The following is an 85,649-nucleotide window of genomic DNA, read 5'->3' as shown; positions in this document are numbered from 1 at the left end:
GTACCACATCGCTGCGCGATGTGCAAGGGGCGCGGTCGCTCCGCTCCCTTCGCCCACGCGGAGCGTGGGCGCCTCCCTCCGCTGCGCTCCTGGAGGCAGTGGGGCCGGCCGCTGCGCGCCCTGCTGGCCGCGCGGTGCGCGGTGCGGGCTGACGGGGCATCGGGTGCGGCTAGTGGGGCCTCCAGTAGGGGAGTTGGGGAGTCCTGCGGACTCCTGGGCGGGTCCGCTGCGCTCCCCCGCCTGACGGTCCTTCCGGCTGCGCCTCCAGAACCTTGGGGCCCGCTGGCGCGGGCCGGGCTGGCTACGAGGGGGTGGGTCGCTCGTTCGTGTGGGTTCTAGTGTACCGCGTGCATCGGGTTGATGCAGCATGTACCGTTGGCGGAAATACGGGACACCCCCCAACCGCCCGGGAACCTCCCCGGAATTCCGAGAGGAACGACCGCAGATGACCGGTCACCACGAATCTACCGGACCTGATCCCGCGCTGAGCAGCGATTCTCTGCGCCGGGTGACGCAGTACCAGACGGCGGCCGTGAACGCCCGGTTGAAGCTGTTCGCGCTCCTGGAGGCGCAGGGCGTGTCCGCGAGCGAGGCGGACGACCTGGTGGCCGCGCTGGAGGCCGGGGCGGTCGCCGGGGCGCAGTGCCAGGTGGTGGAGCTGGACGGCATGGCGCCGCGCCCGCGTGGCCCGGAGTTCGGGGACGGCTGGGACAAGGGCGTGAGGGCCGTGAGCGAGGCCCTGGTGGGCATCGCGGACCGGGAGTGGTCCCGGCGCGGCGGCCGGTCGGCCGGGGCCGCTGAACTGGCCTTACACATCGCGGACGTGAGGCAGCGTGAGCGGGCGGACCTGGTGCGGCTGGAGAGGTTCGTCCGGGACAGCGTGCTGCCGCGCACCTATCCGCACACCACCAGGCGCCGCCAGGCCCTGGAGGCGCTGGGCGAGGCCGGCGGTCTGTGCACGGCCCGGACGGTCAACAGCGATGGGGACTACGTCGTCTGCACGCTCGATGCCGGGCACTACGACCCGGACGACAAGCCGCCCTTCAGGGACGGAAAGCCGGGCGGGTGGCACAAGGCGGATGCGTCGATCTGGAACGACTTGGGCGCGGCATGCATTCCGCACGCGGCCGTCTGAACCACACACGAATTCACCGCTCGGGGAGGAACGGAATGTCAGCGATTCGACTCAAGGAACACCAGGTAGATCAGCGCTCCGCGTTTAGGAAGTGGGTGGGATTCCCTGCAAGGTCATCCGTGCCCCCGCAGGGTGCCCGGGGCACGATCGTGTCCGCAACCGGCTCGGGCAAGACGATCACGGCCGCCGCGTGCGCGCTAGAGAGCTTCGCGGACGGCCGGATCCTCGTGACCGTGCCGACCCTGGACCTGCTCGCGCAGACCGCCCAGGCGTGGCGCCTGGTGGGCCACCGGGCGCCGATGGTCGCGGTGTGCTCGCTGGAAAACGACGCGGTGCTGAACGAGCTGGGTGTGCGCACCACCACCAACCCGATCCAGCTCGCCCTGTGGGCCGGACACGGGCCGGTCATCGTGTTCGCCACGTACGCCTCTCTCGTGGACCGCGAAGACATCGACGCACCCGTGGGCCAGCGGAAGGTTCGCGGGCCGCTGGAGGCCGCCCTGGCGGGCGGGGAACGGCTCTACGGGCAGCAGATGGACCGGTTCGACCTCGCGATCGTGGATGAGGCCCACGGAACCGCTGGTGATCTTGGCCGTCCGTGGGCGGCGATCCACGACAACGCCCGCATCCCGGCGGACTTCCGGCTCTACCTCACCGCGACCCCGCGCATCCTCGCCGCGGCCAGCCCGCAGCGGGGCGCCGGCGGCCAGGAGGCGGAGATCGCGAGCATGGCCGACGACCCGGAGGGCACCTACGGCGCGTGGCTCGCGGAACTCGGGCTGAGCGAGGCCATCGAGCGGGAGATCCTCGCCGGGTTCGAGATCGACGTCCTGGAGATCCGCGACCCCTCCCCCGTCCTCGGGGAGTCCGAGGAAGCCCGGCGCGGCCGGCGCCTGGCCCTGTTGCAGACCGCGCTCCTGGAGCACGCCGCGGCGTACAACCTGCGCACGGTCATGACGTTCCACCAGAAGGTCGAAGAGGCCCGTGCGTTCGCGGACAAGCTGCCCGAGACCGCTGCCGAGCTGTACCTGAACGACGCCTCCGACGCCGACCTGGCCGCCGCCGACAAGCTGTCGAAGTCGTCGATCGACGCGGAGTTCTACGAGCTGGAGGCCGGCCGCCACGTCCCGCCGGACCGGGTGTGGTCGGCGTGGCTGTGCGGCGACCACCTCGTTTCCGAACGCCGGGAGGCGCTGCGCCAGTTCGCCAACGGCATCGACGCGGCCGGGCGCCGGGTGCACCGCGCCTTCCTCGCCAGCGTTCGCGTGCTCGGTGAGGGCGTGGACATCATCGGCGAGCGGGGAGTCGACTCGATCTGCTTCGCGGACACCCGCGGCTCACAGGTCGAGATCGTGCAGAACATCGGCCGTGCGCTCAGGTTGAACCGCGACGGCTCCACCAAGGTCGCCAGGATCATCGTGCCGGTCTTCCTGGAGCCCAACGAGGACCCCACCGACATGGTCGCCAGCGCCAGCTTCCGCCCCCTTGTAGCGGTCCTCCAGGGGCTCCGCTCGCATGATGACCGACTTGTCGAGCAGCTCGCTTCCCGTGCGCTCACGAGCGGCAAGCGCCAGGTCCACGTCAAGCGTGACGAGGACGGGCAGATCGTCGGGGCCGGCGGCCAGGGCGACGGCGAGGACCAGGAGGACGACGACACACAGGCCGCCGCCGAAGCCGCCCTGCTCCACTTCTCCAGCCCGCGCGACGCGGCGACGATCGCGGCGTTCCTGCGGACCCGGGTCTACCGGCCGGAGTCCCTGGTGTGGCTGGAGGGATACCAGGCCCTGATCCGCTGGCGGGCGGAGAACGAGATCACCGGCGTGCACGCCGTTTCCTACGACGTCGAGGTCGAAGTGGGGGTCACGAAGTCGTTTCCGCTTGGCCGCTGGGTGCACCAGCAGCGGAAATCCCTGCGCGCGGGTGAGCTGGAGGAACGGCGCAAGACGCTGCTGGACGCCCCGGAGGCCGGGATGGTCTGGGAGCCCGGCGAAGAAGCCTGGGAGAACAAGCTCGCCGCGCTCCGGTCCTACCGCCGGGCCACCGGGCACCTCGCACCCCGACATGACGCGGTCTGGGGCGAAGGCCAGGCGATGGTGCCGGTCGGGCAGCACATGGCCAACCTGCGCCGGAAGGGCGGCCTGGGGAAGGACGCGGAGCGCGCGGCGGAGCGGGTGACGCAGCTCACCGCGATCGACCCGGACTGGAACTGCCCATGGCCACTGGACTGGCAAAGGCACTACCGCGTCCTCGCCGACCTGGTCGACGCCGACGGCGTACTGCCAGCCATCGAACCCGGGGTGCTGTTCGAGGGCGATGACATCGGGCGGTGGCTGGAGCGGCAGAAGAACCCGGGCACCTGGGCGCAGCTTCTCCCCGAGCAGCAGGAACGGCTGTCGAAGCTGGGCGTGCAACCCGCTGAGGCCCCGGCCCCCGCCCCAGCAGCCGCTCGAACGACGAAGGGCCCGAGCAAGGCGCAGGCGGCGTTCCAGCGGGGCCTGGCAGCCCTCGCGCAGTGGGTAGAACGGGAAGGAGACCGGCCCGTGCCCCGGGGTGCAGTCGTTGAGGTCGCCGTCGACGGCGAGACCGAGCCGGTACCGGTGAAACTCGGCGTGTGGATTTCGAACACCAAGACTCGGCGCGACAAGCTCACCGCCGACCAGCTCGCCTCGCTCGCCAAGCTGGGCGTGGGGTGGGCGTGACACGCCACCTCGCCCGTCGTTGAGTTGGGAGATCAGCGAAGTGGAGGCTCCGGAACGTCGTGACCCAAGAGTCTCGTGGCTCCGGGCACGGCGCAGCCTTGGCGGCCTGCGAGACCAGGCGCAGTTGTCGGATATGTGTGATGGTGCGCCGCGCTGGGCACTTCGCACCGTGCGGATCTATCCGAACGGATCGTTGCGATCCGTATTCGCTGGGTGATCTACTGCACTCTCCATACGTAGTGGGGGGCACCGTGCGAATAGGAACTTGCATCGCTTCTGCGGTTATGGCCGGTCGGCGACGCAGCAGGAGCGCCGGTGACGCTTGCACCTGCTGATGGGGGGCGCCGAAGTCGGCGCGGCTTCCTCTACCAGGACGCGGTCACCCTTCTGGACTGTCTCGACATGCTGGATGGCCACTGGACGGAAGTCTCCTGGGAGGATTTGGAGGACATCCTCTGCCTTCGCGGAGACGTGCCTTTCTACCGTCAGGTGAAGACGGTAGAAGGTCCGGGAAAGCGCCACAGCATCGCCGACGTCTGCCGTCCCGACATGTCCAAGAAGGAAGCGAACAGAACAGCGGAGTCGAGCTACCTCGGCAAGCTGTTCATGGGAAAACCGCTACCCGAGGGCACGCGGTTCACCCTCATCGTGAACGAGACACCCTTCGCGGACCTATACCCCTTCGCCTGCGAGCGCGGTGACAAGCGTGAGCCGGTGAGCAGCGAGACCCACACCAAGGTCGTCGGGAAGCTCGCGGGGCTGAGCTTGCGAGACGGCCGGGACGTCGGATGGTGCGTCGATCGCCTGGATGTCCTCATCACAGCCCGCACCACGGAGCACGTCGAGAGCGAGGCTCACCGGCGCTTGGTCCCGTTGATCAAGGACTACCTCGGGCAGGAGCCCTTGGTGACTGAGGTCGACGAGGTGCTGAGCGGGCTGGCCCAGTACATCGCGCGAAGCGCAGCCGAGCTACGCCCACGAAGCCACTCCGCTGAGGACTTCCGAGCCATCCTGGACGGCTGTATCCGCAAGGTCACCGGCTTGCGCAGTGACGGCTCCACCGAGCGCCTGATGACCCTCCAACAGAAGCTTCGTCCTGCTGGCGTACTTGAGGCCGAGGCCGAGCGCCAGCATGAGTCGATGCTCGCCTTCCGCCAGGCCCAGCGCAGCACCGTAGGGCTTGGCCGTCAACGCCTTGCTGCCTTCGCAGACAAGGTCTACGCCATCTGTCAGCTGACCTCGGCTCGAAGGCGTGGCGGCTCCATCGCTACTGGTCCCCTGGCATACGCAGCCATCCTGGAGGCGGTCGTCCAGCTCCCGGAGGTGCAGTCCGGAGAAGTGGACTTCAGCCAGGCCGTGGCGGTACTGAGTGACATCACTGCGCGCTGCCAGAACAGGTACGAAGATGCCTCATAAGATCGGCAGGCAGGCCGTGCCGCCCGCTCACAGGGCCTGGGATCCCGATGACTCGGTCGACTTCCACGCCTCCCGGCTGCTGCTCCTCATCCACCTGTGCGGAGAGAGCCCTGGTCCGTACATCGCGGGGCGGACGAAGTTCGCGAAGCTGGACTTCTTTCTGCGCTACCCGGGGTTCCTTGAGCGCGCCCACGCCGCCCTGCCAGGGATGAATGACCTGCAGGGTAGGTACGTCGCCTCGGACGCTGCCGAGATCGAGGCGCCGATGGTGCGCTACCGATACGGTCCTTGGGACCACCGGTACCGCCAGTTCCTTTCCTTCCTCTCCGCGCGCGGTCTGGTCTCCATCACCGTGTCCTACACCCCCGAGCGCGTGAAGCTCACTGCGGCCGGCAAGGCCGCAGCAGCACGCTTCGCGGCAATGGATGAATTCGAGCCCTTGGTGGGCCGCTGTGAAGCCATGCAGGGCAACCTGGCGACGATGTCGGGCACCGATCTGAAAGAACTCATCTACGACCTGTTCCCGGACGAGGTCGGCAACGCGACGTTCCATCAGGAGATCCGACCATGAGTGAGCCCCGTACATCCGAGCGCGGCCTGCGGATCGAGAAGGTCTCCTTGGTCCATCACAGCGGCGAGCTGGACGAGTACGCCTTCGAGTCGGGCAAACTCAACATCCTCACCGGTGTCCGGAACAGCTCGAAGACCACGACCCTCAAAGTGATCGATTACTGCCTGGGCGACCGGGGAAGCCCCGCCGATGCCCTCAAGGGCGCCGTCGCCAGTGAGCACGTCGAGGTCAGTACGGATCTTCGGGTCGATGGTCGGCCGTACAAACTCACGAGGTACTTCACTCATGGGCGGATGGGCAAGATCGGCATCAACGGCGACGAGATCGCAGCCGCCGACTTCTCCGACTGGATCCTGAACGAACTGGGCTGGCCCAACCTGCTCATCCCCAAGGGCCTCCACCCGACCTCAGCCACCGAGCAGACCCCTCTGTCCTTCCGCAACACCCTGCGGCACTTCTATCGGAACGAGGACTCCTGGACCAGCTTCGCCGACAAGGAACAGGAGTTCACGCGGCGAGCCGTCGTTAGCCAGCTCTTGGGCTTCGCCCGGTCACGGACTGCTCAAGCGAACAGGGACTTCGATCTCGCTCGAGCAAAACGGCGCCTGAACGAAGCCGAGGCCGTCGACCGAGAGGTCCGCGAAAGCACGCTCCAGGCCGTCACAGCGATATCCCAGAACCTGGGCCTCCCCCTCGTCCGCTCCACCGAAGAGGTTGCCGGCGCCCGGAGAGAACTCCGCCGCGAACTCGATGCCGTGTACGAGCGCCGTCGACTCCTGACGGACGAGATTCAGGGCCTCACCGCCGGGACCCCTGTGGCCGGCTCCCCTGCCGGGTACGACCCCTCTCTGACGGACACGTACAGCAACGTCACCAACCGCCTCCGTCAAGCGACCGAGGAGATGGCCAATCTTGGACATCTCCTCGAGGAGCACCAGCGCTCAGCTCGAACGGTCACCGCGGAGGTAAGCCGCATGGAGCGCCTGGCGACCTCCATCGAGGTGTTCGACACTCTCCCGGTCCGACTGTGCCCAGCGTGCGAGCAGAACGTCGACCCGCACCGCGACCACGACGAGGATGCCTGCTACCTCTGCTTCCAGCCCGTGGACGACGACAAGCGTCAACGCAGAGCACAGGTGGAGATCAGGTCCCTGAAGTCGGAGCTGGCCGATCTCGATGACGTCATCGCGCGCTCCCGGGACGACCTGGATTCCGCGCGAACCCATCAGCGACACTTGCACGTGCAGCAGGCTCAACTGGCCCAAGAACTCAACCAGCGCCGCGCGGCGGAACTCGCTCCCTTCATGGCCACGCTGGAAGGTCTCGCCGCGCAGATCGCGCAGCTGGAACACAAGCTGACGGCCTTCCCCGCGATGGAAGAGATCTTCCAACGGCGTACGGATGCGCATCGCAGCGTGCTTTCCGCGCAGCTGCTGGTTGAACGGATCGAGAAGGAACAGGCAAACTCAACGGCGTCCGGGCTGAGTCCCATGGATCGCTGCTCCATCTTTGCCGATCGCATGAACGGCTTTCTCGCCCGCTACAGGGACACGCTGTGGGTGGCCGGGCAAGTCTCGATCAGGGACACCGACCTCACCTTCTATGTCGGCTCAAAGCCATGGGATCAAGGGCTGGGCGCAGAGGCAAAGGTTCTCTTCTTCCTGGCCTACAGCTACGCCACCCTCTTCCTCGAATCGGACCTTGACGAGGAATGTGCCTTCCCCGGCCTGCTCCTGCTCGATAACCCCTACCAACAAGGCATCGCCGCTAGCGTGGTGCACCAGGCGCTCACGGAGCTTGCCGAAGCCGCTCACGCCACCGGTACACAGGTCATCAGCACCCAGACGCTGCGGCCACCGAGTGCCCAGCACACGATCCGCGAGATCCCGATGCTGCAGGTGTACGACACCCCGTAACCAGGGTGGGAGGGCGCCCGTCAGGTGCCGAGCTGACAGGAGCGCCAACGGCGCCCGCTGATCAGTCTCGACAAGGTCGGAAGTGTGAGCCAGCGGCGCTACGAGCAGATCGTGGCCGAGCTGCGGGAAGTGGTCGAACAGCAGACGCAGGGCTCGTTCACGATCGGGGACCGCGCGCTGGAGATCGAGCCGATGCGTGAGCGGGGCGGCCAACAGGCGGCCCCGGGCCAGGAGTTGTTCACGGTCCGCGAGACGCTGCACCGTCTGGCCGAGGACATCGGACTGGCCTACAAGACGGTGGAAAGCGCCAGGTGGACAGCGTCTCGGTGGCCGAAGGACAAGCGGCAGAGGGGCGTGTCGTTCAGGGTCCACCGGATCCTGGGACAGATCGACAGCGAGGCCGAGCGGTTCGCGACCATCACCAAACCTCCCGCGGGGAGGACCCGGTGGACGTCGGACGAAGCCAACCGCAAGGTGGGCCGGCAGGTCGAGCGTCCGGCATCGCCGCAGGAGAAGATTACCGCGATCCACCATCTGGCTCGGGACGAGGACGTCGCCGCGACGGTTACCAGCGACTTCCTGAAGCGTCCGACGGTGGCGGCCAAGGTCTCCGACCAGGACAAGGTGAGGGTGGTGGAGGAGTTCACCCGGGACGAGCACGTCGCCACCCAGGTGACCACCGGTCTGCTGCGTCGGCCCGAGGTCGCGTTCAAGGCGATGAGCGACGACACCGCCCGCCACCAGGTCAATCACGCCCAGGTCGAGCGGGGCCGGCAGGCCCGCGAGCACTTCGAGGACACCAGCCCGGTCGCGCCGGCGGTCCGCAACATCGACCGGACGGTGGAGTTCCTGGACCTGGTCACCGCCTGCCACTCGTTCGTGGCCGCGGCCGGCCGGGCGGTCCCTGGTCTGCGCGATCGCACCCTGGGCGAGGACGAACGCGCGATCGTGCACGAGAACGTGGCCAAGGTGAGGGCGACGCTCGACTGGATCGAGACCGCCGTCGACACCGGCAAGGTCGACATGGACGGCGAGCTGGCCCGCATGCTGCGGGGCGAGTAGCCGTGGCTCGCGCCTCACGGCGCAAGGGTGATGCCGCCCGGCGGCACGCAGACACCATCCGGTTCGTCCTGTTCGAGGCCAGGCCCGCCGGCCTGCTGATGCACCAGCTGATCAGGGCCAGCGGGCTGTCGGACAGCCAGGTCAGATCAGGGCTTGCGGCCCTGCGGGACGAAGCGGCATCCAAGGGCTGGCCGCCCCTGATCTGGACCCGGGCTGACGGCTACCAGCTCGGCGCTGAGCGGGCCGCGCTGGAGGCATACGAACGGGCGGTGGTCAGGGAAAAGCTGACCCAGTTCCGCCGGTTCATCACCGGCACCGTCGCCCCGCATGCCGCGGCCCATCCGAACGACAAGTGGGTCAAGCACATCGTCGCCCAGCTCAACTCCATCGAATCCACCCTCGACCTCATCGCCAGCGCCTGACCGATCCCGCGGGGGCCGACCGGCTTTGCCGGTCGGCCCCCGCCGCGGGTCAGTGACGGGAGGAGAAGTGCGTCACCGCTGCTATCCCTCGGACATGACGGACGACGAGTGGACACTGATCGAACCGCTGCTGCCGCCGCCGGCCTGCGACACCACACGCGGCGGGCGGCCGGAGAAACATCCCCGGCGCGAGGTCGTCGACGCGATCCGATACGTCGTGGACACCGGCTGCAAATGGCGGGCCCTGCCTGCGGATTTCCCTCCCTGGAGGACCGTTTGGGGCTTCATGGCCCGCTGGGCGGCAGCCGGAGTCATCGGCCAGATCCGTGACGCCCTGGCCCAGCGCATCCGCCGCGAGATGGGCAAAGGCCCCAGAGCCGTGGCCACGATCATCGACTCCCAGTCGGTGAAGGCGGCCTCCACCGTCGGCAAGGACAGCCGCGGCTACGACGCAGGCAAAAAGATCAACGGCCGCAAGCGGCACCTCGTGGTCGACACCCGCGGCCTGCCGCTGATGGTGATGGTCACCCCGGCCGACCTGCACGACTCCGTCGCCGCCAGGGAAGTCCTCTTCCGCCTGCGGCTGATGCACCCCGAGATCACCATCGTCTGGGCCGACCGGGCCTATGCGGGCAAGCTCGTGACCTGGGCAAAAAGGCACCTGAACCTCACGATCAAGACCGTCAGCCGCCCCAAGGACACCTCCGGCTTCATCGTGCTGCCCCGACGCTGGGTCGTTGAACGAAGCCTGGCCTGGATGATGAACGCCCGCCGGCACGCCCGGGACTACGAACGGCTCATCCAGCACTCGGAGACACTGATCACCTGGGCCGCGATCACGCTCATGACCAGGCGTCTCGTCCGAACCGGCCGGACGAAGTAGCAAGAGGCGGACCAGCCGATCCGTCAGCCCGTCTCCCGACGAGGGAAGAAACGGCGCCGCAGACGGTCACCGACTTCGCCGACGACAATCACCAGCACCGCACTCGCCGCACAGCCCGCGAGACTCGTCGGCTGATCGAACAGCATCCCCAAGCCCAAGAAGGCAGCAGTAATAGCCGCCCACCACGCAACCCACAAGCTGACCACAGACCACCAGCGCCGTCTCTTCACGCGATCAAGATACTTCCCCCATCAGAGCGGGCCCAGCGTCAGAAACAGCTGCTCGCCTTCAACGACGTCACCGTCGAGATCCGATCCTCGAGCTCTCAAGACCCGTCCCAGAGACCCAGACGTGTGAGCCGACGCTGCCGCAGCCGCTCTCCAGCCGCTGTCAGAGCGAAGAGGAGCCACACAACCAGCCCGGCCAGCGCTGCTACCACAGGGCCGTCAGATTCGTCCTCAGACGACACCATCAGGAAGAAGAACGCAAAGGGCACAGCCATGCAGAGGCCGGCGCCGACCGGGTGCCGGGCCACCCACTTCTGAATCCGAGTCGGACGCCTCTGTCCACCAAGCGCCCGGTCCACGGCCCAAAACGCATTACCCAGAGACCGCCACCAGCTCGTCACGGCTGAAGGATACGACAGCCAGTCGGGCACGCCGATAGAAGGCTCAGGCCCGAGCTGGTTGAGAGACAACTCAGCCTTCCCGAGGTGCGACTGGGCCAGCTGTCCGGGCGCCTGAATCCTTGCGTGCCGAGAGCAGGAACAGGACCGCAGCGGCGGCGGCGAACCCCAAGCCGACGCTGCTGCAGGCCATGACCGTCTCGAATGAAGCGTCGGCGATCCGGGGGATACCGTTGAAGAGCATGAGGGCGTAGATGCACAAAATGCCGTAGGCGCGAAGCCGCATCCCGGCTTGTCGCTTGCGCATCCACGGCGGCGTCCACCCCGCCAGTATCGCCACGGGCATCGGCAGCATGAGCGCTGTGGACACTGCCAGCGCTATCCAGTGGTACAGCGGATTGCCGTTCATCCCGACCCCTTCGTAGGCGATCACCAGCCTACGGAGGGTTGGCGAGGCCCGTCCATGCCGAACACTGCGAGCTTCCGGCGGACCAATCCGGTCAGAGCACCAGTTGCGAAACAGCTACTGACGCCCGACCGACCCGCTGTCGGTCCGCTCACATCTGTGCGGCCCGATGGTCAGCGCCCCAGTGCCAGCAGCCGTGCGAGGTTGGTGTCGTGCATGATGCGGCCGACTGTGAGAACGAGCCTGGTCTCTGTGGTGCCCACCATCACTACTGACCACTCCCCGCCGACCGGACCCCGGACCTTTTGAGGCCGGGGTCTCGCGCTGTCACCGGCCGGACATCGGTGCCGCCCTGCAACACGCGCACCCCACTCCCGCTTTTGCAGGCATTCCCGCAGGTCAGGGTGAAACGCGGCCTCCGTTTCACCCTCGCGTTTCAGAGTGGTGTTGCAGTCGCCGTGCTGTCGGGCCCACGCGGGCTACCAGCGGCATAGGTCCTTGGTGAGTTCGCGGTGCCACTCGGTGCGCCGCGGCACGTACTCGTCGGGCGCCGCCCCGAGCGCGACGGCCTGGTCCGTGACCCCGTAGGTGACCCGGTAGGCCAGGACCTGAGTGGCATGGTCCATCCACTCCTGCGTCTTGTGCGCCGGCGGGACGGGACCGAGCACGGTCACGAACCACATGGGCAGCAGGGCGCGGTCGCGGATCGCGTCGGCCAGGCGGCCGCGCAGCAGCCAGTTCAGCTTCCGCTCCGCCTTGTCGCCCTGCTCGATCAGCGACGCCTTCGCCTGCCGCAGAGTGTCGTCCTGGGCCAGTGCGGCCCGCGCGGCCTGGGCGGTGCCGGCCAGCTTCTGGGCCCGCTGACCGTGGCTCTCGGCGAGGGTGCGGGACATGCCGAAGTCCATGACGGCCTGCTTGAACTCGCGGGACGTGCGCGGCTGGCTGGCCAGGACGCCAGCGGCCTCCACCACCTTGTCGCGGTGCTCGTCGCGCTCTTCGACGGCCCCTTCGTAGTGGCGGATGTTGAGGCGGTGGGCTTCGCGCTGGTGTCTGGGGAGCAGGCCGGAGCGTACGTTCCAGCCGTGGTTGGCGGTCCTGGCCAGCTTCTGCCACTCCGGGTCGATGGTGTCGAGGTCGGCGAGCGGGGCGCCGCCCGCGGCGAGCAGGTGCGCTTCGAGGGCCTGGACGCGGCCGGTCAGTCGCTTGAGGGCCTGCTCGGTGTCCTGGATGTCGCCGCGTACCTCGTCGTCCAGCTCGGTGAGCTCGGTGCGGACGGTGCTGAGGTCGTCCTCGATGCGACGGACATCGCCGCGGATGTCGTTCAGCTCGTAGTCGAGGTCTTCGACCTCTCCCACCTTCGTACGCAGCGAGTGCAGCTCGCTCTCCACTCCGCCGGTCCGGCTCTCCAGACGGCGGACCTGATAGCCGTAGTCGTCGCTCACCGCCGCGCCCCCTTCGGGTCGGCGCCCGTGCTGTCCATCGAGGACCCGGCGACAAGCATCCAGCCCAAGGCGGCGGCGATGATGAACCACCGGCTGATCACGCTCAGGCTGATGAGGGCCATCAAGAGCGCGACCACGTGCAGTCCGACGGCTCCGAAGCGGCGGTCACGGTGCTGCTCGGCATCGACCTTCTGGAAGCAGCCGGCCACCGTGCCCACGAAGTGCGGGACCAACAGAATCAGCCACCAGGTCGACCGGTCGAGGATGAAAACAAGCGCGATCAGCACGGCACCGACGGCCGCCTGGCCGCGCCAGGACCACGTCACGATGCGCTCACTGCGCCTGCGCTCGGGTTCGGCCAGACGCTCGGGGATCGTCTTCTCGAACTCCACCAGCCTGCTGGTGACGTTCACCAGCCGGGCGTACTCCACCGCGAACTGGTCGTCGTCGAAGTCGTGCTTCAGGACCTCGGCATGGTGAGCGCCGACCTTCTGCTGAAGCTGCGCCAACTGCTCCTCGATCTGCTGCTCGGTGCTGCCCACCGAACCACCCCCCACCCGCGATGCGACGACACGCCCACCGGACGCTTTCCCGTCGGCGGTCACCGCCAGCCGTCAAATCGATCGACCGTATCCGCAGCTGTCCGGGACTCGCCGGGTAATCGCACGCAGTGGCCGAAACCGTGCCGATCACGTCCGTTGTGCTGCTGCCCTACCAGGGGCTTCACGGCGATGGCAGATACAGAGCACCGTCAGCCGACGGGCGGTGCAGTCCTGTCCGCGGTGAGCGCCGCCTCCAGGCGGTCCAGCCGTTCGTAGAGGGCGCGGACCAGGCGGGCGCGGTTCTGGACGCAGTGCACGGTGCCCTCCAGCGTCGCGGACAGCCGGCCTTCCGCCTCGCGCAGGACGACGTCGGCGAGCGCCCGGCGCCCGCTGCTCTTCGGCAGCTGGTCCGCGCGGCGCCGTACGTCGGAGGCGACGGCGCGGGCGTGGCCGGTCAGCTGGAGGCCGATCTGCTCGTAGTCGCGTTCGGCGAGGGTGTCCTCGCCGTTCCACGCGAGCACGGCTTTGACGAGGCACTCGTACGGTTCCCGGTCCAGCGGGAGTTCCGCCTCGATCAGCCCGTCGGGGTCGTACAGGACCGTGTGGCTGCTGGTGTGCATGGCGGGCCTCGCTGCCGGGAGCGTCTCGTGCGGGTGGCCGGCGGTCACCGCTGGGGTTCCTCGCTGCCGCCGTCCCCGTCGTCCTGGTCCTCGCCGTGCCGACCGAAGAACCGGGCGAAGCCGCGGTCCGCGCGAGCGAGCAGGGCCGGGGAGGGGACGCCGTACGCGGGCGGCTGGAGGACGCGGCCCTCCGGGGCCGGGGCGGTGGTGTCGTGGTGTGCGCGCATGCGGCCCCGCCTCTCCGGCTGGTGGTCCGTCGGTGACTTCGACGCTACGCAGCGTGGGAGACCACCTTCAACGAGATTGCGCGAAATTGCGGAGGTTCACTCCAGGGCGTCCATCGCGGCCGCGATGAGCGCGCGGGCAGCCTCGCCGTAGACGGCCATCTCCGCGAGGCCGGCGAACGCCTTCAGGTAGTCGGCGAGCTCGCGCGGCTGCGTCACCTTGATCTCCGCCGTCAGGGTCTCCACCACGGCGCTGGTGTCGTCGTGGACGTAGAACGCCTCCAACGGCCACACGGTGCGCTGCGCGGTGAACGGGATGATCCCCAGCGAGAGGGACGCGAGCGGCATCACGGTCAGGAGGTGGCGCAGCTGGCCGCGCATCGCCTCGGGGTCGGCGGTGCGGAAGCGCAGGACCGACTCCTCCATGAGGACGACGTAGCGGTGCCCGCCCTCGTAGAGGAACCGGGAGCGGGCGACGCGGGCGGCGACGGCTTCGGCGACGTCGTCGGGGGTGCCCTGGAAGCGGGTGATCTGGTTCATGAGGGCCGTCGCGAACACCGGGGTCTGAAGAAATCCCGGGGGCACGTTAGAGAGGTAGACGCGGCAGATCCGGGTCTGCGCGTGCAGGTCGTACCAGTCCTGCTGGACCTGGCGCATCCCGTTGCGGTGCAGGCGGCGCCACTCCATGTACATCGAGTCGACGGCGCGGGCGGTGGCGATGAGGTCGTCGGCCTGGTCGTCCGCGCCGCACGCCGCGCACCAGGTCCGGATGTCCGCGTCCGAGGGCAGGGCGTCGCCCTTCTGGATCCTGCTGGTCTTCGCGGGGTGCCAGCCGCACCGGGCGGAGAGTTCCTTCCCGGTGAGGCCGGCGTCCTTGCGCAGGTGCGTGAGCCGCACGGCGAGCGCCTCGCGGGCCGACTGGGCACTGGACGAGGGTGAGGTGGTCGTCATGGAGTGGCGGCCCTTGATTTGCGTGGGTCAGATCAGATGCGGTAGTCGGCGTGCGGGGTGGCCAGGTCCCACACCGCACGGAACGCCTCCGCGCACAGCTTGATGGCCTGCGGGTCCTCGGTGTGGTCGGGCTCCAGGGCCTCGCCGTCGCCGGAGAAGACGTTGAAGCGGACGACCTGGTCGTCGATGAGCCAGAAGTCGTTGCCCGGCAGGGCGAGGGTCGAGGCGCGGCGGCGGGGCAGCCAGCGGACCTGTTCACCGGCGCGGAGGTTGGCGTCGGTGATGGCGTGCTCGAAGCGGATGTAGTCGGTGACGGGCTCGGACACGACCCTCGCCCGCCAGACCTTCACCCCGCGCGCGACGGTCCGCTTCACCAGCGGCAGCCACCCGTTCCAGTAGTCCGAGTCGTCTGCGGGGACGCTCCCGTCGCGCAGGAAGGTGTCGTAGACCTCCCGCTCCTCCCCCACGGCGTAGGCGTCGCGGAGCTCCAGGTGCAGGGCGTGCCGTTGGGCGGAGTCGAGCAGGTCCTCAAAGCTGAGGACGGGCGGCTTCTGCGGCATCGCATGCCTTCCTGATCTGGTCGATCATCCGCACGGAGAGCCGGATGACGCCCTCGTCGTCCGCCGGCGGACTGTCCTGGCTGCACGCGGCCCGGGTCGCCGTGTCGGCGAACTTGCCCTGCAGAACCAGTTCCGGCCCCTCAGCGGCTTCGGTGTCCACCCACACCGCGGGGCAGTTCCCTCCGCCGGAGTTCGGGTCCGTGCCGAAGAAAAGTAACGCCATGATCGCCTCCGGAGAAAGCCAGTTGCGGGGAGTTGCGCAATGACCGTCCCGCGCAGCGGCGCCTCGGTCAAGGGCGCGCGGCTTCACCGGCTCGCCGCTACCGCTCCCGGGCCGGCTTCCTCACGCTGGGGCAGGCACGGCGTGGGCCAGGCCGAGTTCCAACGCCAGGCCGCCCACCGGTCGGTGTCCGTGAACGGCCCGGCCCGTTCCTCGAGCATTGCGAGGACCTGGGCGCGGGCGAGCTCCACCGCCTGGTGCTCGATGTCGGTGACGATGCCCAGGCGCCGCACGTGGGCGTACTCGTCTTCGTCCTTCCACGTCCACGTGCTCAGGTCGGGGGCGATGACGAGGTCGACGGTCAGGTCGAAGGTGTCGAACCCGGTCTCGGTGCGGCGGGTGGGGTGCTCGAAGTTGACGTACCAGTTCCTCAGCCCGCCCGCGGTGAAGAAGGCGTTGATGCTGAACCACGCCTGCGGCGGCTTCCACAGCAGCAGCTCCGTCTCCTGCCACACCCCGGGCGCCAGTTCCCACTCCCCCGTCGCCATCGCGTCGAACGCCTCCGTGCGCACCGAGCGGTCGCCGTCGGCGCGGGCCTTGGCGTACAGGGCGGGCCAGCGGGCCTGTGTCCCGGGCGCGCACGCCGTCACCAGCGCCTTGCCCGTGTCGGAGACCACACGCAACGCCAGCTCGCTCCACACGCGCCCGGAGCGGTACACATCACGCCGCACCACCGTCTCCCCAGTCGTGAAGGTTTCCACTGGTGCCTCCCTCGCGTGGCTTCATTGATGTCTAGCGACAGCACTTGTCGACGGGTTCCGACAGCAGTTGGTGACCAGCCTGGCTCGGATTGTTGACGAGAAGTGATGGCACTGCCGGCTGTTGCTCGCTCTGCGCAACTATTCGCTGTGACTGGACGGAGGGCGTCCGTAGGGTGCGTCCATGGCAGACGAGAGTGAGCGGGCAGTTCAGGCGGCTATCGAGGCGGAGCTGCGGCTTCTCGACCCCGCCGTGCGCGCCTCGCCGTCCTTGGTGTTGCAGCTTCTTGACCCCGACTTCACCGAGATCGGAGCGTCCGGCAGGCGCTGGGACGCAACGTCGATTCTCACCGTGACGAGTGCTGGTTCAGTGGACCCAGAGTCTCCGGTCAAGGTCAGCGAGATGTCCGGGGGCGTACTCGCTCCGGGCCTCGTTCACCTGACGTACTTCGCAGACAACAACGGGCGCCGAGTATGGCGGAGCTCCCTGTGGCGTATGACCGGAACGGGCTGGCGCCTGTACTTCCACCAGGGCACTTTGGCGAGCTGAGCGGGTATGGCCCGGTCAACCGTGGCGGGATCCTCGGCGCGTGCTCGCGCTGGCGAGGCGGTAGGAGTCGGGGCAATAGCCCTCATGCCTCCCAAACTCATCAACATCGCCTGACCGCGGATCGGGGCGCCTCCCAAACCCATCGACAGGTGACGTCACTACTGCTCGACAAAGCCACTCGCGAGCCCGGCCGGGACGTCCAGCAGGGCGGGCACAACCTCAGCGCGCCCGGGGCCGGGTGGGCAAGCCGCCGTTCGGGGCGGCTAGCCCACCCCCTCTCGGTCAGGCTTCCCCGGGGGCCGGCTCCCACAGGGAGCGGGCGCGCCCGGTCCCGTCGCAGTGGAAGCAGCAGCCGCTCGCGGCATCGTTGCGGTCGCTGATGGTGTAGGTGGCGTCATGGAAGAGCCGGGTGAGCCCGGCGGTGTGCGCGGCGTGGATCGGGAGCTCCTGCCGTCTGCCGAGCGTGAGCTCCAGGGCGACGCCGGGGCCGGTGAAATGGGTGCGGGGCAGGTTGCCGGTCATCGAGCGGAGCGTCTCGTTCACCTCGTGCATCGTCTCCGCGCCGGTCAGCTGCACCCGGGCCGCGAGGATCGTGTCGGCGGCCGCGGTGAAGGACAGCAGCCCGGCCGGGCGGGCGAGCGGCCCGACATGGCCCACCGCGTCGGGGTGGGTGTGCTGAAGCTGGACCAGGGCGTGCCACAGATCGCCCGGCAGAGAGAGAGGGGTGGTGGTCTCTTCTCGACTGCGTCTCATACGGCCTGTGTACGGCCTTCCGTAGGCCGTGGCCTTCGGGTGGGCCCGCTTGTCCCGCGCGATGGCACGGGGACTTCGGCGCCCATTCCGCCCACCGGGCCGGACGCCGGACAGCCCCTCCGGCGGCGGGGCGTGCCCGGCGTCCTGTGCGGCGTCAGCGGCCGGGCGGTTCGGGGTAGCGCCGCCGGCGCCGGTCCGGGTCGTCGACGCCGATCTCGTACCAGGGCTCGCCGCGCTTCAGCCGGGGCAGGGTATTCACCCACACCGCGACGGTGATGCCCTTCACGTCGGCAGTGAGCGCCTGGCGACGGTTGTCGAGCAGGTGCTCCTCCTTCCCCGCCAAAACGACATACAGCAGCGGGAAGCGCTCGGAGCGGGTGTATCGGTGGCGTTGCCAGAACGGGTACGTGCTGCCGTTGGTGCCGCGGGCTCCTTCCCAGACGCGGTGCCCGGCGTAGCGCTCGTAGTCCCAGACCTCCTTCGCGAGGCGGGCCTGGGACATGGTGCCGTTGTCGAGCTCGAAGAGGCGTACCTCGCTGGTCTTGGTCGGCACGGCGAGGACGGCGTCGGTGTTGAAGCTCAGGCCGGTCTGCTTGATGGCGTGGTTCACCTCCACCTGCCAGTCGGTCAGGCACTCACGGTCTCCGGACAGGACCGTGTCGGTGTAGGCGAGGATCATGTCCGTCACCGCGAGACCGTGCGGGCCGAGCCCGGCTCGAACAGCCTTCGCTCCGGTGCCGGCCTTCGGACGCAGCGGCAGCTCATTGCCATCGGCCAGAGCCTTCTGCCCCGCCACCGTCAGGTTCCAGATCTGGTGCTTGCCGTCCTTGCCGTTCGTCTCCGCCAGCCCGAGCTCCGCCAACTCCTTCATCGCCCTGCGCACGTATGACCGGCCATCCGACTTCTCCTTCGTGATCACCTCAGCCATCTGCCGAACCGTCGCTATCCGCACACACCCCAGCAACCGCAGCGCATCGGCTCGTACCTTCCCGGCCGTGGGAGTGGACTTCTTTCCCTTCGCTGACGTCTCAGGGGAAAGGAGAGAGGTGTCAGCGTGCCGGGAGGCCCCCTGGCGAGCGGTATGAGCTGCGGTGATGGGCACGACGTTGGAATCGTTCGCGGCACCGTTCACGGCACTGGATTCCGGGCCGCCCACAGGCCGCTCAGCACCCCTTGTCCAGGTCGGGCGCGGCTTCGGGTCGGGCTGCCGGGCGCTGCTGGCGTACGTCATGACAAGGCTCCTCACGCAGGTGGCGCGGGGGTCCGGATGGAACTCCCCCGTCACTTGCTAGAGGTGTGGCGAAAGTCGACGGTGTGACATCCACCGAGCGCCGTTACCGAGCCGTGATCACCCGGTGGGCGCCGCGCAGAGCTCGGAGACGATCGCGAACGACGTCGTCACCATCGGCACCGCCATGGCCAGCGGCATCACCGCGTGCGTGGTCTGGCCGTGCGCCATCCCGTTGCCGATCTGCCGACCATAGTCGAGGTACTCCGCCTGCCGGGCCGTCAGGATCCCGTCGGCCGCGCCCTGCTTGATGAGCCCGTGCAGCGGCTTCTTGCCCGCGTCCGGGATCCGGTCGCGCAACACGATCTCCACCGCGATCAGTGAGTGCATGACCGCCACGGCGGAGAACTCGTAGCAGTAGTACGACTGGCGCAGCAGCTCACGGGCCCTACGCAGGACTGTCGCCGCGGCCTCGGGAACACCGTCGGGCACGACCAGGTCCTCAACGAGGTCGTGCATGTCGGCGTAGCTGTCGACGAAGAGGTGGGCGCGTTCGTCCGGGACCGGGAACGGCAGCCGCACCGGGCGCGCCGCGCGGCGGCGGGCCCTCTATCACACACCCCCTTGTCCGCGACCTGGTCAACGACCGACACCGGGTCCGACAAGGGAAAACGTGTTGGGTAGCGAACCTGGTCTAGGAACGACGCGCGCCCGTCGAAACCTGGTCAAGGGGTCGGTCGGCGGTGCGCGCACCGGTGCGGTGGCGGACATCGCGGTGCGCACCGCAGTGGCGTCCATCGTCGTCCGGTGCGCACCGGGGTGGAGTCCACTCAGTGGAGCCCATCGGGTGGACTCCACTGAGTGGACTCCACCCGATGTCGTGCATCGCGCAGCGGATGCAGAACATGGCGCGCTCCACTCGGTGGACGATGCCCGGCATCGTCACCACAGCCAGGCGTTGGAGTGCTGCACCCGGGACTGGGCGCGGGCATCGCGGCGCGCGGCCGCGTTGCCGATCCGGTTCTGCCGGGACCGGGGCCGGCGCGACTGCGCGGCGACGAAGCGGCGCCATCCGGCGTCCTGGAGCCGCCGCCGTTGCTTGCGCAGCTCCTCCTTCCTCGCCGCCTTCGACTTCGGCTTCCGGGGCCGCTTCCAGACCGGCTGCCACCCCAGGGGCTCATCGGGCTCCTGGTCCTCATCGAGCGCGGCGGCCATCTTCTTGGCGGCTGCGCGGGCGCGGGCGAGGACATTCTCAAGGCTGGGCTGTTCTTCCGGGGTGCTCACGCGACTCCTCCTGCGGTCCGGCCCGGTGTGCGCTGGGTGCCGGGCTGCTGGGTGTGCGGCGGCGGTGCCGTCGCCGGGGCGGGCTGAGGTCGGGGTCCGTGGGCGACGGCACGCTCTCGGGTGCCTTCCTGGAGCTTGGCGGCGGCCTCGAGTGTCCGGCGGGTCTGCTCCACCGTGGCGGCGTCGGTCCTCTGCTGCGGAACGCGGCCGGTCTTCGGGTCCGAGTGGAACGGCCGCAGGCGGGACGTCGGGGTGGCGGGCACGGCGACGGTGCGCGGCCGGGTGCGGGAGCTCAGGCGGTCCGCGCGCCGCGCTGCGTGGACCCGGGCGGTCAGGGCTCCGGCGGCGAGGCGGGCCCGCTCGTACGGGGAGGCGGACCGTTTGCGGGTCAGCGGGCGCAGCACGGCCTGGTCCTCGGTGTCGCGCGGGTACAGAGCGCGCAGGTCGGCGGTCATCATCCGGCGTCCGGCCGGGCGGATGTAGTCGTCGACGACGCTCTGCACAATCTGTTCGTCCAGGCCGGGCTGGTGGGGTCGGCCGCGCAGGGCGTAGGCGAGGTGGCGGCGGGCTTCGGCGAGCAGGTGTCGGCGCTTGAACGCGCCGCGCATCACGTACACCACGGCGACGACGTCGACGGCGGCCAGGGCGATGTCGACCACCGGCCGGACCCGCGCCCACACTGCTGCTGTCGCTGCTCGCGCCTGCTCTGCGAGCCGGTCGATGACGTCGGCACCGTAGGCCCGGATCGCTGAGTCCCGCCATCGCTCGCGCAGCTCGGTCAGCGACAGCAGCGCCTTGCGCTTCGGCGGGCGCGTCTGGTCGGCGGCCTGGCAGCCCAGCGCGTAGGAGGCCCGCTCCCCCGGCGTGTGACCCTGCCGTTCTTCGTAGTCGGCCACCAGGACGGACAGCGCGTCCTCGATCTGCTGACGGCGGGTCGACTGCCAGCCGATGAGCCGCTGGTCGATGCCCGCGATCTCCATGACCGGTCGTCGGCCGGGTGTCACCTCGCGGGGCTCCCACGCCCATCCGAGCCGGGCGGACACCTCCTCCATGAAGTAGAGGGTGTAGAGGGTGTCTGCCGCGACGATGTGGGCCAGCACCGAGTCCGCCGACAGGTTGCCCCACGTTCCCTTGCCGTCCGGCCGCCGGGCGCGGATCGAGACCAGCGCATGATCGTGGAGAAGGGGCTTCGACTCGGCAGCTCTGGACTCGTAGTGCCGGAAGACCGCGATGATCAGCCCGTCCCGGATCGGCTTGCGGTGCTTGCCGCCGCTCCCCCAGCGGATCTCCGCGGCCGAGTCCTCCAGCCACGCCAGCGTCTTGTCCCGGGCGATGTCCTGGCACAGCTCCAGCACCAGGCGGGTCTCGTAGTCACCCAGCGCCCACGCGACGTGTGCCGTCGGCGGGGCCCGGAACGTCAGGTCAATGGCCAGCCAGGGCGTCCGCTCCTTGGCCTTGTCGGTCTTGGGTGAGCGGTTGTGCTCGATGGGCCTGCCAAGCACGGTCGCTCGCCGCGCCGTCGCCGGGTCGTCGCCCGCCTCCAGGCGCTCGCGCTCGATCCGGTCAGCGTCCGGGTGCCGGCCCTCCCCCAGGAGCAGTTCGGCCTGCCGCTCGGTCACCACGTCCCCGGCCTTGAGACCGACCGCCGCCAGGCCCCGGCCCCTCCAGACCCCGGGCGGGACACCAGCTTCGTCCTGGGCGGCGCGCAGCGGCTTACCCGCAGGGCGTTGGCCGTCGCCGACCATCACGCTGCGGAAGTAGTACTTCCACCCGTCGCCGGGGCGGACCTCCGCTTTGCTGATCACCGGGCCATGGAACCCCGCCGTTGACCTGTGGAAAAGCGTGATCCGGGGTGCTTCCCGCCGGGCGGGAGGCCATCACCAGATCTTTACCGCAGCGCCCGTCAGGCGGGCCGCCACGACAGCCCGAGACAATAAGCCGCCGCCGTGTGCACAGTCCGCCGCATGATCAATGAACCGCTCTACGGAGACCCCTGCCCGCTGTGCTCGCTACCGCTCCGACCTGAGTTCCGCCGTACCCGACCCTCCGGTCAGCAGGACCACCTGGCCCTCGTCTGGTTCGACCGGTACCGCTGCGACGGCTGCGAGGCCGCCCGGCCTCAACAGTTCTGGGACGTGATGCGCGCCCTCTACGAGAGTTGACAGTGCCGTGCGAATGCTGCGCCTCGACCACACAAGCACCACCCGCCTTGAATTCACGGTGCAACCAACTACACCGTCATCGAGCACACACCAGCGCACGACTCCCCTGACAGCCCACCACCGCCCCCCGGCCACCCGGCCGGGGGCGTCGTGCTTCCCGGAGGAGTTCGCCGTGCCCACGTACGAGCTGGAAACGGCACCCCGGCGAAAGCGCAGGATGTCAGTTAGCCGGGGGCCCCCTCACTGTCCGGAACGATCAAAGTCCATGTCGATGAGCCTGACGGCAGATTGCTCTCGGGCCATCGGCTGAACCTTGGCGCCAGCAGCGGCATCCGCTCGTCGGCTTCCAACGGACGTTCCGTCCAGCTGTCGGGCCATTGCCGAACCGAACCCCAGCCCGGGTTGAAGTCGGCAAGCCCACGGGCAGCCTCGAAAGAGACACCGCCGGACAGGACCGCTTCGCGGAAAAACACCATGCCGGTGAACGTGGCCCCCTTGAAGATGGCCTGCTCGCTTCCGAAGTCCGTACCAATGAAGATGACACACAGGCCGAACCAAGCGCTGAGGAAGTGCCCGTGGCCCTGCTCGAAGCGCGCCTTGTCGAAGCTCGCGTGGGCGGTGAACTCCGCATGGGCAAAATTCGCTGTACCGACGAACCGTGCCTCGTCGAAGGTAGCCATCTCCACGCGTCGGCCCGTGAACTCGAAGTCAAGGAGGGTGGCCCCCGAAAGGTCGAGTTCCATGCCGGCCCAGAATTTCGGCTCCTGGGGGGACGGATTCAAGGGCCAGGACGGGTCGTCCCCGCGGCTTCCGCCGACGAAGAGATGACTGGTGAGAATGCCTTGGGCCGTGACCCGCACGACGCGCTCCTGCTCCCACGTCTCAGCCGCATCTTCAGCGTGAGGCCGTGTCGGCGAGAACGGCATCCGCAAGTAGGCGCAGATCACGTTGACGATGGTCTGCCGGTGGTCAGCATGGTCCTGAGCAAGACGCTCGAGCGCGTACAGACCCGCGAGTCGTACGGGAGCACTGTCGCTGGCCAGCTGCCCGGCCGCGGCGGTGTACAACTCGGTGATGCGACGCTCCCTCGCATCGAACTCCGCGATCTCATCCGCAGCTTCCTGCCTCACGTGAGTATGCTCGCTCAACCACTGACGGCGCAGCGCCAGCAGCAGAGCGGCGGCACCGCCGGTGCCGGCGCCGATGGTGAGCGCCGTCTTGATCGCGTCGATGCGGACCGTAGCCCGCTGCGCGCCATGCAGCCCGTCGGTCTGGGCCAGCATCACCACCATCGACACGGCCACTGCGGATGCAACAAGTGCAACAGCCAGCAGGGCCCACCACCATGAGATCGGCCGCACACGCTGAGCGGACTTCTGCATGTCACTCCACCCCCAGTTCACATGTCTGTCTGCCGCTACGTTGCCCAGCGTCACGCCGCATGGATCGAGGCTTGAGGAACATCAGAGACAATCGGTAGCTTTGGCCGATCTCAGGGATCCTCAGCGACACCCGTCGCCCCGATGTACCGCCACTACGGACTGGTCACTGACTACCTATGCACAAGGGTGTGGGTGCCGTAAGAAGACGCCGTGAGTGTGGACGGCTCGCGGGATGCGGGGATGCGCTCCGCCGGGTCGTCGCCGGGGTAGAGGATCTTGAACCAGCCGCGGACGCCCGGCCTGGATCGCTGTCCGAGCCCTTTGATGACCAGACCCTCCACGCCAGAGACATCGGTCCAGGAGGTCATCAACTCCTTGGCGATGGCCGGGTCGGTCGTCGTGGGGCACAGCGTCCACGGCGCTGTCAGACCGTGGTCGGTGAACAGGCCTTCAAGGACTGCCCGGCGGTGCTCGTACGGCTCAGTGAGCAGCTCCTGGGCGTCGATCTGCAGGACGTCGAAGGCGATGAAGTGCGCGGGCATCGCCTCCGCCAGCTGGTGAGCGGTCCGGCCGCCGGAGGAGGCCCGGCGCTGGAGCGCCTCGAACGACAGCCTGCCCCCGACCACACCACCACTTCCCCGTCCAGGACCAGGTCGTACGGCAGCTGCCGGGCCGCGGCAACGAGGTTGGGGAAGTGGCGCTGGATCAGCGAGCCGCGCCGCGGCTGCAGCAGAGTCGGCCCGCCCGGCCCGGCCGGGGCGAACAGCAGTGCGCGGTAGCCGTCGAACTTGGCTTCGAAGGCAAGGCCGCGGCAGCGTGCTCGGTGCGGGCACCGTCTCGCGGGCCTGGGCAAGTATCGGTTCCACCGGAGGGCGCAGCACCTGTCAGCCAGCCAGGGTGACGGGTGTGGGCTTCGGGCCTGGCACCACCGGTCGGCTCCTTCCGCCGAGTGTCGCCGGGGCCCGCGCCCTCTGGGGTGGCGCGGGCCGCGGCGTGAGGGGCAGCAGTCCAGGTCGTCCTGTCACAGACCGCAGACTGCACCTCCCTGTCTACTGGCCCGGTGGTACCCCCGCGACCTGCGGCGGGCAGCACGGCTACGGCTGTCACTCGTCCGGGCGGTCGTGCGGCTATCGGCGAACCGGGCCGCCGTACCGCGTCGTCATCGGAGGCATGCGTATCGATGAGCAGCACATCACCGAGCCGGGCCTCGTGGTCCTGGACGTCGCCGCCGCCGACGAGGACACCATCCGTGCGGTGATGGACAGCCTGCAGCAGCGGTGGGCCACTTCCGGAATCACTCCGGTGTGGCGTGCCCCAGGAGAGGCGGGCGTGAGGGCGGGGGTGTACGCGGACATCCGACACCGTGCCACCACGGAGTAAACGCGGCCAACCGATGCCAGGCGAGCCACGATCATCGGGGGGGGCGGCTGCGCGCAACCCCAGCACGTCGTTCCTCACGAGGATCTGCCCTCGGTGCCATTGCTTTAGGGAGACCAGGGTCGTCCACTCACCGGCACGGACAACCGTTGCGGTGATCGCGCTTCGGGCCGTTTTCATATCGTCCCCTTCCTCTGGGAGTGATTCAGTGATCCGTGCCAGCAGGGTGACGTCGCCGATCTCCTTGGCCGTCATCTGGGCGAAGGCGGGATCGTCATCGTCGCGCAGCGGTTCGCTGTTGATGTGCGCATCTGCGGTGGGAGGAGTTCCTGGAGCTTGCGCTGCTCCTGGCGTATGGGGCGTCGAAGTCACTGCCCGCCATGTACTTGGCGCGGCGCAGATATAGGCGCACCAGGTTGTCGGCCGCGGAGGGGGGATGAGGCGTTTGCTCTTGAAGTGAGAGCCGTGCCACCAGCCGCCAGGCGGACATCAGTTGGTCACGGCCGCCACAAATCGAGGAGGCCGATCCCCTGCTTCAAGTTCTTGCGGTACAGCAACGCAACCCCCAGGACGCCGACACTTGCGACGAAGATGGTGGCCACTGGATCGGACAGTGCGAGGAACCCGGCGCCGACCGCCCCCGCCCCGATGACCACGGCAAGAAGTGCGAGGCGCAGAGCCTCCCAATCCCGTCCGGCCGGGTAGTTGGTCAGCTTTTCCTCATCGAGTAGCGCGGCGAGTCGGCCGTCGGCGTAGCGGTCGGCGATGTGGTCCAGGAGGGAGACGAGCGCGGGGAGTGCACAGTCCCCGTCCACGTCGATCCGACCCTCGGCGGCGTCCAGGCACTTCACGACGCGCCTCACGTGGGCCCGTACCGTCTTCACACGGCTGCCGCGACGAGGCAGGCTCCCCTGGACCCGGTGTGCGCGGCGCAGATTCTTTCTGACGGTGCTCATGGACACGGCGAGCGCCCGCAGCCCCTCGGTCCGCTTCGGGCCCGCCGCGCCGTACACGGAGCCGCAATCTCTGACTGCGTCCAAAGCCGCCACGAGCAGCCTGAACGCGCGTACCTTCCCCATGAAAGCGAAGGAGACGAGGTTCACCGCCACGAGCCAGATCATGAGACCAAGGTCAACAGCGCCAGCGTGGAAATCATCGGTATGGCGAATGCGATGGGCACGAGCAGTACCGGCGCCTGCCCGACTCCGGTAGACCACCGCTCTGCCTGCCGTGCCACAAGCTCCGGAAGCACCGGCACCGCAGCCCGCACTGCATTTACCGAGATCACAAAGCCCACAACAACCGCATACAGGGCCGCGATCCGCTGCCATGGGCTGGGCACGTGCCGCCCTCGGTGGAACGCCCGCACCGATTCCCGCACGCCCACCGTCACCGTGCGTGGGACACCTAGCTTCTCCCGCACCGCCGCCGTCCCGGCCGTGTCCTGACGGATGCCGTTCGCAGCCGTCCGCACCCGTTCGAGCGCCGGACGCCTCCACCGCGCCATCAGCCGGGCCCGTGTTCTGTCCGCCCCGCCACGAGCCCTCTCCACCAGCCCCGGCGGCTCTGGAGCCGCCTGCGTTCCCTCCACCGTTGTCATGCCGCCTATCTTGCGGCCGCTGTACGGAAGCAGTTCGAGATTCGGGAAAACGAGAAAGCCTCAGGACCCGTGTCCACAACTGTGGCCCGAGCATGCAGAGATCCTCGTTTGCAGTGCCCCAGGACCTCGCGCACCGTCGAGGCGGGACACGAACATGTCAAGGCCCCACTCCCTCTTGTGTGTTGGGGAGTGGGGCCTGGGTTTGTGAGCTACTCGTACTTTGTCATGAGGATGGAGACTTGCTGCAGGATCGCGGCCAGGGCCGAACAGTCCTCAGGGCGGAGCTGGCCCCTCATGTCCGCAGCTACCTGTTCCACGCCTTGGCTCCGCTGGAAGTAGCGCTGGATGAAGAGGCTTCTCTGACGGTCATCCAGCCGCGTGAAAGCCAGGTCCATGAGGCTGGCTCCGTTGTCCCATGCCACCGGAAGAGGTGACGTCCCTCCGGCTGTAGGTTGTGGCTGATCGGTATCGGGACGTGGCTCGGGCACGACGCTCTGAGTCAGCAGCCCTTGGTTCTCACTGGAGAACGTGGTTGCGGTCGCCTTCTGGGGTGTCTCGGACGGCCCCTGGTTCAAAACCGGGTTTTGAACCAGGCCAGGGGCTGGACCTGTCTTCGGTCTCCGCGGCTTCCGTTCCTTCGGCTGGGCAGCCTTCTGGATCTCCGCTGCCGCTCTGGCCTTTTGCTCCTCTGGGTCCTTGATCTTGGCGATCTGCTCGGCTGTCTTCACCTTGATCTGCTTGGTGTCGAGGACGTCTCTCAGTTCCGGCGCCAGGTTGAGCAGCGTCAGGCGATTGGAGACATACATCTGGGACTTGCCAATGCGCTCGGCTACCTTCTCCTGAGACCCGTGGCGATCCACCATCCGTTGCAGGAACTGTGCCTCCTTGTAAGGCGGAATGTTCTTGCGGTGGATGTTCTCGATGATGACGGCTTCATCGACCTTGTCGTCATCTGCGTTGCCGAGGCGGTCTCGGACGCGGATCTCGAACTTGGTCCAGCCGAGCTGCTTGGCCGCGTGGAAACGCCTGTTGCCGAGGATGACGACCCAGTCAGCGTCGCCCACAGCATCGGCGTGTTCAGGCTTGGCACGCCGAAAAGCCTCGCTCGACATGGCGACTGCGGGCTGCAACTGGCCCACTGATCGCATGGACTCCTTCAGCTCGCGGAACTCCGCGTCCTCATCGGTGTAGTCGAGCTCGGTGCGCGGGTTTCCGGGATTGCCGATGACCGTGTGCATGTACACGGTGGTCGGCGGCGTTTCGAAGTTGGCGGGCTGTTCGGTGGTGCCCGTGCTCTTCTTCGCGGTCTTGCCGGGCCCGTCAAGGAGTTCGGCCCAGGGCTTCTTAGCGGCCATCAGCGACGGTCCTTCTTGCCTGCGCCAAGCTCTAGGGCGAGCTGGTAGAAGTCCTCGCGAGCTTCCATTGCTACACGGTTCTTCTTGTACTGAGTGACGACGGTGCCCTCGAGGGCTGCTCGGGTGTGGACCTTGTAGTGCCGGATTACCGTGTTCGCCAGTTTCCAACCCTGGGCCCGGACGAAGTCCTTGGTCTGTTCGAGATCGGCCTCGCCGTCGCGAGGGTCCCAGTTGTTGATGACGACCAGGTAGGGGATGCCGAGCGGCTTGACGACCTCTTCGATGGTGTCGCGAGTAGGCATGAAGCCGAGGGGTTCGGGCTCGACCGGGATGATGATGTCGTCGGCGTTGGAGAGGACGGCCCGCATGGCGTCAGCGGCGGTGCTCTTACCAAAGGGGTCGCCGGCTTCCTCCTTCTCGTCCTCGGGTAGGTCCATCCAGCCGGGGGTGTCGATGAAGGCGTGCCTGACCTTGCGGGACTTCTTCAGGTCAGAGAACAGTTCGAGATCGTCCCTGGAGTTGATCTGCTGGAAGGAGAAGGGCAGATGCTCACCGACTCGTTCTGACCACCAAGTGGTGGAGCCCTGTGGGTCGGCGGAGACAGCGGCGACGTAGTGGGGGTCGCCTTCGGGGGCTTGGCCCAGCACGTGGGCGGTGATGGCCGCTGTGTTCACGGTGATAGTCGACTTGCCGACTCCACCTTTGCGGTTGATGAGCGCGGTGATCCGTGCCATGGGTGGTACTCCTGATGCTCCGTATGCTTCCCGGCCCGGTTGGGTCGGTACTAGCGGACTGAGACAGGATGCCACGCATGCCTCAGTGAGCGGCGCCTCGGCTTGCCGGTTCCAAAACCGGGTTTTGAAACTCTCGACAGGCGATGGCCACTGTGAGGGGGTTGGTGAAGTCGCCCCGGGCCGACTTCACCAGAGTTCAAAACCCGGTTTTGATTCGCACTCACGCGCTCAGGTCCACACCAGTCGTTCCAGCCATGCGGGAGCGAAGGCCCTTCTCCCCACGGTGGCAAAGCGGCGCTCGCACGGTTGGGGTGCCGACTCGCCGTGAAGCCTTGAAACGCACGAAGGCCCGCACTCCCTGCGGTGGGCGCTTTCCAGGGGTCGTCGCAACACGTGATCACTGGCGTGTATGGCGAGCAGTCTAAGCAGCGGCTCGGCTGGGACCTCCCAGCCGAGCCGCTTTGCATCGTCGACGGTGGTGGTGATGGCGCTTCGGTGCGGCCGGCTGAGGAATCCCCAGAAGTGACCGCCTGGCCGGCTCCCTACCTCTGCGGGGCCGGGATCCAGAATGGGCCTCATGAACGACGGATCGAGCTGGCCCACGGACAAACTGACCGCGCTCCGTCTCGGCAGGAGGCTGGTTGCAGAAGCCCCGGCGTCAGGGCAGCGCCGCCGGGCATTTGTGGATGTCAGCCCCAAGAAGAACGGGCTGCCCGGGTCCGGGTCGCGGTCTGCTGTTCCCGGTCGGTGGCCGGGCGGCGTTGATGCGAGCGTCGACTATTGTGCGATCCGCTCCGGGTTCCCGGAGTGAGAATACTGCGTGTGCCATCGGCTGCATCCGTACCTCGTTGCGCCGTGCTGCGTACGTGTCTTCTGCAGTCGCGTCGGCTGTCGCAGCGCGCCGCAATCATGAATGGGGTGGGGATGTCCAGTCACCGACTGTCCAAAAGAGGCCGATACATTGCCTGGGTAACGGCGGGTGCTGCCGTTGTCGCAGGTGCCGGAGTCGCGGCACAGACGTCGATGGCGGCCACGTCGTGGCCTGCGCAGAAGACTTATACCGGCCGGGCGTTCGACACCTGCACGGCGCCGTCGCTTCCGGCGATGAAAGCCTGGCGCACGGGTTTCTATGGTGCTGCCGCGGTCTACGTTGGTGGTAGGAACCGCGGTTGCACTCAGCCGAACTTGACTGCGTCCTGGGTGAAGTCGGTCAGCTCCAGCGGCTGGAAGCTGATACCGATCTACGTAGGCGCTCAGCCACCCTGCCAGAAGAGTGCGAACCCGGAGAAATTCACCGCCTCGACAGCGGCGTCCCTCGGCGCAAGCAACGCCAAGGACGCAGTCGCCAAGGCATCGGCGCTCGGCATGAAGGCCGGCACCCCGATCTACCTCGACATGGAGCCGTACGACATCACCAACAAGGCGTGCAACGACGCCGTGCTGGCCTACGTGCGCTCCTTCACCAAGACACTGCGGGCAAAGACTTACCGCAGCGGCTTCTACGGCTTCAGCAGCTCCAGCGCTAAAGCCATCGCTACTGCCACGAACAAGACCGACCTGCCGGGGAACCTCTGGTACGCAATGTGGGACAAGAAGAACACGACTACAACGGACTGGCCATGGGGTGCCACACAGTTCGCTGACCACAGCCGCGGCCACCAGTACATGGTCAACAGCAGGGAGTCTCGCGGCGGATACACGATCACCGTCGACCGCAACGCATGGGATGCCCCGGTCGCGATCACCGGCTGAGATCAACTCACGGTGCCCGCAGCATGACTCTCGGCCGCGGCCGTTCGGCCGAACTGCGACGGTCAGGCAGCTCGCCCCCGGGCACAGCGGTTGGTTGATGTACAGCAGGTCGACGCCGGGAGCGACAGCGTGGAGCTTCGTGACTTCAGCCCGTGAAGCACGCCGGGGGAGGGGACCAGGAGTCGCCGACTCCTGGTCCTCGTAGCGTCCACCGTGAGAGCGGCACTGTGACGCCAGCCCACCCCAGACGCGAGTGTGGGATCGAGGTTCCAACGTGTCCACGCGGACAGCCGGGTCCGGAACGGGAATCTGGGCCTGCCGTTGGCAGGGTAGGCGATTTGCCCGTATATGACTTTGGCCCCGCTATGGGCGGGGCCAAAGTGTGTGAAGTGCAATGCGACAGCCTGGTGGGAAGCCGCTGGACGGCGAGGATCAGCTCCGCTTACAGCGGTGGACAATGTAGCGCGACGTCTCCCAGATCACGGCCACAGTCAGTACTGCGAGGAACGCTTTCTGAACAACGGCAATGACACCGAGATCGATCGGACTGTCCATCGTGATGAGTGCTACAAGCGCCCAGTAGGCATGAGTTTTGAGGATCTTCCTTCCGTCGCACTCACGCATCAGAATCGGCCCCGCCACTTCCTGTACCTGTAGCGGGGATAGGGAGTCATGGAGTTCATGAGCTGTGCCTTGAAGTTTGCGTAGCCCCGGTTCACGTGGCGGAGGGTGTTCTTTCCGTACCAGTAGGTGCTTGTGACCTCAGACAGCGCCAATGCGCCGCCTCCGCACCGGGCCCAGCCCCAGCGGCCACGGCACGAACGTGTGACAGTCCGCCATTTACTCAGCCCCCGAGCGGCGCGTACCGCTCTGAACGGCGTGAAGCCGACGCCGAACATCACGGCAGAGTGGGCAAAGTCAGCGCTGGCATGCCTCCGCCGTACACCTCGCCAGCTCCTCACCCAGCGAACTGGGTTGTACCACGCTCGTCCGTCGAGGTCGTATTTGTTGAGGGGGTCGGCGTGGACGTATTCGTAGGCGTTGGCGTTGCCTCCGTATACGGGGTCGAGGGAGAGGAAGCGTCCGGTGGTGGGGTTGTAGAGGCGGACGCCCATGAGGGTGAGGTTGTTGGGGGTTTCGGTGGAGCGTTGTTTGGCGCCGAGCCAGTTGTAGCGGGTGGCGCTCTGGCCGGTGCGGGGGTTGCCGTACTCGTCGCTGTCGAGGGCGACGGGGGGCTTGGCGGTGTCCAGCGGGAGCTGGAGGGCGATGTCGCCGTGGATGGTGGTGAGTTGCAGGACGGTCTCGCCGGTTTTGCTGGTGGTGGCGGCGAGGTTGCCGGTGGCGGACTCGACGTTGCGGGTCAGCGCGCCGGTGGTGGTGTCCTCGGTGATCCAGCGGGGGTTGTCGCCGTCGCTGTCGTAGTGGTTGGTCTTGGATCCGGTCTGGGTCCAGGTGGTGCCGCTTCCGGTTTCGGTCTTGAAGGATCGGAAGCGTTGCTGGTTGGCGTCGAGCTGCCAGGTCTGGCGCTGGGTGCCAGCGGTGATCTGGTAGGCCAGGTCGTTGGCGTGGTAGCCGATGGTGCTGCCCGGCAGGGCGGTGGTGCGGCCGAGGTTGTCGTAGGTGTAGCCGGTGTCGACGAGCCGGTCGGCGCTGTCGTAGGTATGGGTGGTGGTGGTGCCTCCGGTGGTGGGGCAGTCGGTGCCGGGGGCGCCGGCGGCGGTGTTGCGGGTCTTGCGGTTGGTGCGGTTGTCGAAGGTGTAGGTCCGCTTGGTGCAGATGGTGTCAGCGGTGTCTTCGACGGTGGTCAGACGGCCGGTGGCGTCGTATCCGTAGGTCTGGTCGGACCAGCCGGCGTGGCGGGTGACCTGGCCGTGGACGGACTCGGTAGTGGTGTCGGAGACGACGATGACGCCGTCGCTGTCGCGGGTGTAGGTGCGCTCGGTGGCCGAGCCGGTGGTGTCCTCGTTCTGGGTGAGGGTGTATCCGCCGGGCAGCTTTTCGGTCGCGACCGATCCGTCGGCGTCGTAGGTGGCCTGGAAGACACCGGCGATCGAGTCGGTCGTCTTGGTGACCAGGCCCCGCGGCTCAGCGGCGTGGTCGTAGGTGAGCGTGACCGTGGAGGGCACGTTGTCACTGACCTTGACCGGACGGTTGAGCAGGTCGTACTCGGTTGTGGTGACGCCGCCGTCGGCGTCGGTGTAGGAGATCTGGCGGCCGAGCTTGTCGAATGCCTTGGTGATCGTGCCGCCGGTCGGCGACGTCACCTTCACGGCCAGGCCGGTGGCCGGGTCGTAGCTGGTGGTCGACTCGGGCACGGCCTGGCCCAGACCGCCGGTGATGGCCACCTTCGTGGCACGGCCGGCGTTGTCGTAGGTGGTCGCGGTGGTGCGCGTGGTGCCGTTGGCCGTGTCGGTGACCGTGGCCGCGTTGCCCCACCAGTCGTACGTGGTGGTGGAGGTGGGCAGGTTCGCCGGGTTGGTACCGCCGCCGGTGATGGCGCCGGCCGGACCGGTTGAGCACAGCTGGTCGGCCCATTCCGGCCGGCCGTTGCAGGCGCCGGTGCCGGTCGCTGACCAGTAGCTCGTTACCCGGGTGCCCGCGTCAGTGCCGGTGGCGCCGGGCAGCTGCTGCTTGGTCACGCGGCCCTGGGCGTCGTACTGGGTGGTCTCGGTGATCGCCAGACCACCGGGGTCCTTGATCGTCTGGGTGGGCAGGCCCTTGGCCCAGTCGTACACGCTCTGCAGCGCACGGGTCTCGCCATGGACGCTCGGGTGCTCGCGCACCTGGGCGCCTGTGGTGGTCTTGGTGACCTGGTCCTTGACCGTCGCGGTCCCGTCGGTGGGACGGCCCGCGTCGTACTCGTTGACCGTCCAGGAACGGGCGGTCACCGAGCTGCCGGCCGACACCAGCGTGGTCGTACCGGACTTCAGGTCGGCGGTCAGGTCGATGCGGTGCAGCGGCCCGAGCTCCTCCATCTCCCGGGTGCCGGTCTCGTTGTAGAGAGAGGTGGTGGACAGCAGGTTCGCGCGCTCGGCCGAGGGCAGCTGCGCGATGCCGAGGTCGGCCTGGGCCGCCCGGTCGTTCGCGCTCACGCCCAGGGCGATGGCCCGGTTGGCGGCCGTCAGCTCGCGCACCGTGTTGCCGAAGCGGTCGGACTCGGTGGTGGTGATGTTCCCGCCGGGCGTTGCGGCGTTGACCGAACGCCCCGAGACACCCATGTAAGTGACATCGGCGCGGGTGTAGTCGGAGGCGGTCAGCGCGTCACCGGAGTGCGCGCCGGGCACCGCGTCTGCGGGGAAGACCGCGGCCGCGTCGGTCGGGGTGTCCGTCTGGCCCCAGTCCTTCACATTGGTTGCGCCCATTGCATATGGGGCCTTCGTGCCGGTCAGCGGCACGTCGTAGACGACCGAGGTGGCAGAGGTGCCTTCCTCGACATCCGCAGTGCCCTGCTTCAGGCCGGAGCGGGATGCCTTCAGCAGCATGCCGTCGCCGGCGGTGGCCGCGCTGCCGGCCTTGCCGTACGTGAAGGTCCAGGGCAGCTCACCGGCCGAGGTCTGGCCCGTGACCCGGCCCGCCGTGTCGTAGGTGTACTCGGTCTTCAGCGCTGGGCTGATCTGCGAGGCCCACTCCTGACGCAGACGGCCGTCCGTGTCGTAGGCGTAGGACTGCACGACCTTGGACGTGGCCGCGGCCGCGGCCGGCTCGGTGGACCACATCCGGATCTCCTTCACCTGACCGGTGAAGTCGCCGAAGGCGGAGGCGGTGGCGGTGGTGGAGGTCGCATACACGAACTCCACTACCCGGCAGCCCTTTGTTGCGGGCGTTGCGGTGCAGGTGGCGGCACTCGCGGCGGAGGTCGGCGCGATGACCCGCTTGGGGCGGGACAGTTCCTTGCCGTCCACAGTCACGGCCTCGGAGACCACTGTGGTGGTGGAGTTGGTCAGGCCGTCCAGCAGGGTGCTGGAGACCTGCCAGGTCGCCACGGCCGGGTCGGGCTTGGTGAACTCGGTGACCGTCCCGCTGGTGTCGGTGAGGGTGAACGATCCGCTGACGCTGCCCGTGAGCGTCAGGTCCTCGGACCCGGGCTCCGGAATCCAGCCGCTCTTCGCCGAGTTGGCGGTGAAGTGGATGGCATCACCCTCCGAGAGCACCACGTCAATGGCGGTGTCGGAGATCTTGCGGATGTGGGAGTAGTCCGACTCGGTTGCCTCGGCGACGGTGCCGGAAACCCATTCCTTGCCGAAGATCGGCGCCTGGCCCTCCTGGCTGCCGCCCTTCTGCGGGTCCCGCGAGGAGGCCGTGCGGGAGACCGTCAAGCCGAAGGCTGAGGTGTCAGTGGCTGAGAGGGTGTAGTCGCCCGTCAGCAGGTTCACTGAGCCCGGGCCCACGTCCTCGGCCGCGGCGCCGCTCGCGTTGCGGTCGACGACCGCAGTCAGCGGCTGGGTCGACCCGGCGGCGGAGTTCGGGCCGGTGAAGTCGGCCTTGATCTGGACTGTGCCGTCCGGATTGACAGTGTCGGTGGTGTTCCAGACCAAGGGCGCGTTCTTGCCGCCGGTCAGGGGCACCGGCCAGGCCGTCACCGCAGTGCCGCCGGAAGTGACGTCACCCGCGGGGATCTTCACCCACGCATCGGCCTCCGAACGCCGCCAGGAGAACGACACCTGGTCGTACTTGCCACCGTCGGCCTCGGCAACCAGCGGCAGACGGCGAGCGGTGCGCTCACCCTCGGCAGGCTGGACGAAGCCGCCGGGGCCGGCGTGGAAGGTGTACTCCACCGCCTCGGACTTGTTGTCAGCCTTGTCCACCGCCCGCACCTGCAGCGTGTGAGTGCCGTCCTTGGGCGGGGCGAGAGATATCGCCTTCGCACCGGAGGCGCCGCCGGTCGCGACCTTGGTCCAGGTCACACCGTCCAGCGACCACTCCAGCCAGTTGTGGTCCGCAGCCGGCGGGGTCACGTTGAACACCCCGGCCTGGCCAACGCCCTTGACCCACGCGGACGAGGGGTAATCCGTCGATGAGATCGCGCCCGGAGCGGACGGCGCCGCCGTGTCGACCGTGAAGGTCTTCCACGCCGACCAGCCGACGTTGTAGTGCGCCCCGTCATACGGCGAGGTGCGGAACTTGTACGTCTTGCCGTTGGTCAGCACCCCGGCCGGCACGGTCACAGAGGCGACCTGCCCGGAGGGCACGTACTTCGACACGATGACGTCGCCGACCTGCGTGTTAGTGACGTTGTCGAAGATCTGGAAGGTGCCGTTGACCTTGTCACCGTCAGCATCCACGAACGTGTCGCGCAGCGTCGGCGTCACGGTGTTGACCGTGTAGGCACCGCCGTAGGAGAAGTACGGCGGACCGGCCTCCTGCTTGGTTCCGGTACGCGGACGGTAGTTGTAGTTGACCACCAGCTTCGGCGGGTTGGCCGCGTTGTTGGCGGAGTTGACCCGCTTCCACTGCGCGGTCACCGTCTCGCTGGCGGCACGCAGGCCCATGCCTGAGGTGGAGTTCTTCGCCGAGGCCCACTCCTGCACGAGGGTGGTGACGTCGGCGTTGATCCAGCCGTCAGCAGCCGAGGTGCAGGCGGGGTTGCCCTTGGTTTCGGTGGAGGTGGCCTTCGTCGCTGTCCAGGCCGGCTGCGCGGTCCAGCGCGAGGCGGTGGACGCCTTGCCGGCCGACCCCACCTCCCAGGGCTGGGCGGTGCACGTGGTGTTGCCGGAGTGGAAGTTCCACAGGCTCAGCTTTGCGCTCGACACCAGCGCGTCGGAGATCGGCGCCGTGTTCCACGTGATGAAAGAACGCGCCGTGCGCGGCGTGCCGTCCGGGTTCGTAGTACCCGGATTACCGAGGTCGAGCTCGGTGTCGGACGACCAGTCGACGGTCTCACCCTGCTGCACATACGTGTCGAACAGGTTCCCCAGCGACGACGTCGAGGGGTCGACCGTGACCGGGTACTTCGTCTCCGGATCGGCCAGGAACTGCGCATCCGGCGTGACGACCAGGTCCACACCGCCCTTGGCCTTGACGACCTTCATCGCGACGCGGGCTCGCCGGGTGTGCTCACCCGAGACCTTGTCCACGCTCGCGTCCCACATGACGGGGGCCGGCATGACCGCGGTCTTCTTCGACTTCTTGTCGGTGAAGAGCAGGCTGCCGTCCTTCTGCTGCTCGACCTTCAGCCCTTTGGACCGAAGCGGAAGCGTGTAGGAGAAGCCGGCTGCGGGCTTGCTCTTCACTTCCACGAACTGCTCGAACCCGACACGGGTCGCCTCGACGACCACGTCCGCACCCGGCACGGCGTTGATGTACGTGGCACGTGTGCCGTCGAGCTTCGGAGCGGGAAGCCCGCCCCGCCACTGCAGGGTGATCTGCCCGTCGCCTTCGCCCAACGTCACCAAGTCGGTGGCCGCGGTTGCCTGAGCAGCCTTCAGCGAGACCGCTTTCGTGCCGGACTTCCCGGACAGGCGAAGACCACGGGGATGCGCCTTCGACTGGACCGACCCATCGGAGAGAGCCTCGAGCTCCACATCGACATCGCGCCACTGCTCGGAGTCGTCCTTGAAGCGAACGGGACCGGCAGAGAGCTCCGTCGTGAGGGACCCGTTCTTGTTCACCCACGTCGTCGACGACTCAGTCCGCTCGGACAGAGCCTCGACCCGCTTGCCCGACAGGCGAGCCAGGACACGAGCAGACGGGATGTCACTCGCCGCAGTCGCATACTGCCGTGCCTGCTTGGGCTGTGCCTTGGCATCCAACGGGCTGGCCAGCACCATCTCCGAGCCCTGCAGCACCGTGACCGCCATGGTCAAAGCGAGAGACGCGGCAACCCGCCGTCTCCACGCACCTGGCGTCGGCCGGGCACCACTGTGCCAAGCCATCAATCTTCGGTTCATTGGTTCCGTAACCCCCCACACACAGCTGCCCCACAGTTAGGGCAGCAGGACGGAAACTAACCCACACCGAAAAGGGAGCAAACGGGGCGAACTGCACACACAAACGATCTTTGTGCGTACCCACATCAATAACTTGGCTTGAAAATGATCAGCTGACGGGGAACTAAGCCGTACCCGCCCCCACCAGGGAAAACAGAACACCCACCAGTCGACTCATTCGGTGACGCCGATCGTGCACTACCCGCCATTCGCCAGGAGAGTCGTGACGGCTGATGCGAGCATTCACACCCTCCGCGCCTTGGCGCGACATCGGCGACTCCTCGTGTGTGACACGGAAGCTGACGCAAGCGGCTCCAGGAACCCACGCTGGCGCGGAAGAGGCCATTCCTCAGTCTGAGTTGAACTGACTCGGCCCAAGGAGAGAGGGTGGCAAAATCTGGGGCAACGCGATCACCCCATGACGCGCTCTCCCCGGATTGCGGTGGCCAGTAGCGGGAGTCGGCATGACGGCCCCTCCCTGACATCGTTGGGCGAGACATCCCGGCGTGATCACCCTTAGCGGTGTTCTGTTTTCCCTGGTGGGGGCGGGTACGGCTTAGTTCCCCGTCAGCTGATCATTTTCAAGCCAAGTTATTGATGTGGGTACGCACAAAGATCGTTTGTGTGTGCAGTTCGCCCCGTTTGCTCCCTTTTCGGTGTGGGTTAGTTTCCGTCCTGCTGCCCTAACTGTGGGGCAGCTGTGTGTGGGGGGTTACGGAACCAATGAACCGAAGATTGATGGCTTGGCACAGTGGTGCCCGGCCGACGCCAGGTGCGTGGAGACGGCGGGTTGCCGCGTCTCTCGCTTTGACCATGGCGGTCACGGTGCTGCAGGGCTCGGAGATGGTGCTGGCCAGCCCGTTGGATGCCAAGGCACAGCCCAAGCAGGCACGGCAGTATGCGACTGCGGCGAGTGACATCCCGTCTGCTCGTGTCCTGGCTCGCCTGTCGGGCAAGCGGGTCGAGGCTCTGTCCGAGCGGACTGAGTCGTCGACGACGTGGGTGAACAAGAACGGGTCCCTCACGACGGAGCTCTCTGCCGGTCCCGTTCGCTTCAAGGACGACTCCGAGCAGTGGCGCGATGTCGATGTGGAGCTCGAGGCTCTCTCCGATGGGTCGGTCCAGTCGAAGGCGCATCCCCGTGGTCTTCGCCTGTCCGGGAAGTCCGGCACGAAAGCGGTCTCGCTGAAGGCTGCTCAGGCAACCGCGGCCACCGACTTGGTGACGTTGGGCGAAGGCGACGGGCAGATCACCCTGCAGTGGCGGGGCGGGCTTCCCGCTCCGAAGCTCGACGGCACACGTGCCACGTACATCAACGCCGTGCCGGGTGCGGACGTGGTCGTCGAGGCGACCCGTGTCGGGTTCGAGCAGTTCGTGGAAGTGAAGAGCAAGCCCGCAGCCGGCTTCTCCTACACGCTTCCGCTTCGGTCCAAAGGGCTGAAGGTCGAGCAGCAGAAGGACGGCAGCCTGCTCTTCACCGACAAGAAGTCGAAGAAGACCGCGGTCATGCCGGCCCCCGTCATGTGGGACGCGAGCGTGGACAAGGTCTCGGGTGAGCACACCCGGCGAGCCCGCGTCGCGATGAAGGTCGTCAAGGCCAAGGGCGGTGTGGACCTGGTCGTCACGCCGGATGCGCAGTTCCTGGCCGATCCGGAGACGAAGTACCCGGTCACGGTCGACCCCTCGACGTCGTCGCTGGGGAACCTGTTCGACACGTATGTGCAGCAGGGTGAGACCGTCGACTGGTCGTCCGACACCGAGCTCGACCTCGGTAATCCGGGTACTACGAACCCGGACGGCACGCCGCGCACGGCGCGTTCTTTCATCACGTGGAACACGGCGCCGATCTCCGACGCGCTGGTGTCGAGCGCAAAGCTGAGCCTGTGGAACTTCCACTCCGGCAACACCACGTGCACCGCCCAGCCCTGGGAGGTGGGGTCGGCCGGCAAGGCGTCCACCGCCTCGCGCTGGACCGCGCAGCCGGCCTGGACAGCGACGAAGGCCACCTCCACCGAAACCAAGGGCAACCCCGCCTGCACCTCGGCTGCTGACGGCTGGATCAACGCCGACGTCACCACCCTCGTGCAGGAGTGGGCCTCGGCGAAGAACTCCACCTCAGGCATGGGCCTGCGTGCCGCCAGCGAGACGGTGACCGCGCAGTGGAAGCGGGTCAACTCCGCCAACAACGCGGCCAACCCGCCGAAGCTGGTGGTCAACTACAACTACCGTCCGCGTACCGGAACCAAGCAGGAGGCCGGTCCGCCGTACTTCTCCTACGGCGGTGCCTACACGGTCAACACCGTGACGCCGACGCTGCGCGACACGTTCGTGGATGCTGACGGTGACAAGGTCAACGGCACCTTCCAGATCTTCGACAACGTCACTAACACGCAGGTCGGCGACGTCATCGTGTCGAAGTACGTGCCCTCCGGGCAGGTCGCCTCTGTGACCGTGCCGGCCGGGGTGCTGACCAACGGCAAGACGTACAAGTTCCGCACCTCGCCGTATGACGGGGCGCACTACAACGTCGGCTGGTCGGCGTGGAAGACCTTCACGGTCGACACGGCGGCGCCGTCCGCTCCGGGCGCGATCTCATCGACGGATTACCCCTCGTCCGCGTGGGTCAAGGGCGTTGGCCAGGCCGGGGTGTTCAACGTGACCCCGCCGGCTGCGGACCACAACTGGCTGGAGTGGTCGCTGGACGGTGTGACCTGGACCAAGGTCGCGACCGGCGGCGCCTCCGGTGCGAAGGCGATATCTCTCGCCCCGCCCAAGGACGGCACTCACACGCTGCAGGTGCGGGCGGTGGACAAGGCTGACAACAAGTCCGAGGCGGTGGAGTACACCTTCCACGCCGGCCCCGGCGGCTTCGTCCAGCCTGCCGAGGGTGAGCGCACCGCTCGCCGTCTGCCGCTGGTTGCCGAGGCCGACGGTGGCAAGTACGACCAGGTGTCGTTCTCCTGGCGGCGTTCGGAGGCCGATGCGTGGGTGAAGATCCCCGCGGGTGACGTCACTTCCGGCGGCACTGCGGTGACGGCCTGGCCGGTGCCCCTGACCGGCGGCAAGAACGCGCCCTTGGTCTGGAACACCACCGACACTGTCAATCCGGACGGCACAGTCCAGATCAAGGCCGACTTCACCGGCCCGAACTCCGCCGCCGGGTCGACCCAGCCGCTGACTGCGGTCGTCGACCGCAACGCGAGCGGCGCCGCGGCCGAGGACGTGGGCCCGGGCTCAGTGAACCTGCTGACGGGCGACTACACCCTCTCAGCCACTGACACCTCAGCCTTCGGCTTGACGGTCTCCCGCACGGCCTCCTCGCGGGACCCGCAGAAGGGCGGCAGCCAGGAGGGCCAGGCGCCGATCTTCGGCAAGGAATGGGTTTCCGGCACCGTCGCCGAGGCAACCGAGTCGGACTACTCCCACATCCGCAAGATCTCCGACACCGCCATTGACGTGGTGCTCTCGGAGGGTGATGCCATCCACTTCACCGCCAACTCGGCGAAGAGCGGCTGGATTCCGGAGCCCGGGTCCGAGGACCTGACGCTCACGGGCAGCGTCAGCGGATCGTTCACCCTCACCGACACCAGCGGGACGGTCACCGAGTTCACCAAGCCCGACCCGGCCGTGGCGACCTGGCAGGTCTCCAGCACCCTGCTGGACGGCCTGACCAACTCCACCACCACAGTGGTCTCCGAGGCCGTGACTGTGGACGGCAAGGAACTGTCCCGCCCCAAGCGGGTCATCGCGCCGACCTCCGCCGCGAGTGCCGCCACCTGCACCGCAACGCCCGCAACAAAGGGCTGCCGGGTAGTGGAGTTCGTGTATGCGACCTCCACCACCGCCACCGCCTCCGCCTTCGGCGACTTCACCGGTCAGGTGAAGGAGATCCGGATGTGGTCCACCGAGCCGGCCGCGGCCGCGGCCACGTCCAAGGTCGTGCAGTCCTACGCCTACGACACGGACGGCCGTCTGCGTCAGGAGTGGGCCTCGCAGATCAGCCCAGCGCTGAAGACCGAGTACACCTACGACACGGCGGGCCGGGTCACGGGCCAGACCTCGGCCGGTGAGCTGCCCTGGACCTTCACGTACGGCAAGGCCGGCAGCGCGGCCACCGCCGGCGACGGCATGCTGCTGAAGGCATCCCGCTCCGGCCTGAAGCAGGGCACTGCGGATGTCGAGGAAGGCACCTCTGCCACCTCGGTCGTCTACGACGTGCCGCTGACCGGCACGAAGGCCCCATATGCAATGGGCGCAACCAATGTGAAGGACTGGGGCCAGACGGACACCCCGACCGACGCGGCCGCGGTCTTCCCCGCAGACGCGGTGCCCGGCGCGCACTCCGGTGACGCGCTGACCGCCTCCGACTACACCCGCGCCGATGTCACTTACATGGGTGTCTCGGGGCGTTCGGTCAACGCCGCAACGCCCGGCGGGAACATCACCACCACCGAGTCCGACCGCTTCGGCAACACGGTGCGCGAGCTGACGGCCGCCAACCGGGCCATCGCCCTGGGCGTGAGCGCGAACGACCGGGCGGCCCAGGCCGACCTCGGCATCGCGCAGCTGCCCTCGGCCGAGCGCGCGAACCTGCTGTCCACCACCTCTCTCTACAACGAGACCGGCACCCGGGAGATGGAGGAGCTCGGGCCGCTGCACCGCATCGACCTGACCGCCGACCTGAAGTCCGGTACGACCACGCTGGTGTCGGCCGGCAGCTCGGTGACCGCCCGTTCCTGGACGGTCAACGAGTACGACGCGGGCCGTCCCACCGACGGGACCGCGACGGTCAAGGACCAGGTCACCAAGACCACCACAGGCGCCCAGGTGCGCGAGCACCCGAGCGTCCATGGCGAGACCCGTGCGCTGCAGAGCGTGTACGACTGGGCCAAGGGCCTGCCCACCCAGACGATCAAGGACCCCGGTGGTCTGGCGATCACCGAGACCACCCAGTACGACGCCCAGGGCCGCGTGACCAAGCAGCAGCTGCCCGGCGCCACCGGCACTGACGCGGGCACCCGGGTAACGAGCTACTGGTCAGCGACCGGCACCGGCGCCTGCAACGGCCGGCCGGAATGGGCCGACCAGCTGTGCTCAACCGGTCCGGCCGGCGCCATCACCGGCGGCGGTACCAACCCGGCGAACCTGCCCACCTCCACCACCACGTACGACTGGTGGGGCAACGCGGCCACGGTCACCGACACGGCCAACGGCACCACGCGCACCACCGCGACCACCTACGACAACGCCGGCCGTGCCACGAAGGTGGCCATCACCGGCGGTCTGGGCCAGGCCGTGCCCGAGTCGACCACCAGCTACGACCCGGCCACCGGCCTGGCCGTGAAGGTGACGTCGCCGACCGGCGGCACGATCACCAAGGCATTCGACAAGCTCGGCCGCCAGATCTCCTACACCGACGCCGACGGCGGCGTCACCACAACCGAGTACGACCTGCTCAACCGTCCGGTCAAGGTCAGTGACAACGTGCCCTCCACGGTCACGCTCACCTACGACCACGCCGCTGAGCCGCGGGGCCTGGTCACCAAGACGACCGACTCGATCGCCGGTGTCTTCCAGGCCACCTACGACGCCGACGGATCGGTCGCGACCGAAAAGCTGCCCGGCGGATACACCCTCACCCAGAACGAGGACACCACCGGCTCGGCCACCGAGCGCACCTACACCCGCGACAGCGACGGCGTCATCGTCGTCTCCGACACCACTACCGAGTCCGTCCACGGCCAGGTCACCCGCCACGCCGGCTGGTCCGACCAGACCTACGGATACGACGCCACCGGCCGTCTGACCACCGTCGAAGACACCGCTGACACCATCTGCACCAAGCGGACCTACACCTTCGACAACCGCACCAACCGCAAGACCCGCAACACCGCCGCCGGCGCCCCCGGCACCGACTGCCCCACCACCGGAGGCACCACCACCACCCATACCTACGACAGCGCCGACCGGCTCGTCGACACCGGCTACACCTACGACAACCTCGGCCGCACCACCGCCCTGCCGGGCAGCACCATCGGCTACCACGCCAACGACCTGGCCTACCAGATCACCGCTGGCACCCAGCGCCAGACCTGGCAGCTCGACGCCAACCAGCAACGCTTCCGATCCTTCAAGACCGAAACCGGAAGCGGCACCACCTGGACCCAGACCGGATCCAAGACCAACCACTACGACAGCGACGGCGACAACCCCCGCTGGATCACCGAGGACACCACCACCGGCGCGCTGACCCGCAACGTCGAGTCCGCCACCGGCAACCTCGCCGCCACCACCAGCAAAACCGGCGAGACCGTCCTGCAACTCACCACCATCCACGGCGACATCGCCCTCCAGCTCCCGCTGGACACCGCCAAGCCCCCCGTCGCCCTCGACAGCGACGAGTACGGCAACCCCCGCACCGGCCAGAGCGCCACCCGCTACAACTGGCTCGGCGCCAAACAACGCTCCACCGAAACCCCCAACAACCTCACCCTCATGGGCGTCCGCCTCTACAACCCCACCACCGGACGCTTCCTCTCCCTCGACCCCGTATACGGAGGCAACGCCAACGCCTACGAATACGTCCACGCCGACCCCCTCAACAAATACGACCTCGACGGCAAACGATTCGGTTGGATCAAGAAGGGTTATAGGTGGGCCAAGTCGGGTTACCGAAGTGCCAGGCGCGGCTATCACAGCGTAAGGCGATTCGTCCGGAACTCGTCCGTTAAATGTTTCCGCTACCCCAATGTGGGTGGATTCGGCTGCAAGTACAGCTACAAGGGACACCAAAAGTTCCGTGTCGACCTGCACCGGCTGAATGGACGCCGCGGTTACTGGCCTCACTACCACCGTCGGCCCGGAATCGGGCGGCATCGACCGTGGGACAGCGCCCCTAACAATGGCCCGTGGTGGCGACGGTTCTGACATAGAATCAACGACACCAACTAGTTGAACGAAGGGCCCGTCGAAACCCGTCGACGGGCCCTTTCTCCGAAGGAGACAGCAATGAGCGATGTGACCTACCCCCTTGTCTATATCGACGAGGAGGGAACAAAGAGCCAGATTGATACCCCAGATCGGTTGGCGCTTGTTGTCGAGTTCATCGACGATTGGGACCGACCTTACGAATGCCGGGATGCAACCGGTAAGCGAGTCAGGCTCATCATTTGGGCCCTACAAGTGATCCTCGCCCGTATCGTCCCTGACGATTTCGATCATACAAAGATCTCAGTAAAACGTTTCGCAGAGGGGGATACAGTCACTCTCGTCGAGTTCTTCAACAAAACCCCTATGAGGTCACTCCAAATTGAAAGCGGAGCAGCCCTCGCGAGCGAAGCTACAGAACTACCCACCCCCACCTCCACGGAGGCAGGATCAGAGGACCCTATGGAGTTTCACCGCACCTGGATGCGCGCCCAGCTGGGGAAGCGATACTCGTAGGCCAAATTTGCCACCCGCAAGAGGCAAGGTTCGACATCAGCCACGACGTGAAGCATGCAGCCGGGGCGCGCTGGGGGAGCTGGAGGCGGACCTGGTCCACGATCCGGGGTGGGCTTCCACGCTCCAAGCTGTCCGCGTACAGCGGGGATCGGGAGGGGGAGTTCGTGAACGTCGGTGAGGATGAGGTGCTAGGTGTCGGGCTGTGCCCAGCGGGAACACGGGTCGGTGCCCTGGGGGTCCTGGTGGCAGTCGGTGAGGCGGGCGATGCCGATGACCGCGCCGGTGTGGAGCTCGCGGCTGCGGATCGCGGTGGCGACCAGGAGGTCGCGCAGCGGGGCCCGCTCGGTGGTCAGTCCGGCGTGTAGGAGCAGCCAGCCTCGCCAGGGCCAGTTGGCCGGGCGGTTCTCCGTGCGCTTCGTGGCGAGGATGCAGGTGGCCCAGGGCTGGCGGATCGTGATGCCGCGGATCCAGTCGCCACCTTCGAGTGCGTTGCTCATGCGGCACGCTCCAGCAGCGCGGCCCCCGGGCGGCCGACACGGCGGCCGTTGACGGTGGGCGCTTCCAGGTCCTCGATCTCCGCCCAGCCGTACTGCCCGGAGTGCTTGGTGCGGTACATGGAGACGTCCGCGCCGCGCATCAGCGCGGGCAGGGCGTGGATGCCGAGGTAGTAGGGGACGGCGGTGCCGACCGACGCGGCGACGGCGAGCGGGCCGGCCTGCGTGGGCACGGGCTCGCTCAGGACGTCCACGAGCTGCTGGAGGTGCTGCTCGATCGCGTTGTCGTGCGTCGGGTTCACGCGGGTGGCGACGGCGAACTCGTCTCCACCCAGGCGGCCGACGACTCCGTGCGGTCCGGCCCACCGGGCGAGGCGTTCGCCGGTCGCGGCGAGCGCGGCGTCGTCGGCGGCGTGGCCGTGGCGGTCGTTGAGGCCCTTGAAGTGATCGAGGTCAATAACCATGCAGAGCAGGGAGTCGTGCCGGTGCCGGGCGAGCAGGCGCTGTGCGCGGCGCTCGAACGCGGCGCGGCGCTGGGCTCCGGTGAGCGGATCGCGGCGTTCGGCCGCGAGTCGCCGGTAGAGTGTGAGCGCGTGAACGGTCCAGCCGGTGAGCGGGACCGCGAGGGTGGTGATGATGAGAGCGCGTTGTCCGATCGGGGTCGCAACGCGCGTGACTGGGTCCATACTTGGATCTCCCTCTCGTCTCGTACGGGATGGGTGACCCGGGGCGGCCGACTGGTTTTCCGGCCTTTGGCGGCCGTCCCGGGGCGGAGCTACAGCGCGAAGTCGCCGCGAGCGGCGGTCCAGCTAACGGGGTTGATCCAGCGGCCGGCTTTCGCGGCTGGCCACTCCATCTCCCAGCCGGGCCTCAGCCCGCTGGCTCCCCAGTTGTCCGGCTGCTTGCCGGGGATCTCGAGTCCGGCCTGGTGCGCGGCGAGCGCGGCGGGTACGCCTCGTGCGCGCGCCGCAGTGCCGTGGTGGGGGAGTCCGCCTCGCCGGTGAAGACGTGCAGACCCCGCAGGTCTGGGTTGGTGGTGTCGTGTATCGGGACGTCTACCTAGTAGTACGGGTGGGCCATGACGTCCATCTCCTCTCGTGATCGCGGTGGTGAGGGACCACCGCGACCGCCCCGGCCCCGGCGTGGTGGCCGGGGCCGGGGCAGCACGGAGCGTCCGTCAGCTCATCCGTGGATCGCTTCCAGGGCCTGCGCAACGAGGTCGGCCAGGCTGTCGGGGTCGTCGTCCTGGTCGTCGACGCGGTCGGCGTGGACGGTGCAGACGATGTCGGGGTCGTTGTCCATGGCGCCGGTCAGCGCCCGGTACAGGTCGGTGACCGAGTAGGCCGGCGCCCAGGCGCGGCCGGGGCATTCGTCATCGAAGGGGCAGGGGAGCGCCACGTCGAAGCCGAAGTCGCCCGCCCCGTCGACGTCGTCGCGGTACGCCAGGGTGAGGTACTGCTGTCCGAGGCGGATCTGCGCGGCACGGTCCTTGCCCGTCACCAGGTCGGAGCCGGGCCGCCATCGCCACAGCGGCAGGATCTCTGGCCCGAAGTACCGGCGGACCAGGAGCAGATCGCCCAGGCCGTCGCTGCCGTCCCGCCCGAGGTCGGCTTCGCAGGCGTCGGACAGGCGCTGGAGCAACGGCTCCAGCCGGTAGAGGCTGTCGGCGAACAGCACCTCGTTGAATCCCTCGGAGAGCAGTCGAGACTGCCCGGGCCACCGCCGACACCCTCCCCACCCTCCACGACGAGCTCGCCGCCGGAACCGGGATTTCAGGGCCGGCCGCCCGGCGAGCGATCCACGCCGCAGCCCAGGCCCCCACGTTCGCCGGGTCCATCCGCACGTACCGGCAGGCACGGGACATCTTGGGCAACCCGGCCCTGACCGTCTACGACAATCCGCGCTCGTTCCTGATGTGCGTCTACAACCGCGACCGCGCCCTGTGTCACCGGCTCGATGTCACCGACGCCCCGAGCCTGGACCGATGCCAGCCGACCTGCGCGAACATCGCTCGCACCGACCGCCACGCTGACGAACTCGTGCAGCACGCGCAGGCGTTGGAGAAGCAGGCCGCCTCGGAGGCAGTGCCCGGCCCGCTCGCCGACCGGCTCACCCGGCGGGCCGACCACCTCCGTGACCTGGCTGACCGCCACCACCACGGCCGCATCGACCTCCAGGAGCCGACGTCATGAGCCCCGCCCCGAACGAGCGCGACCTCATCCGTGCCGCGATGGACCGCATCCTGGGCGGAACACCAGAGCGTTGCAACGGCGCGCTGACGATCGTCGCCCTCGCCCTCGAAGCCGGTGTCCCGCGCAACGCACTCACCCAGCGGCACACCGACCTGAAGAAGGAGTTCTACGACAAGGTCCGCGCCCGCGGCGACACCCCGGACAGCGAACAGCGCCTACGCAAGCAGGTCCGCCAGCTCAAAGAGCTCCGTGCTGCTGACGCGGTGGAGATCGCCGACCTCAAGGCCGACGTCGAAGCCCTCGTCGGCGCTCTGCACCAAGCGACAACCGAGAACCAACTCCTGCGCCAGCAGCTGACAGATCGCACGGCCGTGCTCCGTCCGCTGCCCGCTCAGCGTCAACCAGAGGTCTCCCACCCGGAAAGCAGGCGACCCGACACCAAATTCGAGCGGTGAGGAGCAGCCCCTGCCTGAGAGCTGCAGCCAGGGGCTCTGCGAGAAACTCGAAGGCGCCACCCGGCATCGCCCTCGCTCTCCGAGCCGGCGTGATCAGTAGTTGTTGCGGGTCAGGACGTTGGTGACGGCGCATAGTGGTGGGCAAGATTAGTGGCGAGGTCGCGAAGGTGAGCCCTGGCTTCGGAGGGGCCGTGCACAGTGATGGCGCTCCCGAACGGCAGTAGTGCTCGCACGTCCTCCAGATGCAGGAAGCGGATCGTCACCCTGTGGCCGGTGGCGGATTCTTCATGGTCGTCCCGGACGAGTCGTAGGCCGAAGATCCGTTGCGCTCGCTCGATCTGGGTCTGGTCGATGGTGGCGCTGACCTCTATCGCGTGGTTGTGTTCCCACTGAGCAATGAGCGCTGCAGCGACGGTGGCCAGGGTCTGGCTCTCGCGGATCCGCCGTGGCTGCTCGACTTCTTTCCACGTCGTGATCCGTTCGAGTCGATACATCCGTGGCACTCGGGCGCAGTCGGCGACGAGGTACCAGCTGCCGGCCTTGGCGAGCAGCCCGTAGGGATCCACGACCAGGTCGCGGGGGCATGACTCGCGTGGGCTGTCGTACTCGATCCGTAGCCGGCGACCGCGCCGCACCGAGCCGATCAGCGAAGCCGGGGTCGTGCCGGAAGTACGGGCCTGGAGCCAGGGACGGCTGTCCACGTGCACTACGTCGGTGAGTGGCAGGAGCTCATCAATTCGACGTGGCTGTGCAGCGGCGATCTTGGAGAGCGCGCGCCGGCTCACGACCGATGCGTCGAGCTCCGCACGTTGCTTCTCATCCAGCCCAGTGAGCGACAGATGATCACGCTCGCCCGGTGTGAGTCGCGTGAGGTCGAGCCCGGACCCGGGCAGCATGGTCACGCCTCCGAGGCGGCCCCGTTGCGCGGTCACCGGCAGACCGGCGTCGCGGAGCCAGTTCAGATCTCGGGTGACGGTTCGAAGGGACACCCCCAGCGCCGAGGCAAGTTCCTGTGTGGTCACGGCATCCCTCGATGCCAGGAGCAGCATCAGGGAGAAGAAGCGGTCTGGGGTCACACGCCAAGTTTTTCAGGAATTGCGACATGATGCGGCGCATATCCCGGTCAGGCTGGCGGATGCGTACCCACGACCTGCGAGAAGGAAGAACCATGACCACATCCGTCGTGTCCATCGTCTACGTGAACGACGCTCCCGCCGCAGCGCGCTTCTACGGAGACCTCCTCGGCATGAGCCCCTCGTTCGAGACTCCGGGATACATCACCTTCGACCTCGGGCCAGGCGCTGACCTCGCTGTGTGGTCCGGCCAGTTCGAGGATCTGTCAGCGGACGTCCCGCGTACCAGTGAGGTGTGTCTGGCCATCGACAGTGGGCCCGACGAGGTCAACGCGATCTTCAAGCAGTGGCAGTCCAAGGGCGTCACGATCCTGCAGGAGCCTCATGATGCGGGGTTCGGGCTGACCTTCCTCGCAGCCGATCCTGACGGGAACCGTATCCGCGTCGCACCGAGGGACTGACAGGCCGCAATGCGGCAGGCGCGCACGATAGGTTTCGCGCCTGCCGTCGTCCGACTTCGAGAGGCCGACGAGTGCCCCACGCGAAAGCGCCCCTGAGCGTCGAAGGCCGTAGGCGGCTCCCTGGTTCGGTTCAGAGGTGGTCAGCTCCGGCTCAACACGCTGGACTTGACAGACATCCCATGAGCTGGAGAGTCAAACGGCGAGTGCGTGAGCCCAGGGGGACCAGGCAGTCTCCTTCCCATCGGCGGCCCGTCGTTCAGCTCGAACGGATGCCCTAGTCTCGGCGGGTGACGCTCTACTTCGACCCAGTGGCCATCCTCGGCAAGGACCGCGATGCCTTTCGGGGCCGTTGGGAAGACCGACTGTGGCTCAACGTCCCCGGGCCCTTCTACGGCGGGGAGACCGACACCTGCTGGACGGGACGGCTTTCGGCACCCGCTCACGTCCTCTATGGGGGCGAGTACCTCAGCGAGTACGTCTATCGCCAGCCCAGAACGCCTGCGGACACGGCCCTGCTGGTCGAGGCGGCAGACAACGACCCATTCCTCGGGTACGGCTGTGATGGCGACTCGCGATGGACACCGGAAACGGTCCGGGAGTGGTGGAGCAATCGCAGCCAGGTCATGCAGTACCTGTCCGATCAGCGGAGCAAATGGGACGAGAGCGATGCCCGGGCAGGCCAGGGCATAGCCGCTTCCGTCCGCGACTTCGAGCTCTACATCGGCGGTGACCTGGCAACTGACCTGCGGGTCTACCTCTACTGGCTGGAAGAGCGGCGGTCCCCCACACTCGTTGACCGGTTGCCCGAGTTGTAGCGTCACGCGGCGAGTGCGTGGGCTTGCTGGGACCAAGCTGTCGCCTCGTCGTACGGTGTACCGGCTTTGAGACAGCCGTGCAGGATGCCGACGAGCCGGTTGGCGAGTTGGCGCAGAGCGGCATTGAATTCGATGCCGCGAGCTCGTTGCCGCTCGTAGTAGGTCCTGGCTCCGGTGGAGACCCGCAGTGCTGAGAATGCCTGGGCGATCAGGGCGTCGATGAGTCGGTCGTTGCGTACGTACCGCGCGGTCACGACCTTCTTCCTGCCGGAGGCGCGGGTGATCGGGCTGGTACCTGCATAGTTCTTACGGGCCTTCGCACTGGCGTAGCGGTGCGGGTCGTCGCCGAATTCTGCGAGGGCCCGGGCGCTGAGTATCGGGCCCAGTCCGGGCTGGGACCGGATGATCTCAGCGTCCGGGTGCCGGCCGAAGAAGTCCTCGACCTGCCTGTGCAGGAACTTGACCTGCTCGTTCAAGGTGACCAGCAGCGCGACAAGAGCGCGCACCGAGTCGGCGTAGGCCGCGGTCACAGCGGCAGGCTGACCCAGGTGTTTGGCACGCAGGACGGCCTGGATCTTGGTGGCCTTGTCGGCGATGTTGCGTCGGCGGGCGCGCTTGAGGGCCGCACTGATCTGTGTGGTCGTCAGCTTCGCTGCGGTGACCGGATCAGGCGCTTTGGCCAGCAGCTCCAAGACGTCGGGGGCGTCCAGGTCCTCGAACGCCTCCAAGGCGGCGGGGAAGTAGTCGAGCAGGGCGTGCCTCAGCCGCTGCATGGTGCGGGTCCGCTCCCAGATCAGGGTCTTGTGAATGCGCGTCACCACCTTGACCGCTTCAGCGTCGGCAGTGTCCCCGGAAACCGGGCGCAGCTGGTGGGAGTCGGTGCGCACCATGTCGGCGAGCATGTGCGCATCGGCCGCGTCACTCTTGGCCCCCGACACCGCCAGGCGTTCCCGATACCGTGAAGCCTGCAGCGGGTTGACCGCGTACACCGTGTAGCCCGCGGCGATCAGCGCCTGCACCCACGGGCCTCGATCGGTCTCGATCCCGATCACCACCTCGGCCTTGCTGTCCTCGCCGAGCTCGGCCCCGATCATCGCGTGCAATCGCTCGATGCCCGCCACGCCTTCCGGCAGCCGAGCCTTGGACAGTCGGCGACCCGTGGCGTCCATGAGCTCGACGTCGTGGTGGTCCTGGGCCCAGTCGTCCCCAACGAACAGCAACTCGTCTCCTCCGTCATCGACCTCGATCGGTAGCAGCCCGCAGGAGAACCATCAGCGACCTAATAAGGCTGTGCTCACGCCGCAATCGGGCGGGCACGACATCCCATCAGCGATTCCGCTCCTGGCCGACCGGCAGGGGCACGATCTGTCAACAGGACTCGAAGTCCAGGGAAGAAAGAGTGCTCACCCGCCGGCGGCTACCAGGCACCGAGTCTGCCGGATGGAGCCTCGGTGGGTCTTATTAGAGAAGTCGTCGCTCACCGCGCCGCGCAGAGCGTCGAGGGAGAGCACCTGGGACGCGGGCCAGGTGCGGGCGAGCGTCGACTTCCCGGCACCGGAGGGCCCGATGAGTACCACCAGGGCGTTCTTGCTGAGTTCCAGATCGAGCAGCGCGGTCATTGGGGATCTCCTTGCGGTTCGAGGGCGCGGGCAGCCCAGATCAGGCGCATCCCGGCGTTGTCGGTGATCAGGTCGGCGGCCTCGTGCAGTGGGCAGGAGGCGTCGCCGTCGCGGTCGGGCTCGATCTGCTCGGCTCGCCGCGCGGCGGTGGTGACCAACTGCGCGAGGAACGGGATGAAGCCGCCGGGCGGGTCGGTGTCCTCGATGAGTTCGCGCAGGATCGCGGCGAGCTGTAGGATCTCGCGTCTCATGGCATGACACAGCCCGCTGACCTGGTGCGGTGCGACCTGTCTCACCGTGCGGCATGGAAGATCCGTCTCACGAGGGTGGCCATTTCCTCAGCGCAGACGGCAGACTCCGGCGGTGACCTCGAACTCCCCGCGCCCCGCTCGACACGAACCAACTCCCGCCGACCCTGTTCTCTATCCGGATCTTGCGGCTGCCGGCAGTCTGGCTGCGGCCTTGGCACTGGCTGCTGCCGAGCAGGGGCTGGACCTAGATGCGGTGCTGAGCGACGACTCGGACCCGCTGCGGACAGCCAGCGTGGCCAGCACAGCTCCTGACCGGGAACCCTGCTGGATCTTCATCGGGTCAGAGAGCCGTTGGTTCAACATCAATGGCCTGCGTCAAGGCGTTCAACTGCTCTCGGGCTCGACCTCCGATCTGGAAAAGCTGGCCCGAGCCGCAGCAGGTTGGCGAAACGGGGCCCGGCTCCGCGAGATCGAGAAGGCTGCCCCCTTCATCAAGGTGAGCGAACTGGCCGAAGCGCATGAACGCGGTCCAGCCGAAGCGGTCACTGTGCAGTGGCGGCTCCTCTTGGAGGACTTGCGCCAGGAGGCCGATCGTCTCGACCTCGCCCGCCAGACACTGGCGCTCGCCGAGACTGCGTCGACCGACCCGAAGCTGCGGCAGTTGTATCCGTTCACCAGCCACTGGTCACTTCACTTCACGACCTGCACCGGGTTCCCGTACTCATGGGACGTGCCGTTCGTCGACCCACTGAGCGACGGACGATACCGAGTCTGCGGGCCTTCCCGCGGGACAGTCGTCGGTGAAGCTGACACGGCAGAGGAGGCCATCTCCATGGTGGTGGAGAGACTTCCGGCGAACTGCGGGCCAGCAATGGCTGGCTCCAGCAGTCAGCGTCGGGACTGACTCCCTCCCTACTCCTCGGCGTGATCGGTTGCGCGGAGGGCAGTGTGGTGGCTTCTTCCTCCAGGAGAGCGGAGGGGGATGTTGTGGGTGTGGGCCCATCGGGCCATGTTCGTGGGGCTCATGTCCTTCTCTCGGGCGAGGTCGGCCAGCGTCCGGCGATGGACGACGTACTGCTCCGTCAGCCAGTCCTTCTCGACTACTCCGCGACGTCTGTAGTCCCGGTTCCCGCTGCGCAGAGAGACGCCGTATTCCCGCGCGAGAGCGGTCAGCACCTTCCGGGAGAAGCCGGTGAGCTCGGCGATGTCGTCAAGAGAGCGGTGCTCGTCGAGGTAGAGGCGGGAGAAGGTGTCGGGCGGCACTTCCTGGCGTGCCCGCATGCGGATGCGGGGCATGGGTCTCACTGTGCTCTTCGGCGGAGGTTCGGGTGCTGGGCGTTCGTCCAGAATGTGCCGGACCGCCTCGATGCTCGTGCCGAGGACATCGGCTGCGTACTGAACCGGGTTTTTGTGCTGGCGAACGAGTCGGTGCAGACGGGAGACGTCGATGTGTGCTGGGTCGGGACCGGGAAGTTCGAGTCCGCTCAGCAAAGTGGCGGGAGGATGCCAGGTCACGGGCTCGTCGCGGATACGGTGCTCGGCGAGGAAGATTCTGGCTTCGTAGGCCAGCGCTTCGGCCAGCTTGGGGGTTTGCACGGCGGCAAAACGGGCGGCTTGGGCTCGGAACTCTGCTTCGTTGAGTCTTTGGTGGTCGGGGGCCGCTTCGAGGGGAAGCCCACTGATGCGCTGGAACAGGTGGCTGCGGGCAATGCGTTCACGGCGGCCGCTTCCCGGGCTTGTGTCTGTGCGGCGGCAGATCTCCAGCCAGCGTTCGGTCGGCAGCAGATTCGTGTAGTCCAGACCACGGCGTCGCCGGTAGTCGACGGGAACGTGAACAGCATCGAGGTGGTCGGCCAACCGAACCAGAGCTCTAACGGTGTCCGGCCAATGCGGCTGGTCGTCGAGCATCTGCAGGATGCGGGAGATGTCGATTCTGTCGGTGACTCCTCCGAGGTAGGCGGCGGCTTCCTCGAAGGTAGTCCGGCTGTCGACGGTCAGGAGCATGGCGGCCAGGACCGGGGCGAGCGTGCGGGGATAGACGCCATCGGATGGGACGAGCCGTGTTGTCCATAACTTCCAGAACGTGCTCGGGATCTTCCGGGCCCGTTGGGCGATGTCCTGGCTGGTCTTTCCCGGGCGTCTGGGCAGGTCGGTGGGTGTGCAATATCGGATGTGTTCGCTAGGGCGCAAGGACGGTGCCAGCGCCGCCAGTTGAACTCCCTTCAGCACGGGGCTCAGGCCACGTCCCCAGCTATCGATGCTGGTGGAGGTGATCTGCCAGAGCTCGTCCCGCATCGCCTCCAGTAAGCCGCGCATCGCGGCCCCTGCCTGGTGGATGTCGGGCTGATCAAGAACGTGCAGGGCGATGATCGCCCCGACGGCAATACTCGCCGCTCGTGGTGGCGCCATAAAACCGGGCCGTTCAGTCGCCCGCAGGGCGAGCCGGGAGCCCGGGTCGGGGGTGAAATGCTCCTCGGCGATGTCCGCCGGAACCAGGCTTCTGGCGACGTGCTCTGGAAGGTCGGCCAGCACCCGCCCACCGATAGCCCGGACATCTGCCAGTGCCGTCTGGGACTGCTGGGGGCTGATCGCGTAGGTGCCGAAGGCTGCGGTTCCGGACTCAATGACATCCCTCAGCTTCTCCTGCGCCGCGAGCGCGGGATGTGCTGCAGGCAGCCAGAGCGTATGAGTCCGTGAGAAATCGAAACCGCAGCCCCCAGGACCTCGACCATCCTGGTGGGCGGACGGATTGCCGCAGACTCCCGGGTGAGGGACGACCCTGCCCGAGCGGGGGCGCTGACGGGGGATACGTCCGCACTGCGGACAACAGTCCGCCAGCAGGCGGCCGTGACGGGGACAGGCGAACGCCCAACCCAGTCGCCAGAACAGCTGCCATCGGCCGTCGGTATCCCTCAGGCAGTCTGGACAGAACCGGGAGCCTCGACTGCGGCCCCAGAGAACGTGCCGGTTCACGTACCGACGCTGGAAGTCGATGCGCGCGGCCCTGGAGTCGTAGTGGGCGAGAGTAAGGGTCGTGACGGTCTGCTCGTCCAGCCCACTTGCGTGCGCGACGGCCGCGGTCTGCTGCCCGTTGAGCAGGACCGTCCAGTCCGGGGGAATGTCCCGAAGGTGGTTCCCGGACCGCTCCCTGACCGGGAACCCCAGATGTCGCAGCACTTCACCGAGCGAGGTGTCCAGCCGTCGTGCCAGCGCCTCCAACCAGGAATCCAGGGCTTCGCCGGGCAGCGGGGGCAGCCGGATCGGCAGGGTGCGGGCCGGCGGTCTCATGCGGCTCGTCGGCTCCGGGATCGCGGACGGCTGGTCAGCCGCTTCTTCTCCAACGCGGCCTGAAGCTCGAGGCGGGCCGCCTCGGATGCCTCATCGTTCTTCACCCGGTCCATCAACTCCTGGTCGAGACGTTCGGCGCCGGTGCGGACCGCCCGCTGGCAGCCGCGGTTGATCAGCGTCATCAGCGAGCCGATGTGTCCGGTACTGCGGGCGAAGAGGTAGTCGGACAGGTCGTCCGCGAGCATGCCGGGGTGCTTGTCGGTGAGCACGAGGCGCTGTTCGAGGGCCAGCAGCATCTGCCGCCATTCCCGTCGCCCGGCCTCCGCTTCGATGGTGAACGGACGCAGCCCCAGACGGGTGGTGCGACGGCCCGTCTGGGCCAGAGCGGTGTCGCGCCCGTTGGTTCCCTCGCCGAACAGGCCCTTCTCGGCAAGTTCGACCCCCACCATCAGCAGCGTCACCGGGAACTCGTTGGCGATCCACTTCAGGTGATTGCTCACCTCGATGCCGCTGTTCTGTCCCCATCTCAAGAAGTGCAGATCGTCCAGAACAACCAGTCGGACATCGCAGGACAACACGCAGTCCAGCACCCGCCGTCCGAACTGGGCGGTGGTGCCACGTCCCTGTCCGGGGTGGCCGAAGAACTCCAGCATGGCCCGGTTGAGGTCCTTCATCCCGGTGTTCCCGGTCAGCCCGACCCGGCAGACCGGGATCCGCTCGTGTCCCTGGCTTGTGAACGGGCCCGACTCATCGATCTCCCGCTGGTGGAAGTCGCGGGCGAAGGCAAGCACCGAGGTTGTCTTGCCCAGTCCCGGGAACGCGTCGACGGCAACCGCCCCCTTGGCCTTGTCGCCGTCGTGCTCGTTGCTGTCGACGATGTCCCACAGGTCCTCGTGCAGTTGCGCCAGTTGCGGTGTCTTGATGGGGCCGATGTTCGCGTGCCACTTCCGGCGCTGCCGGTCGTAGTCCGCCCGTGCCTGCGTGGCCAGGGACTTCAGCTGCTTGCGGGTCAGTAGATCGGGCCGGCTGCGGCGGGGGCTCTCGGCGAACGCCTTGAAGTCCTCCTTCCGCGACAGGGCGAGATTGTCCGGCTCCGGAACACTGCTGTCGTTCACACGTCCTCCAGAGCATCGGCGTAGAAGTCGTTCCCTTCGGCGAGGTCCTCCAGATCGGCCTCGTCGTCATCACCCGTTTCCGTCACCGCGCCGGGCTTCTGCGGTTTCGCGGTCTCCTCGTCCTGACCGAGGGCCTTGCGTACGGACGGAAGCGAGACGACCGTCCCCGCCTCACTCTCCGGAAGTTCGATGGCGGCCTGCTCGCGCGAGAGCCGCAGGGCCATGCGCCGCTCGGCGATCGTGGTGCCCAGTCCGAGGTTCCACCGCTCCAGCAAGTCAGCAACGGCGAGCCGGTCGTCGGGAAAGCGATACTTCGAGGCGGCCAACTGCCGGGCGAATGTCAACGCGTCCTCGCTCAGCGGCATCTCAACCGACGGCGCGTGCTCCCAGACCAGCGTGTGCCAGGCCCGGGTGGCCGAATCGCGGAAGTAGATCCGGGTGATGTCGTCGGGGTCTACCTGGAAAGGCCAGCCGTTCTTCACCGGCCCGGCATACGGGCTTCGCAGTCCCGGCTCGGGCAGGCCGGGGCCGTTGTAGCGGCGCCGACCGATCTCGACCCCGTAGTGCTGGACCGTGCGCCACTTCGTGGCGAGGAACTCAAAGGCCAGATCCTTGTCCCGCGGGACTTCAATCCAGCCGGCCCTGGCCATCCCGTGCTCGAACATCTTCGCTGGGGACATCCTCAGCCCCGGCACCCCTGGATCGACCAGACTCGCGTGCGGCCTGCAGTGATAGACCACCGCCGTCCACTCTTGGATCATCGCCTCCAACTCGTCCAGGAAGAAGAACGCATCGTCCTCCGCAGCCTCGCCCCGAGAGTGGATGTCCGGCCCCTTGTAACCGGGAAGCGCCTCAAGCAGCCCTTCCCTCAAGGTCCGGAAATACCGCTCCACCGGTCCCTTGTCCCGGCCCGTCCGCAGCCTCGCCGGCTGGATCGATATCCCCATCCGGCGGCAGACGCTCGTCAGATGCTCCGAGACGTAAACCTTGCCATGATCGACCACCAGCGTCTCGGGCACCAGCGGTGGCGAGGCCAGCCCGGGACCGACGGCACCCTCGACGTCGACCAGGACCGTGCGCGGGATGCCATGCTCGGGCCAGACCGCACCGCGCGGCCAGTCCCGCCCCGCCGGCCTCGGCCGAAACGACTGGAACAGCACCGCGCTGACATCTACCGCCTTAGTCGACACCGGCGTCAGCCGAATCCCTGTGATGCAGCGGGTGTACCAGTCCATCGCAACCGTCAGCTCGGCCTGCACCCACTTCAACGTCAGCGGATCGAACGCGAACACATCCAACCGCGTGGTGTCCATCAGCAGATACTCACCCGGCCGCGTCGGCCGCAGCTTCCCGTACGGACCCTCCGGACGATCCGCGATATCCCGGTTCCGCTTCGTACTCAGCCGGAACAGCGGATGCCTCCGCTCCAGGCCCTCCAGCACCCGAAACGCAGTCGCTCGACTCGGCTGCGGCACCACCTCCGGACCGAACCTGGCAACCACCCGGGCCCGCGTCCGCTCAATCACCAGCGTCCGCGACGGCTTCGACTGACCGGTGTGCTCGACCATCACCTCCAACGCGGTCTCCACCCAACGGTCATCGACCGACGGCTGCGTCGGCCCGGACAAACCGCGCTTCGAGACAAGCCCGGCCTCACCATGACGCCGGAAATCCGCGACCCATTGCTTGACCGAGCGGACCGACACCCCAAGTTCCCGAGCCTTCGCCGCGTACTTGGCCTCGGCCGACTCACCGGGCCCGTACTCGGTGCGAGGTTCTCCTGAGCGTGCGAGTTCCGCACTGCCCGAGCGGTAGCCCGTCAGGACCTCGCGGACATGTTCCGCTCGTTCGAGGACTTTCCGCCGTTCGTCATCACGCAGTTGACTCAGGACAACTGAAGCGATCTCCCCAGCGTCATCTGCCGACGGACCGGCCTGGTCAGGAACGATCTCGGCACGGTCGGAGAACAACAGCTCCTTCAGGGACAGCCGCCGGACGCAGCCATGCCCGTCCTTGAGGACCACCTCGTTTCCCATGGTCGTCGCCGCCAGCTCGACCACTTCGACGCTCTCTCCGTCGTAGCAGAATCGCGTACCGACTCCGACGCGAGCCCCGGCCCTGCTCATGCCGGCTGCCGCAGCGTGCGCGACGGGCCGAGCGGCTGGTCGAGATCGGTAACAAGACTCTGCGTCCAGAGCAAATGATGGATGACTGACCGGACTTGGGGTCCCGAATGGCCAGGCAGACAGGTCGCGGCCCGTCCCAAGGGCACTCCATCGAGATCAATTACACGAAGCTCTTCCAGCAGTGCGGCGCTAAACAGCCAGTCCCGGCGGTAACCCGCCAGGAATCGGACGTTCTCCAGCTCCACCGTCGGAGGCTCGCTCCAGACCTCGTACTTCCATCCGCGCGCCTCCACCGCCTGCCGCGTCCAATTGAAGGTGAACGCGACCTCGGGCTTGGACACACGGTGGAGCGGCTTGACGTCAACGATCACCGGCACCTGGTCGGTGAACAGGAGATAGTCCGGGATGTGCTTGCGGATCTTCCCTTCCAGCACGGTCTGAAGCAGGAAGGGCTGAGCCACGATGCCGTGGACGCTGCGATCGAAGTCTGCGAAGAGCAATCGGGCTAGCTCCAGGCGGGATTCGTAGATCACGTGGTTGCGCATGGTCGCTGACCAGTAGGTACCCGAGTAGTGCTTCTGCCCTCGGTGCCAGCGGAATACCCGCCACGGCGCCGCAGAGGCCAACAGATCCTTGGAAACGGCCGGCCAGGCATACTCCTCAACCTCGTCGCCATTGTGGCGGCGCACTCTGACCACGACTTCCGCAGCAATGCCCACGACGTACCCCCACCCAGACCGTGGTCCGTACGACCAGACTGCCCGCCGTCGAGAGCGGACGCCTGAGCTCGGAGCCAAGTAGCCCGAAAGAGTGAACGCGCCGACCTGCTTGTCTCACGGCCACTGCATAAGTGCAGCCGATATGAAGCAGAGCGTGAGACTGTGCAGCGAAATCTGAGACCCTACACGAGCTCCTGGCCGTCGATGTCGTCGGCGGTGAGGTCATCCTCGATCTGCTGGAGCGCCAGGGAGGCGATGCCGACCGAGACGCGGATACGCTCCAGCCGCGTACGGGGGCGGCCGGTCACCGGACGGTGGCCTTGCTGGTGGCGATGAGGGCGGCGACGGTCTCCCAGCCGTGGTGCCACGAGCTGTCGAGGTGGAAAGCGCCGTTCATGCCGAAGTCGGTCAGCTTGTAGAAGTTGGTCTTGCCGGTCTTGTCGGCGAGCTTCTCCAGGAGTATCGGTGTAGTCGGGTATTGGAACCCCGGGAATGCCCCCTCGGTGGGGAGGCAGGGGCGGGTCACAGAGGCGCCAGGATCATGAGGACCTCGTCGCGGTCGTCGCCTGGGGCGAGCCGAAGGGCGCCGGGCCATCGTCCGATCTCCTTCCATCCGAGTCGGCCGTAGAAGTCTTCGAGCCCGACACCGCCTCGTGCGGCGAGGTGGAGCTGTTCGAGGTTCATCTCGTCCCGAGCGATCTCACGGGCACGGTTCATCAGGGCGGTGCCGATAGAGCGGCCGCGGAAGTCTGTGTGGCTTTGGACATGGTTGACGGTGCCCCAGTGCGCGACGACCGGGTTGAGGTCGCGGCGGAGGTTCAGCCAGCCCGCGAGGACTCCGTCGACGACAGCGAGGAGAAGTCGGCTGCGTTGAGGATCCAGGTCAGCGATGAGTCGGTCGGCGACGGGACCGACCTGTTCTATGCCGACGGGTGGGAAGGGGAAGCCGGCGGCTCCGCCGGCGTTGGTGACCGTGATCCAGCAGTCGATCAGTTCGTTTCTCAGTTCCGCTGTGATCTCGTGTGGGCGGACGATCTGGTGGAAGGTGGGAGCGTTGGTGCTGGTCATAGCGGCGAGCATCACTTTCGGATCGGTCACGGTTGGGCTTTCGAGTTGTGCTGGTAAGGGTTTCGCTGAGCGACGTCGGCGGCGTAGGCGGCCCAGTCCCCTGCTGATGCCTGTTGCCACTGGACAGCGACTTTGATGTGGACGCCGAGCATCCGGGCCAGGATCGCTGCGGGGACTTCGGCGGCGAGGGTGAACAGCGCGGTGGAGCGGTCCTGCTTGGGCCGGATCCCGATCTTGTGGAGGCGCTGGCCGATCCGGTCGTCGCCGAGGGGGCGTCCCGGCTGCCCTCCGGGGAATAGCCAGGGGGCGTCCTGCAGGGTGCCGATCTTGGCCTTGCCGCGGCGGGTCGCGACGAGCTCGCGGACCAGGGTGGCCAGCGGCGCGGGGAGGACGACCGGCGAGGTGCCAAACGTGATGGAGACGGTGGCACCGTCGAAGTGGACGTCATCGACGGCGAGTTGGCTGATGGTGGCGATCTTCTGTGCGTAGAGGATCAGCAACAGTCCCGCGACACGGTCCGGGGTGGGCAGGGTGCCGTCGTTGAGGAGGCGGCGGGCGTCGGCCCAGCGTTTCTCGCTGTCGATGGTGCTGAGCGGGCCGGTCCAGCGGACGGTGCCGTAGGTCAGGTCACGGGCATGCCGGTGCTGTACCGACCAGCGGACGAAGTGGCCGGTCTCGTCGCGGTAGCAGACCGTGGGGTCGGTCATCCAGCGTTCCAGGTCTGTCTGGGTGCAGGTCCCCAGTGTGAGTCCTTCGGCGCCGAGCCAGTCGAGGAAGTTGTTCGCCGCGGTGACGTGGCAGCGCACGTTCACGTCCTGGAGCCGGGTGGTGTGGTCATCGCCGAGGCGGCGTCGGAGCCGGCGCATGTGGTGCCAGACCGCGTAGCCGTGCAGGATCCGGCGTTCGGCGAGGTCGGTGCGGGCCTGGACGGTCGCGGTGATCCATTTCTCCAGGGCGACGAGCCGCTCATCGCGCGGTGGCAGGGCGCCGGTCGCAACCAGGACACTGCGCAGGTGGGCCAGCACCTTGCCCGGGGGCAGTTCGTCGAGGACCTCGTGGGTGACGGGTCGCTCGTCGCGGCCTATGCGTTCCAGGAGGTCTCGGGCTTTCGAGCGGGCGATCCAGGCCATGGCGACGTCCGGCCGTTCGGCACTGGTCAACGCCTCGTGGAACGGAGTGAGTTCGGGGCGGATGGCCCCGGTGGCGTCGCCGAGGAGGTCGCGTACTTGCTGGTCGAGGACGCATCGCTGGCAGGGGCGGGTGCTGAGCTGCCAGGTGATGGTGCAGACCGGGCAGTGGCCCCAGAAGTCCGGGTCGGGGTTGGTGCACTTCGCGCACAACGGCGTCTCCCAGGTGCCGCTGCGGGACTGGGCGACGGTGCCGCAGTCGCTGCAGGCCACCCATCGCTGCTGACAGCGGTCGCACCAGGGTTGGCCGGTGGCTCGGGACATGTCGCAGAGTGCTGTCCGCCCGCAGATGCCGCACTCCGCGGTGATCCTCGGGCGGCAGTTCTGGCAGCGTGGGCCATCAGGTAGCCGGTTCGCGACGGGCTTGCGGCGGCCGCAGCCGACGCATTCCTCCAGGTTCGCGGGCTGTCTGATCATGCAGTTCGGACACAGCGGTCGTCCCTCGGCGTCGCGGGTGGCGGGCTCACGCTCGGCGCCGCAGCCGAAGCAGGGGACGGCCGCGTGGTGGGCGAAGCAGGCCCGGCAGATCCTCTTGCCGTCCAGCAGCTTGGACAGTGCCTTCACTCCGTTGCAGCGTGGGCAGGCTGGTCGGACGACCTTGGTCGCCCCGGCCTTGACGAGTTCGTCGATGAACCGCAGGGCGGCCGGGGTGGGTGCTTCGTAACCGGCGCTGGTCAGCAGCTCGGGACGGGCGACGACGGCCCAGGCCAGGCGGCGCTGGCCGGCGGGCCGGACGGTGGCTCGACCGAGTGCGGCCAGGACCACGTCGTCGTTGAGGGCGGGATCGAGGCTCGTGACGAGTTCGGTGAGTTCCTGGAGCGGATCGCCCTCGTTGTCCGGGCAGTTCGCGCAGCGGGGCTCGCCGTGACGGTCCCGGCTGACGACGCGTCGCTCTTCATGGCATCCCGCGCAGACGGCTGGCTTGTCGAAGCAGGGAGAACATCCCCACCGTCCTCCGGTGCTGCTGCCGACGTAGCGGCATGCACGGCCGCACTCGCCGCAGCGGGGCAGTGCGATGTCCTGGGCGCCGGCCTCGTGCAGGGCCATCAGTAGTTTCGCCACGCAGTAGGGCGCCGGTGGCCGCCCGGTCCGCAAGAGTGACGGGTCGTCGTGCAGTGCCTGGGCGAGGCTGCGGCGACCGGCTCGTGCACGTACCACCGTGCAGACAATGTCGCGGACCTGGGCGGCGTCCAGGCGCTTCTCGACGTTGCCGACGAGCCGCACCACCAGGCCGACCGGGTCCGCGAGGACTTCCTCCGCAGTACCGTTCACCGGTCAACTCCCCGGATGCGAGCACGCTTTGGCCGCAGGTCACCGACACCGTCGGAGACCGCGGTCCCGCCTGCGGCGGCCTTCTTCGGCTTCGTCGCGACGCTGGCCCCGGCGATCGGCTCGATGAGGTCGTCCATGGTGCAGTCCAGGATGTCCATCAGGGCCATGAGGATCTTCAGGCTGAGTCGCTCGGGTCGCTCAACAACGAGCCGGTAGACCTGGCTCGTGGACAGCGTGATGCCGCGTTCCTTCAGTGGAGGCAGCAGGTCGGTAGTGGAGAACATCTCGCGGTCCGCCATGACTTTGCGCAGGTGCCAGCGGTAGTCCAGCTTGGCGACCATCTTCGGTCCTTCCTCGTCAGGCCCCGGCGAACGCCGGGGCCAGGGCCTTGGTCAGGGCAGTGTTCATGAAGTCGTCGCTGACGTGCGTGTAAATGGCGGTGGAGCTGTCGCACTCGTGGCCGACCTGCTGTTGGATGAAGCGCCGGTCGACCCCGTCCTCGGTCAGATGTGTGACGTAAGAATGTCTTATTGAGTGCGGAACTAGTTCTTTTGGGAGCTTTAGGGCGTCTCGGTATGCCTCGAACCGGTCGTTGATGGAGCCGGGCTGGAGGCGCCCCCCGCGTTCAGTGATCCAGAGGGCCGGATGGTCGGGGAATCCGAAGCGCGGCCGGACGTTCTCGACGTAGTCCTCAACCGCCTCGATGGCCCAGTCCATCACCGATAGCACGTTCCGACGCCGTGGCGGCTGCCCCTTCTTCGCCTTGCCGTAGCGGACGTTGAGGGTGCCGTACCGGCCGAACTGGCGAGCCTTCGGGTTCCGCCCGAAGTCGACCACGTCCAGCTTGGACGTCTCGGTCCGGCGAAGTCCCCACCCATAGACGACCTTGAAGAGGGTGGCGTCGCGGTAGGCGGCAAGGGCTCCCTTGCGCTTGGACTTCACGGCGCGTGCGACCTGATCGTCGGCGTAGTCGAGAAAGCGCTGCAGTTCTTCCCTCGTGAACGGGCGTGCCTCCGGGTCACCTTCGTAATCCTGCAGGTGAGGGAGGGTATTCCACTCATGAGCAATCGCCACCGGATAAGCGCCGAAGGCTTCTTCGCATGCCGGGCCCCAGCCGTAACGGGCGTCGATGAGGAGCTCGGTGAACAGTCGAAGCGCGCCCTGGTAGCTGCGGATCGTGGACGGCGCCAGGTGCTTCTCGCTCGTCAGAGAGGCCGACCACTCGTCCATGTGGGCCGGCGTCCACTGCCACGGGTACTCGTTCGCGAAATCAAGGAATCGGCGGACCAGTCGTTCCCTCGGGTCGATCGTCTCGTCCTTCAGCCCCCGCGACTTCTGCTGAGCCCGCCAGCCCCGCAGCATCGCGTCGAACATCGCGTCCTCAGGGCGCAGCTGAACCACCCCGGAGACAAGCTCCATGCGAGCCGAGCCGGCGAGGGCCACCTTCTGCTGATGCACCACTCCTGACCATCCCTTCTGGAGGGCAGATATTGCATCAGACGGGATCGTGGTGGCAAACTGCCTGTTCAGGCGCTAGGGCCTGTCTGATAAATGATCAAGCTGTGGGCGAGCGAAGTCGTCAGCTGCGTGGCCACAACGGCAGCCGCAGCCGCGAAAGGTCAGGCCCTTCAAACGGATGACATCGGCACGTGAAAGGCTGAGCCGCATGACCAGTGAAGCCGATGAACCACGTCGAGACCTGTTCCTCCGAGACGGCCTGGAGGCAGCAGACGTGGTACGTGTTCACCGTGAGGCGCTTCGTGTCCTGCGAGACAGCATCGAGACGGCTCACATCGATGCCTACAGCGATATCGCCTGGCCACGGGAAGTGGCGCCCGCATATGAGCAGGTGTTGGCGATGGCCGCCAACGAGGTGGCCGAGGGCGTCCGGTCTGCGAAAGGTGATCCTGGCATGGCGATTGACGTCGATGTCCGCGACGACACGCAATTCGACGTGCTTCTGGCCTTGGCTCCCTACACGATTGGGGCCGAGGCGTGGCGACAGGGTCGAGAGATCTTCAGCGCCAGCGACACGGGCACAGCCCTGTGGATCTCTGTCACGTCAGAGCAAGAGGTTCGGCTCATGTCACGGCTCGATGCGCTGGGTGTCCCGCAAACGGCGTTCACGACTCAACCTCGCAGGAGGCGAAGTCTGTTCGCCCGGTGGTCACGGCACCAGATCGCGTAGCCACAAGATGAGCGAACTCAGCTGCAGTCCCGCCTGGTAGCGGGTGGCGAGCTTGTCGAACCGGGTGGCGACGGCCCGGAACTGTTTGAGTCGGTTGAAGCAGCGTTCCACGACGTTTCGGTGCTTGTATGCCTCACGGTCGAATGCGGGGCGGCGACCGCCGGCGCTGCCTTTTCGACGCCGGTTGCCGACCTGGTCGGAGCGTTCGGGGATGGTGGCCTTGATGCCACGGTGCCTGAGCGCGGCCCGGATAGCCCGGGAGGAGTACGCCTTGTCGGCCAGCACCCGGTCAGGTCGGCGTCGGGGCCTGCCCATTCCGGACCGGGGAACGTAAATGGTGTCCAGGACTGCGTCGAACATCGTGGAGTCGTTGACGTTGCCCGGTGTCAGGACGATGGACAGCGGCAGGCCTCGTCCGTCGACGGCCAGGTGGACCTTGGTGGTAAGTCCTCCCCGGGATCGGCCGAGAGCCTGCCGCGCCGCCGAGCGTTGCGGATCCTCCAATTTGTCCCCGCAGGGCTCCCCTTTTTGCGGGCGCCGGCGGCGTGCTGGTGGGCACGATTGATGGTGGAGTCCACCGACACGGTCCACTCGATCCGGCCCACCGCGTCATCGCGGACCTGCGCGTGCTCAAGCAACCTGGCCCATGTGCCATCGGCTTCCCAGCGGGCGAAGCGTTCGTAGGCGGTCTGCCACGGGCCGTACCGCTCGGGCAGATCTCGCCACGGAGCACCGGTCCGCAGCCGCCACAGCACCCCGTCGATCACCTGCCGGTGATCCCGCCAGGGCCTACCCCGCCCATCCACCGCAGGAAGTAGCGGTCGTATTTGCTCCCACGCCGCATCCGTCAGTTCACCTCGGCCAGCCACAAGATCAATTATCAGACACGGCCTAGCCGGAGTGGCTGCCACCGGCCCTAGCCAACTTCCCCAAGCCGCGCTTGTCGAGGGTTCCCTGGAACCCGACAACCCTGAATCCGACAACCGACTTGCCTAGTGAACGGTCCAGAAGTCTCCGATCGCGCTCGCGGCGCGGGTCAGTCCGAGCAGGGCGGCGAAGGTGGCGGGAGCGTGCATGCTGGAGTTCTCCTGATCTCGAAACGGTGAGGGAGTGGGTGGCCGGCCCTTTGCCGATGCGCGGCCACCCGGCGGTCTCGCCCCGGCCTATGGCCGGGGCGAGGCTGTGTCAGAACGGGGGTTCGTCCGGCCAGGCCGGGACGGGCAGGAGCGGGAGGCGCAGCGTGCGCCGGTCGGACCAGCAGCCGCACGCCTCCATGTCCGGGAACGGGCCGCTGGTCCACCAGCCGCCCGCGCCCCGGCAGTCGGGGCAGGACCGGCGGGGCCTGGGGGCCAGCTCGATGCGGTGCCGGTCGGCGTACAGCTCCCAGTGGCCGGCCTTGAGGACTGTGGCGGCCGCGGCAAGCGCTAGAGGTACCGCAGCGGCCGCCATCAGGGAACCGGTTCGGGTGAGCATCAGGCAGTGGTGCTGGCGCAGTACAGGCCGCCGGTGTCGCCGCCGTGCGCGCTGCGCCCGCTGGTACCCCGCAGTTCCTCCAGGACCTCCAGCAGGTCGTTTTCGTCCTCCAACTGCGAGCCGACGTATCCGCGCCCGCAGGCGCAGGGGACGATCAGCGTGAGGACGTCGTGGTAGTCGGCATCGTGGGTGATGGTGTGGTGCAGCCACAGGCCGCCGTCCAGGTAGGCCACCGCGCTCGGCTCGAACGCGTTGTCCCGCAGGGCGGGGTAGCCGGTCCACTCGTGTTCCTCGAGTGCCCTGCCGAGGGTGTCGGAGTACGCGCGGTAGACGTGGTCCGCGGCCGCGGTCTCCGCACCGTCGCGCTCCTCATCCTGGGAGATGCGGGCGGTGGTAGCGACGATGTCGAACAGGACGGCCAGCGGGGAGTCGGGCAGCAGTGCGGTGACGGGCGGGGTGAGGGTCTCGGTCACAGCGATCTCTCCTTCAGGTGGCGCGGTCAGGCGGCAAGCAGGTGCTTGGCCGGGGGAGCGAGGTAGGTGCCGGGGGTGGGCTCGGTGCCGGTGTTGCATGCGTTGCAACAGCCCTGGGTGCGCAGCGGGAGGCAGAAGATGTAGCGACGCCTGCAGTCGGGGCAGGTCTGCCTCGCGGCCATCGCGCGGTCCAGCGCCCACTCCTGAGCGAGCGTCGGCACGCGTTTCGGCTTGGCGAGGTCCTCGCGCCACAGCCAGGCCCGGGTGGGATGGATGCATGACTGGTCGGGCCTGTACGAGCAGTGCTTGCAGCGCAGGACCGCGACCGGGTCGTGTCCGCCGGGGCTCAGCCCCTTCTCCCGTAACTGCCGCCGGGTAAGCAGACCAGCGGGACAAGCCCTGCGATCGTGCTCCGGCAGGGTCGCGTCAGTGCGGGGCACGCGCTTGATCTCGCGGCGCCGCTTCCGTCGCGTCCTCGTCATCACTTGCCCCAGGAGCCGTGGATCCGGGCGGGACGGTGCGGGTAGCGGGGACCGGGGCGGAAGGGGCGGGGTCGGCCGATCCGGCGGCGCGGGCGGGGGATGAGCACGATCGGTTCCTCCAGATGTCGGTGGACAGCAAGCACCGCGCCTGCCGGCGGCGTTCGTCGGCGGGCGCGGTGCGAGGCGGCCGGTCGGCCTGTCCGGCCCTCGCCCGCCCCGTGGCGGGGTGGGCAAGGACCAGGCGGAGCGACCGGAGGTCAGTCCCGGAAGGGGCATCCGGTGTGGGGGTGCTGGTCGGCGGGCGCGGCCGGGGGCTGCACCGGGACGTGGATCTCGGGCTTGACGGTGACCTTGGCCGGGCGCCCGGCGACGACGCGGCGGCGCAAGGTCAGGCCGCGCATCGCGAACGCGGAGAGGAACGTCCAGGCGAGGACGGCGAGCCCGGCCGCGACGGGGCGGCTGGTTGCCGGGGTGGCTGTCCAGACCATCCACACGGTGGCCGCGCCCCACCCGGCCCACATTGCGCGCACGCCGTTGTTGCGGGAGAGGTAGCCGAGGACCAGGCCGACGATGCCGGTGAGCAGCCACAGCGTGTAGACGGTGGAGCCTTCGACGGCGAGGCCGGCGGAGTGCTGCGCGATGTAGGTGCGCACCGGCTGGTCGACGACGGCGGCCACGCCGCTGGAGGTGTCGACGCCGACCTGCACTTTGGGCACGGCGGTGAGCAGCTGGTGTAGCGCCTGGAGGATGACTTCGCCGGCGGCCTTGGCTATCAGGACGACGAAGGAGAATCCGGCCGCCATCAGGACGGCGCGGAGCCAGGGGGCCATGTGCCGGAGGCCGTCCTCGGGGGCGCTGAGGACGTCGTCCCACATGTCGTACAGAACGCCGTCGATTTCCCAGGCGCGGTTCCACCAGTCGCGCAGCGCGGTGAACCGCGGCTCCTTGGGCTGCTCCTTCGGGAACGGCACCGGGAGGTAGGTGAGCTCTTGGTGGTTCTGGCCGGGGGTGTTGTCGTTGGGCTGCACGGGGCAACTCCTTGTTGTCGATGCGGTGTTCACGGAGCGTGCGAGTGGGCCAAGCTGTGAGCGTTGGGCCTGGAGAGGGGGCGGCTGCGATGGGGTGGTTCACCCGTGATGAGCCGGAGGAAGTCGTCTTCGAAGAGGTTGTGGACACGGACGGGCAGATCTGGCCCGCGTTCACTGACGACGACGGTGTGTTGTGGATCGACGTGGACTACGACGTCGAGGTGACGGTCAACGGAGCGATCGTTGACGGGCAGATCCGGGGTGCCGAGGTCGATGACCACGGCCGGATCTGGATCGACTACGACTGACCGCGAGGCCGGACGGCCTGTCCCGCACCCGAAGCCCGACTCGTGTGGCGGGTTTCGGATACGAGGCAGGGCGCCCGGAACTCAGCGAACGTCGTTGCGGGTGCGGGAGAACATCCCGCGCTGGTTACTGGTGTTGTTGATCTGCGTGTTCTGGACCACGGGGCCCTCGAACACGTTCTTGGTGACGGCGCTGCGCGCCTTGTTGATCGCGCCGCCGATGGCGGTGGCGACCACGGCGACGCCCGCGAAAGGGAGGGTCACCATCAGCACGCCGTAGAGCGTGACGGAGGCCAGGCCCTGAAGGACCAGCCAGGCGCCGCAGCCAATGCCGGTGATACCGGCCCCGACGCCGATGGAGGCGACGGCGATCCCGGCCGCCCAGGCAGGCACGATCCGCTTGTCGTCCTGATGGACGGGCGGGGCGTCGCCGTACGCGGGCAGCGGGGTGTCGTCGCGGAACGACGTCGGGATGTGCCGCACCAGGGGGATCTGGGGCCGGTACGCCTCTGTGAGGAGCCTCTCGGCCTCGGCTTTGGCTTCGGCGTCAGTCAGCGATCGGGTGATGGGTTCGAAGTCCACGGGGTTCTCCATTCGGAGCAGATGCGGGGGCGCCCTCCCCGCCGTGGTGGCGGGGAGGCCGCAGGGGGCGGGGAGCAGTACGGGGCTACTGCTGATCGGCGGCGTCCTCGAGCGCGCCCGGCGTCGGGGACTGTCAGAACGGCAGCGGCCGGCGGGACTCGAAGCGGACCCGGACGCCGTTGCGGCGACCGGCGTGCAGCACCTCGTTGACGAGCGCGCGGGCCTCGGGGCTGGCCGCCAGGACATCGGCGGCCTCGTCAACCACGAGCACCAGGGGGCGGTCCATCGTCGTGTTCTCCTCCTCGGCGGGCGGGCGGGACTGGGGTGGTCAGAAGCTGCTGATCCATCCGGTGACAGAGGAGACGGCACCGGTGATCGTGGGGGCTATGCCGGTGTTGGCGAGGAAGAAGCCGAACAGCAGGACGGCGACGCCCGGCATGATCCGCTGGTAGCCGGTCCGCACGAGGATGGCCACGATGATGCCGAGCAGCAGGACCAGGGAGATCGACAAGGCCACAGGTATCGGTTTCCTTCGGTGATCGTGGTGCGTGGATGAGTACGGGTCAGCTGTCGGCGAGCTGCCAGTGGCCACGCTTGAGCGACGTGGCCAGGCCCTTCGCCTTGAGCTGCGAGCAGGCGTTGCTGACGCTGGAGGGCTGGAAGCCGGGCAGGGCCTCGCGCAGCTCCTTGAGACTCATGGGCCCGTCTGCGAGCAGCGTGAGGATCTGGTCCTGGAGGCCGGGCTCCTCCCCGATGTCGGGGCCGTCCCCGAACGGGATCCCGAAGGGCGCCCCGGTCGGGGCGGGCGCCTCGCCGCTGTCGCCTTCGCCGTCCGTGGTGGCTGGCGGACCGGCCATCGGCTCGCTGTCGGAGGTTCCGGAGAACGCCTGGGCGAGGGTGTCGCAGTCGGCGTACGGGTTGGAGTGCCGGACGCCGTAGAGCGCGACCCCGGCCTGTGCGGCCTTGGCCTCGCCCTCGGTGAGCCCGTTCGCCGGTTCGTCGCCGTACAGGGCGATCAGGTCGGGATAGACACCGTCGACCTTCTCCGCGAAGAAGGTGCGCATGAACTTCGCCCGGCCGTCGAGGAACATGTACGCCATGCCCGCGGTGGACTCGCCGTCCTCGTCGTCCTTGCCGGAGAACAGCGCCTCGATCTGCCCGTTCTCGTAGATCCGGGCGGGGATGTTCTCCATCTGGAAACCGGCCGGGGCGATACCGTCCAGGCCCATCTCCTTGGTGGAGGAGGAAGCGGTGCGCATGAGGAACAGTGCGCCGACCTTGCCCTGCTGGCGGATCGCGTCGTCGTCGCCCAGGTCCTTGAGGTGCAGTGACTGGACGGCGAGCCGGATGCCGATACCGACCTTGCGGCCGGTCTTCTGGATGTCGGCGATGAAGTACGCAGTGGCCTTGCGCATCGCTTCGTCCGGGTGGGACAGCAGGCGGTTGATCTCGTCCAGCGTGATGTTGATGAGCGGCCACGGCCGACCGAGTGCGAAGTCGCCGCGCCCCATCTCGTTGCTGATCCGCTCGCGGTACTTCATGACCGCGTGCGCGGCCGTGAGCATCAGGAGCGTCTCCACCGGGCCCTTGGCGAACCAGTCGACCCGGCCCTCCGCCTCGGGCAGCGACATGCCGCCCTGGACGTCGCCGACCCAGGAGACGACGCCGGAGCGCTTCTCCCCGGCGAGGATCAGGTTCTGCAGCACGGACTTGCCCGCGCCGGTGACGCCTGCGGTGATGCCGCGCAGCGCACCCTGGCCCGGGTCCCACAGCCGCATCCGGGCGGGCTTGCCGTCGTGGCAGACGCCGATGGTGATGCGGCCTTTGTCGTCCATCGTCAGGTCTTCGACGGTGGCCTTGCGGACCTTCATCAGCGGGTTCGTCTTGTAGACGGAGACGACGCCCTGGCGGATGCCGTCGGTCTCGATGACTAGCCGGGACGGGTCGTCGATACCGAAAGCGGAGCAGATCGCCGTGTGCGGCAGGCGGATCTCTTTACCCGGAGGGGAGGCGACCAGGAGCACGATGCGGTGCGGCTCGGACCGGTGGTCGATCAGGTCGACGCCGGGGGCGGCGCCGCCGGGCGCGGAGACCGCCGACTCCCACAGGCCGCGCAGCCCTTCCGCGGCCCGCTCGGTGTCCTCGGTGGTGGGGCGGGCGATCAGCTGCATCCGGCCGGGCCCCGATCCCTGTACGGGGCGCATCCGCACCGTGCCGACCGGGAAGTCGAACGCGGCGGCGAGCTGCACCTCGGTGAACGTGGGCACCGCCTTCCCCGCCTGGGCGACGACGACGGCCTCGAAGTCGGGCCGATCCGCGCGGTATGGCGTGATGGACACCAGGCGCGTACCGTCGCCGGTGGCCTGCGTCCACTTCGCGGCGAGGAACTCGGTGTACGTCAGCGCCTCCCCGGGGCCGTTGCCCTGCTGCTCCTGGTGCTCGGTGAGCTCCAGGACCAGACCGGCGCTGCGGGTGAGCGGGGCCATCCAGCCCATCAGGCCCGCCCACGCGGCCGGGGCGACGACCTCCCACCAGTTGAATCCGGGGGTGATCAGGCTCGCCACGTAGGTGCCGGCGGCCGTCAGGAACGGGATCGCCCGCTGCGCCCGGGTGAGGGTGTCCAGACCGTGGTCGGGGCTCTTCGTCTTCGCGTACAGCCAGGCGAGCGTGCCCAGTCCGATCCCGCCGGAGGCGAGGTAGGACCAGGCGCTGTCGTCCAGCTGCGGGCCGACGGCCATCCCGGCCGCGGCGAGCGCGTAGGAGGTGCGTTCGGCCAGGACGCGCCGGTAGATGACGTGGCCCGGAACGCGCTTGGTGGTGTCGGCGGCCGGCGCCGCCTGGTCGATGGTGCTCAACACAGCCTCCGTTCAGGGGCAGGGAGCAGCAGGGGCCGCGCCCGGCGTGGGCGTGGCCCCTGCTGCGCGGGGGTGGGGGTGGTTCAGCTGCGGCGGCCGGTGCGCCGGTAGAAGCCGGGCTTGGCCTGCTTCACGCCGGAGCCGTTGGATGCCTCGTAGCCGGGGCGGTACTCCCGGTCGTGCGACTCGTTGAAGCCGCGGGCATCGGTGTCGACGGAGTCGGCGGCGTTCACCATCTCCCCGGATGCCTCCGCCACCCCGGTGAGGGAGGTGGACGCGTCCAGGATCATCGCGGTGAACTGCGGCTCGACTTCGGCCGCGTCGCACATCTCCGACAGGCGCATGGCCGCGTTGGCGTTGGCCTGCATGTGGGTCTTGAGCAGGTGCATCCCCTCCTTGAGGAAGAGAGCGGCGGTCGCGAGGGCGGCGGTCCGGCCGGACAGGGCGAGGAAGCCGTTGCCGCTGCTGGATCCGCCGCTCATTCCCGGGACGGCGGGGAGGTTGTCGCTCACGTGGGTTCCCCTCAGTTCTCGTTGTGGATGCGGGCGGCGGGCACTTCCAGGCCCGTATCCTCGGTGGCCTGCTGCAGAGGCCGGTAGGCGTCGAACATCGCGTTCTCCGCCGTCTCGCAGAGTTCCGCCGCCACCAGCGACTTCGTGGCCATCTCGTCGGCCTTGCGGGCCAGGAGCTCCATGGACTCCGCGAGCTTGGCCATCGCCGCGCCGGTCAGACGGCCCAGAATGTTGTGCCGGGACCGCAGGTCGGCGGCGAGTTCATCCAGGGCGTGCCTGATCTCCAGCGCCTTCTTGGAGAGCTTGCGGCAGGTCTCGTGCGCCTGGAACGACTGCTGCGTCAGCTCCTCCAGGACGTCGAGCGTGTCATCGAGGGTGACCTCGGTCTCGTGCTCCGCGTCCATCCCTGCGACGCTGCCGCTGCCCCACTTCGTCAGCCAGGCGTCACTCACGCTGTTCTCCTTCGTGCTCGGGGTGCCAGCGGGAAGACCCGCGCCGGACGTCGCCAGGCCGGACCCGGGGGAGTCGGCCCGCTCGACCGTGATGGGACCAGCCGGAGCGGACACCGCCGTCGCCATGCCCACCGCCTCGAACGGCGACAGGCGCGGCTCACCGGTGCCCGGCACCGTGCCGCCGCCCGGCGGGGCCGGGGTGGTAGCGGCCCCGGCGACTGCGGCGGCCGGGGCCGGTGCAGCTGCCGGAGGACCGGGCGGGCCCGGCGGCGGGGGCGGTGTGGTGGTGTCAGTCGTCGGCGCCGGCCGGGGCGCGGGGACCGTAGTGGTGCGCATCCGGGCACGCTTGCGGGCCCGTGCCTTGGCCGTGGACCAGGGCGTGCGGCGGGTGGGTGCCGCCGCGGCGAGACCGGTCGGTGCCTTCGCGGCGGGCCCGGCGGGCTTGGTGCTGCCGGGCTTGGTCTTCGGGCCGGTCTTCTTCTTCGGCTTCCTGACCTTGACCTTCGTGACGACCGGCGGGCCCATCTTCTTGCGGCGGCGCTTGAGCCGCTTCTCAGCGGTCTCGTGTACGGCCTCGCCGAAGGTGGTCCGGCCCCGGGCGGCGGACTTCATCGCCCCGAGGACCTTGCGGCTGTACTCCTTCCGGAAGCGCCGGCACTTGCGGCAGCGGCAGTCCTGCTTCACCGAGGACGCGAACGTGCCGTGCGCGATACCCGGCATGAGCGTGAGCTTCTTGCCCTTGCGGGACTTCCCGCCCGGCGTCTTGGGCACCGAGGCCGGGCCGGTCCCGCCCTTGCCGGAGCGGGTCTTGCCCTTCCCGCGCTTGCTGCCGGGTGCCGTGGTGCCCGCGCCGCTACTACCCTTCCCCTTCGGCTTCGGCTTCGTCTTCGGGCCGGTGCCGGAGGTGGTGGTGCCGGGCTTCTTGCGCAGGATCCCGGACGGGCCGGTCGTACCGCGCGGCGACTTCTTCGTCCCGCCCTTCGGGCCGGTCCCCGTGCCCTTGCCGGTGCCGGGGCCCTTCGAGCTGGTCGTGCCGGGCGTGGTCTTCCCGCCCGTCCCCTTGCCGGTGCCGGGGCTCTTGGTGCCGGGGCTCTTGGTGCCGGGGCTCTTGGTGCCGGGGCCCGTCGTCCTGCCGGTTCCCGTCCCGGAGCCCGGTCCGCGCTTCTTGGCCAGACCGCCGGACGAACCGCCGGCCCCGGCCCCGGTGCTGCCGGGGCCGCGCTTGCGGTTCGTGGTGGAGCCGCCACCGGAGGAGCCGGACCCGCCGCCGCTGCCGGGGCCGCGGTTCTTCCTGCCGCCTCCGCCGCCGCTGGAGCCTCCCGAACCGCCCGATCCGCCGGACGATCCGGGGCCGCGGTTCTTCTTGAGGCTGGGGCCGCCGCCCTGCGAGCTGCGCTTGAGAGGGGTGACCCCCGAGCCGCCCTTGCCGGAGCCGGAGTTGGAACGACCGGGACCGGAGCCCGAACCGCCGCCGCGCCCGCCCCGGAAGCCACTGCCGGAACCGCTGGGCGACTTGGTCGTCGACCCGTTTCGCCTACCGCCTCCCGAGCCATTCAGTGCCCCGCCGCCCCGTCCGGACCTGCCCGGACCAGCACCGCCGGAACGCCCTGACGGGCCGCCACGAACACGCTGGAGGGACTTACGGCCGTACTCGTGGCTGGGCTGCACCTGCTTCTTCGAACCACCCCCGGAGGAGCCGTCCTTACCCGTGCTCGCGGTCTTCGCGACCGCCTCGCGCTGCTCCCAGCTGGCCCGGTTCGACGCGATGCTGGAGTGAATTCCGCGCATCGCGGCCAGCGACACCGCAAGGATCGCGGCCAGCGACAGCGCACCAAGGCGCGGCGCGGCGGCCGGCTGCGCACCCTCGGACCGGAAGGTCGCCGGGACCATCGCACCCGCCGAAGCAGAAGCCGCAGCGGGCTCCGAACCGGCGGTGAACGGGCTGCCGAGACCGGGCTCAGGCAGGGCCGAAATCGTGTCCAGAGGAGAGGTCCAGATCGCGGGTGCAAACGCTTCGGGAGCGTCTGCGGAGACCATAGAGACGTCGGCGGAGGCCGCGAACGGCACGTCGGCCGGGGCCAAATCAGGCGTCTCCGCGGGGGGGTCGGTGAGGGCCGTGTAGCCCACGCGGGGGAAGTGGATCAAGTTGTTGGGGCCGTCGTCGTCGGCCATGACGTCTCCCTCTCGGAGTTGACAGACGGTCACCGCCTGGGGCACCCTCGCGCGCGCACGACACGCGCGCGCTTTGAGATGCTCCAGGCGGCGAGGAGGAAGCGGTGATGAAGAAGAACTTCGTCACCCTCCGTTGTTCTTGTAGAAGTCGTGCAGTTCGGCGGTGAGCTTGCGCCACACGTCCGGCTTGCCGTCGCGTTCGGCCTGACGGGCCAGGGTCCGGCACGCGTCGTACCAGACCCCGGCCCGCTCCTTCTCGGTCGTGGCCTCCGCGATCCGCGCGTTCCAGTGCTTCGCGCGGTTTTGCGTCTGCCGAGGCGTTGTCAACGCCCTTCTCCCTTCGGGAAGTAGTCGTTGATCGTGCGGTTCGGGGCCTGCTCACCACCGGCCGCCATCGGCCACTGGCTCCAGGGGTTGTCCGGCGCCACGAACTCCGCCGGCCTCGCCTGCGGGACCGCGCCCGGGGCCTGCCCCTGTGGGGCGTTGAGGCTGGTCACCGTCTTGTCCAGCGACTTCGCGACGGCCCCGCCGACGGCGGCCTGGCGGCCCTGCTTGCGCTCCAGCTTCTTGGCCTCCGCCACCGCCCTGCGCTGCGGAAGCTCCAGAACCTCGTTGACGTAGGTCGCGTACAGGGCCTCCGCCTTGCTCGCGGCCTCGCCGGACGCCTTCTGCATGGCCTTGAGCTGCCGCGCCACCTTCCAGGCGCGCAGCCGCTTGGCCATCCAGCGGTCGCCCTCGATCGGGGTCTGCTCCAGGCGGCGGCGCACGATGTCGGCGATCTGCCCGTACTGCTGGGCGTCGCGAACGTGCTGGTCGCGGACGGTGGCGGTGAAGGCCCGCAGGCCCTCATCCGTGAACAGTGCGTTGATATCCATGAGGTGGGGATCTCCTTCTCGGGGCGGGGGTGATCTGGGAGGCTTTGTGTGGCGTTTCGGCGCCTTCACCGCGCTCCCGAAGCGCTGACTTCGTCTCGGGGGCCGGTGGAACCGTCGAACAGCTCGTTTGTGCTGGTCACTGCTCCGGGCGGTAGCCCTGGCTGAGCAGGTCGACCGCTTCCTGGCGGTACTTCGAGGCGGTGTCGGTGGAGGACACCGCCGTTTCGCGCTGGATGTCGGCGAGCAGCACCCGGTCGGCGTCACCGCTGGCGGCGAGGATCATCCGGGCGACCTTGCGCACCGAACGCTCGCGCGGGCTGAGCTTCGCAACGTCCTCGATTTCGACCGAGCGCCGCTCGATTTCGGCTGCGGCAAGCCGGGCTTCGGCAGCGGCGTACTCGGTTTCGGCCTCACGCTTCCGCGCTTCCTGGACGCCCACGTCGGCGAGTGCCTTGCGCTCGTTCTCCTGCGCCGTGAGCCGGTCGGTTTCGGCGGTGCGGCGGCGGGCTTCGGCAGCAGCCCTCTCGGTTTCGGCAGTAAGCCGGTCAGCTTCGGCCCTACGCTTGCGGGCCTCCGCGATCTCCGCCGTCTCGATCGCCTGCGCCTCCGCGGCGGCAACCCTGTCGGCCTCCGCCGCGAGCCTCCGCTTCTCCGCCGCCTGGCGCGCCAGCTCCGCCGCACGGACTTCCGCGGCGCCCTTGGCCTCGCGCTCCTGGGCCTCCTTGCGCTCCGCCTCCGCCTCGCGGGCGCGGGCCTCAGCGATGACGGCCGTCTCCAGCGCCGTCTCCTCCAGTGCAGCGGCCCGCTCCGCGGCGCTGACCTGGGCTCGGGCGTGCGCACGGGCCTGGCCGGTCTCGCCTTCCACCCGGGCGCGGACGGCTTCGAGCTGACCGTCTGCCTCCAGCCGGTCGGCCTCAGCCTTCTTCCGTGCAAGCTCCTGGCGCGTCTCCGCATCCAGGCGCCGACGCTCGGCTTCCTCCGCACGGGCCTCCGCATCGCGTTCCTGCTGCTCAGGCATCGCGAGGGCCTCAGCAACCGTGTAGCCGTGGGCGGCCATCTTCATCGGCAGCCGCTCATCCTCGGTCGCCTTGCTGAGGTCGCCGTCGTACTTGCGCTTGAGCCACTGCTCGTAGCCGATGAGGGCCTGCTGGCGCCGGATCATCTCCGGGTACGAGCTGATGCCGTGCAGCCGCATCCGGCGGTAGAACCGCGGCGTGGCGACGGGGGAGAGGATCCAGCGGTGCATCGGGATCCGGTCGGTGGCCGTTCCCGCCTCCAGCCTGGCCTTTTGGATGATCAGGCGGCGGGCGGCCTCCACGCCGATCACGAACAGGATCGGCATCACGCCGTGCGAGGCGGCCTTGACCGGGTCGGCGCTGATCCGGCCCTGTGAGCTGGCGTTGAACCAGATCGTCGCGCCGGTCATGGCGTGCGCGGCCACCCGCAGGAGCGGCCACGGGGTGCTCTTGCGGATCAGGTACAGGTCCAGCGCGAGGAACGCGATGATGCTCGCGTCGACGCCGACCGGGAACCAGGGCGCCAGTCCCTCGCTGAATCCCCAGCTCAGGGCGACCTTGGCCAGGGTGCTGTACGACATCGCAAAGCCGATGACGCCGACCAGCGTTCCGCCGATCGCGGCGACGAGCGACAGGGCGGTCATCAGCCGGTCACGTGTAGGCTTGATCGTCTTCCGCTTGTCCGGTCGCGAAACGCCCCGGGCCGCTCCCGAAACCTTCTCGGGTACGTCCGAAGCGGCGACCGGCGGGCGCGAAACAAGGATGTCGGGAGCCGCGCTCTGCGGCACTTCGATGATCGTCACGAGGGCCTCCGGAAGGGGTCATTCAGGGCGGGATCGAAACGGCACCCGCTGCTCCCGAAACGCGAGGGCGCGTTCCCGAAACAGCGGTCGGTGCGGATCGTTGCTTGCGAAGCGGACACCGGCTCTACCCGCTCCGGGCACGCGAAAAGACCGGCGGCCCGGGAGGCGGGCGGCCAGTCCGGGGAAGTACTGCAGGGCAGGCTCGAAACTGCCTGCCGCTCCCGCCGGGTGGGAACGAAAATCGGCTCGCTGCCGGTCGGTCCGGGCTGTCCGGCTCCCCGTCACCGCGAAACGCCCCTCGAATTCGCCATGCGACGACGGGTGCTTCGCGGCTCAGGCAACCTGCAGACCGATCACCAGCCGTTGAGGACGGCCTCGTAGTGCGGGTATCCCCAACGGGCGGCGGCCGCGTACTCGCGGGACTCCTTGGCACCGCGCCGCCAGATCCCGGCCGCCGTCGCGTGACCGTCAGCGGCAAGCCGGTCGGCGACCGCCTGCTGCTGCACCGCGGACTGCGCGTGGTCGGCGGCGATGGCCTGCATCTCCGCATAGGAGTAGAGCGGCGGGATGGGCGGGTTCATGTCGCCGATTGCCTGGTAGCTGTCGATTTCGGCGGCGCACCAGTAGGCCGGGTCGCCGTGCCGGTCGCGGAACTCGTCGAGCGTCATGTCTGTACTCCTCACGGGGTCGGGGCGGGGTTCAGCGCCTACGCAGGCGCTGGTTGTAGGTGTCCTGCAGGCGGGCGAACCGCTCGAACAGCTGCGCGCCGGTCGGGCAGCGCTGGCTGCCCTGGCAGGGGCGGCAGCCGTTGAGGTGGGTGCGCCAGGTGGCGGTGGCCTGCATGTAGCGGGTGTGCAAGTCGTCAGCCACGGCGGTCTGCCTGGTGGTTGGGCATGAGGGGCGGTGCCTCTCGTGGTGCGGGGTGGGTGTCGGTGACGCGGTGGCCGGCGTCCCAGGCCCTGGCGGCCGCCGTGGCGGCGGCCGCGAGCAGCGTGACGGTGAGGGGGTGGGCCAGGCCGCGTGCGGTGATGGCCCGTACCGCCCTGTGCTGGGCGGCACGGGCACCGCGTACATGGATGTTCAGGCTTGGTCAGCTCTTCTGGCCGGAACCGTTGCAGCCGGTGCAGGTCTGCATCTCGACACCCTGGTAGGGGGTGCCGTCCGCGCCGACGTGGCACACGGTGACCATCTGCTGGCCGCTGCCGCCGCACTGGGTGCAGGTCATCGGGCGACCCCCGACCCGCCGCAGGCCTGGCAGGTCTGCCAGTGCTGCCGGGACACCCCGTCGCTGCTGGTGTCCACCACCTGACCGCCCGTGCCACCGCAGGACTGGCAGGCCTGGTTCGCCGCGATGTTGATCCGGGCCCGCATCTCGGGAAGCGTGCGCGGAGCGCGCCGCCCGGTCGGGATACGGGCATCGGTCTCGCGGAGCAGCAGAGTGCCGAGCCGCTGGAACTGGTCGGTTTCGTCCCGCTCGTATCCGCGGTCGTCGTCCTCCCGCCGGATGTCGTCGATCTTCCCGGCATTCGGGCTGAGGATAGTGATGGTCATGCCGCCACCCCCCATCCGGCCCGCGCGCGGCGGGCGGTACGGATCTGGCGGATGCTGGCGGCGAGAGCGCGGATCCGGAGGTTCTGTTCGGTCCGGTTCTCGTCCTGGCAAAGACGGCCTCCGTTGCGGCGGCCGTCCGGGTTGAGACCGGCCTGGGCACGGAGCTCAACGGACAGGTCGTCAAGCAGGCGGCCCTCGGTATCCCGATCCGCGTCAACCGCGGCGGCCAGGCGCTCGGCCTGGGCGGTACGGACGGCGGCGAGCTCGGTACCGGAAAGGCCCCCACGGACCATGTCGTCGACACGGGAGTTGCCGTCACCGTTGCGCAGCGCGAGTTCCTCGCACGCGGCGCGGGCGGGGCAGCCGGTGCAGACCCGGATCGCCTCGGCACGGCGGGCCTGCCAGGTCATCTGGGGCTCGTTGTCCTCACGGAACCATTGGTCCGGGTCGGCGGCGGCGCAGCGTGCGCTGGCGTCGACCGCGGCCTGGAGTACGGCCCGGCGTGTGTGCCGGGCCTGAGTGGATGTCATCCTGTGCATGCGTAGTTCCCCTTCATGGAGGGCGCGCTGCGAAGACGGACCCCCGGGGGTGCAAGCCCTGGGGGTTCGTCGCGTTCGAGGCCCTGCTGGCCCCGTGACTGCTGTACGAGCAGCCACGGCCGCCCCCACCCGTCATGTGCGGGGTGGGGGCGGCCGTGGTCGTTCGTCGTCGCGAGTTACTGCGCGAGGCGGTGCTCGGTCTCGGTGAGCTTCCAGATCCGGTCGGCGATCACGCCACGCTGGGAGCGCGAGAGGCTGGGGCCGACCAATTGCTTGCGGGCGGCGGCCAGCTGATCCCTGACGCGCTGCTGAGGGGTACGAGGGTCTGTCGGAACGGGCATGGAGTCCTCCTGTCGTCTCGTCTGCTGCTGTACGAGCAGCCACGGCCCCGGCCGCCCCCTTTGATGCGGGGTGGCCGGGGCCGTGGTCGTTCGTCTTGGTGTGCGGGTCAGGCGGCTGACGTGGCCGGGTTCCTCCGCGCGTATCGCTTGCCCAGTTCGGCCTGTCGCCGTTCGTGCGCCTCCACGTCCTGCGGCGCCAGCGGAAGCCGGGGGCCGCGAAACTCCGAGAGCGATCCCGAAGTCCGCTCCGAGCAGCGGTTGTTCGCCTTCTCAACCGCCTCGCCGCCGCGCTTGGCCCACTGTTCCTTGCGCAGGGCCGGCCACTGCTCAGCCTGCTTCCGCGTGTCACGCCGCTCCTGGCGCTCCAGCTGCTCGCGAGCCTCGCGGCGGGCGGGCTCCTCCTGGAGGGCGAGGACGTAGCGGCGGGCGAGGATGCCGCCGTCCGTGCAGTGCCGACCGCCGACGCACCGAATGCATCCCTTGCGGTGGGCGAGGTAGGACTGGCGGGTCGTCTCCAGCGTGACCTCCGCCGTGATCCGGGAGACCGGGGCGGCGGGGGCCGGGAGGGGCTTGTAGAACTGCTGCGCCGCGCGGCGGTTGTCCTGCGGCATTGCGTCCCGCAGCAGGCGGTTCTGCCTGGCCTGCCAGCGCCGGACGTCGATGTCGACTTCCACGACCTGGTCGGTGCCGGGGCAGAGGGTGTGCTTCTCGCCCTCCGCGACCTTGTCGGAGATGCAGTGCTCGCGGATCTTGAGGACCTTGTCGCCCATGACACGGCGCCAGGTACGGCAGTCGGGGCAAGCGATCGACTTCATCTCGTCCGGACGGACGTTGAAGTCCTCCGGCGCCATGCTGCTGAGCAGCAAAGGCGCGCGGCGGTTGGTGTTCTTGGTCCGGACTCGGCCGGGACGAATGCGGGGCATCGAAACCTCCTGACGACGGGGGAGCGGGTGCTGCCTTCTCTGCCGCGCCAGGCCGGCCTTTCGGCTGGTGGTCCTGGCGGACAGACAGCGCAGCAGCGCTGTTCGAGGTGAATCAGGTGGAGCAGCTATTCGGTACAGGCGCCTCGGCCGGGGGAGCTCGGCTCACCCCACTGCCGCCGCTCCGAAGAGCAGTGACTCCTGCTGTTTTGCGGTGGTGCTTACTCGGTGCTCCCAGGGGGTCACCGACGCCTTACATACCTCAGGGTGCCTCAGGTACCCTGAGGTGTCAAGCGGTATAGTGAGGGACCTAGACGGAAAAAGAAGGAGGCGAGGCGACATGCCAGGGCAACCCCGAGCGGACAACCGGCCGCCGTACGCGCGCATCGCGGGTCACTACCGTGACCTCATCAGCTCCGGGGAGCTCTCGCCGGGCGACCTGCTGCCGAGCATCCGAGCTCTGGCCGAGCAGTGGGACGTCAGCACCGCGACGGCCGACCGAGCCATGAAGCTGCTGCGGGAAGAGAAGTTGGTCCAGGGCATCCCGGGTGTCGGCACCGAGGTAATGGGTCGCCCCGTGTCGCTCGCCTCTGGCTCGGAGCGCCACGACCGCAGCAGCAAGACACAGTCCTCGTGGGGCGTCGGCGAGAAGTCGTCCGGCCACACCGCCGGCATGGTGGGCGCCCCCGAGGACGTCGCACATGTACTCGACATCGAGCCTGGTGACGACGTGATTCGCCGAAGCCGCGTCTACCGGGATGCTCACGGCATCGTCTCCCACTCAACGTCCTGGATCCCGGCGGAATTCGCCCAAGTGCTGCCTGAGGTGACGAAGTGCGAGCGCCTCAAGGGCGGGCTGTCGCTGGATCTGATCGCCCGAGCCACCGGGCGGCAGGTCGTGCAGCGCGTGGATGAGGAGACCGCTCGCATCGCCACGGCACAGGACCTCGAGCTCCTGGAGCTGGAGCCCAGCACCGTGGCGGCGATCCTGGTGCTAACCGCGAGATTCCTGGACGCCGACGGCCAACTCCTGGAGTACGGAGTCGACCTGGGCGCGCCCGGCCGCACGCGGCACACCACGTCGGAGGTGCAGCGGTGACCGCCAGCGACGCCGTTCTCCTGGACGACACCCTCGTTAACTGCCTCGAAGCCCGTCTCGGGCAGCTCCTTCGAGCGGAGCACACCGACACCCTGACTCTGGAAGGACGATTCGAGATCAGCCGCATCTCCGCAGCTCTGTCCGGCCGTGCGGGGCCCGCGCCCCGCACGATCCTCATGACCGGAATGCCGGGAGCTGGCAAAACGACCCTGGCTCGCGCCTTTGAGCAGGCCGGGATGGTGCGCCTCTGCCCAGATGAAGAGATGTTCCGCCGCTACGGCCACTATGGGCGCGACTTCCCCCGCGGTGAGTTCCGCGTCAGGGAGGCTCCGGTCCTCAAAGACATCGCCCTGGAGCTCCAGGAGCACCTGCTGGCTGGGCGTGACGTCGTGGTGGATCACGGATTCTGGACACCGGAAGAGCGCGGCCAGTGGGCGGCAACTGCGATGGAGGCTGGCGGCACGCCTGTGCTGGTCTACCTGCCGGTGCCGCATGAGGTGCGCTGGGAGAGGATTCGTGAGCGCAACGCCCTGGCGCTGGTCGACGCGAACTCGATTGAGTTCAGCGAGGAAGACCTCCGACGCTTTGCAACCCGCTTCCATCCGCCGACCGCCGACGAACCGCACATCGTCTACGACGGGGATCCGAAAGCTGTGCTGGCCGCAGTGGACCGTGCCCTGCCTCGTCCCGACGGCGGCCGTCATTGAGTACCTCCCAGTCACCTCACGGAGCCCGGCATGTGGCACGGCGTTGATACGTGAGCACGGAAGGAGATCAACAACCATTGATCTGTGCCTCCTCCAATTGGTTCGCTGCGTGGGGGACATCACAACGGCCATAGCTCCAGCGCGACATCACAACGGCTTGTCGAAACTCGTGCGCATCGTCATTCACGAGTTTTCAACATCCGCGTACACATGGGATTTGAGGCCCGAGCCCTAGGCTCGCGGCCATGACGATGACGGAGGGGCAGAGGGTGGGGAAGCAGCGTGCAGGGTGGAGGCCGGATCGGCTGCGCGAGCAGCGGGAGGCCCACGGCCTGACTCTGGAGAAGGCCGGTGAGCGTCTCCGGGAGGTTGCCGAGCAGGCCAAGCTCAAGGGCATCCCAGCCGCGAATCCTCAGACCTTGTGGCAGCACGAACAGGGCGAGGTCTTCCCGGGTCCTCACTACCGGCGCGCATACTGCCTCCTCTACCGGGCCACCGAGCCCGACCTCGGATTCCGTACTGCTCTGCCAGGTGAAGAGACGTCCTTCAAGCTCACGCCGATGGACGACCGCCTCAACGGCGCGCAAGTCCTGGCTGTTGAGCGGGCGATTCACCGCATCGCGCCGGGCTCGGGCGAAGCCGACCACTTCGACCTGCAGCAGCGCATCATCGACGCCTGGAAGCGGAGGCACACCGGGGGCGACCCGCACCGCCCAGTACTCATCCTGGTCGGCGGATTCGCCGGCAGCGGAAAAACCGAGCTCGCCCGCTTCTTCGTCCAGCTCACCGGCTGGCCGCTGCTCGACAAGGACCCGCTCACCCGCCCGCTCGTGGAACGTCTCCTGGTCGCGCTGGGCGGCGACGCGAACGACAGGCACACCGATCTCTACCGGGAGAAGGTCCGGCCGGTGGAGTACGACTGCTTGATGCAGTCGGCCACGGCCAACATCAAGTGCGGCATCAGCACCGTGCTGACCGCCCCGTTCATTACAGAGATGGCAGACCCGGCCTGGATGCAGCGCCTGGCCAACCGCGCGGGATCGATGGGTGTCGACGTCTACCCGGTGTGGGTTCGCTGCGACGAGGAGTCGATGCGCGAGTACATCGGATTCCGCTCCGCAGCCCGGGACGCATGGAAGCTGGCGCGGTGGGAGGAGTACATGGCCACGATCGACCTGGAGCTACGCCCGGCGGTGCCGCACCTGGTCGTCGACAATCGGCTGGGGACCGCGGTGACGCTCGCGGACCAGGCCCGGCAGGCAATGGGGGCGATGTACGCGTGAGCACGAAGCGGGGCGTGATCCTGTACGGCCCGCCGGCGGCGGGCAAGGACACCGTCACCACGACGCTCACCGACTTGAGCTCGAAGTACGCGCAGTTCGCGCGGCTCAAGGTCGGGACGGGCAAGTCCGCCGGCTACCGGATGGGCACCGCGGAGCATCTGCGTGAGCTGGAGGCCGCGGGCGACGTCGTCTACGCAAACTCCAGGTACGGCAACACGTACGTGCTCGACAGGCCGGGCCTCGACGTGGCGTTCGCGGCCGGGGTGCCGGTGGTGCACCTCGGGCAGGTCGACGGCATCCGGGCCCTGGTCGACGGCTACCCGGCCAACTGGACGGTGGTGCTGCTGTGGTGCCCGCGCGAGGTGACCGCGCAGCGATCCGCAGGTCGCGGCGACACCGACACCACGGCTCGCCTGGCGGCGTGGGACGCGACTCGCGAAGACTTGGACGCGCACCCGGACCTGGCCTGGGACCTGACCGCGGACACCACAGCGATGTCCCCGCAGGACGCGGCGCGGCTCATCGACCAGCTGCTGGCGCAGCGGGCGGGAGCAGCGAGGGCATGAGCGCGGGCTACGGCTGGGCGAGTCGGTTGAGGGCGTCGGTGAGCGTGAGCTCGCTGTCGTCCTTGACGTCGTGCCACCGTGCCAGCGTGGTCGCGGCCGCGTGCAGCATCTCCGGCGGAAGGCCGGCGGCCGCGAGCGCATCAGCGGCTTCCTCCAGTTCCGGGCCCCAGCGCCAGGCGCGTGCTGCGGTCTTGGCCACGTACTCAGGCTCGGCGAGGTACGAGTCTGTCCGCCAGGAGGCGACCTCGATGAGCTCCTGGTCGACGCCGTGCTCGCGCGCCATGCCGACCGCGA

The 85,649-nt window shown here is 68.2% G+C and carries 81 protein-coding genes and 4 pseudogenes (1 of these 85 only partly in view); 25 read left to right on the top strand and 60 right to left on the bottom strand.

Going from position 1 to position 85,649, the window contains the following annotated elements:
- Window positions 1-445 precede the first annotated feature (445 nt).
- The 8 genes from OG507_RS40225 (at window position 446) to OG507_RS40190 (ending at window position 10,104) form a co-directional block, all read left to right on the top strand.
- On the top strand, window positions 446-1,135 hold the full coding sequence (locus OG507_RS40225) for a hypothetical protein (RefSeq protein ID WP_327372370.1): 690 nt from the start codon (window positions 446-448) through the stop codon (window positions 1,133-1,135).
- Window positions 1,136-1,170: 35 nt separating this feature from the next.
- Window positions 1,171-3,834, top strand: coding sequence for a DEAD/DEAH box helicase (locus OG507_RS40220; RefSeq protein ID WP_327372369.1), 2,664 nt, complete (start codon window positions 1,171-1,173; stop codon window positions 3,832-3,834).
- 315 nt (window positions 3,835-4,149) lie between these two features.
- Window positions 4,150-5,250 (top strand): dsDNA nuclease domain-containing protein, encoded by a 1,101-nt coding sequence (locus tag OG507_RS40215; protein ID WP_327372368.1) that lies wholly within the window; start codon window positions 4,150-4,152, stop codon window positions 5,248-5,250.
- Window positions 5,240-5,821, top strand: a complete 582-nt coding sequence (locus tag OG507_RS40210; protein WP_327372367.1) for a hypothetical protein — start codon at window positions 5,240-5,242, stop codon at window positions 5,819-5,821. Before OG507_RS40215 ends, OG507_RS40210 begins: the two co-directional genes overlap by 11 nt.
- Window positions 5,818-7,737 (top strand): hypothetical protein, encoded by a 1,920-nt coding sequence (locus OG507_RS40205; protein ID WP_327372366.1) that lies wholly within the window; start codon window positions 5,818-5,820, stop codon window positions 7,735-7,737. The genes OG507_RS40210 and OG507_RS40205 overlap by 4 nt, the downstream gene beginning before the upstream one ends.
- Window positions 7,738-7,821: 84 nt before the next feature.
- The gene (locus tag OG507_RS40200) at window positions 7,822-8,799 is read left to right on the top strand and encodes a DUF6192 family protein (protein WP_327372365.1); all 978 of its coding nucleotides are present in this window, start codon (window positions 7,822-7,824) and stop codon (window positions 8,797-8,799) included.
- Between the two features lie 2 nt (window positions 8,800-8,801).
- A complete protein-coding gene (locus OG507_RS40195) occupies window positions 8,802-9,221 on the top strand; it encodes a RacP protein (RefSeq protein ID WP_327372364.1) in 420 nt (139 codons plus the stop codon).
- A gap of 67 nt (window positions 9,222-9,288) precedes the next feature.
- Window positions 9,289-10,104 carry an IS5 family transposase gene (locus OG507_RS40190; protein ID WP_327372363.1) on the top strand — a complete coding sequence of 272 codons (816 nt, stop codon included), beginning with the start codon at window positions 9,289-9,291 and terminating at the stop codon, window positions 10,102-10,104.
- 698 nt (window positions 10,105-10,802) lie between these two features.
- Here the strand turns inward: OG507_RS40190 and OG507_RS40185 are convergent.
- From OG507_RS40185 to OG507_RS40145, 9 genes are all read right to left on the bottom strand, one after another.
- Entirely contained in the window at window positions 10,803-11,162 is a 360-nt protein-coding gene (locus OG507_RS40185; protein WP_327372362.1) for a hypothetical protein, read from the bottom strand.
- 452 nt (window positions 11,163-11,614) lie between these two features.
- Window positions 11,615-12,577 carry a hypothetical protein gene (locus tag OG507_RS40180; protein ID WP_327372361.1) on the bottom strand — a complete coding sequence of 321 codons (963 nt, stop codon included), beginning with the start codon at window positions 12,575-12,577 and terminating at the stop codon, window positions 11,615-11,617.
- Window positions 12,574-13,119: a hypothetical protein gene (locus OG507_RS40175; protein ID WP_327372360.1), complete on the bottom strand. Its 546-nt coding sequence runs from the start codon at window positions 13,117-13,119 to the stop codon at window positions 12,574-12,576. The genes OG507_RS40180 and OG507_RS40175 overlap by 4 nt, the downstream gene beginning before the upstream one ends.
- 209 nt (window positions 13,120-13,328) lie before the next feature.
- A complete protein-coding gene (locus OG507_RS40170; protein WP_327372372.1) occupies window positions 13,329-13,739 on the bottom strand; it encodes a DUF6415 family natural product biosynthesis protein in 411 nt (136 codons plus the stop codon).
- Between the two features lie 44 nt (window positions 13,740-13,783).
- Window positions 13,784-13,966 carry a hypothetical protein gene (locus OG507_RS40165; protein ID WP_327372359.1) on the bottom strand — a complete coding sequence of 61 codons (183 nt, stop codon included), beginning with the start codon at window positions 13,964-13,966 and terminating at the stop codon, window positions 13,784-13,786.
- A 96-nt stretch (window positions 13,967-14,062) separates the two neighbouring features.
- Complete coding sequence (locus OG507_RS40160) at window positions 14,063-14,914, bottom strand: Scr1 family TA system antitoxin-like transcriptional regulator (protein ID WP_327372358.1); 852 nt, start codon at window positions 14,912-14,914, stop codon at window positions 14,063-14,065.
- 32 nt (window positions 14,915-14,946) lie between these two features.
- Window positions 14,947-15,474 (bottom strand): DUF6879 family protein, encoded by a 528-nt coding sequence (locus OG507_RS40155; RefSeq protein WP_327372357.1) that lies wholly within the window; start codon window positions 15,472-15,474, stop codon window positions 14,947-14,949.
- Window positions 15,443-15,697 carry a hypothetical protein gene (locus OG507_RS40150; protein WP_327372356.1) on the bottom strand — a complete coding sequence of 85 codons (255 nt, stop codon included), beginning with the start codon at window positions 15,695-15,697 and terminating at the stop codon, window positions 15,443-15,445. Before OG507_RS40150 ends, OG507_RS40155 begins: the two co-directional genes overlap by 32 nt.
- A gap of 83 nt (window positions 15,698-15,780) precedes the next feature.
- Window positions 15,781-16,455 (bottom strand): DUF402 domain-containing protein, encoded by a 675-nt coding sequence (locus OG507_RS40145; RefSeq protein WP_327372355.1) that lies wholly within the window; start codon window positions 16,453-16,455, stop codon window positions 15,781-15,783.
- A 181-nt stretch (window positions 16,456-16,636) separates the two neighbouring features.
- On the opposite strand from OG507_RS40145, the gene OG507_RS40140 reads away from it, so the two are divergent.
- Window positions 16,637-17,002 (top strand): nuclear transport factor 2 family protein, encoded by a 366-nt coding sequence (locus tag OG507_RS40140; RefSeq protein ID WP_327372354.1) that lies wholly within the window; start codon window positions 16,637-16,639, stop codon window positions 17,000-17,002.
- A gap of 282 nt (window positions 17,003-17,284) precedes the next feature.
- On the opposite strand, the gene OG507_RS40135 is transcribed toward OG507_RS40140, so the two are convergent.
- The 5 genes from OG507_RS40135 to mobF all read right to left on the bottom strand — a co-directional run bounded on the left by OG507_RS40135 (window position 17,285) and on the right by mobF (window position 22,072).
- Entirely contained in the window at window positions 17,285-17,755 is a 471-nt protein-coding gene (locus OG507_RS40135; RefSeq protein ID WP_327372353.1) for a hypothetical protein, read from the bottom strand.
- Window positions 17,756-17,909: 154 nt separating this feature from the next.
- Window positions 17,910-18,986 carry a replication-relaxation family protein gene (locus OG507_RS40130; RefSeq protein WP_327372352.1) on the bottom strand — a complete coding sequence of 359 codons (1,077 nt, stop codon included), beginning with the start codon at window positions 18,984-18,986 and terminating at the stop codon, window positions 17,910-17,912.
- A 117-nt stretch (window positions 18,987-19,103) separates the two neighbouring features.
- Entirely contained in the window at window positions 19,104-19,565 is a 462-nt protein-coding gene (locus OG507_RS40125; RefSeq protein WP_327372351.1) for a hypothetical protein, read from the bottom strand.
- 360 nt (window positions 19,566-19,925) lie between these two features.
- Entirely contained in the window at window positions 19,926-20,267 is a 342-nt protein-coding gene (locus OG507_RS40120) for a hypothetical protein (protein WP_327372350.1), read from the bottom strand.
- Window positions 20,264-22,072: a MobF family relaxase gene (gene mobF, locus OG507_RS40115; RefSeq protein WP_327372349.1), complete on the bottom strand. Its 1,809-nt coding sequence runs from the start codon at window positions 22,070-22,072 to the stop codon at window positions 20,264-20,266. The genes OG507_RS40120 and mobF overlap by 4 nt, the downstream gene beginning before the upstream one ends.
- Window positions 22,073-22,231: 159 nt before the next feature.
- Between mobF and OG507_RS40110 the strand changes: the two genes are divergently transcribed.
- Window positions 22,232-22,429: a hypothetical protein gene (locus OG507_RS40110; RefSeq protein WP_327372348.1), complete on the top strand. Its 198-nt coding sequence runs from the start codon at window positions 22,232-22,234 to the stop codon at window positions 22,427-22,429.
- A 224-nt stretch (window positions 22,430-22,653) separates the two neighbouring features.
- On the opposite strand, the gene OG507_RS40105 is transcribed toward OG507_RS40110, so the two are convergent.
- Window positions 22,654-23,811, bottom strand: coding sequence for a pentapeptide repeat-containing protein (locus OG507_RS40105; protein ID WP_327372347.1), 1,158 nt, complete (start codon window positions 23,809-23,811; stop codon window positions 22,654-22,656).
- 170 nt (window positions 23,812-23,981) lie between these two features.
- The gene (locus tag OG507_RS40100; protein WP_327372346.1) at window positions 23,982-24,437 is read right to left on the bottom strand and encodes an ATP-dependent DNA ligase; all 456 of its coding nucleotides are present in this window, start codon (window positions 24,435-24,437) and stop codon (window positions 23,982-23,984) included.
- A gap of 544 nt (window positions 24,438-24,981) precedes the next feature.
- On the opposite strand from OG507_RS40100, the gene OG507_RS40095 reads away from it, so the two are divergent.
- Window positions 24,982-25,191 carry a DUF6207 family protein gene (locus OG507_RS40095; protein WP_327372345.1) on the top strand — a complete coding sequence of 70 codons (210 nt, stop codon included), beginning with the start codon at window positions 24,982-24,984 and terminating at the stop codon, window positions 25,189-25,191.
- Between the two features lie 494 nt (window positions 25,192-25,685).
- On the opposite strand, the gene OG507_RS40090 is transcribed toward OG507_RS40095, so the two are convergent.
- The 4 genes from OG507_RS40090 to OG507_RS40075 all read right to left on the bottom strand — a co-directional run bounded on the left by OG507_RS40090 (window position 25,686) and on the right by OG507_RS40075 (window position 28,877).
- The gene (locus tag OG507_RS40090) at window positions 25,686-26,297 is read right to left on the bottom strand and encodes a hypothetical protein (RefSeq protein ID WP_327372344.1); all 612 of its coding nucleotides are present in this window, start codon (window positions 26,295-26,297) and stop codon (window positions 25,686-25,688) included.
- Window positions 26,298-26,305: 8 nt separating this feature from the next.
- Window positions 26,306-26,788 carry a hypothetical protein gene (locus tag OG507_RS40085; RefSeq protein WP_327372343.1) on the bottom strand — a complete coding sequence of 161 codons (483 nt, stop codon included), beginning with the start codon at window positions 26,786-26,788 and terminating at the stop codon, window positions 26,306-26,308.
- 209 nt (window positions 26,789-26,997) lie between these two features.
- Complete coding sequence (locus OG507_RS40080) at window positions 26,998-28,143, bottom strand: ParB/RepB/Spo0J family partition protein (protein WP_327372342.1); 1,146 nt, start codon at window positions 28,141-28,143, stop codon at window positions 26,998-27,000.
- Window positions 28,143-28,877, bottom strand: coding sequence for a ParA family protein (locus OG507_RS40075; protein ID WP_327372341.1), 735 nt, complete (start codon window positions 28,875-28,877; stop codon window positions 28,143-28,145). Before OG507_RS40075 ends, OG507_RS40080 begins: the two co-directional genes overlap by 1 nt.
- A gap of 924 nt (window positions 28,878-29,801) precedes the next feature.
- Here OG507_RS40075 and OG507_RS40070 point away from each other — a divergent pair.
- Entirely contained in the window at window positions 29,802-30,629 is an 828-nt protein-coding gene (locus OG507_RS40070) for a glycoside hydrolase domain-containing protein (protein WP_327372340.1), read from the top strand.
- A 623-nt stretch (window positions 30,630-31,252) separates the two neighbouring features.
- Here OG507_RS40070 and OG507_RS40065 read toward each other — a convergent pair.
- Window positions 31,253-37,426, bottom strand: coding sequence for a DNRLRE domain-containing protein (locus tag OG507_RS40065; RefSeq protein ID WP_327372339.1), 6,174 nt, complete (start codon window positions 37,424-37,426; stop codon window positions 31,253-31,255).
- A 942-nt stretch (window positions 37,427-38,368) separates the two neighbouring features.
- Between OG507_RS40065 and OG507_RS40060 the strand changes: the two genes are divergently transcribed.
- Together OG507_RS40060 and OG507_RS40055 are read left to right on the top strand one after the other, a co-directional pair.
- A complete protein-coding gene (locus tag OG507_RS40060) occupies window positions 38,369-44,482 on the top strand; it encodes a DNRLRE domain-containing protein (protein WP_327372338.1) in 6,114 nt (2,037 codons plus the stop codon).
- An 81-nt stretch (window positions 44,483-44,563) separates the two neighbouring features.
- On the top strand, window positions 44,564-44,998 hold the full coding sequence (locus OG507_RS40055) for a hypothetical protein (protein WP_327372337.1): 435 nt from the start codon (window positions 44,564-44,566) through the stop codon (window positions 44,996-44,998).
- A gap of 61 nt (window positions 44,999-45,059) precedes the next feature.
- Here the strand turns inward: OG507_RS40055 and OG507_RS40050 are convergent.
- The 3 genes and pseudogenes from OG507_RS40050 to OG507_RS40035 all read right to left on the bottom strand — a co-directional run.
- Window positions 45,060-45,495 (bottom strand): annotated as a pseudogene (locus tag OG507_RS40050) (hypothetical protein); the annotation flags it as partial.
- A complete protein-coding gene (locus OG507_RS40045) occupies window positions 45,492-46,178 on the bottom strand; it encodes a GGDEF domain-containing protein (RefSeq protein ID WP_327372336.1) in 687 nt (228 codons plus the stop codon). The pseudogene OG507_RS40050 and the gene OG507_RS40045, both read right to left, overlap by 4 nt.
- A 496-nt stretch (window positions 46,179-46,674) precedes the next feature.
- Window positions 46,675-47,196 (bottom strand): annotated as a pseudogene (locus OG507_RS40035) (ATP-binding protein); the annotation flags it as partial.
- A 161-nt stretch (window positions 47,197-47,357) separates the two neighbouring features.
- On the opposite strand from OG507_RS40035, the gene OG507_RS40030 reads away from it, so the two are divergent.
- Together OG507_RS40030 and OG507_RS40025 are read left to right on the top strand one after the other, a co-directional pair.
- Window positions 47,358-47,684 (top strand): hypothetical protein, encoded by a 327-nt coding sequence (locus OG507_RS40030; protein ID WP_326630456.1) that lies wholly within the window; start codon window positions 47,358-47,360, stop codon window positions 47,682-47,684.
- On the top strand, window positions 47,681-48,139 hold the full coding sequence (locus OG507_RS40025; protein ID WP_327372335.1) for a hypothetical protein: 459 nt from the start codon (window positions 47,681-47,683) through the stop codon (window positions 48,137-48,139). The genes OG507_RS40030 and OG507_RS40025 overlap by 4 nt, the downstream gene beginning before the upstream one ends.
- Before the next feature lie 110 nt (window positions 48,140-48,249).
- On the opposite strand, the gene OG507_RS40020 is transcribed toward OG507_RS40025, so the two are convergent.
- The gene (locus OG507_RS40020) at window positions 48,250-49,215 is read right to left on the bottom strand and encodes a helix-turn-helix transcriptional regulator (protein ID WP_327372334.1); all 966 of its coding nucleotides are present in this window, start codon (window positions 49,213-49,215) and stop codon (window positions 48,250-48,252) included.
- A 92-nt stretch (window positions 49,216-49,307) separates the two neighbouring features.
- On the opposite strand from OG507_RS40020, the gene OG507_RS40015 reads away from it, so the two are divergent.
- On the top strand, window positions 49,308-49,673 hold the full coding sequence (locus OG507_RS40015; RefSeq protein ID WP_327372333.1) for a VOC family protein: 366 nt from the start codon (window positions 49,308-49,310) through the stop codon (window positions 49,671-49,673).
- A gap of 287 nt (window positions 49,674-49,960) precedes the next feature.
- Complete coding sequence (locus OG507_RS40010) at window positions 49,961-50,488, top strand: ferredoxin (RefSeq protein ID WP_327372332.1); 528 nt, start codon at window positions 49,961-49,963, stop codon at window positions 50,486-50,488.
- A 2-nt stretch (window positions 50,489-50,490) separates the two neighbouring features.
- On the opposite strand, the gene OG507_RS40005 is transcribed toward OG507_RS40010, so the two are convergent.
- From OG507_RS40005 to OG507_RS39995, 3 genes and pseudogenes are all read right to left on the bottom strand, one after another.
- Window positions 50,491-51,708, bottom strand: coding sequence for an IS110 family transposase (locus tag OG507_RS40005; RefSeq protein WP_327372331.1), 1,218 nt, complete (start codon window positions 51,706-51,708; stop codon window positions 50,491-50,493).
- 249 nt (window positions 51,709-51,957) lie between these two features.
- Window positions 51,958-52,107 (bottom strand): annotated as a pseudogene (locus tag OG507_RS40000) (AAA family ATPase); the annotation flags it as partial.
- Window positions 52,104-52,340: pseudogene (locus OG507_RS39995) on the bottom strand (hypothetical protein); the annotation flags it as partial. The pseudogenes OG507_RS40000 and OG507_RS39995, both read right to left, overlap by 4 nt.
- Before the next feature lie 130 nt (window positions 52,341-52,470).
- Here OG507_RS39995 and OG507_RS39990 point away from each other — a divergent pair.
- On the top strand, window positions 52,471-53,262 hold the full coding sequence (locus OG507_RS39990) for a DUF6193 family natural product biosynthesis protein (RefSeq protein ID WP_327368620.1): 792 nt from the start codon (window positions 52,471-52,473) through the stop codon (window positions 53,260-53,262).
- 8 nt (window positions 53,263-53,270) lie between these two features.
- On the opposite strand, the gene OG507_RS39985 is transcribed toward OG507_RS39990, so the two are convergent.
- The 10 genes from OG507_RS39985 to OG507_RS39940 all read right to left on the bottom strand — a co-directional run bounded on the left by OG507_RS39985 (window position 53,271) and on the right by OG507_RS39940 (window position 64,594).
- Complete coding sequence (locus tag OG507_RS39985) at window positions 53,271-55,646, bottom strand: TniQ family protein (RefSeq protein ID WP_327368619.1); 2,376 nt, start codon at window positions 55,644-55,646, stop codon at window positions 53,271-53,273.
- The gene (locus OG507_RS39980) at window positions 55,643-56,761 is read right to left on the bottom strand and encodes an AAA family ATPase (RefSeq protein WP_327368618.1); all 1,119 of its coding nucleotides are present in this window, start codon (window positions 56,759-56,761) and stop codon (window positions 55,643-55,645) included. The genes OG507_RS39985 and OG507_RS39980 overlap by 4 nt, the downstream gene beginning before the upstream one ends.
- Window positions 56,758-58,887: a helix-turn-helix domain-containing protein gene (locus OG507_RS39975; RefSeq protein WP_327368617.1), complete on the bottom strand. Its 2,130-nt coding sequence runs from the start codon at window positions 58,885-58,887 to the stop codon at window positions 56,758-56,760. Before OG507_RS39975 ends, OG507_RS39980 begins: the two co-directional genes overlap by 4 nt.
- Window positions 58,884-59,606, bottom strand: coding sequence for a TnsA-like heteromeric transposase endonuclease subunit (locus OG507_RS39970; RefSeq protein ID WP_327368616.1), 723 nt, complete (start codon window positions 59,604-59,606; stop codon window positions 58,884-58,886). Before OG507_RS39970 ends, OG507_RS39975 begins: the two co-directional genes overlap by 4 nt.
- Window positions 59,607-59,788: 182 nt before the next feature.
- Window positions 59,789-59,914, bottom strand: a complete 126-nt coding sequence (locus OG507_RS39965) for a hypothetical protein (protein ID WP_327372374.1) — start codon at window positions 59,912-59,914, stop codon at window positions 59,789-59,791.
- A complete protein-coding gene (locus tag OG507_RS39960) occupies window positions 59,911-60,132 on the bottom strand; it encodes a hypothetical protein (RefSeq protein ID WP_327372330.1) in 222 nt (73 codons plus the stop codon). Before OG507_RS39960 ends, OG507_RS39965 begins: the two co-directional genes overlap by 4 nt.
- The gene (locus OG507_RS39955; RefSeq protein ID WP_327372329.1) at window positions 60,129-60,674 is read right to left on the bottom strand and encodes a GNAT family N-acetyltransferase; all 546 of its coding nucleotides are present in this window, start codon (window positions 60,672-60,674) and stop codon (window positions 60,129-60,131) included. Before OG507_RS39955 ends, OG507_RS39960 begins: the two co-directional genes overlap by 4 nt.
- Before the next feature lie 26 nt (window positions 60,675-60,700).
- Window positions 60,701-63,133: a site-specific integrase gene (locus tag OG507_RS39950; protein ID WP_327372328.1), complete on the bottom strand. Its 2,433-nt coding sequence runs from the start codon at window positions 63,131-63,133 to the stop codon at window positions 60,701-60,703.
- Window positions 63,130-63,474, bottom strand: a complete 345-nt coding sequence (locus OG507_RS39945; protein WP_327372327.1) for a helix-turn-helix domain-containing protein — start codon at window positions 63,472-63,474, stop codon at window positions 63,130-63,132. The genes OG507_RS39950 and OG507_RS39945 overlap by 4 nt, the downstream gene beginning before the upstream one ends.
- A gap of 16 nt (window positions 63,475-63,490) precedes the next feature.
- Window positions 63,491-64,594: a tyrosine-type recombinase/integrase gene (locus tag OG507_RS39940; RefSeq protein WP_327372326.1), complete on the bottom strand. Its 1,104-nt coding sequence runs from the start codon at window positions 64,592-64,594 to the stop codon at window positions 63,491-63,493.
- 205 nt (window positions 64,595-64,799) lie between these two features.
- On the opposite strand from OG507_RS39940, the gene OG507_RS39935 reads away from it, so the two are divergent.
- Entirely contained in the window at window positions 64,800-65,321 is a 522-nt protein-coding gene (locus OG507_RS39935; RefSeq protein WP_327368544.1) for a hypothetical protein, read from the top strand.
- On the opposite strand, the gene OG507_RS39930 is transcribed toward OG507_RS39935, so the two are convergent.
- The 5 genes from OG507_RS39930 to OG507_RS39910 all read right to left on the bottom strand — a co-directional run bounded on the left by OG507_RS39930 (window position 65,301) and on the right by OG507_RS39910 (window position 68,777).
- Window positions 65,301-66,190 (bottom strand): IS5 family transposase gene (locus OG507_RS39930; RefSeq protein WP_327368545.1). Its coding sequence is split into 2 segments (ribosomal slippage): window positions 65,301-65,839 and window positions 65,839-66,190, totalling 891 coding nucleotides; the frame shifts between segments, so codons are not numbered across the junction. The genes OG507_RS39935 and OG507_RS39930 overlap by 21 nt on opposite strands.
- A 316-nt stretch (window positions 66,191-66,506) precedes the next feature.
- Window positions 66,507-66,794: a hypothetical protein gene (locus tag OG507_RS39925; protein ID WP_327372325.1), complete on the bottom strand. Its 288-nt coding sequence runs from the start codon at window positions 66,792-66,794 to the stop codon at window positions 66,507-66,509.
- Complete coding sequence (locus tag OG507_RS39920) at window positions 66,794-67,267, bottom strand: hypothetical protein (protein WP_327372324.1); 474 nt, start codon at window positions 67,265-67,267, stop codon at window positions 66,794-66,796. Before OG507_RS39920 ends, OG507_RS39925 begins: the two co-directional genes overlap by 1 nt.
- 26 nt (window positions 67,268-67,293) lie before the next feature.
- Entirely contained in the window at window positions 67,294-67,749 is a 456-nt protein-coding gene (locus tag OG507_RS39915) for an RRQRL motif-containing zinc-binding protein (protein ID WP_327372323.1), read from the bottom strand.
- Window positions 67,750-68,006: 257 nt separating this feature from the next.
- Window positions 68,007-68,777: a hypothetical protein gene (locus OG507_RS39910; protein ID WP_327372322.1), complete on the bottom strand. Its 771-nt coding sequence runs from the start codon at window positions 68,775-68,777 to the stop codon at window positions 68,007-68,009.
- A gap of 89 nt (window positions 68,778-68,866) precedes the next feature.
- Here OG507_RS39910 and OG507_RS39905 point away from each other — a divergent pair, with 89 nt between their 5' ends.
- Complete coding sequence (locus OG507_RS39905; protein WP_327259837.1) at window positions 68,867-69,085, top strand: hypothetical protein; 219 nt, start codon at window positions 68,867-68,869, stop codon at window positions 69,083-69,085.
- A gap of 81 nt (window positions 69,086-69,166) precedes the next feature.
- On the opposite strand, the gene OG507_RS39900 is transcribed toward OG507_RS39905, so the two are convergent.
- From OG507_RS39900 to OG507_RS39825, 16 genes are all read right to left on the bottom strand, one after another.
- Window positions 69,167-69,676 (bottom strand): hypothetical protein, encoded by a 510-nt coding sequence (locus tag OG507_RS39900; protein WP_327372321.1) that lies wholly within the window; start codon window positions 69,674-69,676, stop codon window positions 69,167-69,169.
- Window positions 69,677-69,797: 121 nt separating this feature from the next.
- Window positions 69,798-69,950: a hypothetical protein gene (locus OG507_RS39895; RefSeq protein WP_327372320.1), complete on the bottom strand. Its 153-nt coding sequence runs from the start codon at window positions 69,948-69,950 to the stop codon at window positions 69,798-69,800.
- A gap of 42 nt (window positions 69,951-69,992) precedes the next feature.
- Window positions 69,993-70,181 (bottom strand): hypothetical protein, encoded by a 189-nt coding sequence (locus OG507_RS39890; protein ID WP_327372319.1) that lies wholly within the window; start codon window positions 70,179-70,181, stop codon window positions 69,993-69,995.
- A 46-nt stretch (window positions 70,182-70,227) separates the two neighbouring features.
- Window positions 70,228-72,519: a winged helix-turn-helix domain-containing protein gene (locus OG507_RS39885; RefSeq protein ID WP_327372318.1), complete on the bottom strand. Its 2,292-nt coding sequence runs from the start codon at window positions 72,517-72,519 to the stop codon at window positions 70,228-70,230.
- A gap of 83 nt (window positions 72,520-72,602) precedes the next feature.
- Complete coding sequence (locus OG507_RS39880; protein WP_327259833.1) at window positions 72,603-73,031, bottom strand: conjugal transfer protein TraB; 429 nt, start codon at window positions 73,029-73,031, stop codon at window positions 72,603-72,605.
- Window positions 73,032-73,042: 11 nt separating this feature from the next.
- Window positions 73,043-75,655 carry a hypothetical protein gene (locus OG507_RS39875; protein WP_327372317.1) on the bottom strand — a complete coding sequence of 871 codons (2,613 nt, stop codon included), beginning with the start codon at window positions 75,653-75,655 and terminating at the stop codon, window positions 73,043-73,045.
- Window positions 75,656-75,778: 123 nt separating this feature from the next.
- Entirely contained in the window at window positions 75,779-75,982 is a 204-nt protein-coding gene (locus OG507_RS39870) for a hypothetical protein (protein WP_327372316.1), read from the bottom strand.
- The gene (locus tag OG507_RS39865; RefSeq protein WP_327372315.1) at window positions 75,979-76,530 is read right to left on the bottom strand and encodes a hypothetical protein; all 552 of its coding nucleotides are present in this window, start codon (window positions 76,528-76,530) and stop codon (window positions 75,979-75,981) included. The genes OG507_RS39870 and OG507_RS39865 overlap by 4 nt, the downstream gene beginning before the upstream one ends.
- A 136-nt stretch (window positions 76,531-76,666) precedes the next feature.
- On the bottom strand, window positions 76,667-78,349 hold the full coding sequence (locus OG507_RS39860) for a DUF2637 domain-containing protein (protein ID WP_327372314.1): 1,683 nt from the start codon (window positions 78,347-78,349) through the stop codon (window positions 76,667-76,669).
- Between the two features lie 353 nt (window positions 78,350-78,702).
- On the bottom strand, window positions 78,703-79,017 hold the full coding sequence (locus OG507_RS39855) for a hypothetical protein (RefSeq protein WP_327372313.1): 315 nt from the start codon (window positions 79,015-79,017) through the stop codon (window positions 78,703-78,705).
- Window positions 79,018-79,048: 31 nt separating this feature from the next.
- Window positions 79,049-79,219, bottom strand: a complete 171-nt coding sequence (locus OG507_RS39850) for a hypothetical protein (protein ID WP_327372311.1) — start codon at window positions 79,217-79,219, stop codon at window positions 79,049-79,051.
- 220 nt (window positions 79,220-79,439) lie between these two features.
- Window positions 79,440-79,574: a hypothetical protein gene (locus tag OG507_RS39845; RefSeq protein ID WP_327372310.1), complete on the bottom strand. Its 135-nt coding sequence runs from the start codon at window positions 79,572-79,574 to the stop codon at window positions 79,440-79,442.
- Entirely contained in the window at window positions 79,571-79,900 is a 330-nt protein-coding gene (locus OG507_RS39840; protein WP_327372309.1) for a hypothetical protein, read from the bottom strand. Before OG507_RS39840 ends, OG507_RS39845 begins: the two co-directional genes overlap by 4 nt.
- Window positions 79,897-80,430, bottom strand: a complete 534-nt coding sequence (locus OG507_RS39835) for a WhiB family transcriptional regulator (protein ID WP_327372308.1) — start codon at window positions 80,428-80,430, stop codon at window positions 79,897-79,899. The genes OG507_RS39840 and OG507_RS39835 overlap by 4 nt, the downstream gene beginning before the upstream one ends.
- Before the next feature lie 185 nt (window positions 80,431-80,615).
- Window positions 80,616-80,780, bottom strand: a complete 165-nt coding sequence (locus tag OG507_RS39830) for a hypothetical protein (protein ID WP_327372307.1) — start codon at window positions 80,778-80,780, stop codon at window positions 80,616-80,618.
- Window positions 80,781-80,887: 107 nt separating this feature from the next.
- The gene (locus tag OG507_RS39825) at window positions 80,888-81,703 is read right to left on the bottom strand and encodes a hypothetical protein (protein ID WP_327372306.1); all 816 of its coding nucleotides are present in this window, start codon (window positions 81,701-81,703) and stop codon (window positions 80,888-80,890) included.
- Between the two features lie 337 nt (window positions 81,704-82,040).
- Between OG507_RS39825 and OG507_RS39820 the strand changes: the two genes are divergently transcribed.
- The 4 genes from OG507_RS39820 to OG507_RS39805 all read left to right on the top strand — a co-directional run bounded on the left by OG507_RS39820 (window position 82,041) and on the right by OG507_RS39805 (window position 85,355).
- The gene (locus OG507_RS39820) at window positions 82,041-82,799 is read left to right on the top strand and encodes a GntR family transcriptional regulator (RefSeq protein WP_327372305.1); all 759 of its coding nucleotides are present in this window, start codon (window positions 82,041-82,043) and stop codon (window positions 82,797-82,799) included.
- Window positions 82,796-83,506, top strand: a complete 711-nt coding sequence (locus OG507_RS39815) for an AAA family ATPase (RefSeq protein WP_327372304.1) — start codon at window positions 82,796-82,798, stop codon at window positions 83,504-83,506. The genes OG507_RS39820 and OG507_RS39815 overlap by 4 nt, the downstream gene beginning before the upstream one ends.
- A 245-nt stretch (window positions 83,507-83,751) precedes the next feature.
- A complete protein-coding gene (locus OG507_RS39810) occupies window positions 83,752-84,789 on the top strand; it encodes an AAA family ATPase (protein WP_327372303.1) in 1,038 nt (345 codons plus the stop codon).
- Complete coding sequence (locus OG507_RS39805) at window positions 84,786-85,355, top strand: phosphotransferase-like protein (protein ID WP_327372302.1); 570 nt, start codon at window positions 84,786-84,788, stop codon at window positions 85,353-85,355. Before OG507_RS39810 ends, OG507_RS39805 begins: the two co-directional genes overlap by 4 nt.
- Window positions 85,356-85,362: 7 nt before the next feature.
- On the opposite strand, the gene OG507_RS39800 is transcribed toward OG507_RS39805, so the two are convergent.
- Window positions 85,363-85,649, bottom strand: the end of a protein-coding gene (locus OG507_RS39800; RefSeq protein ID WP_327372301.1) for a DUF1932 domain-containing protein. Its footprint extends 553 nt past the window's final position; the window shows 287 of its 840 coding nt (coding positions 554-840); its start codon lies beyond the right edge, outside the window — the gene reads right to left on this strand; it ends in the stop codon at window positions 85,363-85,365.

It is taken from the genome of Streptomyces sp. NBC_01217 (genome assembly GCF_035994185.1).
Classification (GTDB): Bacteria; Actinomycetota; Actinomycetes; order Streptomycetales; family Streptomycetaceae; genus Streptomyces.
Note: the sequence above shows the minus strand (reverse complement) of the source record. Positions and strands in the feature narration are given on the sequence as shown.

Excerpts from the sequence above, each read along its gene's own strand:
- OG507_RS40225 (WP_327372370.1), top strand. The coding sequence starts at position 446 with ATGACCGGTCACCACGAATCTACCGGACCTGATCCCGCGCTGAGCAGC.
- OG507_RS40220 (WP_327372369.1), top strand. The coding sequence starts at position 1,171 with ATGTCAGCGATTCGACTCAAGGAACACCAGGTAGATCAGCGCTCCGCG.
- OG507_RS40210 (WP_327372367.1), top strand. The coding sequence starts at position 5,240 with ATGCCTCATAAGATCGGCAGGCAGGCCGTGCCGCCCGCTCACAGGGCC.
- OG507_RS40205 (WP_327372366.1), top strand. The coding sequence starts at position 5,818 with ATGAGTGAGCCCCGTACATCCGAGCGCGGCCTGCGGATCGAGAAGGTC.
- OG507_RS40170 (WP_327372372.1), bottom strand. The coding sequence starts at position 13,739 with ATGCACACCAGCAGCCACACGGTCCTGTACGACCCCGACGGGCTGATC.
- OG507_RS40165 (WP_327372359.1), bottom strand. The coding sequence starts at position 13,966 with ATGCGCGCACACCACGACACCACCGCCCCGGCCCCGGAGGGCCGCGTC.
- OG507_RS40160 (WP_327372358.1), bottom strand. The coding sequence starts at position 14,914 with ATGACGACCACCTCACCCTCGTCCAGTGCCCAGTCGGCCCGCGAGGCG.
- OG507_RS40155 (WP_327372357.1), bottom strand. The coding sequence starts at position 15,474 with ATGCCGCAGAAGCCGCCCGTCCTCAGCTTTGAGGACCTGCTCGACTCC.
- OG507_RS40150 (WP_327372356.1), bottom strand. The coding sequence starts at position 15,697 with ATGGCGTTACTTTTCTTCGGCACGGACCCGAACTCCGGCGGAGGGAAC.
- OG507_RS40140 (WP_327372354.1), top strand. The coding sequence starts at position 16,637 with ATGGCAGACGAGAGTGAGCGGGCAGTTCAGGCGGCTATCGAGGCGGAG.
- OG507_RS40135 (WP_327372353.1), bottom strand. The coding sequence starts at position 17,755 with ATGAGACGCAGTCGAGAAGAGACCACCACCCCTCTCTCTCTGCCGGGC.
- OG507_RS40130 (WP_327372352.1), bottom strand. The coding sequence starts at position 18,986 with ATGACGTACGCCAGCAGCGCCCGGCAGCCCGACCCGAAGCCGCGCCCG.
- OG507_RS40110 (WP_327372348.1), top strand. The coding sequence starts at position 22,232 with ATGATCAATGAACCGCTCTACGGAGACCCCTGCCCGCTGTGCTCGCTA.
- OG507_RS40105 (WP_327372347.1), bottom strand. The coding sequence starts at position 23,811 with ATGCAGAAGTCCGCTCAGCGTGTGCGGCCGATCTCATGGTGGTGGGCC.
- OG507_RS40095 (WP_327372345.1), top strand. The coding sequence starts at position 24,982 with ATGCGTATCGATGAGCAGCACATCACCGAGCCGGGCCTCGTGGTCCTG.
- OG507_RS40085 (WP_327372343.1), bottom strand. The coding sequence starts at position 26,788 with ATGACAACGGTGGAGGGAACGCAGGCGGCTCCAGAGCCGCCGGGGCTG.
- OG507_RS40080 (WP_327372342.1), bottom strand. The coding sequence starts at position 28,143 with ATGGCCGCTAAGAAGCCCTGGGCCGAACTCCTTGACGGGCCCGGCAAG.
- OG507_RS40075 (WP_327372341.1), bottom strand. The coding sequence starts at position 28,877 with ATGGCACGGATCACCGCGCTCATCAACCGCAAAGGTGGAGTCGGCAAG.
- OG507_RS40070 (WP_327372340.1), top strand. The coding sequence starts at position 29,802 with ATGTCCAGTCACCGACTGTCCAAAAGAGGCCGATACATTGCCTGGGTA.
- OG507_RS40065 (WP_327372339.1), bottom strand. The coding sequence starts at position 37,426 with ATGGCGGTCACGGTGCTGCAGGGCTCGGAGATGGTGCTGGCCAGCCCG.
- OG507_RS40060 (WP_327372338.1), top strand. The coding sequence starts at position 38,369 with ATGGCGGTCACGGTGCTGCAGGGCTCGGAGATGGTGCTGGCCAGCCCG.
- OG507_RS40055 (WP_327372337.1), top strand. The coding sequence starts at position 44,564 with ATGAGCGATGTGACCTACCCCCTTGTCTATATCGACGAGGAGGGAACA.
- OG507_RS40045 (WP_327372336.1), bottom strand. The coding sequence starts at position 46,178 with ATGGACCCAGTCACGCGCGTTGCGACCCCGATCGGACAACGCGCTCTC.
- OG507_RS40025 (WP_327372335.1), top strand. The coding sequence starts at position 47,681 with ATGAGCCCCGCCCCGAACGAGCGCGACCTCATCCGTGCCGCGATGGAC.
- OG507_RS40015 (WP_327372333.1), top strand. The coding sequence starts at position 49,308 with ATGACCACATCCGTCGTGTCCATCGTCTACGTGAACGACGCTCCCGCC.
- OG507_RS39985 (WP_327368619.1), bottom strand. The coding sequence starts at position 55,646 with ATGAGACCGCCGGCCCGCACCCTGCCGATCCGGCTGCCCCCGCTGCCC.
- OG507_RS39975 (WP_327368617.1), bottom strand. The coding sequence starts at position 58,887 with ATGAGCAGGGCCGGGGCTCGCGTCGGAGTCGGTACGCGATTCTGCTAC.
- OG507_RS39955 (WP_327372329.1), bottom strand. The coding sequence starts at position 60,674 with ATGACCAGCACCAACGCTCCCACCTTCCACCAGATCGTCCGCCCACAC.
- OG507_RS39945 (WP_327372327.1), bottom strand. The coding sequence starts at position 63,474 with ATGGTCGCCAAGCTGGACTACCGCTGGCACCTGCGCAAAGTCATGGCG.
- OG507_RS39935 (WP_327368544.1), top strand. The coding sequence starts at position 64,800 with ATGACCAGTGAAGCCGATGAACCACGTCGAGACCTGTTCCTCCGAGAC.
- OG507_RS39925 (WP_327372325.1), bottom strand. The coding sequence starts at position 66,794 with ATGCTCACCCGAACCGGTTCCCTGATGGCGGCCGCTGCGGTACCTCTA.
- OG507_RS39915 (WP_327372323.1), bottom strand. The coding sequence starts at position 67,749 with ATGACGAGGACGCGACGGAAGCGGCGCCGCGAGATCAAGCGCGTGCCC.
- OG507_RS39905 (WP_327259837.1), top strand. The coding sequence starts at position 68,867 with ATGGGGTGGTTCACCCGTGATGAGCCGGAGGAAGTCGTCTTCGAAGAG.
- OG507_RS39900 (WP_327372321.1), bottom strand. The coding sequence starts at position 69,676 with ATGGAGAACCCCGTGGACTTCGAACCCATCACCCGATCGCTGACTGAC.
- OG507_RS39895 (WP_327372320.1), bottom strand. The coding sequence starts at position 69,950 with ATGGACCGCCCCCTGGTGCTCGTGGTTGACGAGGCCGCCGATGTCCTG.
- OG507_RS39875 (WP_327372317.1), bottom strand. The coding sequence starts at position 75,655 with ATGGCCGACGACGACGGCCCCAACAACTTGATCCACTTCCCCCGCGTG.
- OG507_RS39865 (WP_327372315.1), bottom strand. The coding sequence starts at position 76,530 with ATGGATATCAACGCACTGTTCACGGATGAGGGCCTGCGGGCCTTCACC.
- OG507_RS39855 (WP_327372313.1), bottom strand. The coding sequence starts at position 79,017 with ATGACGCTCGACGAGTTCCGCGACCGGCACGGCGACCCGGCCTACTGG.
- OG507_RS39845 (WP_327372310.1), bottom strand. The coding sequence starts at position 79,574 with ATGACCTGCACCCAGTGCGGCGGCAGCGGCCAGCAGATGGTCACCGTG.
- OG507_RS39840 (WP_327372309.1), bottom strand. The coding sequence starts at position 79,900 with ATGACCATCACTATCCTCAGCCCGAATGCCGGGAAGATCGACGACATC.
- OG507_RS39835 (WP_327372308.1), bottom strand. The coding sequence starts at position 80,430 with ATGACATCCACTCAGGCCCGGCACACACGCCGGGCCGTACTCCAGGCC.
- OG507_RS39830 (WP_327372307.1), bottom strand. The coding sequence starts at position 80,780 with ATGCCCGTTCCGACAGACCCTCGTACCCCTCAGCAGCGCGTCAGGGAT.
- OG507_RS39825 (WP_327372306.1), bottom strand. The coding sequence starts at position 81,703 with ATGCCCCGCATTCGTCCCGGCCGAGTCCGGACCAAGAACACCAACCGC.
- OG507_RS39820 (WP_327372305.1), top strand. The coding sequence starts at position 82,041 with ATGCCAGGGCAACCCCGAGCGGACAACCGGCCGCCGTACGCGCGCATC.
- OG507_RS39810 (WP_327372303.1), top strand. The coding sequence starts at position 83,752 with ATGACGATGACGGAGGGGCAGAGGGTGGGGAAGCAGCGTGCAGGGTGG.